Here is a 115,343-nt window from a genome sequence, read left to right as displayed (position 1 = left end):
TTATCATGTTCCGTGAGGGGCTGGAGGCGGCGTTGATCGTCAGCCTGATTGCCAGCTACCTGAAACGCACGCAGCGGGGTCAATGGTTAGGCGTGGTATGGATAGGGGTGATTGTTGCCGCCGCTCTGTGCCTGGCGCTCGGCATCTTCATCAATGAAACCACCGGCGAATTCCCGCAAAAGCAGCAAGAACTGTTCGAGGGCATTGTCGCGGTGGTAGCGGTATTGATCCTGACCTATATGGTGTTCTGGATGCGTAAGGTCTCCAAATCGGTCAAGGTGCATCTGGAAGGCGCCATCGACAATGCGCTCAACTCCGGCAAAGGTCAGGGCTGGGCGCTGGTAGCGATGGTGTTTTTTGCCGTGGCGCGCGAAGGGCTGGAGTCGGTGTTCTTCCTGCTGGCGGCTTTCCAGCAAGACGTGGGGATTGAAGCCCCGATAGGTGCGGTGCTTGGTCTGGTGGCCGCCATTGTACTGGGCATGATGATTTACTGGGGCGGCGTGAAGCTGCAACTGGCCAAATTCTTCAAATGGACCAGCCTGTTTATCCTGTTCGTTGCCGCCGGCCTGGCCGCCGGGGCGATCCGCGCCTTCCACGAAGCCGGGTTGTGGAACCACTTCCAGGACATCGCGTTTGATCTGAGTAACCATCTGTCGACCCACTCCCTGTTTGGCACCCTGCTCGAAGGCATCTTCGGCTACCAGGAAACGCCAACGGTAAGCGAAGTGGCGGTCTACTTCTTGTATTTGATCCCAGCACTGATTTTCTTTTTCCTGCCGCAGCGTGTGGAACCGGTCGCGGTTTCGACGCAACGTAAAATCAATCATTAATTTAATAGGGAATCTTGTATGTCTACTCCGTTATTCCGCCGCAAGGCTTTGCACGCAGCATTACTGGCTCTCCCGGCGTTCGCGCTGAGCATTGATGCCCTGGCGGCGGACGTGCCGCAGGTAAAAATTACCGTTAACGACAAACAGTGTGAGCCGATGCAACTGACGGTGCCGGCCGGTAAAACCCAGTTTGTGGTGCACAACACCAGCCAGAAAAACGTGGAGTGGGAAATTCTGAAAGGGGTGATGGTGGTGGAAGAGCGTGAAAACATCGCACCGGGCTTCACCCAGAAGATGACCGCCAATCTGGAAGCGGGCGAATACGACATGACCTGTGGGCTGCTCAGCAATCCGAAAGGCAAGCTGACCGTGACCGCGGCGGCCGGTGCTGCCACCGACGGTAAACCGAACGCCATGGATTTGGTTGGGCCGATTGCTGAATACAAAGTCTACGTCACCAAAGAAGTGGAAGGGCTGGTCAAACAGACCAAGCTGTTCACCGATGCCGTGAAGGCCGGCAACGTGGCAGAAGCGCGTAAACTCTATGCGCCGACCCGTCAGCATTACGAGCGAATTGAGCCGATCGCCGAGCTGTTCTCCGATTTGGACGGCAGTATCGACGCCCGCGAAGATGACTACGAGAAAAAAGCGGAAGATCCGAAGTTCACCGGTTTCCACCGGCTGGAGAAAGCGCTGTTTGCCGACAACACCACCAAAGACATGAACCAATACGCCGATCGGCTGTACAAGGACACCCTTGAGCTGCAAAAACGCGTGACCGACCTGACCTTCCCGCCAAGCAAGGTGGTGGGCGGCGCTGCGGGCCTGATCGAAGAAGTGGCGGCGAGCAAAATCAGCGGTGAAGAAGACCGTTACAGCCGCACCGACCTGTGGGACTTCCAGGCCAACGTAGACGGCGCGCAAAAAATCGTTAACCTGCTGCGCCCGCTGTTGGTCAAGGCCAACAAGCCGTTGCTGGACAAGATCGACGCCAACTTTAAAACCGTCGATACCATTCTGGCGAAATACAAAACCAAAGATGGCTATGAGTCTTACGAGAAGCTGACCGATGCCGATCGCAACGCCATGAAAGGGCCAATCACCACTCTGGCGGAAGATTTGTCACAGCTGCGTGGCGTTCTGGGTCTGGACTGAGGCAAAGCATCATGAGTAACAAGATCGGCCCGGAAAACGGGCCGCATCCACAAACGCAGGGCGCGGCGTCACCGTCGCGCCGTCGTTTATTGCAGGGATTGGGGCTGGGCGTACTGGCGCTGGGCGGCAGTCGTCTGACCCAGGCGGCAGATAAAACGGCGGAACCGCTGGCGGTCGCCAAGGATGAACGCTGGCAGAAGCAACCGTTCTACGGCGCGCACCAGGCCGGGATCCTCACGCCGCAGCAAGCGGCGATGATGCTGGTGGCCTTTGACGTGCTGGCCAGCAACAAGCAGGATTTGGAGCGGCTGTTTCGGCTGTTGACCAACCGCATTGCGTTTTTGACCACCGGCGGCAAAGCGCCGGAAGTGGATCCCAAGCTGCCACCGCTTGATTCGGGCATCATGGGGTCGGAGATCTACCCGGACAACCTGACCATCACCGTGTCGGTCGGAACCTCGCTGTTTGACGAGCGTTTCGGTCTGCAGGCCCACAAGCCGCTGCGGCTGCAAAAAATGACGCGTTTTCCCAACGACTCGCTGGACGCCAGCCTGTGCCACGGCGATTTGGTGTTGCAGATTTGCGCCAATACCAATGAAACCGTGATCCACGCGCTGCGTGACATCATCAAGCATTCGCCGGATCTGCTCAGCGTGCGCTGGAAGCGAGAAGGGTTTATTTCCGCCCACGCCGCACGTAGCAAGGGCAAAGAAACGCCAATCAACCTGCTGGGCTTTAAAGACGGCACCGCCAACCCGAAAACCGACGATAAACCGCTGATGGATCAGGTGGTGTGGGTGGCTGATAACGCCGGGGAACCGGCATGGGCGGTGGGCGGCAGCTATCAGGCCGCGCGTATTATCCGTTTCCACGTGGAGTTCTGGGATCGTACTCCGCTGCAGGAGCAGCAAACCATCTTCGGCCGCGAAAAGCACAGCGGTGCGCCGCTGGGCATGAAGCATGAACACGACGAGCCGGACTATGAGAAGGATCCCGAAGGGAAGATGATCCCGATGGATGCGCATATCCGCCTGGCAAACCCGCGCACCCCGCAAACTCAGAGTAATTTGCTGCTGCGCCGGGGTTATAGCTATTCGATCGGCGTGTCCAACTCCGGCCAGTTGGAAATGGGGCTGCTGTTCGTGTGCTACCAGGCCGATTTGGAGAAAGGTTTCCTGACGGTGCAAAAACGTCTGAACGGCGAGGCGCTGGAAGAGTACGTCAAACCTATCGGCGGCGGTTATTTCTTTGCGCTGCCAGGGGTCAAAGACAGCAACGACTATCTGGGCAGCGGCTTGCTGAAAGCCTGAGCCTCACTTCACCAGGCGGGGGTTCCCCGCCTTATTTTTTAATCAACAGCCGTTAATTAAAATCAACCCTGGGCTTGCGAAATCGAGAGCTCCGTCTTTAATTAGGCTAACTATTTTCATTTTTTGTTAAAAGCATTAACATATCGGCCATAACGTTCCAAATGGTTCATATTTTCCGATCCCTTTAACGGCATTCTCCTGATGAAAAGCACTCATAAAAACCGGTTGGCGGTTTCAGCTCTGGTTATCCCTGCCTTACTGCCTGTCTGCGCCCTGGCGCAGGACAAGGATAGCGAACAGACCATGGTGGTCACGGCCAAACGCAGCGGCCTATCCGAACTGTCCACCCCGGCTGCCGTCAGCGTGGTGAATGGCGATCAAATCCGTGAGGCCAGACCGCAGATCAACCTGTCGGAAAGTCTGGGCAGCGTGCCCGGCCTGCAAATTCAGAACCGCCAGAACTACGCGCAGGATCTGCAGCTTTCGGTGCGGGGCTTTGGTGCACGTTCAATGTATGGCGTGCGCGGCGTACGTATTTATGTCGATGGTATTCCTGCCACCATGCCGGATGGTCAGGGCCAGACGTCGAACATTGACCTTAACTCGGTTGAAAAGGTGGAGGTGCTGCGCGGGCCGTTTTCCGCCCTCTACGGCAATGCCTCTGGCGGCATGGTGAATGTGGAAACCGAAACCGGCCAGCAACCTGCGCGCCTTGAAGCCAGTTCGTACTTTGGCAGTTACGGCACCTGGCGTTATAGCGTCAAGGCGACCGGGGCAACCGGCGACGGCACCCACGCCGGTGACGTTAACTACACTATTTCCGGTACCCGGTTCACGACACAGGGCTTTCGCGATCACAGCGGCGCGCAGAAAAACCTCGGCAATGCCAAGCTGGGCGTACGCATCGACGATGTCAGCACCCTGACGCTGTTGTTCAACAGCGTCGATATTCACGCCAATGACCCGGGTGGCCTGACGAACGCGGAATGGCACGATAATCCGCGCCAGGCGCCGCGTGCCGACCAGTACAACACCCGTAAAAGCACTTCGCAGACCCAGGCCGGGTTGCACTATGAGCGCCAGATGGGGGCCGATGACGACCTGAGCATCATGATGTACGCCGGTGAGCGCGAAACCACCCAGTACCAGTCGATCCCGGTTGCGGTGCAGCAGCGTAGCGCCCAGCATCCTGGCGGGGTGATTGACCTGACGCGCCATTATCAGGGGATTGATACCCGCTGGACGCACCGCGGTGAGCTGGGCGTACCCTATACCCTGACCGGCGGGTTGGACTATGAAACCATGACCGAGCAGCGTAAAGGCTATGAAAACTTTACCCAGGTTAACGGCGTAACCGAGTTGGGCACCCAGGGGGCGCTGCGCCGCAATGAGCGCAACCTGATGTGGAACCTGGATCCCTATCTGCAAAGTTCGTGGCAGTTGACGCAAAAACTGACGCTGGATGCCGGCATGCGTTACAGCACGGTCAATTTCGACTCCAACGACCACTACGTGACCAGCAGCAACGGTGATGACAGCGGTAACGCCAGCTACCATAAATGGTTGCCGGCAGGCTCGCTGAACTATGCGGTGATGAGTGGCTGGAACCTGTATCTGTCCGCCGGTCGCGGGTTTGAAACCCCGACCATTAACGAACTGTCGTACCGTTCCGGCGATCAGGCTGGGCTTAACTTCGGTTTACAGCCTTCGACCAGTGACACTGTTGAGTTGGGTAGTAAAACTCGCATTGGCAACGGCCTGCTGACCGCCGCAGTATTCCAGACCGACACGCGTAACGAAATTGTGGTGGATGAAAGCAGCAACGGCCGCACCAGCTACAAAAACGCCGGGCAGACCCGCCGACGCGGGCTGGAATTGGCGCTGGATCAGCAATTCGCCTACGATTGGCGAGTGCAGTTGGCCTGGACACTGTTAGACGCGCGTTACCGCGATGATGTGTGCGGCGACAGCCAGTGTTCAGAAGCCAATAAGGTGCCAAGCGGCAACCGTATGCCGGGTATTGCGCGCAATATGGGCTATGCCTCATTGGTCTGGTCCCCACCTGAAGGGTGGTATGCCGGTGCGGAGGTACGTTACATGAGCGATATCGAAGTTAATGATGCCAACACTGAACAGGCTCCGGCCTATACCACCGTGGGTTTAAATACAGGCTATCGTTATCCAATGGGGAACTGGATGCTGAATGTTTTCGGTCGGGTGGATAACCTGTTTGACCGCCAATACGTGGGGTCGGTGATCGTCAATGAAGGCAATGGTCGTTACTACGAACCGGCTCCGGGAAGAAACTGGGGCGGCGGGGTAAGCGTTTCTTATACCTTCGAATAACGCTAAACAGCGTTACCGACGCAATCAAAGAACGGCAGGGCGGGAGCTTTCCCGCCTTTTTTATTTATAAATTTGGGGCGATGTGCAGGTTTTTGTTTGTGCAAAATTTAATCAGGAAACCGAAATGTCATCCGCGTATTTTAATCATAACAGCATGATATCTAACGTGATAAAAATTTTATTGAATGACGTAATCGGCGTGATATAGTGTTCTTGCGGCGCCTAAAAACAAAAAAGATTAAATTTTTTTACATTTTAGCAGCGTGCGCGGTTTGAATGTCATTATACTGTAATCATCTGGCGGTAGTTTTCACAAGGTGCACAGCTCGAAGCTGTAAATAACACTGCGGGGATCGCTAATGGTAAAGTCCTTGGTTGGGCTAGAAAGAAAAAATAACAGTTCTTCCCTGATGACTCGTTGTAACGAGGGCTCTCTCTCCGACTCTCTTTTTCTGACCAGACCGCACTCCCGTTATCACAAATTCCTGTCACTTTTCTCTCTCGTTTTAATTATGCAATCGCGTTGTCCCGTGAAAAATCGGCGTGCCGAAATGCCCGTCGGATATTCACTTTTTCTATTGGCTATCGTCGGCTCAAAAGGGAGCCAAACCCGCATCTGTATGTGAAACATAATCGCACGGCCAGGCCGTTGCGGTAGGTGAAACAAACTGTAAGGTGCCACTATGAGACAAAAAGCAGTGATCAAAGCACGTCGTGAAGCGAAACGCGTTATTCGCCGTGACGCTCGTAGTCATCGCCAGCTGGAAGAAGAATCCGTAACCTCGCTGGTACAAATGGGTGGTGTTGAGTCTATCGGCATGGCACGTGACAAGCGCGATAGCTCCCCCATTCTGGCTCGAACCGAAGCTCAGGGTCATTACTTAATAGCCATAGACAAGAAGCAGTTGATATTTGCCACCGGTGAAGCCGGCTGCGGCAAAACATTTATCAGCGCTGCGAAAGCGGCAGAAGCCCTTATACATAAAGAAGTGGATCGGATTATCGTTACTCGTCCGGTTCTGCAGGCGGATGAAGACCTCGGTTTCTTGCCGGGGGATATCTCTGAGAAATTCGCCCCTTATTTCCGTCCGGTGTATGACATTCTGGTGCGCCGTTTAGGATCGTCCTTTATGCAATACTGCCTGCGCCCGGAAATCGGCAAGGTGGAGATCGCGCCTTTCGCTTATATGCGCGGGCGTACTTTCGAAAATGCGGTGGTTATTCTGGATGAAGCCCAGAACGTTACCGCCAGCCAAATGAAGATGTTCCTGACCCGTCTGGGTGAGAACGTCACGGTCATCGTCAATGGTGACATCACCCAGTGCGACTTGCCGCGCGGCGTGAAGTCCGGCCTCAGCGATGCGATGGAGCGCTTCGAAGAGGATGAAATGATCGGCATCATCCGCTTTGATAAACAAGACTGCGTCCGCTCCGCCTTGTGCCAGCGTACGCTCAACGCCTACAGTTAACCCCTGCCCGTTCACAAAAGGCCGCCTCGGCGGCCTTAGTCTGATGACAAACACCCGAAAAGCGTGGTTTTCGGGTGTTTGGGGTAAATCAGAAGAGATAATCCTTTGTTTTTATTAGTCCCCAGATCGGGACTTTTAACTGCAAAGGACTTTGTCAGCAACCTGAGGCCGCCTCGGCGGCCTTTTTCTTGCCTTGAATATCAGCGCAGCCGCAACATTAAAACCAAGGGTATTGGCTCATGACGCCGGCGTAAAACAGCATTCGGCCACCAATACAGGCTGAGAGCAGCGTCAGCATCAGTGCGACCGCCACGCCAACGTTCAGAACCGGCCGTTGGTACAGATAGGCCGCCAATCCGCTGCCGGTAATCAGCGCGCCAAAAATAAGCCACCCCATTAGACCCGAGCCAAAAACGGTGACGGCGCTGGCGAGCATTTTCCCTTGCTGGTTGAACCCGGCGCTGTAGCCCAGGATCACGACTAACAGCAATACCACGCCGCATAAAATACCTGTCGGCAACGCGACGGGGAGCCACCTTTCGCGATCATTTTGAGCCGCATTGAACACGCTGAGCCGCAGCCCAAGGGTGGTAAACCCCAGCAACAGGGCCGTGGCGATAAAACCGAGGTGGGTGAGCGGCGAATGCCAAAGAGGGTGACTCGCCATCTGGTAATAAACCTGTGCGGAAACCAGGATTGCAGCCACGCCAGCTCCCGATGCCAGCAGGCTAACCTGGCGAATCAGCCTGGGGTTTGAGTTAAAGCGAAACATCATGGCGGCCCAGATGACGACCACCGCGTTCAGCAAGGCGAAAGCGATGACTTCCCGGCTGAGCCAGGAATGGCCGATCCCCAGAATCGCTCGATAGGCGCCGGTGGGTGAACCCAGATGCAACAGCGACAGCACGGAGCCGAGGATATTGATCGCCACAATCCCTAACGCCAGCTGTCGCAGGACATTTAAGCGCTTTTCGTCGCTTAGCCAGCTCGGCTGCGCCAGAATCAATACCGTGATGGCTACGATAGTGCCGACCGTCCACTGACAAAACACGGTAAAAAAGACCAAGGGAAGTTCATATTCAGACATGGGCTATTCCTTATCACCGGCGGGAATAATGACGATATTGGGCTGACTGATTCGATGATCCGGCAGTGAGTAGCGGGTCTCGATACGCGCCAAATCAGCGGAATGGCGAGCGCGCAGTTCGTCAATATCGCCAAACTGCAGCACACCGGCCGGGCAGGACGCGACGCAGCGGGGCAGCAGCCCTTCATCCAGGCGTTCAGCGCACAGATTGCACTTACTGGTTTTTCCTTCGACGGGATCAAATACCGGCGCATTATAAGGGCAAGCCATAATGCACATCCGGCAACCAATACATTTGTCATGATCCTGCACGACAATGCCGTCAGGTCGCTTGCTGTAGGTATCCGCCGGGCAGACTCTCATGCACTGCGGATCGTCGCAGTGGTTGCACGACATCGAGATAAACGCCATCGCGTTCGGGGCGTCAAAGTGAAATTCTCTGACTCGCCGCCACAGCACGCCAGCCGGGGTGGCATTTTCAGATTTGCAGGCCATCGAGCAGGTTTTGCAGCCATAACAGCCGCGCATATCGACTAAAAATCCATATTGTCTGACCATGATTATGCCTCCGCCCGGACGTCGACCAGGGTGCTGTTACAGCAATGACCGTTGCCCAGCACTTCCGCATGGTCGTTGGTGACGTGGCTGCTGCTGCCGCCTTGCTGTTCCCACCAGCCGTTATCCAGGCATACCACGCCGCGTTTGATTTGACGCGTTACCACCGCCAATGCCCGGTGTTCTCCACGGTGATTAAAAGCAATCGCCCATTCACCGTTCCTGATATGGCGGCTGGCGGCATCATCCGGATGGATCATGATATTGGGCTGATTGCGCTGCACCTCGAGGATCCATTCATTCATGCCGTGGCTGGAGTGGATGCTGCGCGCCAGCTTGCGCTGAACGGCCATTAATGGATATGTTTTCGCCAACTCCGGCGAACCTTTCGGCGACTCTTTCACCTGCATATAGGTCACAATCGGCGGGAAATCCTTCTTCTGCCACTCTTCGATAAAGAAGTGGGCCTTTTTGGTCGGAGTGCGAAAAATACCGTCTTTGAACGGGATCCACGGCGTGGGGGCGGGTTTAATCGGTCCTTTACGTAGCTGTTCGATAGTGAGGCCGGTTCCGGCCAAACAGTTTTCTATATAGTGTTCGATCGGCTGGTTAAACACCTCGCCGAAGCCGAAGCGTTCCGCCAACCGGGCAAAAATCCAGTAATCCGGTTTGGCCTCCGCCACCGGTTCTACCGCCTTTTCCATCAGTTGGACATAGTGGCTGCGAACGCCGGCCATCAGGCTGAGATCTTCAAAGATGGTGGTGACCGGCAACACCAGATCGGCATACAGCGTGGTGGAACTCATCAGGTTATCGGCCACGACGACAAACGGCACCTTCTTCAGGGCTTTCTTCACCATATTGGTGTTGGGCAACTGGGTCAGCGCGCCCATGGTCATGATCCACCAAAAGTTAATCGGGTGAGGGCGATCGTTGACAATCCACTCGCCGGTTTTGGCGACCGGTATCGGCGGAATTTTTTGTACGTTGGGTGCCGGAGGCAGCGGCGGACTGAACTTCATCATTTGTTTGGCGCCGCCCGCGTCGCAGACTCCGCCACCGGCTTTGCCCATATTGCCGGTCAGCAGCGCCAGATAAAACTGGCTGGCCGCCACGTAGGTGCCGAATTCGGTGCGCTGAGCGCCGGACATGTTCTGTACGATCATCGAAGGTATATTGCTGGCATATTCACGCGCCAAACGGAGCAGGATGGCCGCCGGGATGTCGGTTTCCGCCGCCACTTTCTCGACGGTCCAGGGAGCCGACTCCTGACGGATCAGTTCAAATACCGTGGTATAAGCCGCATCGGCAGGCAATTCGGCCTGGGTGAGCGCCGGGACGATGGTGGGTGTGTCATGGCGCACCAGACGGCGGCTTAGGGTGTCGTACACCAGATAGCTTTCTTTGTCCTGCGGATCTTCTCTGAGCTGTTTTTGCTGGGGGTTCACCAGATAAACGGCCCCGGTGTGTCGCCGCAGGAAGTCAGCGTCGTAGCGCTGTTCATCAATGATGATTTTGATCATACCCAGTGCCAACGCGGTGTCGGTGCCGGGAACGATAGGGATCCACTCATCGGCTTTGGCGGCGGTTTCGTTAAAGCGGGGATCGATCACCACCAGCCGCGCGCCTCTTTCCTGCGCCTTAATATATTCTTTGAAATAGGCCTGCATGGTCACGGCCGGATTATTGCCCCAGCACAGAATGTAGCGGCTGTCGGCAATGGTGTCGCGCATATCCGCGTAGCGCAGGCCAAGCATCGGGATCATGGCGGCGGTCACCGCAGAACAGCATAAGGAACCGGAGCGTTTTGTCGCCCCGCCGAGGTAATCAAAGAAGGCTTTCCCCATGTCGTTTTTAATGGAATCCATATTCCCGGCATGGCTTGAAATTAACAGGCCTTTATTACCGTGACTGGCAAGAGTATTACGGATATTAAGTTCAACCAGATCGAGCGCCTCATCCCAGGATATGGGTTTGAATTTCCCTTCACCTTTTTCCCCCACCCGAAGCAAAGGTGTTTTAACCCGCTGTTGGTGATAGACCCATTTGGTCCGGCTGATGCCGCGCAGGCAGCATTTGACGTTAAAATCTTTGCTGGCTTCTATTTTTTTGAGCTCCCCCTGATAGACATAAGCCGTTAAATTACAATGTAAACACTCCATCGCGCAGGTTGAACGAAACGTCTGGTAGTCACTGAGTTTGAGACGCACCCGGGGCAGGGGTTTGCCCTTGTCCATTGCCATGGAAAATACGCAGGGCGATATGCTGGCCAGCCCAATCACGCCAAGCCCTTTTAACAAGGTTCGGCGATTCATTCTGATGTCAGATATATTTTTCATGATGTATTCCGTACGTATTATTTGTTTTTATTATTGTTTAATGGCTTGCCTTGGGATTAATCAGGCCCCCTGAGTTAATCATGGTTGAATTGCTGCACACTGATCAAAATCAAATTAGTCATTTATTATTCTGGAGTGAATAACGGATATCGTTAATAACCCAAGCCTGAAATACCCGCTTATTTTTATATCAAAGGCTATTTTATCTAACCCGGAGGGCGGGCAGTCATCGGTTTGGGCGCCAACCAGCAAATCGACAGAGGGCAAGCGGTTCCCGCCCATAACGCCGGCTCGTTTAGCCTTTGTGTAAACTATTGTGGTTTTTTGTATAGATTTTTGTTGGTTTAGCGTTAATGCTTAGGGGTGTTCCAGACGGGCGCAACAACTTATTGGCCTAAAGGAAATATCTGGGGTGCACGCCGGATGGGCGTGCAAGGTATTGGGATCTTCAATGCGGTTCAATCATGAAATATATTATTTTACTTCTATTTATTTTATGCGTTGTGTATGTCCATTACCGTGGGCGGGTGCGTTACACCTTCTGGCGGCAGCTCTCCGATCATTCCACATTTACTGCTCCGCTGAACGTTTTCATGTACCTGTTTTCACGCGTACCGACCACGCCCTATCTGCAGCCGGAGCAATTCCCGGAATTGCAGGCGCTGCGGGATAACTGGCAAAGCATCCGCGATGAAGGTCGGCAGCTGATGGCTATCCAGCAGATTAAAGCCTCGGACCAATATAATGATGCCGGTTTCAATTCGTTCTTCAAAACCGGCTGGAAGCGCTTCTATTTGAAGTGGTATGAAGACAACCACCCGTCGGCGATGAGCCTGTGCCCGCAGACTACCGCACTGTTGCGTAGCCTGCCTTCGGTCAAGGCGGCGATGTTTGCCGAACTGCCGGATGGCAGCCGCCTGCCACGCCACCGCGATCCCTACGCCGGTTCACTGCGTTACCATCTGGGGTTGATCACACCGAATGACGACCGTTGCTTCATCGAAGTGGATGGCGAACGCTACAGCTGGCGCGACGGGGAGGCGGTGATGTTCGACGAAACCTACCTGCATTACGCCGAAAATCAGAGTGGGCAGAACCGGTTGATTCTGTTTTGCGATATTGAGCGACCGATGCGTTTCCGCTGGGCACAGGGCATTAACCACTGGCTGGGGCGCAACCTGATGAGCGCGGCTACCGCACCCAATGAAGAGGGCGATCGTACCGGTGGCGTCAACAAGTTGTTCAAGTATATCTATGCGGTACGCAAGGTGGGGAAACGGCTGAAGGCGTGGAACCGAACCGGGTACTACATCATTAAATGGATTTTGTTTGGCGGTATCGCGGCGGGTATTTTTTTCGCGATTTAAAAAGGGAGGGCGCTACGAAAGCGCCCTCCGGCAATCAGGCAAAAATGGTCATCATATAGGCGGCAAACAGCGCCAGATGCGCGGTGCCGTTCAGCACGTTGGTTCTGCCGGTCGAGAATGACAGCTGGCACAGCAGCAACACGGTCAGCATCACGACGATATGCGGCGTCTGCAGGCCGAAAATCAGCGTTTGCCCGGTCAGGGTGGCGATGATGGTTACCGCCGGTACCGTCAGTGAAATGGTCGCCAGTACCGAGCCGAAGAACAGGTTCATCGCACGTTGAACCTGATTGTTCAACACCGCACGCAGTGCCCCCAGGCCTTCTGGCGATAGGATCAACAGCGCGACCAGGAAGCCGGTAAACTGCGCAGGAGCATTCACCTTGGTCAGCAAACCTTCCAACGGGTTGGCGTTGAACTTGGTCACGGCGATCACCGCAATCAAATGCACCACCAGCCAGCCGGCATGCCAGGCACTGCTGTGCGAAGAAGGTTTGCCGTGGTGCGGGTCACCGTCGTCATCTTCGTGCTCGTAGACAAACAGGCTCTGGTGGGTTTTGGTCTGGATCACCAGGAACACGCCGTACATGGCGGCGGAAATCACCGCGACCAGTAGCGCCTGCCCAGTGCTGAAGTTGCCGCCCGGCAGCGCACTGGGGAACACCAGTACGATCACCGCCAGCGGGAAAATCGCCATCAGATACTGTTTGATACCGCCCAGATTGACGTATTGGGTGGCGAATTTGCGACCGCCTAGCAATAAAGCGAAGCCCACCAGACCGGCGCTGACAATCATAATGATGGAGTAAAGCGTATCGCGCATCAGTGCCGGTGCGGCGTCGCCGGTGGCCATCAGCGCAGAAATCAGGCTCACTTCCAGAATAACCACCGACAGGCTGAGGATCAGCGAGCCATAGGGTTCACCCAGACGGTGAGCCAGCACGTCGGCGTGGCGTACAACGCTGAACGCGCTGCTGAGAATACCGACCAGGGCAATGATGTTAATGCCGACGATCAGCGGGAAATTGCTGGTACTGCCCCACAGGTTCAACACCACCAAGGCGGCGATGGGGAAAAGCAGCGAGTATTCAGTGTGGCGGGATTTGGATCGGCCAGGATCGTTTTGCGACTTCATTTCGATGGTACTCCTTCTCAAACAGCGTGGTCCCGTCATCGCTGACTGCCGTTAAGGGCAATTATGCGCATCCAGAATGTATTTATATTTAATAATAATAGGATACACCCGCAGGCTTGTGCCGGGGAATGATGTGATGTTGTTTTACTTGTAAAAGCAAAAGCTTGCTTTCTGTGACTAGGTTAACAAAAAAACCGCATTGGATGCGGTTTTATTTACTTACTTTTACGTAGTGAGATGAGTTTTCTTCATTAACGGCACATAAATTGCAGTTTGTAGCTGCGCTGCTTGATTAATAAAGGGGAAAATCACAGTCAATCGTCAATATTGTCCATGATTTCATGCCGTTTATTATGATAACCCTCTTCGTTTAACCCCTCACGCCAGTAAGGTACGGCATAAAGCTGATTACGGTCACATTGGCGCTCGCGGCGCAGGTAACGGCGCAGGTCTACCACCAAACGATCTTCCCCGGCCAGCCAATACTGGATTTTTGTCTCAGGTAGCGGCAATGAGCAAAATTGCGTCACCAACTCGGCGGTTTTTTCGGTGCCGCCGATAATCCAGCTCAGTTCGAAGCCTGCCGGTTTTTTCAGATCGATAACGTCAGCCGCAGTGTCGACGCGGATAAAGGCGTGGCCTTCGCTACGTGCCGGTAACCCTTCCAGCAAGGCCGCCAGCGCGGGCAAGGAGGAAGGATCGCCGGCCAGACAGTAGAAATCGGCCTCTGGCAGCATAGGTTTAGGACCGCCCGGGTTACTGATGCCGATTTTATCGCCTGCTTTGGCCGATCGCGCAAAGTTAACCGCCGGGCCGCTGTGATCGTGAATGGCGAATTCAATGTCGACTTCCGCCAGCTCCGGGCGTACTGCGCGAATCGAATAGGTGCGGACAATCGGACGAACCGCATCGGCCGCCCAGCGAGGGCCGTTTTCGGTCAGCGTCGGCAGGTCCGGCTGCGTCTGGCCTTCGAGCGGCAGGAAAACCTTGATGTGCGCGGCGGCGGCGTTTGCCGGGTAATAACGCAGGTCCGGGGCGGTGAAAGTGATGCGGCGCAGGTGCGGGGTAACATCGCGAATCGCGCTGACAGCAATCAGGTAGGGTGCGCGTGAGCGTGGGGCTTCGGTAGTCACGGGGTTCTCCTTATGTTCGTTTGGCGAGGAGTATAACATGCCATGTGATAATGAGAATTGTTTGCTAATTGAGGCGGGCGGAGGTGTCATCTAAGCTTAAGGTTCACTGAATATCTGCGGGAGGAAATGATGCCCTACAACAGCACAAATGCCTTGCCGGACAACGTCAAACACGTGTTGCCGGCCCATGCGCAAGAGATCTATAAGGAAGCTTTTAACAGCGCCTGGGATCAATATAGCGATCCAGATGACCGGCGCGGCGACGATAGCCGAGAGGAAACCGCCCACAAGGTAGCCTGGGCGGCGGTGAAGCAAAGCTACCGCAAAGGTGATGACGACCGCTGGCACAAAAAGTAAGGCGCTCCCCGGCGCCTTTGTGCGCCGGTAAATCATGAAATCCGAACCTATTACGCGGGCAATTAATATTATTGCTGCTGAGTACAAATACTTTTTCACTTTAAAGCTCTTTTGAAACTTGATTGCTCACTGAGAAAAGAATAAGGTCATTATTATCGCGGGAAGATTATTGTATTAATATAATTCCGCACTTAATAAATAAGATTGAACAGTGGCGAGGGAGTATGGGCAATCCTATTCCCGGGAGGTTGTTAAGGTGTTAACGCGAGATTTTCTGCAAAATGCGGATTGCAAAACTGCATTCGGCACCATTGAGGAGTCGCTGTTACTGACATCAGAGCAGCGGGCGGCCTCGTTGGATTGTACTTTATCCCGTCGGCCGGATAACAGCCCGGTGTGGGTCTTCGGCTACGGTTCACTGATGTGGAACCCGGTGTTTGAATCCGAAGAGGTGCGGCCGGCCACGCTGCAAGGCTGGCACCGCGCCTTCTGTTTGCGGCTTACCGCCGGGCGCGGCACCCTGCACCAGCCGGGGCGGATGCTGGCTTTAAAAGAGGGTGGCCATACCACCGGCCTGGCGTTTCGCCTGCCGGAAGCCAAGCTGCGCGAAGAGCTGGAACTGCTGTGGAAACGCGAAATGGTCACCGGCTGTTATTTGCCGACCTGGTGCGATCTCACCTTGGCAGACGGCGAAGTGGTGACCGCGCTGGTGTTTGTCATGAACCCGCAGCACCCGCTGTTTGAAGAAGATACCAGCCATCAGGTGATAGCCCCCCTGATCGCCAGCGCCAGCGGGCCGCTGGGAACTAACGCCCAGTACCTGTTCTCGCTGGATAACGAGCTGAAAAACCACGGTATGCAGGATGACTGCATTGGCGATTTGGTCAGCTACGTGCAGCAATGGCTGCAGCAAAATACCTGCGGCCCTATCGGCGGAGAGGCAACTGCCTGATCCCGCTCATATGAAGCTTTCGATAGGCTCAGCTTGCTGAGCCTTTTTTGTTTATATATCTAATGCCTATATTTAATAACTTTATTTTGCATAAGCATTTAATCCACATTTTAAAAGTGGATATCTATGTTGTTAATTTTAAAGCTATTCGATAATTTAAGATTAAAAAACAGCAAATTTGCAATGGTGAAAAATTCACTTAGCATGAAAATGCATAACTAAAGGTTATTTCTTATTTGTCCCCTCCCGCCAGACTCCGTATCACTGGTGTTAACAATATTGCTCGTCAGGGGGAGTGGATGAACTTTCAACAATTAAAAATTATTCGGGAATCGGCGCGTTGCAACTACAACCTGACCGAGGTGGCCAATACTTTATTTACCTCGCAGTCTGGGGTCAGTCGTCATATTCGGGAACTGGAAGAAGAACTGGGCATTGAGATATTTATCCGCCGCGGCAAGCGTTTATTGGGCATGACCGAACCGGGTAAAGAGCTGCTGGTGGTGGCGGAACGCATCCTGAATGATGCCAATAATATCCGCCGACTGGCGGATGTGTTCAGCAGCAACGACACCGGCCAACTGCATATTGCGACCACCCATACGCAGGCGCGTTACAGCCTGCCGGGAGTGATTAAGGAGTTTCGTGCGCTGTACCCGCGGGTAAGGGTGGTGCTGAACCAGGGCAGTCCGGAAGAAATCGTCGCGATGCTGGCCTCGGGCGAAGCCGATATCGGCATTGCCAGTGAACGGCTGATGAGCGATGAATCTCTTGCGGCGTTCCCTTACTACCGCTGGCATCACACCATCCTGGTACCGGAAGGGCACGAACTGACCCGGCAACCGCAGGTGACGCTGGAAATGCTCAGTACCTTACCGTTGATAACCTATCGCCAGGGCATTACCGGTCGCTCGCGGCTGGATAGCGCGTTCAAAGCCGCCGGGCTGACGCCGGACATTGCCCTAAGCGCTCAGGATTCCGACGTAATAAAAACCTATGTCGAGCTGGGGTTGGGGGTCGGCGTACTGGCGGACATGTCATATGAGAAAGAGCGCGATCATGGGCTGGTCAGCCTTAACGCCGAGCACCTGTTCGAGCCCAATACCGTGTGGTTAGGTTTGAAACGCAGTCAGTTACAACGTAACTATGCCTGGCAGTTTATCCAGCTGTGCAACCCGACGCTGTCACTGACGGAAATCAAAGACAAGGTGTTCTCTTCACAGCTGGAAACGGTGATCGATTATCAGATTTGATCGGCATGTGACAATAACGGGCCGGGCTTGCTGCCCGGCATTTGACGATGCCAGAGCTGTTATCTCAACAGTTTTCTGACCATACGGCGTTTACTTTTTTGCACTGGGCCAATGAGTTCTAAAATGGGGATTTCTTCTGGGGACGGAGGGTTCGCCATTTGCCAGTGGAGATGTTGTTTCAAAATTTCGATCGCAATTTCTTTTTCTTCTTCAACAGTTAGCGTTGGGTCGTTCAGGCCTTGTCCTTCATGTTGCTCTCCTTTTTGAACGTTATTTGTACACACCTTATCACGTAGGGATTTAACGCTGAATATTTCTAGGGCGAAGTATGTATTCTCTCAGGGCGATGAAATCCGTTATGCAATTCATGGTGCCGGGCACCACGGTGAATGACGCATGGCGGGTATAAAGCTCGAGTAGCCGATTGTTTAGGACGTTACCGATCAGTATGTCGGGAAGGGTTGTAGATATCAGCCCTTGCGCGTGCAGATTCACGCCATAAAAATAGAGGGTGTGTTCAGGATTGAACACGGTGATTGCGCCGCACATCGCAGAACCTCGCCTGCTTAATAATCAAAATCTCAGCTATAGACAGAAAAAGAATATCTATAGTTATTTAAGTACCTTCGCCTGCCGAGAGCTCTCACATACACTCGCGAAATTACTATAAATTCCATCCGCTTGGAGAGTTTTGATGAAAGCGTTCGTTCCCTCTTTGGTGTTTTTGGCCGTGGCGGCCAGTTTCAACGCACAGGCAGCAACCCCGGCAAACACGTTGGTGATTGCCCAGTCCATCGATGACGTGGTCAGTTTTGATCCGGCCCAGGGTTTTGAGTTAACCACGGTGCAGTCGTTCAACAGCCTCTACCAGCGGCTGATCCAGTCCGATCCCAAAAATCCTATCGAACTCAAACCGACGCTGGCCAGCGAATGGCAGGCGGGCAGCGATAACCGCAGCCTGACCTTTACTCTGCGGCCGGATGCCAAATTTTCCAGCGGCAATGCGCTGCGCCCGGAAGACGTGATTTTCTCACTGTCGCGGGTAGTGAAACTGAATCTGGAACCCTCGTTTATCCTCACCCAGTTGGGCTGGGACGCCAAGAACGTCGACCAGCACCTGACCAAGGTGGATGATCAACGGGTCAAAATAAGCTGGAGCGAAAACGTCAGCCCGGCCTTTGTGCTTAGCCTGCTTTCGGCGCCGGTGTCTTCTATTGTCGATGCCAAAGAAGCCTTGTCGCACCAGCAGGGGGATGACCTGGGTCACCAATGGCTGAACAGCCATTCCGCCGGCAGCGGCCCGTATAAAATTCGCACCTACGTACCGCACGAAGTTGTAGTGCTCGACGCTAACCCGAGTTCACCGGAAGGCGCCCCGACGCTGAAGACTATCCTGATCAAGAACGTGCCGGATCCGGCTGCGCGTCGGTTGCTGATCGAACAGGGCGACGCCGATATCGCGCGTAATCTGGGGGCAGATCAGATGGCGGCGCTGAAAGGCAAGCCGGGCGTCAAGCCGTTGGCCATCCCTTACGCCTCACTTTATTTCCTGCAGTTCAACGCCAAGGCGTCACCGGCGCTGGGCAATCCGGCGTTCTGGGAAGCCGCGCGTTGGTTGTTCGACTATAAAGGCATTGCTGACGATCTGCTGAAGGGCCAGTTCCAGACCCATCAGGCGTTTCTGCCGGAAGGTTATCTGGGCGCGCTGAAAGATCGCCCATACAGTTTTAACCCGCAAAAGGCCAAAGAGATCCTGGCGAAGGCCGGCCTGACCAACGTCAGCTTCAAGCTGGACGTCAACAATCAGCCGCCGTACCTGGATATCGCGCAGGCCTTGCAAGCCAGCTTTGCCCAGGGTGGGGTGAAGGTGGAACTGGTGCCGGGCCTCAGCGCGCAGGTTTCCACCAAGGTGAAATCCCTGAACTATGACGCGACCCTGACCTCCTGGGGGCCGGATTATTTTGACCCGAACACCAACGCCGCCGCCTTTGCCTATAACCCGGAAGACGGCAGCAAAACGCTGGCCTGGCGCGCCAACTGGCAGATCCCTGCGCTAAGCAAGCTGACGCTGGCAGCCACGGCGGAAAACGACACCGCCAAACGGGTTGCGGATTATCAACAGCTACAGCAAGCCGTGCAGCAGAGTTCGCCGTTTGTCATCGGTCTGCAGGCCCGCAGCCTGATTGCGGTGCGTGACAACCTGAAAGGTTACGAGCAGGGCATCAACCCTGACATGGTGTTCTACAGCAAGGTCAGCAAGTAATGATAAGCCGTACCGCTTCCGCCGGGTTCGCCCGGCACAGTTGGCGTTGGGGACGCCGGCTGCTTACCGGCTTGCTGTCATTGGCGCTGACGCTGCTTGGGCTGCTGCTGTTCACCTTTATGCTCTCGCATCTGGCGCCGATCGATCCTACGTTGCAGATCGCCGGCGATCATGCCAGCGAGGCCACCTACGCACAGGTCCGTCACGACCTGGGGCTGGATCAGCCGTTGCCGGTGCAGTTCTGGCGCTATCTGGTGCACCTGGCGCACGGGGATATGGGGATATCGCGCATTACCGCGCAGCCGGTGCTGAGCGATCTGTTGCGTACCTTCCCGGCCACGGTGGAACTGGCGACCTGCGCCATTATCCTCGGTGCGTTCGGCGGCATTACGCTGGCGTTTTTGGCGGTGATAAAACCGGGCAGTTGGCTGGATAACGCCGCGCGCCTGCTGTCGCTGATCGGCTATTCGGTGCCGATTTTCTGGCTCAGTCTGCTGGGGCTGCTGCTGTTTTACGCCACGCTGCACTGGTCGGCGGGGCCGGGGCGGCTGGACGATATCTACCTTTACAGCATGGAACCGCGCAGTGGATTTGTGCTGATCGACACCTGGCTGTCCGGCGATCGCGACATGTTCTACAACGCCATCAGTCACCTGTGGTTACCGGTGGTGGCGTTGGCGCTGTTGTCGATGGCGGGTATCACCCGCTTGCTGCGGGCGGCGATGCTGGAAGAGTGCAATAAAGAGTACGTTACCCTGGCACGATCCAAGGGGGCCAGCCGTACGCGTATTTTGGTGCGACACGTATTTCCCAACGTGCTCGGCACGCTGATCACCGTTCTCTCCCTGTCCTATGCCAGCCTGCTGGAAGGGGCGGTGCTGACCGAAACGGTGTTTGCCTGGCCGGGCGTGGGGCGTTACCTGACCACCGCGCTGTTTGCCGCCGATACCCCGGCCATTCTTGGCGCTACCTTGCTGATTGGCACCTGCTTTGTGGTGTTGAACGCGCTGGCCGATGCGCTGACCTATTTAGTGGACCCGCGAACCCGATGAGCCAATATCTTTCTGAACATGAACCCCAGAGCGAACCTGCGGTCGGCTACCGCCAGCGCGGCAAGCTCACCACGCTGACGCTGGGGGCGACGCTGGTGGCTGTGCTGATCCTGACCGCGCTGCTGGCTCCCTGGCTGGCCCCTTTCGACCCTAACTTGCAACACATCGAACTGCGCCTGTTGCCGCCGTCCTCCGGGCATTGGCTGGGGACCGACGGCTTTGGTCGCGACCTGTTATCGCGCGTGATTTATGGTGCACGGCCAACGTTGATCCTGGTGTCGTTAATCCTGCTGCTGACCATCCCGATTGGGCTGTTGGTGGGCATCAGCGCCGGTTATCTCGGCGGCTGGGTCGAGCGTATTCTGATGCGCGTCACCGATATTTTTCTGTCATTGCCCAGCCTGGTGATTGCGCTGGCGTTTGTCGCGGTATTGGGGCCGGGGCTGATGAACGGCGCACTGGCGCTGGCCTTGACCAGTTGGCCGGCTTTTGCCCGACAAGCCCGGGCGGAAACGCTGGCGCTGCGTCGCAGTGACTATCTGGCGGCGGCGCGTATGCAGGGCATCGGTGGGCTGCGGCTGATGGCGGGGCATATTTTACCCCTGTGCCTGCCAAGCGCAGTGGTGCGTGCGGCGCTGAGTTTGGGCGGAATAATTCTTTCCGCCGCGGGATTGGGCTTTCTCGGCATGGGCGTGGCCCCGCCGACCGCCGAGTGGGGCTCGATGGTGGCCGAGGGCAGCAAAGTGATTTTTGATCAGTGGTGGGTCGCTGCTGCACCGGGCGGGGCTATTCTGTTCGCTAGCCTGGCCTTTAACCTGCTGGGCGATGGCCTGCGCGATAAAATGGATCCTCGTCATGGACATTGATAACCCATTATTGACCGTCGAACGCCTGTCGGTGCTGTTACCGGCCTCGCCACCGTTGGTGAAAGGCATCTCTTTCAGCATGGGGCAGGAGCGGCTGGCGCTGGTGGGGGAGTCCGGTTCCGGCAAATCCCTGACCGCCCGCGCCCTGATGGGGCTGTTGCCACCGCCGTTACAGCTGCAGGCGCAGCGTCTGACGCTGGGCGACGACGATCTGACGCGCTTGAACGAGCGCCAGTGGAACCGGCTGCGCGGGAACAAGGTGGCCATGGTGATGCAGGATCCCAAGCACGCGCTGAATCCAACCCAGCCGATTGGGCGTCAGGTGGAGGAGCCGCTGCTGTTGCATACCCGCCTGGGCCGCGCCGAGCGGCGGGAGAAGGTGCTGGACATGCTGGCGGCGGTTGGCTTGCCCGATCCGCAGGCGCTGAGCCAGCGCTATCCGCATCAGCTGTCCGGCGGCATGGGGCAGCGAGTAATGTTGGCCATCGCATTAATCAACGATCCGCAGCTGTTGATTGCCGACGAACCGACTTCGGCACTGGATCACCAGATGCGCGATCAGGTGTTGCAACTGATCGAAAATCTGGTGGAGCAACGTAATATGGGCCTGATTTTGATCAGTCACGATTTACAGCAGGTGGCGCACTACTGCGAACGGGTGCTGGTGATGTACAAGGGCGAACTGTTGGATCAACTGCCTGCCGATCGTTTGGCCTCCGCCACCCATCCTTACACGCGCACGCTGTGGTCATGTCGGCCAAGCCGCGAGACTCACGGCAAAACGTTGCCGGTCCTGGATCGCGCACTGCTGGAGTCACTGAAATGAGCCTGATTACCCTGGAAAACCTCAGCGTCAGCCACCGCCAGGGCTATGAGATACGCACCGTGGTGCATGATGTCAATCTGCACATCGAACCGGGCGAGTGCTTCGGCCTGGTTGGCCCGTCCGGCTGCGGCAAGTCATCGCTGCTGTGGGTGTTGGCCGGGCTGAATGAAAGCTGGAGCGGCGGTTTTCAACTGCTCGGCCGTGATTTGCAACCGGGCCGTCCTTTTACCGGTGATCTGCGGCGTGAGGTCCAGATGGTATTCCAGGACCCCTATGCCTCGTTACATCCCAAGCACCGATTGCTGCGCACGCTGGCGGAACCCCTAAAGTTGCTGAAAGAGAGCAATATCGAGCAGAAAATCAGCGCCGGTTTTCGCCAGGTGGGGCTGGATCCCAGGCTGTTGGACCGTTATCCGCACCAGCTTTCCGGTGGGCAACGTCAGCGGGTGGCGATCGTGCGCGCGCTGTTGCTGAAACCAAAGCTGTTGTTGCTGGATGAGCCGACTTCGGCGCTGGACATGTCGGTGCAGGCGGAAATCCTCAACCTGCTGAACGAGCTGAAGCAGGCGGGCGATCTGACGATGATCCTGGTCAGCCATGATGCCGACGTGATTGATCATATGTGCGATCGTTCGGTGGCGATGGCGCATGGCCGGTTGGTGAACTGAAATCAGCCTGCCGTTCACTCGGCGGGCTTATTCATCTGCGTAATAAATAAAGCAATTTATAGTCGTTCTTCTGCTAAGTCGCTGCCCCTACACTCGCCAAATAACGCATCCGCGTGACTCTGGAGAGTGCATCAATGAAACGGCTAATCCCAACGTTATTGTTCAGTGCCCTGGCGGCGAGCTTCGGCGCACAGGCCGCCACCCCGAAAGACACGCTGGTGGTGGTCAGTTCGCTGGAAGGCATCATCAGTCTTGATCCTGCCGAAAGCTTTGAAACCGTCAGTTCGGCCAACCTGGTCAATCTGTATCAGCGCCTGCTGACACCGGATCGCACCACGCCGGAAAAGCTGGCGCCGGAACTGGCCAGCAGTTGGCAAACGGCAGCAGACGGCCACAGTTTGATATTTACCCTGAACGCCAACCAACGATTTGCCTCCGGCAACCCGGTACGCCCGGAGGATGTGATCTTCTCACTGGTGCGGGCGGTGAAACTGAACAAGGCACCGTCGTTTATCCTTGGTGAGTTCGGCTGGACGCCGGAAAACGTCGAGAGTCAGTTGAAGAAACTGGGCGATAACCAGGTGCAGCTAAGCTGGTCGGCGAATATCGGCAGTGGGCTGGCGCTGCGGCTGTTAACCGCGCCGGTGGCGTCGATAGTCGATGAAAAGCTGCTCAGCCAGCACGGTCAGCAGGGGGACTTCGGCAATGCCTGGCTGCGTTCGAACTCAGCCGGTGCCGGCCCTTATCGCGTCAGCAACTATGTACCTCACGAGGCGCTGTTGTTCAGCCGCAACGATTACGCTCAACCGCAGGCCAAGCTGAAAACGGTGTTGCTGAAAAACGTCAGCGATGCCGGCACCCGCCGTTTATTGCTGCTGAAAGGGGATGCTGACGTGGCCTACGATCTGGGGGCCGATCAGTTCAACTCGCTGCGTAACGAAAAGGGCATCAGGATCGAGCAGCGTGATTCAGCCAAAGTCTATTACCTGGGGTTCAATACCGGCAGCAAGCAGGTACCGGCTTTGAGTAATCCGGCCTTGTGGCAGGCGGCACGCTGGCTGGTGGATTACCAGACGATTGCCGACAATCTGTTGAAGGGGCAGTATCGCGTTCACCAGGCATTCCTGCCGCAGGGGTTGGATGGCGCCTTGGATAATCAACCTTTTAAGCTCGACGTGGCCAAAGCCAAACAGATTCTGCATGACGCGGGTATCGCCGAAGGAACGCGTATTGATCTGATCGTCATCAATCAGCCGCCGTATACCGATATCGCCCAGGCGCTGCAGGCCAGCTTTGCCAAGGCCGGTTTGCAGTTGGACATTCATCCGGTAGTGGAGAGCGATCTGTGGGGCAAAATGCGCGGCCGTGATTTCCAGGCCATCTTCACCTACTGGGGGGCCGACTATCTGGATCCTAACACCAACGCCAGCGCCTTCGCCTACAACGTGCCGAATGGGCCGAAAACCCTGGCCTGGCGTACGCAATGGAACATCCCGACATTGAGTGCGGAAACCCGTGCAGCCGCGGCAGAGGGGGATGCTGCAACCCGCGCCGCGCGTTATGTTACGCTGCAGCGCGAACTGCAGGCCAGTTCCCCTTACGTTGTGGCCTTACAGGGGCAAACCCTGGTGGCGCTGCGCGATAATGTTAAAGATGCGCATGTGGATATCGCCAACAGCATGCTGTATCTGGATCGCGTGAGTAAGTAGGCCACCCCGGCACCGGTTATTGACCGAAACGACCGATAATGCCCGCACCGCCCTTGGCGTGGCCCTGCAATTTTTCCAACAGCTGTTCGCGGGTTAACCCTGGCCCCAGCGCATGCGGCGGGAGATCGGTGGCGATCAGCACGAAGGTATAGTGGTGCAACCCAGAGCCTGCCGGTGGGCATGGGCCGTGATACACCGCGGTACCCGGTGAGTTCTTGCCGCCGACAAAGCCTTTGCCCTGGGTAAGATCGCCTTCAGCGAACCCCTGAGCCGTGGCTGGAATACCGTAGGCCACCAAGTGGCTGGCGCCCAATCCGGCACGGCCTTCGGGATCGGACACCAGCAAGGCGAAGCTGGTAGTGCCCGCCGGCGGGTTGGCCCAGTTCAGCGCAGGTGAAACATTGTCGCCGGTGCAACTGGCGTTGCCCGGGGTGGCCCCGGCATATTTCTGGGCCAGCATGCCGCCATCCTGAAACGCCGATGAGCTGAGGGTAAAGGTACCGGCAGCCTGCGCCGCGAACGACAGCGAACCGGAAAGTAATGCCGCGCTGAGCGCGAGAGCAGATAAACCACGACCGATCATACAGCCTCCTGTGTTTGGTTAAATAAAGCATAGTGGTGCAGAGACAGGCTCGCTATAACAGCCTGGCCAACAGTCGGCTATAACAGCGCCAACCACGGCATTAATCCGCCATGGGGGTGAAATAAGCTGAAATGAGAGAATTTCCCTTGATGAAGGGCGTGATATCCATGTCGGCCATCGAAAGCAGGGTAAACCAGCCGGAAAGCGCCAGATAAAGGCCGAACGGCAGCGGGGCATCTCTGCCGGTGCTGCGGCGTAACTGGGCCACAATCGCAACGCATAAGCCTGCCGTGGCTGCGCCGGTCACCAACATCGGCAGGGCAGACCAGCCACTCCAGGCCCCCAGGGCCCCCAGCAATTTAAAGTCGCCCTGGCCGATACCCTCCGTTTTCCGCCGAAGGCGATAAAGGGCGTTAAGCCACCATAGCGACAGATAGCCGGCGACGGCCCCGATCACTGCTTCGTCGAGCGAGGTAAAGCAGCCTTGCTGATTGGCCAGCAGTCCGGCCCATAACAGCGGTTGCGTCAGGCGATCCGGTAACAGCCTGTGCCGCCAGTCGATAAGCGCCAGCGCGAGCAGCAGGGTCGCCACCGGCAGCAAGCTGATTCGCTGTAGCGGCGATAGGCTAAAAGGCAATGCCGCCAGTCCGGCGCAGGCGGCTATCAACATCAGAGTGCGGGTTTTTAGCGGCGGCAGGCGTTGCCCCACGTCCTGAGGCACGGAATGCATAAGCCATCTGGCGAGGACCGCCGACAGTAACATGGCCATAATAAACAGGCCGCGAAACCAGAGGTCCCCCTGCGGTTCGTTAAACATAAGCATCCTTGCTGAACTGAAATTAACGTTCAAAATAGCGGCAAAATGGGTTTTACAGCAGAGCAGGTGCCAGGTAATGACGCGCTTTGCGCAGGCGTTCGCAAAGCATTGTTTATAGCCAGGTAAAATACATTGAAAATGAGAGTTTCCGCGCATAATCAACGTATTACTGCGTTTTATGAAAAGATGAATGCCGATTAATCAGGCAAAATCTGCGATGAAATTTAGTGAATTTATCCTGACCGACGGAGAGTGTTCGGCGCGTTCGGGAATGACCACGCTTTGCAAGGCAATATCAACCGCAATTGTGACGTTGTCACATAATAAACTGAGGTTTATCTGATGGTTTATCATCAGAAACCGATTAGAATTTGGGGTTCATGATGCACTTTGGCGCCCCGGTACCCGACAGGGGCAATACCCCGGTTGTTCGCTGTGCAAAGGTCGTTGTTCTGCTGCCTGGAGTGGCCGCAGCAAAAAAGGTTTTTCCGCCCACTCTCGGGATGAGGGAACGGCGGTGGTGTAATGACTGACGTTATTCTTAAAGCGCGTAACAGATTGAAAAAAGCCGTTGATTTCCTCTCACTCCCTGCCCGTTTACCGGCGGTGGGTTTGGCGTGGCTGTTGGGCAGCTTGCCCGCCGGTGCCGAATCTCCCCCTGCGCCGCCCTCGGTTAGCCATCAAGCGAACGCAAACGACAACTTGCCCGAGCTGGGGGGCAACGCCTCGAATGACGCAGAGCGAGAGAAAGAGTGGGCCACCATGGCCAAACAGCTGGGTGAGCGTAACCTGAATAATGTCTCCGGCCAGCAGGTGCGAACCCGCGCCGAGAGTTACGCGGTAGGGCAAGCCAGTGAGGTGCTGCAACAACAGGCACAAGAGCTGCTGTCACCGCTGGGCACCGCCAAACTGTCGCTGGTAATGTCCGACCAGGGGGATTTTTCCGGCAGCAGCGGCCAGCTGTTCAGCCCTCTGTATGACGTTAACGGCTTGCTGACCTACAGCCAGCTCGGTCTGCTGCAGCAAAGCCAAGGTTCATTGGGTAACTTTGGCCTTGGGCAGCGTTGGGTCGCCGGTGATTGGCTGCTGGGGTATAACACGGTGCTCGACAGCGACTTCAAGCGCAATCAAAACCGCGCCAGCCTGGGGGCCGAAGCCTGGGGTGACTTCCTGCGTTTTTCCGCCAATTATTACTATCCGTTATCGGCACTGGCGCAACAGAAGGATAACGCCGAATTTCTCAGTCGTCCGGCAAGCGGTTACGACATCACCACCCAGGGCTACCTGCCGTTTTACCGCCAGATCGGCGGCTCTCTCAGCTACGAGCAGTACTGGGGGGAGAACGTCAACCTGTTTGGCAGTGGTAAAAAACAAAACGACCCGCGCGCCATGCAACTGGGGGTGAATTACACGCCGGTGCCGCTGGTGACGGTGAAAGCACTGCACAAGATGGGGGAAGGCGGGGTGAGCCAGGATCAGGTCGAACTGGCGCTGAGCTATCGCCTTGGTGTGCCGCTGGTAAAGCAGATATCCCCGGAGTATGTGGCCCAGGCCAAATCGCTGCGCGGCAGCCGCTATGACAATATCGAACGGAAAAATGTCCCGGTAATGGAATTCCGCCAGCGTAAAACGCTGCAGGTCTTCCTGGCCACGCCGCCCTGGAGCCTGCAACCGGGGGAAACGCTGCCGTTGAAGCTGGAGATTAAAACCACCAATAAAATCACCCGCGTCAGTTGGCAGGGGGATACCCAGGCACTTAGCCTGACGTCGTCGCAAAACAGCAACGATCCACACGGCTGGAGCCTGATTGTGCCGCAGTGGGATGACACGCCGGGGGCGGAAAACCGCTACCGTTTATCGGTCACGTTGGAAGACGACAAGCAGCAATTGGTGACGTCCAACTGGATCCAACTGCAGGTGACGCCGCCGCTGACCGCCTCTTCCGGGGAGGGCGAGGGTTTGCCGCCGCCAAAAACGCTGCAAACGCCCACCATTCCGGCAGAGACCGGGCCGTTGAACGGCGCTGACTAGCCGTTTTTGCCCTGCAGTACCCACACGGCGGCCTCAACGCGCGATTTCAGCTTCATTTTTTTCAACAGGTGTTTGACGTGCACCTTGACAGTACTTTCGGTGATGGTCAGCCTGCGTGCGATCATCTTGTTCGGCAGACCCTGGGCAATCAGTTTGAGAATATCGCGCTCGCGCGGTGTCAGTTGCTGAATATCCCGTTCGGCGCTCGGGCGGTTTTCACGCAGGCTGGCGGCCAGAATGGGGGTTAAGGCCTCGCTCAATACCATCTGGCCTGCTGCAGCCTGGTGCAGCGCCTTCAAAAGTTCCTCTGGCTCCATGTCTTTTAGCAGGTAGCCGTCTGCGCCGCGTTTTAGCGCGCTGACCACGTCATCTTCGTGATTCGACACGCTAAACACCACAATGCGGCCAGAAAGCGCGGTCATGCGCAGGCGATCCAACGTTTCCAGCCCGTTGATGCCAGGCATATTCAGATCGAGCAGGATCAGGTCAGGATCGTGCTCCTCGGCCAGCGAAACACCTTGTTCACCGTTGCCGGCTTCGGCAATCACCTGCAGGCGCGGGTCCATGCCGATAAGCTGTTTTACGCCGTTGCGCAGCATCGGGTGATCGTCAATCAATAAAATGGTGGCGGCAGTTTCGGTCGTCATGGTTTCTCCCATTAGTCGATGGCGTGGTTGTCCGGCTTGAATACCACCCGGACTTCGGTGCCGCCGCCGTTGCGGGGCAAAATTTCGCAGCGGCCGTGCAGGCTTTTGGCGCGATCGCGCATGATGATCAGGCCATAGTGATCGGGGCGAAGAGTATCTTGAGGCAGGCCGCAGCCGTTATCGCAGACGCTCAGGGTGACTTCGCCCCGTTGATTGATCACCTGAATGCTCACCTGGCTGGCCTGGGCGTGTTTATGGATATTGCTGAGCGCTTCACGGGCAATCTGTAGCAGGTGGATAGCCTGATAAGTGGGCACGGTGCGCGGCGTCAACTGATAGTCGAGGCTGATGGGAATGCCCAGCCGTTGGCTGAACTCCTGCACCGTTGATTGCAGCGCCGCCAGCAGCCCCGGTTCTGTCAACCTCAGGCGGAAGGTGGTCAGCAGCTCGCGCAGTTGGCGATAGGCAATGTTAAGTTCCTCTCGCATCTGTTGCACCAGCCCCAGGTTGGCGGGGGAAAGTTCCGCGCCCTGCATTTGCAGGCAACTGAGTTGCATCTTCAGGCACGACAGCGACTGGGCGATAGAGTCATGCAGTTCACGCGCTATCGCCGCACGCTCTTCCATCAGCATCAGTTGCTGCTGGTGATCAACCTGGCGTTCAATCGCCAGCACGCTGGTCAACTGCTCCACCAGGGTGTTCATCAACTGTTTATGGTCGTCATTCAGCGGGCGCTGTGGCGGATGTTGCGCGACAATCACCCCATAATCTCCCAGCTTGTCGCTCAGGCTCCAGCTCAGCGATGGGTGGCTGGCATGCTGTTGCTCGTCGTCGTTCAGGCAGGCGCTGCACACCGGATTATTGCAGTACTCCGGTCGCAGAGGCTGGTTGCCGCTCAACTGCACAAACTGCTCCTGGCTGTTGTTTTCATACAGCCGCACCTGAATGGCGCGCAATGGCGTCAGGGTTTGCAATTGATTGAGTATTGGCGTCAGGCGGCTGCACAGCGGTTCATTGGCGTGCAGTTGCCGGCTGGCGCGGTACAAAAAGCTCAATACCTGATTTTTTTGCTGCAGATCGGCAGTTTTCTCCGCCACCCGTTGCTCCAGCCCGCTGTACATGGTGGCCAGTTCGTCGGACATGGTGTTTAACGCGCCACCCAGTGAGGCCATTTCATCCTGGTGGCCACGTTGGGTGAAGCGGCGGCTGAAATCGCCGCGGCCCACCGACAGCGCCATCGCCACCAATTGCCGCCAGGGATGCAGCAGGCGCCGGCGCAGGTAACAAATGGTACCTACCAACAGCAGCAGCGTCAGGGCAATAAACACCGCCTGCACCAGCGTCACCGTCAACAACCGACGTTCGGTATGACGGTCGATGTCCGAGACCAGCGCGTCCAGCAGGGTGACGAAATGTGCTACCTGCGGCGCAGCGTCGGCGGGTTGGCGGGCCTGGTGCAATTGCGGCAGCAGCGTCAGTCGCCAGTAGTCGTGCAGCGCCTGAAACTGTTCGGTTAAGCCTTCTTGTTCCAGCGGGCGTTGCAGGTCGGGGCTGTTGGCATCCTGGTCCAGCTCGCGTATCAGGGATTCGCTGCGCGCATCCAGCGGCACCTGGGCCAGCAGGCGATAGCTCTGCATCCGCAGTGAACCGGCTTTGTTGATGGCGTGGGCGTTGCCCTGAATGCTTTGTGACATCCAGGCGGAAATGCTCATGCCAGCCACGCCCAGTATGCCGAGCAGCAACATCAAAATGGCCACCTGGTTAACGATGGAAAGTGGAGCTAACAGGCGTTTCATAGGCTTTGGATCCCCGGCGCATAGCAAAACAACGGCTGGAAACCAGAGGGCGAAAGCGGGTGGTGCCAGCGAAGGTGGTAACGATTCCGCGTTATTTTTCATCATACCCAGGCATAACCCCATACCTCTAACGAAGTACCCATTAGTTTCCGCTCGGCAATATGGCGTCGTGGCAGCGGTATGGGGTGATTTTCAATCGCTTGATTTGTTTTGCTTTTAGCGGCGTTAGCGGCTTACTCATAAAGGGATGGCGAGCATTTTCCGGCAACTGGCTACCTGCATCCGGGTTGATTTACATCAACTTTGCCGTAGGGGGCGCCGCCTAGGGTGAGCGAAGTTATCACCCTGTGTCTGAGGTTTTTATGTCGCAATCAGCAACGTCATTATCAAAATCAAAAAAAACAGGCGCGGTTATTCAGGACTGGCAGCCTGAGGATGCCGCATTTTGGCAGCAACGTGGCCAACGTATCGCTAACCGCAACCTGTGGATTTCCATTCCTTGCCTGCTATTGGCCTTCTGCGTCTGGATGCTGTTTAGCGCGGTGGCGGTCAATTTGAACAAGGTAGGTTTCAATTTCACTACCGATCAGCTGTTCCTGCTTACCGCGTTACCTTCCGTTTCGGGTGCCATCCTGCGTGTGCCTTATTCATTTGTGATCCCGATGTTCGGCGGGCGTCGCTGGACGGCCATCAGTACCTGCTTCCTGCTGGTACCCTGCCTGTGGCTGGGCTTCGCGGTACAGGATGCCACTACCCCATATGGCGTGTTTGTCATTATCTCATTGCTGTGTGGTTTTGCCGGTGCCAACTTTGCTTCCAGCATGGCCAATATCAGTTTCTTCTTTCCCAAGGCTAAACAAGGCGGTGCTCTAGGCCTGAACGGAGGGTTAGGCAACCTGGGCGTGAGTGTGATGCAGTTGGTGGCCCCACTGGTCATATCCGTCGCTGTCTTTGGCGCGTTTGGCGGGACGGCACAGCAGCAGCCGGACGGCAGTTCACTGTGGTTGGAGAATGCGGCCTGGATTTGGGTACCGTTCTTGTTGGTCGGCACGCTGGCAGCCTGGTTCGGCATGAACGATCTGGCGGCCTCTAAAGCGTCGTTGCGTCAGCAACTGCCGGTACTCAAACGGGGTCACCTGTGGGTACTGAGCCTGCTGTACCTCGCCACCTTTGGTTCCTTCATCGGCTTTTCCGCCGGTTTCGCCATGCTGTCTAAAACCCAGTTCCCGGACGTGGTCATTCTGCACTATGCCTTCTTTGGGCCATTCCTGGGGGCGCTGGCCCGGCCGGTAGGCGGCGCGTTATCTGACCGCTTTGGCGGTATCCGCGTCACGCTGATTAACTTTGTGCTGATGGCGGTGTTCGCCGCCATGTTGTTCCTCACTTTGCCGGGGGCAGGGCACGCAGGATCGTTTATCGCGTTTTACAGCGTCTTTATGCTGTTGTTCCTCACCGCCGGGTTGGGCAGCGGTTCTACCTTCCAGATGATTGCGGTTATCTTTCGCAAAATCACCGTCGATCGGGTTAAGGCGGCCGGGGGCAGTGACGAAAGTGCTCAGCGCGAGGCCGTCACCGACTCTGCCGCGGCATTGGGCTTCATCTCAGCGATTGGCGCCGCCGGTGGCTTCTTTATTCCACAGGCCTTCGGTACCTCATTGGCGCTGACCGGTTCGCCGGCGGGCGCGATGAAAATCTTCCTGGTGTTTTATGTGGTGTGCGTGTTGGTGACCTGGTTCGTTTATGGCCGTAAAAGATAGCCAGCTACTGACAACTTCTGCGCCTGCTCGTCAGGGGAGGCGCTTTTTATCCCTCGCTTTAAGTGAAGCTTTTTACTTCCCCAGTGAAATCCTCGTAGTTTTAGGTAATATTCTTATTATCACGCACTGCTTTTTCCTTTGTTTATAGATGTATCTCTCCCACTTTGATTTTTTTCCTGTCTTTGCGAAAAATGTTATTCCGACATTATTTTTTCATTTTTACGTCGAATTCCTTACGAAAATAACGCACCGTGAATGCTGCCTTGTACGGCAATGAAATTCTGTTTCTTCAGGCTGGCAGAGATTCATTTCATCAAGTTAACAATACGCCTTTGTATTTGATGCTATATTTTAACCAAGCATTCGGAGAGAGGCTAAATCAGATAACTCTCATTCTGTTTTAGCAGGCTTTTTGTAGGCTATCTGACAATCAGATTAGGTGGAAAAACAGATGATATTGTTTGATGTCAGGATGAAATTTCATAATTTCATTTAACTAACATTTGTTTAACATTTTTATATTTTTTGTTTTAAAACAATAAGATGGTTGAGTTTTATTGCCGGAAATCATGATGAGAAACCATGTTTCCAACAGGGAAATAAAGTCATTCAAAGAAACATAGCCTCCTTTTGAGCGGTGTTGTAAAAAATGAAATCAGTAATTTTTTATAAAAATAAATATCCCATGAATGCAACCTGTTGAGTTTACATTTAATTTCTTGAACATTTTTTCATATTTCTATACAAAGTGTGCAGGACAGGCACGCTAAGGAAATTAAAAGTGAATCTTGATAAAAGAATAAAGATTAGGAATCTAGATGTTCTGACACCGTCCAGGGAAAAATTCCGCCTACGTTGGAAGGAGTATCAGATACTTTCACTTCTTGTCGCCAGATCCCCAGAACTGGTTAGCCGTACGGAAATTATAGAAAACATTTGGAAAGGAACTTATTGTTCGGATTCAACGATAAATCAAACAATTAAATCAATTCGTCAAAAGATCGGTGATGCCGAGCATACGCTTATCAGAACCATTCCTCGCTTAGGTTATAAGGTGGAAAACAAGGCCGTTTTTCACTTTATTTCTGAAGAGGAAGAATATGCCGACGATGAAATATGGGGCGGCGACACTGATGATAATAAAGATATTCAAGCGGAACTTTCTGAAAGTAACGATAAGCCGGATGAAACTCTTGCTGAAGAAATAGAGCTTAATGATGAAAACATGGCTCCCGTTGATCCTCCTGTCGTACCAGTAACGCTTAAAAATACGTCAATCAGAAAAAAGATACCGGCTTCGGCGGGTTTTTTCTCTGTGCCTGCCGTCAGAGTTGTGAAATACCTGTCAGTATTCGTGTCGTTGCTCATTATTTCACATTTCTCCTACGTGCTGGGGAATCAAACCCGCCCGCCGATTATCAATGATATTCAAAACAATACCCGCGTAGTGCTGACGTTGACGCTGAATAACTCCCGTACCAACAGCCCGCAAACCCTGCTTTGTCTGTATCAGGGCGAAAGTCTGGAGCAGGCAACCATCGAGTGCGTCGACCCTAAGCAAGGAAGGTTGAAACAGCCGGTGAAATACGAAACTTCAGATGCGCAAGGGACGGGTAAGATTAATCTCATACTGCCGAATAAAACCATGGAATATCAGGTCGCTTATGATGTTAAAAATTAGCACGCGATGATATTTCACCTTTGTCGATAATTTTACATTTGGCACATATTTTTATTTCATTATTTGTTATTTGAAAGCCGGGTCCGTTTTGTCCAGTCTGGTTTCCATGTTCTAACGCGAATTAGCGTCCTGCCTCAATGGTGTGGTGGGGAATAATGGATAAACCGGGCTGAGTGACAAATTATGGATAAGCGTAAAGTAGCGATCATCGGGGGTTCCGGCTTTATCGGAACGCGTTTGGTTAAGCGTCTGAGTGCGCGTGACGACCTGGTGTTGACCATCGTGGATAAAAAGCGGAGTGAGCATTTTCCCGAACTTTATCAGTTTGGCGATGTAACCCAGCCCCAGACATTGCAGGAGCCGTTGGCCGGGTGTGACGCCGTGATCAACCTTGCCGCTGAGCATCAGGATAATGTCGATCCTATCTCACTGTATTACCAGGTTAACGTTGATGGGGCGCGCAATGTCTGCATGACGGCATCGGCGCTGAATATCCAACAGATTATCTTTACCTCCTCCGTGGCGGTCTATGGCTTCGTGACACGGGAAACCGGCGAAGAAGGGGTTTTCGAGCCCTTTAACCATTACGGCAAATCCAAATTGGAAGCGGAGTATGTCTACGAAGCCTGGCGTAAAGCCGATGGCAGTAACAAATTAACCATCATTCGCCCGACGGTAGTGTTTGGTGAAAACAATCGCGGCAACGTTTATAACCTGTTCCGCCAAATTGCCAGCGGTCGCTTTGTGATGATCGGCAGCGGCAATAATATGAAGTCCATGGCCTACGTTGAGAATATTGCCGCCAGACTTGAGTATGCACTGGATCAACAGGCCACTTATCAGGTCAGCAATTATGTTGATAAACCCGACTTCACCATGAATCAGCTGGTAGACGTTATTTCTTCTTCATTAGGCAGAAATAATAAGACTATTCGCATTCCTTATCTATTTGGGATCTGCGGGGCAACGGCATTAGATGTGGTGAGTAAAATAAGTCACCGAAAATTTCCTATTAGCCGCGTGCGGGTGCAGAAATTCTGTGCCAGAACACAATTTAAAAGCAATGTTCAATGTGATTTCGTGGCGCCAGTCGAACTTGATTCGGCAATCGAAAAAACAATTAAGCATGAGTTTTCCTAGAGATAACTTTATTACAGGTTAGGGTTATTTATTTTTCATCTCTGACAAGCAGATAAATCTGTATTAAACGGGATTGGCTCATGCTGACTTATATCCTGGGACTGTCAATTTTATTTTTGTTAATAGCGCATTGGGAGCTGTAACTCAAGGGCGGTAGCGTGCTTATTCGCTGGAGGAACAATGTTATATCAACTGAGCGTGATATTTATTTTGGCGCTGGTGCTGGTGGTTATTGCCCGCCGCGCTGCGTTGGCGGTGGGGTTAGTGGATAAACCCAATGCGCGCAAGCGTCATCAGGGGCATGTTCCGCTGGTCGGCGGGATCGTCATTTACCTCATTATGACGCTGGTGACCTTTTGGCAGCCCGAATGGTTGCCGCACAGTACCACCTTCTTGCTGAGCATTACGGCGCTGGTGTTGCTGGGCGTTCTGGATGACCGCTTTGATCTGCCGGTGACGCCACGCGTCATCGTGCAGGGAGGGATTGCGCTGGCGATGATGCTGGCGGCAGGGATGCAACTCACCTCCTTTGGTTACCTGTGGGGTCATCAAGAACTGCAGCTGGGTTACGCGGCCTTGTTGATCACGCCGCTGGCGGTGTGGGGGGCGATCAACGCCTATAACATGGTTGACGGCATCGACGGCCAACTGGGCGCGCTGTCCTGCGTCACGTTTATGGCGCTGGCCATCCTGTTCGGCCTGGCCGGGCATGAAGAGCAGGCGTTGTGGTGTCTGAGCCTGATTGCGGCCCTGGCGGCCTACCTGTTGTTCAACCTCAGTCTGTTCGGTGCGCGCAACAAGATTTTCATGGGGGATGCCGGCAGCATGGTCATTGGGTTTAGCGTGCTGTGGCTGCTGATAGCCGCCACCCAGGGCGAAGACGCCGTGATGCGACCGGTGACCGCACTGTGGCTGATTGCCATTCCGCTGATGGACATGGTAACGGTGATGACGCGTCGTTTGCTGCGTCGACAGAGTCCTTTCAAGGCTGGGCGCGATCATTTGCATCATATTCTGATGCGTCGTGGCCTCAATGCGCGTCAGGCGCTGAGTATGAGCTGCATGCTGGCGGTGACGCTGGCCTGCGTCGGCATCTGCAGCGAGGTGCTGCAACTGCCCGATCACCTGATGCTGCTGGCCTTTGTATTTTGCTTCTTCGGTTATTTTGCCCTGCTGCACGAACCTCGTCAGGGCAGAGTTTTTACCGATAACCCTACCGCCGATCGTTAATCCTCCCACGGGCCGCAACGGCGGCCCGTTTTTCACGGTACCGTTATGAACCTTCATTTGCCTCATTTGATGCCACTGGTGCTGTCCAGCGTGCTGCTCAGTGGTTGCACCGCCTTTCCGGGTTCACACCTGCCGACCCAGGGCAAAGAAAAAGTGACTCAACAGGACGAAGATTTCGATCTGAATAAACAGGTTCAGGTATATCGCGTCACGCCGATGCTGCTGGAAAAAATGCGTCGCATAGAACCGGTAGCGCGACCCAACCTGGCGTTGGATCAGCGGTTGCAAAGCTATCAGTACCGCATTGGCGTTGGCGACGTGCTCAACGTTACCGTCTGGGATCACCCGGAGCTGACCACCCCGGCAGGGCAATACCGCAGCGCCAGTGATACCGGTAACTGGGTGCATGCCGATGGCGCCATCTTCTATCCGTACATTGGTAAGGTGCAGGTGGTGGGCAAAACCGTTACCGAAGTGCGCAACCAGATTGCCAGCCGCCTGGCGACCTATGTGGAAAGCCCGCAGGTGGACGTCAGCATCGCCGCCTTCCGCTCGCAAAAGGTGTATGTCACCGGTGAGGTGAAAACTTCTGGGCAGCAGGCCGTGACCAACGTGCCGCTGACCATTCTGGATGCCATCAACGCCGCCGGCGGGCTGACCGATAACGCCGACTGGCGCAACGTGGTGCTGACGCACCAGGGCAAAGAACAGCCGATTTCGCTGCAGGCATTGATGCAGCGCGGTGACATCAGCCAGAACCATTTATTGACGCCCGGCGACATCCTCTATGTGCCGCGTAACGATGAACTGAAAGTGTTTGTGATGGGCGAGGTTGGCAAGCAGTCGACGCTGAAAATGGACCGCAGCGGCATGACCCTGACCGAGGCCCTGGGCAGTTCCGAAGGGATCAGCCAGACGGTGGCCGATGCCACCGGGGTGTTCGTGATCCGTCCAAACGGCGGCAAGCAGCCAAAACGGCTGGCGTCGCTGTACCAGTTCGACCTGTCTGATGCCGCCGCACTGGCGATGGGCACCGAATTCCAGTTGGAGCCTTATGACGTGGTGTACGTCACCGCGGCACCGATCGCACGCTGGAACCGCTTGATTAGCCAGCTGGTACCGACCATTTCCAGCTTCAACGACCTCAGTGAGGCCACGTTGCGGGTACGTAACTGGTAACCCCGTAACGGTGACTAAAGGAAGACCGATGATGAAGAACAATGCATTGCCGATTGTGATGGCCGAGCAGGACGACAAATTGGAGTGGGAGCGCCTGATTGGCCCGCTGTGGGACAACCGCTGGCGCATTCTGCTGGTGACCGGCGTAGCCGGGATCCTGGGCTGTGCCTATGCTCTGATGGCAACGCCAATCTATCAGGCCACGGCTTTGGTGCAGGTGGAAAAACAACTTTCGGGCGACTCGCTGCTGCGCGAAACGCTGGACAGTTCGATCGGCGGAGTCGGTCAGAACTCGGCGACCCAGGACGAGGTCTCGCTGGCGAAATCACGTTACGTAATTGGCAAAACCGTCGACGACCTCGGCCTGACGGTGCGCATCAGCCCGGACTATTTCCCGCTGTTCGGCAAGGGCATCGCTCGCCTGAGTGGCGAAGTGACGCCGGTACTGCGTATTTCTTCCATGAAGGTGCCGGCGGTGATGCAGGGCCAGGAACTGACCCTGACCGTCGATGATCCGCAGCATTACAGCCTGAGTCATGACGGCAAAACCTTGTTCAGTGGCGTTGTGGGGCAAACGCTGCAGCAGGGCGGTTGGTCGGTCAACGTGAGCGAGCTTGAAGCGCAGCCGGGCACCACCTTCACCGTGGTTAACGTACCGCGCCAAAAAGCGGTGGACGATCTGCGCAATATTCTCGATGTCGCGCCTGGCGGCAAGGAAAGTGGCATCATGACCTTCAGCCTGGCGGGGGAGGATCCGCAGCGTGCGGAAGCGGTGCTCAAGAGCATCACCGATAACTACCTGCAGCAGAATGTGGATCGCAAAACGGAAGAAGCTCAGCGCATGCTGGCCTTCCTGCATGAGCAGTTGCCACGGACCCAGACTTCGCTCAATAACGCCGAGAATCAGCTTAATCAATTCCGCCAGCAGAACGACTCGGTAGACCTGTCGCTGGAGGCCAAGTCGGTGCTGGACACCCAGGTGCAACTTGAAGGGCAGCTCAATGAGTTGACCTTCAAAGAGGCGGAAATTTCCAAGCTCTATACCCGGGTACACCCGGCCTACCGTGCTCTGTTGGAAAAGCGCGCCACGCTGGAGGCTGAAAAGGCGCGGCTTGGCAAACAGGTGCAAACCTTGCCGAAAACCCAGCAGGAAATTTTGCGCCTCACCCGCGACGTGCAGGTGGATCAGCAGGTCTACATGCAGTTGATGAACAAGCAGCAGGAGCTGAGCATCAGCAAGGCCGGTACCGTGGGCAACATCCGCATCATCGATGAGGCCGAAACCGGTCTGCGGCCGGTACAGCCACAAAAAGCGATGATCGTGTTCTTCGCTCTGCTGATGGGCGGTGTGCTGTCGGCGTCGGTGGTGGTGTTGCGTGCCGCGCTTCATCGTGGCATCAGCGATACCGATACGCTGGAAAAGCGTGGTATCAGCGTGTATGCCACGGTGCCGCTTTCGCCCTGGCAGCAAAAGCGCAATCGAGTTCAGCAGCAGCTGTTGACCAAACACAGCAGCGGCAAACTGCCGATCCTGGCGCAGGAAGAACCGGAAGATTTATCCGTTGAGGCTATCCGCAGCCTGCGCACCAGCCTGCATTTCGCCATGATGGAGGCCAAGAACAATATTCTGATGGTATCCGGCGCCAGCCCGGCCAGCGGGAAGAGTTTTACCAGCACCAACCTGGCAGTGGTGATCGCTCAGGCAGGGCAGCGGGTGTTGCTGATCGACGCCGACATGCGCAAAGGCTTTTTGCACCGTTGGTTGAACAACAGCGCCAAGGCTGGTTTGTCAGATATGCTGTCCGGGCTGATTGCGCCAGAAATGGCGGTGAAGAAGACCGACATTGCCAATCTGGATTTCGTGCCGCGTGGCCAGGTACCGCCCAATCCGTCCGAACTGCTGATGCACCAGCGCTTTGCCGATTTCTTGCGCTGGGCGGGCCAGAACTACGATCTGGTGCTGATCGACACGCCACCGGTGTTGGCGGTGACCGACGCGGCGATTGTTGGGCATCACGCCGGTACGGCACTGATGGTGGTGCGTTTCGAGGTCAACACCGTCAGGCAGATTGAGACCAGCATCCGCCGGTTCGAACAAAATGGCGTCACCATTAAAGGGGTGATCCTCAACGGCATGGTGAAGAAAACCGCTACCGACGCCGGTTACTATGCCTTTGCTTACCCGAGCCATCAGGAAAAGGTCCAGTAACCCTATGAAAGCGATGCTGATGAACTCCCTGTGGTTAATGTTGGAGCGAGTATCGCTGAGCCTGTCGGGGATTTTCGTTTCGGTTTACGTCGCGCGCTATCTGGGGCCGGCGCAGTACGGGCTGATTAACTACTTGTTGTCGGTGATTGCCATTGCGGTTCCGCTGGTGCAATTGGGGGCCGACGCGGTGTTGTTCAACCGCGTCGCCCGCCAACGGCAAAGTGGCATTCGGTTGATGCTGGCCTCGATGCGTCTGCGGCGGCAACTCTTTGCGCTGATCGCGGTGCCGCTGATGGCCTGGGCAATGTTAACGCAGGATCGCACCAGCCAGATCATGATGGCACTGATGCTGGCCAGCGCGTATTTCTCGGTGCAGGACGTTTATAAAATCTATTACGACGCCCTGTTGAAATCGAAGCTGAACACGCTGATCAACAATGTGGCGCTGCTGTTGTCGATTGTTGTGCGGCTGGCGCTGGTGCATGCCAAACTGCCGCTGGAATGGTTTGCGGTGCCCTATGTGCTGAGCAGCCTGATCCCCTACGGAGTACGTTGGCTGCTGTTTCGCCGCGAGAAAGGGGGCATGCGGCCCATCAGCCTGCGTCATCAACGGCGCTATGGCCGCTATCTGCTGAAGGTGGGGCTGCCGCTGGCCGTGTCCGGACTATCGATTGTCATCTATACGCGTATCGATCAGATCATGATCGGTAACTACCTCGGGGAACACAGCGTTGGGCTGTATAGCGCCGCCATCACCCTGAGCCAGGGGTGGGTCTTTGTGCCCATTGCGCTGATTACCTCGATGATGCCGGGGGTGGCCAACGCCGGTTCCGTAAGCGAGCAGGAAGGGCGGATCCGACTGCTGTATCTGGTGGTTCTGCTGCTTTCTATGCCGGTGATATTACTGCTGTCGCTGTTCCCTGGCCCGATAGTGAAGCTGATGTTTGGCGACAGTTACCGTGAAACCGCCACCATTCTGGCGCTGTGCTCGGTGACTTCACTGTTCTCAGTGATGGGCACTGTTTCTTACCGGGCGATCGTGTTGTTTGGCGGTTATCGGTTTATCGCGATAAAAATGCCTTTGGCCGCTTTGGTCAACGTGCTGATGAATCTGGTATTGATCCCGCGTTATGGCATTTTGGGCGCGGCGATATCAACGTTGATTACCGAATTTATTTCATTTTTTGTACTTAATGGCTTTTTTAGAAAAGGACAAATTACCCGGCTGCAGGTCACCTGCTACCGCTGTTTGCCGCAACTAATAGGGAAGGTGCGAGAACTTTATGCTAAATAATCTGGTGAAGGGTTTTTACCGTAATATACCCGACGCATTATATCATCAGCTAAAATACGCTTTGTTTTTTCGCAAGCTACCGCATCTGGCTAAACCGATGGGGTATAGCGAGAAACTGATGCGCAGGAAAGTCTATCCTCTGGCGATGTATACTCAGCTGTCCGATAAGTATCTGGTCAGGGAATATATTGAAAAGCTGTGGGGGAAAGAATACCTGATTGAACTTTATGCTCAGGGTGAGAAATTAACTGAGGAAATGTACCAGTCATTGCCTGACGCCTTTGTGATTAAGGCGAATCACGGCAGCGGTTATAACAAGCTGGTGTTTGATAAAAGCCAGACCAGCTTTAATGAATTGAGGGTGCTGACCAACAGCTGGCTGCGACAGAATTTTTATCAGGTCTATCGCGAGCGTCATTATAAGGATATTTCGCCGTGCATCATGGTGGAAAAAATGTTGCTGGAAGACGGCAAAACCCCGAATGACATCAAGATCCACTGTTTTAATCGCAACGGGGAAGTGCGTTTTTTCATCCAGATTGATTACCAGCGCTTTATCGACCACCGCCGTGATTTTTTCGATGCCCAATGGAATCGCACCGAAATCCGCATGGGGGTGCCCAACAGCGAAGTGCCGATGGAGAAACCCTGTCGCCTGGATCAGATGCTGCAGCTGGCACGCCAGGTGGCAGAACAGTTCTCTTACGTAAGGGTGGATTTTTATCAGGTGCAGGAACGGATCTATTTTGGCGAGTTAACATTTACTCCCGGAGCCGGCCTGCAACGATTCACACCGGAAATTATTGAACAAGAGTGGGGAGGTTATTTCCAGGAGTAGTTGAGTAACCGGTAGGCTGCGCGTATTTACCGCGTCAGGACGGGGGGAAGTAACCGGACAAGGATATTCTGGGATAACAAGCTATTCCGTTGGCATTAGCATTGTTTTGCCAAATGATAATATATTGTTGAGGTAATAAATGGACTTATCGATTGTCATTCCCGTTTTTAATAACTCAGCCAGTTTGGCCACCACATTAGTCAGGATGACTAATGCCTGCTCCGGTTTCGACTACGAAATTATCGTGGTTGATAATGCGTCGGACAAACAAGAGTTGGATAATATGCGCAGCCTGTTGGTCGCCAATCGTCGGGCGCGGCTGCACGAAAGTAAAGTGCGGCGTAATACGGCGGCCTCGTGCAATACCGGGTTTCGTTTAGCGCGCTCGGACGTGGTTTTTTTTCTGGAGCCGGAGGATTCGTTTAATACCAACTATATTATCCGCCGCCTGAAACGTCATCAGGACCCCCGAATAGACATTATCTTCGGCAACTACGTCACGGTTAGTGATAAGAATATTCGCAGTTATCGTTTCGATTATAAAGAGGGTGTGGCGGGAGCGGATTTTTTATTTCTTGATATGGGTGATATTCGCACCTCAACCATCAGCCTGCGCAAAAAGGAAGACCGGCGTTTTTTATTTCCGGAGTTTCTCTACAAGTATCAAGACTGGGGATTTTTGGTCAACGCCACCAATCTGGGGGCCAGGGTGGCCTTCGACGAGGGGCGCGGCGTGTTTATCCGCTGCGGCGATGCCGATACCGATCGTTGCCGGATGAATATCGATGCCAGCGAGCAGTTTATCGATGCTTACCTTCATGCCAGCGGCCGCTATATCAGCGGTTTTGCCTGCAAACACCTGCTGGCCTCGCTGTACAGCGAAAACCTGCAGGCCTTCACCTATTACTCAGCGCGCACCGAGCGCGATGCCCTGAGCAGCAAATTCAGGGCGATCAAACTGTACGGCGACTGTCTGGCCAGACTGGGGCTGTTTCCACTGGGCGGGCGACTGTTGCGTACCGCCCGCGAGGGATTTCGGAGATGACATGCAGCAACGAAAAGTAGCGATTGTGATTGAGAACATCGCCGAAAAAGGCGGTACCGAGCGGGTGGCCAGCAGCCTGGCCAATGCGCTGACGACGCGTTTGGGGCATCAGGTGGATCTGGTGTCGATCAGCGGCGACCGGGCATTTTACCCGCTGGAGGAGTCAGTGAGTTTACGCTTTATGCCTGGCAGAACGCTGTTGTGGCCCTGGCGATTGGCATGGTTTTTACGGCGTGGCCACTATGACGTAATTATCACCGTTTCGATGGGCAAACTGTCGTCGATCATGGTGCCGTACCTGCGGTTGCTGTGCCCGCACAGCCGGCTGTTGCTGAGTGAACACGTCAGTTTTCACCAGTATGCCTGGCCGATGAAGTGGCTAAAGGTGCTGGTCTACCGACTCGGTGACCGCACGGTACTGCTGACGAAGAAAGATTTGGCCACCATCAGCCGTTGGGTGCCCGGCCGCAAATGTCGGGTGATTGAGAACGTTTCACCCTTCCCGGTGCAACCGCCGCAACCGGCTCAGCAACAGCCGGTGGCGCTGGCGGTGGGGCGGTTATGCCGACAGAAAGGGTTTGACCGCCTGATCGCCGCCTGGCAGCAGATAGCGCCGCAAGCGCTGGGTTGGCAACTGCATATCGTCGGCGACGGCCCGGACCGGGGGGCACTGCAACAGCAGATTGACGCCGCCGGTCTGGGTGATCAGGTGAAGCTGTTGCCGGCGACGGCGGACATCGCCGGCCACTACCGTCAGGCCGCGATGCTATTGATGACCTCGCGTTACGAAGGCTTGCCGATGGTGCTGATTGAAGCGATGAGTTTTGGTCTGCCCCTGGTGGCCTTTGACTGCCAGACCGGCCCGGCGGAACTGATTGATGACGGTAAAAACGGTTATCTGGTTCCAGAGGGTGACATCGAGGCCTTCAGCCAACGAACGCTGGCGCTGATAGGCGACGGCGAGTTGCGTCAGCGCTTCTCTCTGCACTCGTTGGCGCGGGCGCAGCAGTACATTCCCGAGCGTATTTATCCCCAATGGCAACAGCTTATCGCTGGAGGTTAAGATGGAAAAAGTTTCAGTTATCATGCCGGCTTACAACGCCGCGGGCTTTATCAAAGAGTCGATCCTCGGGGTGCTGAACCAGACTTACCAGGATTATCACCTGTATGTGATCGACGATGCTTCTACGGACCATACCGCCGAGGTGGTGAAACCGTTCATCCACGATCGTCTGACTTACATCCGCAACGACACCAATCAGGGCGTGGCCGAGACCCGCAACATCGCGATTGAAGCCGCACGCGGCGATTATATTGCGTTTTGCGACAGCGATGACGTCTGGCACCCGAACAAGCTGGCGCGTCAGGTCGGTATTCTCAAGACCAACCGCTACGACGTGGTGTGCTCCCATTATTACACCTTCGAAGATGACCCGACGCGGGTGAAAAACTACCGCGGCGCCGGCGAAATCATCGCCTATAAAGACATGTTGAAAAGCAACTGGATCGGCAATCTGACCGGTATGTACAACCAGCGACAGGTCGGCAAGGTGTACCAGAGCAAAGTGGGCCATGAGGACTACGTGATGTGGCTGTCGGTACTGGAGAAGGCGCGGAACCACATGGCTTACTGCATCCCCGAACCCCTGGCCTTTTATCGCCTGTCGGCGCAGTCGCTGTCCGGCAATAAATTCCGCGCGGCCGACTGGCAGTGGCAGATATATCGCCGCCATCTGGGGCTTTCCTATCAGAAGTCCTGTTATCTGTTCTTCTCCTATCTGTACAGCGCGGTGATGAAAAGACAATGAATTTCAGCAAACTAACCTCGGCCTGCCTGCTGGCGAGCGCCGGCTGGGCGGGGCTGGCCAATGCGGCCGGCTGCGACAGCAACCTGCTCAAGGATCCCGGCTTCGAGCAGGGGGGGGCCGGGTGGTCGCTGGCCTCGGCGCAGGTGGTCGCGGGTGGCCACGGCGGTCAGAGCAGCCTGTTTTATCAAAATCACAACCCGGCCAACTACCACAACATGCTGCAAACCCTGTCGGTCAAACCGGGTCAACAGCTGGCTTTTGGTGCCTGGGTACGCGGTGAAAACCTCAGGGGCAAGGGCGAAAATCAGGGTGCCGGCGTGTTTGTCGAAAGCTATGACGACCAGGGACGTTTTTTAGCGGGCAGCTATCCGCAGGGGCTGCTGGGCACCAGCGGCTGGCAGCCGGTGACCGGCGATTTTCGGGTGCCACCACGGGCGGTGAAAGTGGTGCTGGGCGTTTATCTGCGTCAGGGCACCACCGGCAATGCCTGGTTTGACGATGTTTACGCCTGCCTGCAACCCGTTGCGCCGGAGCTGTACCAGATGCGCAGCGGTAACGGCGCGGCCTCCAGCCTGATTGAAGTGGTGGATCCGCAGCAGGTGCAGGTGGACAGTACCCTGGTCGATGACAAAAACACCGCGGTGAAACGTGACAGCCGCCGTTATGCCATCAGCGGGCAGCAAAAGGTGGAATTTCCGCTGCCGGCCGATTTGGCTGCCGGCGAGTATCGTTTGCAGCAGCAGGTGACGGACGTGGCCACGCAACGCAGTCAGCGCAGCGAAATGCCGATCAGCGTCGGTCGCCCGCAGCCCAAGGTAGCGCTGGATGCTCAGGGTTATGTGTTGAAGCAAGGCAAGCGCTTCTTCCCGCTCGGCATCTACATGTACGGCGAGATGGCGACGGACGTACATCTGGCGCGCATCCGCGATGCCGGTTTCAATACCTTGCTCAATTACAACTACGGCACCGGCCGCGACCCCTATAACTATTTCCGCAAAACCCAGCAGTATGGTTTGCAGGTGATTTTTTCGCTCAAGGATATGTACGCCGGCACCCGCTTTGCGCCGGAAACCAAAATGAGCTATCCGCAGCTGACGGCCAGCTATGTGGAGAAGTTCAAGCATCAACCAAACCTGCTCGCCTGGTACATCAACGACGAACTGGGCCCGGAATATGTGCCGCAGATTGAGCAAAAGCACCTGCAGGTCAAGCAGTTGGATCCGGATCACCTGACGTTCCAGGTGTTGGACAAGACCGGGACGCTCAATGCCTATTTCAACAGTTCGGACGTGTTGGCCAGCGACCCTTATCCGGTCGGCAGAGACGCCGATCTGACGCGGACGCTGGAGTACAGCCGTATTACCAGCCAGGTGGCGCGCCAGGCAAAAGGAGCCTGGTTGGTGATGCAAATTATGGATCATGCCGCTTACGCCCCCGGCCGCAAACCGCGTCAGCCTACCGAGGCGGAGATCCGCAATCAGGCCTGGTTAGGGCTGATCGGCGGGGCCAGAGGCATCCTGTTTTATTCCTATACCGACTTGTTCTACAAGCGCCAGCGTGGCGGCTTCAGCCAGCAGGAGTTTGACGCTATCTGGCGCGGCGTCGCCGGCGTAGCACAGCAGATTGTCAGCTTTGAGCCTTACCTGCTTTCCGGTGAAAGCCGGTTGTTGCAAGGCAACAATACCGCCATCCCGGCCCGGCTGTTTATTCGCGGCGATCGCGGCCTGGTACTGATAGCCAACCCTTATTACCGTCAAATGTCGGCACGTTTTGATCTGCCTGCCGGTTGGCAGGCTCAGGGGCAACGGCAGATTGAGGCGGAATTGCCTTCGATGGGCAGCCGTGCGGTATGGGTGCAACGTCAAACAGAAGATAAAGGATAACCGGTCATGAATATTACCCTGAGCCTGATTATTCCTGTGTACAAGGTTGAGGCTTATATCGAGGCGTGCCTTGATTCGGTGCTGCAACAGCTGCCTGACTGGGCGGAAGTGATCATCGTGGATGACGGTAGCCCGGACGGGGCCATCGGCATTGCCGAAGAGATGCTGTGTCGCTACCCGCAGCACAAACGGCGGGTCAACATTTTGCGCCAGGAAAATCAGGGGTTAAGCCAGGCGCGCAACAACGGCATTGACCATGCCGAGGGGAACTACATTGGCTTCCTGGACTCCGACGACGTACTGCTGGAGGGCTACTTCAGCATTTTGGGGCGTTTGTTGGCGGATAATCCGTTGGCCGACATTGTGGCCTTCAACGCCCAGCGCTTTTCGACCTTCAATAACGGCAAAATCCAACCGGACGGAACCATGGCTATCGTGCCCGGTAATGCGGCTCCGCAGCAGCGTGATGAGCATATGGCGCTGCTGGCAGACAGCTTTAACCGCAGCATGTGGTACGCCTGGGCGAGGATTTATCGCAAAACGCTGTTCGATGAGGCTCGCTTCCCGGCGGGGCGCAATTTTGAAGATATTCAGCTGATCCCGCAGCTTTACCTGAAGGCCGATCGCATCGTGGTCTGCGATACGCCGTTGGTGGGATACCGCGCCAACCCGAATGGCATTACGCGCGCGCCCAAGCGACGCGATCTGGACGATCTGGATTACGCACTCGACGGCGCTGACAGCGGGCGACGGCAGGGGCTGGGTCATGGGCTTTACTCGATTCTCTACGTCACCACCCTGAAAGCGCGCTTGCTGGTGGGGTTGGACTTTTTCGGGCCGCGTGATGCGTTGCGCGAAACCCGCGAGCTGAAGCGCCGTTATTCCGGCCTGCGCGGCGAGGAGCGTAAAATGCTGAGCCGTAAAAACCGGCTGTTTTACCGTAGCCCACTGGCCTACTACCTGATGGCCCGGCTGTACAACCTGCGCGGCTAGCGGCACAGCATTCGCCTCTTTCCCGTTTTCGTCAAAGCAGCAGCATGCTGCACCCATGTCAATTGGGGCGAGCCCTCTCGCCCCCAACAGGCAGAATAAAACTATGAGTATCACCGTCAGCGTCATCATACCCACCTATGGCCGCAGCGAACTGCTGGCACGCGCCATCGATAGCGTATTGGCACAAACCCATCGCCCGTTGGAAATCATCGTGGTGGATGACAACCCGCAGGGCGACGCCCATCGCCTGGCGACCCGCGAGCGCCTGGCCGACTACATTGAGCGGGGTGAGATTATCTATTACCCGCGCAGGCGCAATGGCGGCGGCGCGCTGGCACGTAACAGCGGGATCCTGCGTTCGAGCGGCCAGTACATCAGCTTTCTGGACGATGACGATTACTACCACCCACAGAAAATCGCCCGTCAACTGGCGTTTATGCAGCAGGGCGATTACGACGTCAGCCTGTGCGATATGGATATTCTGAAAAACGGGCAGATCAGCGCCGAGCATTACTACCGCGCGCGTTGCGAAGGGCTGGAGGACTTTATGCTGGCCGGCGTAGCCTACACGCCGATGATCATGATGCGCCGTAGCACGGCGATTGCGGTACGAGGTTTTTTCAACACTCCTCGCTACCAGGATCATATCTTCCTCTACCGGCTGCTGGCGGCCGGAGCAAAGATCGGTACGCTGCACGAACGACTGGCGGTGCACAACGACCATGACGGCGAACGCATCACCTCCAGTCCGAAGGGCATTATTGGCTACCGCAACAAAATGCAGTTTGAGCAGCGGCTGATGCCGCAGGTATCACCCCGGGCACGCAAGATCATGCGTCTGCGCCATACCTGCATTACTTCGCGCATCATTACCGACGGCAAGAGTCGCCTGGCAGGCGTTTTCTATGGGTTGAAGGGCATTGTTTACGTTAATAGCGGCTTGATGGCGGGGGTGTATATGAAAAATATCATCCGCAATGTGTTTTTCCGCGGCGTGCCGTTCTGAGATGCGTTTCGCGTACTCCGTTACCCTTAAGAGATTCCCCCTTTCAGAGGATGATTATGCGCTTTGAACGTTCGACGCTGATCGGCAGCGTACTGTTGCTGACGGTACCGCTTTTCGCCTTGTTGCACAGCATAGGTACGCTGAGGGCAGGAAAGAAAAACTCGGCGGCTTATGTGCTGATTGCGCTGTGTTTTTTCTTTTTCTTCATCAAAATTCCGCCGCTGGCAGACCTTTACCGCCACTTTGCCAACTACGATGCCATCAATTCGGCGACCCGCCTGAGTGATGTCATTCAGGGCAAGGTGGACGTGGTGCTGTACGCCAATTTCTATATTTTCAAAACGCTGGGGATCCCCTTTTTCATTATTCCGGGGCTGTACGTCGCGCTGTCGGTTTACTGCTATCTCAGCGCGCTGAATATCGTCATGCTGCATTCCGGCAAGGCGTTCACGGCGCGGCAGTTTGTGCTGCTGCATCTGGCGGTGCTGTTTTTGATTAACCCGTTTATCATTGCCATGGGGCTGCGCTTTGGCTTCTCGATGGCGGTGATGACCCTGGCGATGGTGCTGTTTTGCCATAAGCTTAACCGTCCGCTTGCCGCGGGCCTGATGCTGTTCGCCATGTTGACCCATTTTTCCAGCATGCTGCTGGTGGGGGTGTTTCTGTGCAGCCGGGTGATGCGCCTGAACCGCCTGCTGACGGTGGTGTTCAGCGCCATCGCCTTTCTGACCGCCAAGTTTGCGCTGCCGTTTATCGTTTCCCATATTACGATCTCCGGCATCAACAGTTACTCCGACGTCTATACCTCCGGCATGTACGCCAGCGACTACCTGACATCCGGCAACGCCAACGGCATGATTAACTTCCTGATTGTGTTATTCCCGGCGCTGTTTCTCGGCGTGTTTATGCTCGCTCACCCGATGCGCAATCAGGCGGGGGACATCAAAAACTACGCGGCATGGCTGGTGGTGTTTGTGTTCCTGTGTTCCAGCTCGCTGCAGGCGGCCAGCCGCTATGCCAGCGTGGCCTCGGTGTTCTTGCTGTTTTATTACGTGGCTCATCGGGGATCGTTCATCCGCGGCAGATTCAACTACTTCTTCCTGTGCTTTATGCTGATGGCCACCGGTTATAACCTGATAGAGAACATTTACGTTCCGCGTCGCCCGATCATGCTGGGGCAGATGTGGCAGTCGTTCTATAAAACGCCGCTGCTGAACCTGTTCTATGGCGAACAGGAATATGAGCAGTATCTGCAATTTATCAACCGCGACAGCGGCGAGTGGATAGGGCATGAGATGGATTTAGGCTAATGCGCTTTTTTAATCACTTCACCGAATCGGAAGCGGGAATCAGCCCGTTTGAGACCGTTGACAAAGTTTAATGGTAGGGGCGCTGCATGCTGCGCCCAATAGCATCATCAATGGGTTAAATCGGGTCGAACATGTTCGGCCCCTACCGGTTTAGCCCTTTCGCTGGTTTGTCAGCAGTCTGAAGCGGGCATCAGCCCGTTTCTACCCCCAAATACCTCGCCCCGCTCAGCACATCCCGTCATAGAAGTTCCATCTCATAATTTCTATCTTATTTTCAATTAATTAAATCAATTTCACGCACTGATACTTTAGGGGTAGGCTTGCCGTTGCCGCCGTTATTCTCCCCCCGTTCTCTTGATCGCAATCAATTTGCCCAACTTCTGGCCTCAGTAGGCTGGCGGCAGATTGAGCAACGTCATTACCCGCCGTATTTCAAGCCGCAGCGTTGTTACCTGCGTTAGCTCACTCCAGTTACTTACTTGAGTAAGCGCCTGGAGATGAGCGAACTGGCCACCTGGCTGCGACTTGAAATCCATAGGGTAAAAAATATTAAAAAGCCCTCAGGAGAATTCCGGATGAGCAAGTTTCTAGACCGATTCCGCTATTTTAAGCAGTTGGCGGAACCCTTTTCTGGCGATCATGGCCAGACGTTGAACACCAACCGCGACTGGGAAGACGGCTACCGTAGCCGTTGGCAGCATGACAAGATTGTGCGCTCCACCCATGGGGTCAACTGCACCGGCTCCTGCAGCTGGAAAATTTATGTGAAAAACGGCCTGGTCACCTGGGAAACCCAGCAGACCGATTACCCACGTACCCGTCCCGATCTGCCAAACCATGAACCGCGCGGTTGCCCACGTGGCGCCAGCTATTCCTGGTATCTGTACAGCGCCAACCGCCTGAAATACCCGTTGATGCGCAAACGCCTGATCAAACTGTGGCGCGAAGCCAAGGCGTTGCACAGCGATCCCGTCGATGCCTGGGGTTCGATCGTCAGCGATCCTGAAAAAGCCAAAAGCTACAAAGTGGCGCGTGGGCGCGGCGGTTTTGTGCGTTCCAGCTGGCAGGAGGTTAACGAGCTGATCGCCGCTTCCAACGTCTACACCGCCAAAACCTTCGGTCCGGATCGCATCATCGGCTTCTCGCCAATCCCGGCAATGTCGATGGTGTCTTACGCCGCCGGCGCCCGTTATCTGTCGCTGATTGGCGGCACCTGCCTGAGCTTCTACGACTGGTATTGTGACTTGCCGCCGGCCTCGCCAATGACCTGGGGCGAACAGACCGACGTGCCGGAATCCGCCGACTGGTATAACTCTTCCTACATTATCGCCTGGGGTTCCAACGTGCCTCAGACGCGCACCCCGGACGCGCACTTCTTCACTGAGGTCCGTTACAAAGGCACCAAGACCGTGGCGGTCACGCCGGACTACGCCGAAGTTGCCAAGCTGTGCGACCAGTGGCTGAATCCGAAGCAGGGCACCGACAGTGCGATGGCGCTGTCGATGGGCCACGTGATGCTGAAAGAGTTCCACCTGGACCGCGAGGTGGGCTATTTCCGCGATTACGTGCGTCGTTATACCGACATGCCGATGCTGGTGATGTTGGAGCCGCGCGAAGAAGGGCATTACGCCGCCGGTCGTCTGCTGCGCGCCGCCGATTTGGTTGACGGCCTGGGGGAAGAAAATAACCCTGAATGGAAAACCGTTGCCATTGATCAACGCAGCGGCGAGCTGGTTGCTCCGCAGGGGTCGATCGGTTTCCGCTGGGGCGAACAGGGCAAATGGAACCTGGAACAACGCGCCGGCCAAGACGCGCAGGAAGTGGAGTTGCAACTCAGCCTGCTGGGCGCACATGACGACGTGGCCGAGGTGGGTTTCCCTTACTTTGGCGGCATCAAAAGCGGCGCTGCCGAGGGCGGGAACTTCAACAGCGTGGCGCTGGACGAGATCCTGCTGCACAAACTGCCGGTCAAACGCCTGCGCCTGGCGGACGGCAGCGAAGCGCTGGTGACCAGCGTGTATGATTTGACCCTGGCCAACTACGGCCTCGAGCGCGGCCTGAACGACGCCAACTGCGCCACCGGCTACGACGATATCAAAGCCTATACCCCGGCCTGGGCCGAGCAAATCACCGGCGTTTCCCGCCACAACATCATCCGCATTGCGCGCGAATTTGCCGACAACGCCGAAAAAACCCATGGTCGTTCGATGATTATCGTCGGTGCCGGTGTCAACCACTGGTACCACATGGACATGACCTACCGTGGGCTGATCAACATGTTGATCTTCTGCGGCTGCGTCGGCCAGAGCGGTGGCGGCTGGGCGCACTACGTCGGCCAGGAAAAGCTGCGGCCGCAGACCGGCTGGCTGCCGCTGGCGTTTGGCCTCGACTGGCAACGTCCGCCGCGTCATATGAACAGCACCTCGTTCTTCTACAACCATTCCAGCCAGTGGCGCTACGAAACCGTAGGCACCGAAGAGCTGTTGTCGCCGATGGCGGACAAATCACGCTTTGGCGGTAGCCTGATCGATCTCAACGTGCGTGCCGAGCGCATGGGCTGGTTGCCGTCCGCACCACAGCTGGGCACTAACCCGCTGCATATTGCGGCGCAGGCACAAGCCGCAGGACAATCGCCGGTGGATTACACCGTCGATGCCTTGAAAAAAGGGACGTTGGGCTTTGCCGCCGAGCAGCCGGACAACCCGCAGAACTTCCCGCGTAACCTGTTCGTTTGGCGCTCCAACCTGCTGGGTTCCTCCGGCAAGGGCCATGAGTACATGCTCAAATACCTGTTGGGCACCGAAAACGGCATTCAGGGCAAGGATCTGGGCCAACAGGGCGGTGCCAAACCGCAGGAAGTGGAATGGCTGGAAAACGGCGGTGAAGGCAAGCTGGATCTGGTGGTGACCCTCGATTTCCGTATGTCCAGCACCTGCCTGTACTCCGACATCGTGCTGCCGACCGCCACCTGGTACGAAAAAGACGACATGAATACTTCGGATATGCATCCGTTTATTCACCCGCTGTCGGCGGCAGTCGATCCGGCCTGGGACTCGAAGAGCGACTGGGAAATCTACAAGGGCATTGCCAAAGCCTTCTCCGAAGTCTGCATCGGGCATTTGGGGCAGGAAACCGACGTGGTGACGCTGCCGATCCAGCATGACTCTGTCGCAGAGCTGGCGCAGCCTTACGGCGTCAAAGACTGGAAAAAAGGCGAATGTGACCTGATCCCGGGCAAAACCGCGCCGCATATTATGGCGGTAGAACGCGATTATCCGGCCACCTATGAGCGTTTCACTTCGCTGGGGCCGCTGCTGGATAAGCTGGGCAACGGCGGTAAAGGCATCGGCTGGAACACCCAGGACGAAGTCGACTTCCTGAAAAAACTCAACTACGTGAAAACCGCCGGCCCGGCAGTGGGCAGGCCGAAGATTGAAAGCGCTATCGATGCGGCCGAAGTGATCCTGGCGTTAGCGCCGGAAACCAACGGGCAGGTGGCGGTCAAGGCGTGGGACGCGCTGGGTAAAATGACCGGTCGCGATCACCGCCACCTGGCGCTGAACAAGGAAGACGAAAAAATTCGCTTCCGTGATATTCAGGCCCAGCCGCGCAAAATCATTTCCAGCCCTACCTGGTCAGGGTTGGAAGACGAACATGTGTCGTATAACGCCTGTTATACCAACGTGCATGAGCTGATCCCATGGCGCACCATCAGCGGCCGCCAGCAGCTGTATCAGGACCACGAGTGGATGCGCGCCTTTGGCGAGAGTTTGTTGGTGTACCGTCCGCCGATCGATACTCGCGCCGCGCAGCCGTTGCTGAACCAGAAGCCGAACGGCAACAGGGAGAAGGCGTTGAACTTCCTGACGCCGCACCAAAAGTGGGGTATCCACTCCACCTACAGCGACAACCTGTTGATGCTGACCCTGTCGCGCGGCGGGCCGATTGTCTGGATGAGTGAAGACGATGCCAAAGAGCTGGGCATTGAGGACAACGACTGGATCGAGGCCTTTAACGCCAACGGCGCACTGACCGCACGGGCGGTGGTCAGCCAGCGTATTCCGGCAGGCATGACCATGATGTACCACGCGCAGGAACGTATCGTGAATATCCCCGGTTCGGAAATCACCAGCCAGCGCGGTGGTATTCACAACTCGGTGACCCGCGTCTGCCCGAAACCGACCCATATGATCGGCGGCTACGCGCAGCTGGCCTACGGTTTCAACTATTACGGCACCGTCGGCTCCAACCGCGACGAGTTTGTGGTGGTACGCAAAATGAACCGCATCGATTGGTTAGACGGTGAAGGCAACGACAACTCGCAGGGCAGCCAGCAGGAGAAAGCAAAATGAAAATTCGTTCACAAGTCGGCATGGTGCTGAACCTGGACAAATGCATCGGTTGCCATACCTGTTCGGTGACCTGCAAGAACGTCTGGACCAGCCGCGAGGGCATGGAGTACGCCTGGTTCAACAACGTTGAAAGCAAACCCGGCGTCGGTTACCCGCACGCCTGGGAAGATCAGGAAAAATGGAAGGGCGGTTGGATCCGTAAAATCAACGGCAAGCTGGAACCGCGCATGGGCAGCCGCGTCGGCCTGTTGTCGAAGATTTTCGCCAACCCGGACGTGCCGGCGCTGGACGATTATTACGAGCCTTTCGACTACGACTATCAGAACCTGCATACCGCGCCGCAGGGGAAACATCAGCCGATCGCCCGTCCGCGCTCGCTGATCACCGGCCAGCGCATGAAGAAGATTGAAAGCGGCCCGAACTGGGAAGAGATCCTCGGCGGTGAATTCGAAAAACGCTCGCAGGACAAAAACTTCGACAACATGCAGAAGGCGATGTACGGCCAGTTTGAAAACACCTTCATGATGTATTTGCCGCGCCTGTGCGAACACTGCCTTAACCCGGCCTGTGTCGCCACTTGCCCAAGCGGTGCCATCTACAAGCGTGGCGAAGACGGCATTGTGCTGATCGATCAGGATAAATGCCGCGGCTGGCGCATGTGCCTGACCGGCTGTCCGTACAAGAAAATCTATTTCAACTGGAAGAGCGGCAAGTCCGAAAAGTGCATCTTCTGCTACCCGCGTATCGAATCCGGCCAGCCGACGGTGTGTTCGGAAACCTGCGTTGGCCGTATTCGCTATCTTGGCGTGTTGCTGTATGACGCCGACCGCATTGAGCAGGCCGCCGCCGCCGAAAACGAACAAGACCTCTATCAGCGCCAGTTGGATATCTTCCTGGATCCGCACGACCCGGCGGTGATTGCCCAGGCGTTGCAGGATGGCATTCCACAAGGGGTTATCGAGGCCGCACAGCAGTCGCCGGTGTATAAAATGGCGATGGACTGGAAGTTGGCACTGCCGCTGCACCCGGAATACCGCACGCTGCCGATGGTGTGGTACGTGCCACCACTGTCACCGATCCAATCCGCCGCCGATGCCGGTGAGCTGGCACACAGCGGCGTATTGCCGGACGTGGAGAGCCTGCGTATTCCGGTGCAATATCTGGCCAACTTGCTGACTGCCGGGGATACCGCGCCGGTGCTGTTGGCGCTTAAACGCATGCTGGCGATGCGCCACTACAAAAGGGCGGAAACCGTTGACGGCGTGCTGGACACCAGTGCCTTGGAGCAGGTGGGATTGAGCGAAGCGCAGGCGCAGGAGATGTACCGTTATCTGGCGATCGCCAACTATGAAGATCGCTTTGTGATCCCGTCCAGCCACCGCGAACTGGCGCGTGAGGCTTTCCCGGAAAGCAAAGGCTGCGGCTTCAGCTTTGGTGACGGCTGCCACGGCAGCGACGGTAAATTCAACCTGTTCAACAGCCGCCGTATTGACGCCATCGATGTGACGCAAAAAACCGCCCGTCAGGAGGATGCCTCATGATCAGCCTGAAAGTGATTGCCCGCCTGCTGGATTATCCGGAGCAGGCGTTATTTGACCATCAGCAGGCGCTGGTAGAGGCACTGGAGCCGGCCAGCGAACTGGATTTGCACCACAGCGCGCAGTTGATCCTGTTTATTCGTCGATTTTGCGCTCGCCCGTTGTTGGACGTGCAGGCCGAATACTGCGAACTGTTTGACCGTGGTCGCGCCACCTCGCTGCTGCTGTTTGAGCACGTGCATGGTGAATCGCGCGATCGCGGCCAGGCGATGGTCGATTTGATGGCGCAATACCGTGAAGCGGGCCTGGAGATCGACAGTCGTGAACTGCCGGACTTTTTGCCGCTGTATCTGGAATACCTGGCCAGCCGCAGCCCAGCGGAGGCGCGCGGTGGCTTGCAGGACATCGCGCCGATCCTGGCGCTGTTGGGCGCACGTTTACAGCAGAGGGAAAGCCCGTACGCGGTGTTGTTTGACCTGTTGCTGGTGCTGTCCGGTACCGAGGTGAAAAGCGCCAGCCTGGAAAGCCAGGTGGCGGGAGAAGCCAGGGACGACACGCCGCAGGCGCTGGACGCGGTCTGGGAAGAGGAGCAGATACGATTCACTTCCCAGGGCGGTCCCGGTGAGCAAGGCTGCGCTTCGGCACAGCAAACGGCGCATCAGCGGCGTTTTGCCGGCGCGGTGGCGCCACAGTACCTGGACCTGACGGATGCGCTAACCGGAACCAAAGGACGCTAATCATGCAATTTTTAAATCAATTCTTCTTCGATATTTACCCCTATCTGACGGGAGCGATTTTCCTGATAGGCAGCTGGTTGCGTTACGATTACGGGCAGTACAGCTGGCGTGCCGGCTCCAGCCAAATGCTGGATAAAAGGGGCATGCGGTTGGCTTCCAACCTGTTCCATATCGGTATTTTGGGTATTTTCGCCGGGCACTTCCTCGGCATGCTGACGCCGCACTGGATGTATGAAGCCTTCCTGCCGATCGACGTGAAACAGAAACTGGCGATGATCGCCGGCGGTGCCTGCGGCGTGATGACGCTGGTTGGCGGGGCGCTGTTGCTGAAACGCCGCCTGACCAACCCACGAGTGCGGGCCACCAGCAGCTTTGCCGACATCATGATCCTGACGCTGTTGGTGGTGCAGGTGTGTTTAGGGCTGCTGACCATTCCGTTCTCCGCCCAGCATATGGACGGCAGCGAAATGATGAAGCTGGTGGCCTGGGCGCAGGCAGTGGTGACTTTCCACGCTGGGGCGTCACAGCATTTGACCGGCGTTGCGTTGATCTTCAAATTGCATATGGTGCTGGGCATGACGCTGTTCGTGCTGTTCCCGTTCTGCCGCCTGGTGCATATCTGGAGCGTGCCGGTGGAATACCTGACCCGTCGCTACCAATTGGTGCGTAACCGCCGCTAAAGGCAATTGGCCCTGAAAAAAAGCCCATCTGGCGAAATGAACTTCACCGATGGGCTTTTTTATGGCTGATGGGATTATTGATAGCTCAGGTTGACCTGCACAACGCTGCTGAATGTGCCGCTGCCGCTCAGGCCCTTGGGGCTGTAGATCCGCGCGGCCAGTGGAAACGCCGCTTTGCGGGCGCTGTCGATAGTCACGGACAGGCTGGCGTTATTGGCCAGTATCAGGCTGCCGTCGGCCTTACTGAGCTGCAAGGCCACGCCGGTTGCGGTTCCGCTGCTGATAAAGGCGTTACTGTCAGCGCTGTCTGGCGTGCCGGTGAAAGTCACGGTGGCCGTGCTGGTGCTGGGGGGGCAACTGCTCAGCGTCAGGCTGAAGGGCTTCCAGGGGCTACCGGTGCCGGCCTGCTGCAGATCTCGCCGTTGAACCTTACCCAAATCCAGCGTCTGGTTGACGCTGGCATCCACCGTGCACGGCATGGCCGTGATTCTGCCGCTGATGGTGACTTCTGCGGCCGGCAACGATGGCCCCCAGACAGCGCTGAGCAACGCCAGCGTAATAATGCGGGTTTTCATCGGATAGCTCCTTGCAACTGAATTATTGGTAGGTGAAGGACACGATGATATTGCCGCTGACGGTGCCGGGCGTCGACGCGCCTATAGCGTAAATCTGAACCTTCTGGGAAAATTTTGCGGTGCGCGCCACGCTATCGACGGCCACTTGCCGGGTGGCGTTAGGCCTAATCTCGACACCGGCGCTATCTAGCAGGTAGAGAACCACCTGGGTCGCGCTGCCGGTATTTTTGAAACTGTTTGCTGACAAGGGCGAAACCTCGCCGCCATAGGTGGCGGTGACTTTGGTGACACCCGCCGAGCAACCTTCCAGTTCCAGGTCAAAATCCACAAACGGGCTGGTGTCGCCATTTTTTGCTAATTTAAGCACATCAATATCCGGTAACAGCACGCTGAATGAGCTGCCGCTTTTCACGGTACAGGAGCTGGCAACGACGTTGCCGCTGATATTGACCGCCACGGAATCGGCCTGCGTCAGCGGGGATATCAGCAGGCCGGTCAGCCCCAGCCAGAGCAGGGTGTTACTCATCATGTTAGGCATATCCATTTCCTTGGGTTCCATACGCTAGACGCACCATTATTGATAGGTGATATTCAGGGTGGCGCTGCTGTTGGCTTTGCCGGGCGTCACCACTTTATTGGTCTGGTAATAGCGCGCGGTGAACTGCAGGGTTTCCTGGCCGCCAGGGGTGGTTTTCAGCACAATATTGTTGTTGATTTTCAGCGGGGTGCCGCCGTACAGCAGCTGTACGCCCATGCCGCCTGCGGTGCCGGCTTGCCCGGTGTTGGTCAGGGCCAGCACGCTGGTGTCGGTGGTGTCGCTGTTCTGGGTGCCGGCCAGGGCAACGTTGATTCTGGCGTCTTTATCGCAGGTCAGGCCGACATCGAAGCTTTTGTCGCCGACGGTGGTGCCGATAGCGGTGAATTTGATGTCAAGAACGTCGCCCAGCGGAACATTGATGCTGGTGCTGTTGAGGGAGCAGGCGACGGAGGTGATGTTATTGACCCCCGTTGCTGTCAGGCTAGTAGCCGTCCAGGGGGCCTCGGCGGCGGGGGTAACGCTGACCTTAGCCCAGGTGCCTGTTGTCAAATGACCGGATGATGTTGGCCCAGTTTTAATTAACTCAATCAGCCAGATAACCTGCGTTACGTACCAAACATTGCCAGTATTAGGACCTGCTGTTTGGTTGGCTATGTACACCAAGTCAGTGAGGGGCGGAGTTTGCCGAAAACTGAGCCGGACTCCGATGCCCGCAACATTGGTGGCGGCAATGCCGTTGAGCGGGATCCAGCCATTGGTATAATTGACTGAGAATATTGACCCCTGACAATAGCCATCCGTTACATTTTCCCTTGAAGTATTGATAGCCACCATTTTACTGGCGAGCACAGTGCCTAAAGGCGTGTCTCGTTGGATGATGACATCGCCAAAACTGACGGTTTGCTGCTTGTCTTTCCAGCCATTAACCGGGCTGCAGGCTGTCACTCGGGTACTGCTCATTCCCCCTAACCCCAGTATGCAGAGAATTAACAAGGACGGGACTGGCCCCCTTTTTTGTTTTGCCCCGTTTTTCCCAGGTAACGTTTTCATTTTTCCTCTCATTGGCATACTCCATTGGTTTGCACTACCCCGCCCGGTTGCGGTGCGCTGGGCAACCGGTAATCCACCCGGCACTGTTCAGCACTGCCATTGCCCCATTTCACCTGCAGGCGGCCCTGCGGACTCAGGCCGCTCAGGTACACCTGGCCGCCGTCGCCGACGATGCTGCCCTGCGTTGCGTTGGGTTCGGCATCGCTCACCGTGGCACCGAACGGCACCGGCTGCCCGTTGGTCCGCAGCAGGGTTATCAACGCCCGCGCGCCGACCCGTGGCCGGAAGTCCGCCCGCACCAGCGCACCGCGCGTTGGCGTCACCCGCTGGCTGCTCTGCGGCAGGTCCACCTCGTCCGGCAGCGTCTCCGGGCTGAGTGCCACTTCGCTGCGCCGGTAGGCGGACAGGTACGGCACCAGCGCATAGCCGCGCCAGTCGGTGCGCACCCCGGTTTGGTTGGTGACTCTCGCCCCCGCCGCCCCCGGTGCCGCCACCAGGACGGCGGTTTCCCCCAGCGGTTGGCCCAGCGTGATGCCGTTGGCGTGTGCCACGAGGCTGCCGCTCAGGCCGTAATTCAGCCGGCGAGTGTTTTTGTCATAGCCGTAACCGCTGGTCATTTCACCGTAGGTGCCGCGATAATTGACAGTGGCGTTGCCGCCATAACCCTGCTCGCGCGTGCCATAGGTTTGCTGCAGGCCCCAGCTCAGGTTGTTGTCCGCCAGCGCCATGCCGCTGACCCCCAGGTTGTGGCTGCTGGCCCCGCCCCGGGAGTTGTTCAGGCTGTAGTTGACCCAGGCGCTGTTGTTGTCAAACAGGCTGAGCGGCACGTTGAGGTTTAGGCTGATTTGCTGGTCGTTGCTGCGGGTCGTCCCCTGGGTATTGCGGTTATAGCTCCAGTTGATGCCGTAGCTGATGCCGCGCCAGCCGTTGCTGTACCCCAACCCCAGCGACGCCAGGCTGCGTTCGCTGTTCCAGTAGTCTTCGCGCACCGCGCTGAACGACAGGGTGCCGCCGTTTTGCCCCAGCTGCTGGTTCATGCTCAGCTCGGCCCGGTTGCGCCGCCGTTCGTTCATCCACAGCGGCGCGGCCCCGCTGCGCCAGCCGTCCAGGACTTCGCTCAGGGAATAAAACCCGGCGGTGGAGTAGCGGTACCCGGCGATGGCAAAGTTGGTGCCGGTCTGCACCAGGTTCTTGCTGTAGCGCACCCGCCAGGACTGGCCGCTGGCACTGGCCTTGCCCTTGGGCTGGCCGCGTGACTGGGTGATATCCAGCGAGAGCGCGCCCCAGTCGCCGAGGTTGTTGCCCACCCCCAGCGCCGCCGACTGATAATGTTGTGCCGCCTGCACCCCGCCATACAGGGTGGTGTTCCACGGCAGGCCGTAGATGGCGGTGCCCTGCACCAGGGCGCTTTTCGCCACGCTGCGGTCATAGCTGCGGTATTGCCCGCCGGTCAGGCTGTATTTCAGCCGGCCTTCACGCTGGAGTACCGGCAGGGAGGCGAAGGGCACCACCAGGTGCTGTTCGCTGCCGTCGGCCTCTTTGATGGTCACCTGCAGGTCACCGCTGCCGCCGGTGGGGTACATGTCGTTGATGACAAAGGCCCCGGGGGCGACAAAGGTGCGGTAGATTTCATAGCCGTTCTGGCGCACCACCACCTGGGCGTTGGTGCGGGCGATACCGCGCACCACCGGCGCGTAGCCGCGCAGGCTGTCGGGCAGCATCTCGTCATCGGAGGCCAGCTGCACGCCGCGAAATGGCACCCCGTCAAACACCTCGGCCGGGGCGGTGCTGTCCCCCAGGGTCAGCTGGCTGCGCAGGCCAATCAGGTTGCGCTGGGCATAGGTGTATACCGTATCCCAGCGGTCCTGGCCGTCGCTGCTGCGGCGCCAGGTGGTGTAGTTGCGCAGCCGCCAGGGGCCGGCATTCAGGCCGGGGCGCAGGTTGGCGTATTGGCTGTTACGGCTGCCGTGGTGGGTATTGTTGTTGTCACCGCTGAGGCTGTAGTTGAGTATCAGCGCGGGAATGCCCTCGTCCCACTGTGACGGTGGCACGTAGCCGCGCGGCGGCTGGGCCAGGGCCGCCTGGGGAATGCTCAGCATCAGCTGCTGGCTGTCGAACCGCAGTTGGGCCCCGGCTTGGGGGATGGCCGCCAGGTTGGTGCAGGCCGCCCCGGGGGCTCCGAGGGCCGGAAACTGGGCCACCCGCACGCCGTAGTGGGCCAGGTCGGCCAGGCTCAGGCAGGGTTGCAGCCCCTGGCCGTCGGCCCCGGCGGTAAAGGTCAGCATCCGGCTGTCGACCTGCCGGTCGTTCACCAGGATATCGACCTGATAGTCGCCCGGCAGCTGTTTGCCGTGCTCTTCGAAGGCCGCCAGGCTGCTGACGTCCCGCTGCGGGCCGTCCAGCTCCAGCAGCGCCGGGTTGAAGTAGTCCCGGGCCTGTGCCGGCAGCACCCCGGCCAGCGCCAGCGCTATCAGCAGCGCCAGCCGGCGGGGGACAGCCGCCTTCCGTTTATTCCGTTGATGTTGTCTGCTCACGTCACTTCCTTGTTAATTGGGCCCTGCTGCGCCCCGTGGGTGAGGTCTCCCGGTCGCTTACCCTTGCAGCCGGCCCTGTTTCAGCGTGCCGGGGCCGCCAAAGTCATTGATGACCCGCCAGCTCACGGCGCTGCCCGCCGCCGCCGGCAGGGTGAAGGTGGCGGTGCTGTACGGCGCGACATAGGTGGCGTCCTTCACCTCCTGGCCGTTGACCTTGAGGCTCTGGAAGTTCATGTAAAACGGCGTGGGGTTGTTGACCGCCAGCCCGGTGCCCTGGCGACGCCAGGTCAGCTGGTCGGCCTGGCTTTCCGGCACGCCCTTCAGGCCGGCCGGGCGGTAAATCAGCTTGATGCGGGTCTTGACGGCAATTTGCAGGGTATTGTCGCGCCGCTCGGTGGAGGGGATGGTTTTGACATTCAGCCAGTACAGGCTTTCGCGGTCCTCGGGCAGGGCCCCGCCGACGCGCACCACGCGCAGCACGTTCTGGCGGCCCGCATCCAGGCGGAACAGCGGCGGGGTGAGGATAAAGGGGGCCTTTTCCGTGCGGCCCGCCGGCGGCTCGACCCAGGACTGGATGAGGTACGGCATCGCATCCGGGTTATTGACGCTGAGGGAGGACTCTTTCTTGTCCCCCTCGTACACCAGCCGGGTGGCACCGACCACCACGCCGGCCTGCGCCAGGCTGCTGACCATCATCACGCCGCTGCACAGCGCGGCAAACCGGTATTTCATGCTGGAGTCTCCAGAAGGGGGAAGGTCAAGCCAGGACGGCCGGGGCCGCCCTGGCAGAACAATCAGTTGTAAACGATGGTGAAGTTGGTGGTGGCGTCGGCCGTACCCGGACCGACGGTGGCGGCGGTGGAGATATAGCGGGCGGTGAAGTCCAGATTGTTGGTGATGTCTTTAGTGACATCCGCTGAGTCGCCCTTGGCCAGGGCATAGCTGCCGGACAGGCCGCGAATAGGCACCGCTTTGCCGTCCTTGTCAGAGATTTGGATCCCGACCCCGGTGGCCGTGGCGCCGGCGGTCAGGGCCAGCACCTTGTCATCGCCGCTGCTGGGGATACCGTCGAAGTTGACGCTGGCGCTCAGGGCTGACGGGCAGGATTTGACCTTCAGGGTGAATTTGGTGGCCGGGGCGGTGGTGCCGGCGGCGCTGAAGGATGTGGCGCTGATTTTACCCAGCGGCACCGTCAGGGCGGCACCGCCCATGTCGACCACGCAGGCGGTAGCGGTGATGGAGCCGGTGAAGTTGATGACGCCGTCGGCGGCGAAGGCCGCAGAGGCGGACAGGAAGGTGGTAGCAGCCAGGGTGGTGACCAACAATGTTTTTTTCATGAGCATAATTCCTTAATGCCTGTGACTCAGCACAGCGTTTCCATTAACCCATTGACCGGGTTCCCTTTTTTGTCGTTTGGCCGACCTGTTTTTCCCTGATAAAAAGGAGACATTTTGAACCAAAGTGTTGCATTAAGTGTTTCATGTGGTAAGTGGCGTCATTACACTCAACGGACAGCATGAAACACCACTAACGTCGAATATTTGGCATAGATGGCCGGGTCTTGACTATGGGGGCGGGGTGGTGTCGACATAAGAGGCAGCAGGGGCTGGTGCTTAAATATTCATTAGGGGAATTGAATGAGTGGTAAATATCATGGTAACTGATTGATACTGGGTAATTTGAGGGTATGACTCACAGGAAGGGAAAACAGATATTGACTTTTTTTCAGGGGATGAATAGCTTATGTGTCAGTTTGGTTCAAAAAGTTACATTTTTTCCTCGTTTTTCCCCGGTTTTTCCTCTGGTTTTTCCTCCGGCCACAAATGTTTAAATCGTCCGGCATTGGCGGCGGTATACAGCACCGTATGCTGAATATTGCGGTGGCCCAGATAGTCTTGAATCACCCGCGTGTCGGCGCCGTTATCGGCCAGGGCATAGCCACAGGCATGGCGCAGCATATGGGGATGGGCGGCGACGCTCAGCCCGGCCTGCTTGCCGTAGGCCTGCAGCATGCGGTAAATGCGCTGGCGTGACAGGCGGTAGCCCTTTTGCGACAGGAACAGCCACTCCTGGTCCTCCAGGTTGCGGTACGACTGACGTTTTTCCAGCCAGCGGACCAGAAGGGTTTTCTCGATGGCTTCCAGCGGGTGGATGGTGGAAAGGCCGTTTTTAAGGCGGTTCATGTAGAGGCTGCCGCTGTCCATGTCCAGGTCGTTGATGCGCAGGCTATTAAGTTCGCTGACGCGGCAGCCGTGGATGAAACCCATCCAAATCAGGCAGCTGTCACGTTCGGGCGCGCGGCCAAGGGCGGCCTGTTGCAACAGGCGGTCGACCTCGGTGCGGGTCAGGTGTTTACGGTGAGCGTGGTTTTTTTGCACGGTGTGTTCTCCAAAAGACAGGGACGAGCAAGAGGCCGGCCCCTGGCGAGGCCAGTTAATAACAGATGATGCGCAGGGAGTATAGTGCAAGTTGAGTCAACGGAGGCTATCGGGGATGCGCTGAAACCCCCTGTTTTTAACGATTTTTACGATGTCTTATCCGCTTTTGGGCTCGCCGGTTGTTTTCCACCTATTCTTAATTCATCTCCCCCTGAGTGAGTTCCTGTAGATCTCCGTTCGACCTTGCTCTAGGCTGTGGCCGGATAAACAGACGTGATTTATCGGCTCAGTTAAATGAACGGAATCAATCAGTAAGAATGCCACTTAGGTTTTTCTTTATACTGATGTCAAACAAGGGTGTGGCTGAGGATAGCGGGGTTTGAATCATTAACCGCGCTTGAGAGTCGGCCAACGGAATAATGGACACACAGGCTGAACAACGATAATGACCCTAAATAGCCTTTCCCAAAGCTTATTGCCTCTTAAAATTATTGCGACCGGCGCGGCGTTGCCGCCGCAGTGCGTCGAATCCTCGGCGCTGGATCGTCGCTTGAACAAGTCGGCCGGTTACGTAGAAAAACGTTCGGGCATTATTCATCGTTTCCATGCCGACAATGATGCCAGCCAGGCCGAATTGGCCGTTGCCGCGCTGGACGATGCTCTTGCCCGCCATGCGATCCCGCGAGACTCCATCGATCTGCTGATCTCTGCCTCGGCCATCGCGGTGCAGGCATTGCCTTTCAGCGCCGCCCATATTCTTAAACTGGCACGACTGCGGCCGGGTATTGCGAGCTTTGATATCAACACCAGCTGCGTGAGCTTTATTTCCGCATTGCAGGTGGCGGCGGGGTTACTCAATACAGGCGTTTATCGGCGTATTGCCATTGTCTCTGCCGATATTGCTTCGCGCGGTATCGACTGGGAAGACGAAGAGTCTTCATTGATCTTCGGTGATGGCGCGGCCTGTGCCATTGTCGAACGCGGTGACGGGCGTAGCGGTATTTTGTCCTACCTGATGGAAACCCACCCGGAAGGCAGCGATCTGTGTGAAATCAGGGCCGGGGGGACGCGCTGTAATCCGCGCGCCGGCATGAACGACAGTGACTTTCTGTTCCATATGAAGGGCAAGCAGCTGTTCCGCCAGGCGTCGGCGCTGATCGAAAGTTTCCTTGGCCGCTTGTTGTCGGCTGCGGGGCTAAACCTGGCGCAAATCGCCACCGTGGTACCGCATCAGGCCAGCCATCTCTCTTTGGAACATATGCGCAAGCGGCTGCACGTTTCCCCGCAGGCCCTGGTGGATATCTATCGGTACCGGGGCAATCAGGTGGCGGCTTCGATCCCTTCGACCCTGCACCAAGCGGCGATCACCGGCAGGCTGCACCCCGGACGTCCGGTGATGCTGATCGGCACCGCCGCCGGTTTAACGCTGGGCGGCTTGGTACTGCTGCCATGAGAGTGTTGATCACCGGAGCGACCAGCGGGCTGGGGCGCAACGCCGCCGAGTGGCTGTTGGCCGCCGGGCATCAGGTGCATGCCACCGGGCGTGATATCGCCGTGGGGCGGCAGTTGGCGGCACGGGGCGCCAAGTTTACCGCGCTGGAGCTGACCCTCGCCGACGACGGGCAGTGTGAGCAGTTAATGGCGGGCTACGATATTGTCTGGCACTGCGCCGCAAAATCTTCTCCCTGGGGGAGCCGCCAGGCATTTTATCAAGCCAATACCTGCGTGACGGAAAAACTGGCCCATGCCGCCGGACGTTGCGCAGTGCAGCGGTTCATTCATATTTCGACGCCGGCGGTTTATTTCGATTTCAGTCATCGTCACAACGTGACCGAAGCGGATGTTTCCCCCTGCTTTGCCAATCACTATGCCGCCAGCAAGTTTGCTGCCGAGCAACGTATTGCGGCGCTGCTGCCTGATTATCCGCAAACCACCTACCTGATCTTGCGCCCTCGCGGCCTGTTCGGCCCTCATGACCGGGTGATTGTGCCCAGGATACTGGCGCAGCTGCAGGGCGATAAAGGCCTGCTGCGTTTGCCGGGGGGCGGTTCGGCTTATCTGGACCTTACCTTTGTGCTCAACGTGGTGCATGCGATGGATCTCGCCAGCCGTCAACCGGGTTTGCCGTCCGGCAGCATTTTCAATATCACCAACCAACAGCCGCAGCGGCTGGCCGATATGTTGCACCAGTTGCTCAACCGGCAGCTCGGCTGGCAATACGCCGTCAAAGCGGTGCCTTATCCCTTATTGTCGGGCGTTGCGGCGGGGATGGAGCTGTTGGCGCACGTCACCCGTAAAGAACCGATGCTGACCCGCTATAGCGTTGCGGCAGCCTATTTCGACATGACGCTGGATAACACCCAGGCGATAGAGGTGCTGGGTTACCGGCCGCGCTACAGCCTGGAGCAGGGGATCGAACTGACGGCGCAGTGGTTAAAGCAACAGGGGATGAGCGCAGATGGCTAATATCACGACCTTTGAAATCGGTTATTGCACTCATCTGGGCTGCATGGCGCTGCGCGGTTCGGCGATGCGCACCTGTAAATTTCCTTCCCGGGCCTATCTGCTGGAAGTCGGCGAGCGCCGCTGGCTGTGGGATACCGGTTATGCCAGCCATTTTGAACATTACACCGCCAGCGGCATTTTTCGGCTTTATCGCCAGGTGACGCCGGTTTATTTCAGTCCGCAGCAGGCACTGTTGGAACAGTTGCGCAGTCTGGGGCTGAACCCAGGCGATATCGAGGCGGTGATCATTTCGCACTTTCATGCGGACCACATTGCCGGTCTGCGAGACTTCAGCAGCCTGAAGATGATTTGCTCCGGCGAAGGGTGGCAGCAAACCCGAGAGCTGCGCGGTTTTGCCGCATTGAAAAGGGCGTTTGTGCCAGGATTGATCCCGGAAGGTTTTGAATCTGCGCTGCAGTTCGTCGAGGCATTTCCGCAGCAAAGCCTGCCTGCCGCATTGGCCCCCTTCCAACAGGGCTATGTGCTGCCGGGCAGCGGTGGAGAAATTGTTATCGTGCCGCTGCCGGGGCACGCCGCCGGGCACCTTGGGGCCTTTGTCCTGACCGATGCCGGTTGGACGCTGCTGGCCAGCGATGCCGCCTGGTCGCCGCTGAACTATCAGCAACTGCGTGGCCCTTCGCGGTTGGCTAACCTGATCATGGATAATCCGCGCAGCTATTACGACACCCTGGGCGCGCTCAACCAGCTCTATCTTGGCGGCGCTGCGGAGATCCGCCTATGTCATGAGGGGGATTTATGATCCCGCTGATGACGCTATGGCACTACCTGCGCGCGCGGCGACTGCGCTTTACCCAACGGGCGGCGCTGGAGGCCTATCAGGCGCGCCAGCTGAAGCGGTTTGCCCAGCGCGTATTGGCGAACAGTCCCTATTTTCAGCCCTATAGTTCATTGCCTCTGACCGCGTGGCCAACGATGGACAAGGCGGTGATGATGGCCAATTTCGATCGGATGAACACCGCCGGTCTGCGATTGGAGGCGCTTTTGGCCTGTGCCCGGCGCAGCGAAAGCGATCGCGATTTCAGCCCTAAAGTGGGCAACTACAGCGTCGGTTTATCTACCGGTACCTCTGGGCGGCGCGGCGTGTTCGTCGTCAGCCCGCAAGAGCAGCAGATTTGGGCCGGGGGCATGCTGGCAAAAATGTTGCCGCAGGGGGTGTTTGCCGGGGAGAAGGTCGCGCTGTTCCTACGGGCCGACAACAACCTGTACCACAGCGTCAATAACCGTTGGCTGAGCCTGTCGTTTTACGATCTGTTCGCTCCCTTTGCCGAACATTTGCCGCAGATTGAACGTGAACAGCCGACGATTATCGTGGCCCCGGCCCAGGTATTGTGCGCCCTGGCTGATGCCGTTGAACGCGGCGAACTCAAGCTCAGCGTCAAAAAAGTGATTTCAGTGGCCGAAGTGCTGGAACCGCAGGATCGCCAGCGCCTGCAGCGGGCGTTTGCGCAGGTGGGGGAAGTGTATCAAGCCACCGAAGGTTTTTTGGCCGCGACCTGCAGCCACGGCACTTTGCATCTGAACGAAGAGTTTATTCATGTCGAACCGCAGTGGATCGACGAGCGGCGTTTTATCCCGTTGATTACCGATTTTACCCGCCGTACCCAACCGATAGTGCGTTATCGGCTGGACGATATTCTGGTGATGCGCGAACAGCCCTGTTCCTGCGGGCTGGCGACCATGGCATTGGATCGTATCGAAGGGCGCTGCGATGACCAACTGCTGTTACCGGCCAGGCAGGGCGCAATGCAGCAGGTCTTCGCCGACCTGTGTCGCCGCGTGATAGCCAATGCGTTGCCGGCGGTGGCGGATTATCGGCTGACGCAACGGGGCGACAGCGAGCTGCATCTGATGGCCGATTGCAGCCCGGAGGCGTTGGCGAATTGCCAACGGCAATTGATCGCGCTGTTCGAACAGCAAGGTATTGCCACGGAGCAACTGACGTGGCGCCTGCAAGCGCAGGCGATCATGCCGCAGTTTGATGCCAAGCGTCGCCGCATTGTTCGCATGCCGGAGGCCGGATGAAACTCGTTGTTTATCGCCTATGGCAGATGCTGTTGGGGTGGGGATTTGTCGGGGTCATCTACCACGGTAGCGATCGCTGGCAAGGTGCCGGCCACCTGCTGACGCCAGGTTGGGTCGACCGGGCGATCCCGTTCAGCCCGCACGCCATCTGGCTGTATCTGTCGTTTTTCCTGATTATCCCGCTGTGCTATCTGCTTTGCCCGTTAAACCGGCTAAAATGGCTCAGAAGTACCATGCAGCTCAGCGCCTTGCTGGCGGGAGCCATTTATCTGCTGTGGCCGACGACGATGAACTATCCGATCGTTCCGTCCGATTCGGTGAGCGGCGATTTACTGGCGAGGTTGATCAGCGTCGATTCGTCGCAAAACTGCCTGCCTTCGCTGCATATCGCCCTGACGGTATTGGCGGTGTGGGCAGCGGCGGAAAGCCGCAAAAAACTGCGCAGCGCGTTGCTGATCGTCTGGGGGCTGGCGATTGCCTTTTCTATCTTGCAACTGCGTCGGCACCTGTTTGTGGATTTGCTCAGTGGGGCGGCGTTGGCATGGGGCGTGGGCTACGTCTGCCAGCGAGTTCAAGGGATTGGCTGGGGCGTACGGCAGGGGGAAGAGTCATGATCGATCTGGTGATACCTATCGTGTTTATGCTGTTGGTGGTGCTGGGGGAAGCCCTGTGGCTACAGTGGCGGCGCAAGGGCAGCGTGGATTGGCATGACGTGATTTTCAACCTCAACTCAGGACATATCATGCTGTGGCTGTTTCGCGGTTTGGAGATAGCCTGCTACGGCTACGTGGCCACACATTTTAATCAAGGCTGGCTGGACGGTTGGCCGCCGGTGCTGATGTGGCTGTTTGCGATACTGGCCTGGGATTTCGGCTTTTACTGGCTGCACCGGTTACACCACCGTTTCCGCCTGCTGTGGGCGGTGCATGTGGTGCATCACCAGGGCGAGCATTTCAATCTGTCGCTGGGCGTGCGCAACTCGTGGTATTCGTCACTGACTTCGATCCCGTTCTTTATGCTGTTGGCATTGGCGGGCGTGCCGCTGTCGGTGTTCATCACCGTTTCTATCCTGCATTACAGCATCCAGTTGTTTAACCATAATTCGGTAACCCCAAAACTCGGCTTTCTGGAGCACATCCTGGTGACACCGGCGCATCATCGGGTGCACCACGTTAAAGATTTGGCCTATTCCAACCGGAATTTCGGCGGCAGCTTTATCTTCTGGGACAAGCTGTTTGGCACCTTTTGCCCGGCGCTGCCGACGGAGCCCTTTACCTATGGCGTGCGTGGCGACAAATCTTCCGCCAACCCGTTTTGGGCCAGTAACCTGCCGTTTATGCGCTACTTCAAGCTGCCTTTCCAGCCTTCGAGCAAGGGCGGGCATTTCCGCTGTTCCGCCGGCTGCCTGGTAAGCGGGGCGATGCTGCTGTTCGCTCTGGTGTTGGGTTATGTTTATCGTTTTGGTTACGGGTATGGCGGAGTGACCGGCGAGCAGGCGGCGTTGTTTGTGTTGTTGGCGGCCGGGGCGATAGCCTTGGGTGGGATGGCTGAAGGTCGCCGCTGGGGCGTAGGCGTTTGGCTGTTGGTGACGTTGGCATTCCCCCTGTGGTTATTGAGCATGCCCGATGGGCAGTCTGCTCTCTGGTGGGGCGTAGCCGGTGCCATGGTGTTGCACGGTTGCGCTGTCGCGGTCGGTTGGGGACGCCAAAAGGAGGCCGCGTATGGCTGATTTGCCGCCGCTGAGTTTCCCCGTTGCGGGGGAACAGGCGTTTCATCGGGAATTGAAACGACGGGCGCATGCTTATCTGAGCGCTCGCGACGATCACCGGTTTGCCGATGCGGCCCGTTGGGCCAAGGCCATGATTTTGCTGCTGCTTTGCGTGGGTTTCTACCTGCTCAGTTTGGTGCAGCACCAGGCTCTGGCCTTTATGCTGAGTTACTTCGCTTTTGTCATGATGGGCATGTTGCTCAACGTCAACGTCAATCACGATGCTTCGCACAACGCCTTCGCCCGCACGCCGTGGGTCAATCGTCTGGCCGGGCGGCTGGTGACTTTGCCGCTGGGCGTCGATCCGGATTACTGGCGAACCCGGCACGTCAGCTATCACCATGTGTATGCCAACGTCGAACATTACGATCTGGATACGGAAGAGAACGGCTTTTTCCGCCAAACCCCGTTCCAACGTTGGCGGGCTTATATGCGCTATCAACATCTTTACTGGCCGCTGATTGCCGCGCTGTCGCTGCCGTACATTGCGCTGGTGTTCGATTGGTCGGATCGCTTGGGCAAAACACCGTTGGCGACCAAGGGCGTATTGCCGGGCCGTAAGGGCTGGGCAATGTTCATTGCCGGGAAATTGTGTCACCTGTTGCTGGTGCTGGTGATCCCGTTGGTGGTGGCACAACAAAATGGCATCGGCTGGCAAACGGTACTGATTGCCTATTTGATTAGCCAAATGCTGGCCTCGTTACTGGTGGTTTTTTTGCTGTTGGGCACGCACTGGGCGCAAGCCGAATTTTATGCGGTGCCGGCAGGCAGCCAGATGCCGCAGGGCTGGTATCGGCATAACTTCGCCACCGCCTGCGACTGGGAAACTTCGCCGAAGAGCTTGCACCATCTGACCGGCGGGTTGAATTATCATCTTACTCACCATTTGTTCCCAGGCTGGAATCATCGCCATTATCCGGCGCTGGCTGCCATATTGGCTGAGACGGCGGCGCGACACGGCATGGATTATCGCTGTATCGGTTATCGTGAATTGTTGCGACAGCAGCAACGTTTTTTACGTGCTATGGGGCAGCCACCACAATGAAAATGCCGGATACCACACCGCTGCCGCCTTTGGCGTTCCAGCGAGAGGCGAGTGAGATCCATCAGGAGCTGATGCGGGCCAGCCAGGCCTACCTGGCGACGCGCGGCGATCACCGTTTTGCCGACGGCAGAATGTTCGCCAAGCTGTTGGCGCTAATACTGCTGTGCGCCGGTTTTTACGCGCTGAGCCTGCAGCAGCAACATTTCTGGGCCTATTTCGGCTGTTACGTCGGCTTTATTTTTTCCGCCATGATGCTAACGGTGAATGTAGTACACGACGCCTCGCATAATGCCGTTTTCAAACGCGCACGGTTAAATCACTGGCTTAACATCTTTGTCAGTATGCCCCTGGGGCTGGATGCCGACTGCTGGCGAGTGCGGCATGTCATTTTCCACCACGCCTATAACAACATCGAAGGTTACGATCCGGACATTGAACCCAACGGGGTGTTGCGCCAAACGCCGTTCCAGCGCCGCAAGGCGTTTATGCGCCTTCAGCCTTACTATTGGCCGATCGTCGCGGCGCTGACTTTCCCTTATTACATCTGGTTGTTCGACTGGTTGGATCGCGCCGGTAAAACCCGCATGACGCCAAAGATGATGTTCCAGGGCCGGAAGGGGTGGGGGATTTTCCTGTTGGGCAAGCTGGCGCATTTTACCCTGGCGCTGGCCATTCCGCTGTGGCTCACGCCGCCGACGATCGGCGTCGGCACGGTGTTACTGACCTATCTGCTCAGCCAGATGCTGTCTTCGCTGGTGTTTGTGATGCTGATTGTCGGCACCCACTGGGCCAAAGCCAACTTTTATCAGGCCCCCGAACAGGGAAGGTTGGCGCACGGTTGGTATCAGCATGTTTTTGCCACCACCTTTGACTGGCAAGCTTCACCGGCGTGGCTGGGGTATTGGCTTGGCGGGGCTAACCTGCACCTGACGCACCACCTGTTTCCCCATTGGAATCACCGGCACTACCCGGCATTGAGTCGCATCATTGAAGAGGTTGCCCCGCGTTTTGGCATTGATTATCGGGTTCTTGAACTGAGGGAGCTGCTGCGGTTACAGCAACGTTTTCTCAGCGCTATGGGGCGTAAGCCCAGCTGATCGTGGCTAAACGCAAGTCTTGCAACATATTGAATTTGCGAGACGTTACGCAGTTCACTAATTGAACAGGCCGTGCGGCTCACGTAAACTCTATCTCACTGACAGTAAGCCACAGGAGGTGGAGTATGCGCAGTTTGCCGATCCGTTTATCCAATAAGATTGATGACGATCTGAATGATATAGCCCGGCGCCATGGGATGGAGAAAACCGAGGTGATCAAGATGGCCTTTGCGTTGATAGCCATAGCCGATAAGCACTGGATGAAACAGAACGGAACGTCCCTTGGCATCGTGCGGGAGAATGGCAAAGAGCTGGAGGCCGTGGGGCGAGTCGTGGGGATCTTCCCATGAGCACCGAAAACGCAAACCTGCACGATGAGGCCGCCAGGGGGTACCTGAAGGAGATATTGGTCTTCGATGAAATGGAACGTTTGCGCTTGGCGCGTCAGGTGCTGTGCGGGATCTTCGTGATAAGCGTGGGCGTTTTACCGCCCACGCTTATTGGGATCAAAGCGAGCCTATCAGGCAAGTGTTCGAGCTGTTGAAAATTGGTGCGCTACCCTTGGTAACGCTGGTTATTTCCTTCTACTTCCCCAATACTTCGGCCAGATAGCGCTCAACTTATTCCGATTTCATGCCCGCGGCGGTCATCAGCAGGCGGAACATCGAGGCGACCAGGAACAGCCCCAGTACGCTGGCGCTCCAGATAATCACCAGCCAGCCAACGCGCTTCCACCAGGGGGCCGGAGCGGATGCGGTTTTATTTTGCATAATGTCTTCCCTCATCAGTGGTAACCCTGTTCATGGCTGACCTTGCCGCGGAACACGTAGTAGCTCCAGAAGGTGTAGACCAAGATAATCGGGATGATAAACAGCGCGCCGACCAGCATAAAGCCCAGGCTTTGCGGTGGGGCTGCGGCGTCCCACAGGGTGATGGACGGTGGGATCAACAGCGGCCAGATGCTGATGCCCAAGCCGCTCAGGCCGAGGAACACCAGCAGCAGGGTCAGCAAGAACGGCGAATAGTGCGCCGCGTTTTTCACGCCGCGCTGGATACCCCAGGCGCTGAGCAACACCAATACCGGCACCGGCAGCAGCCAGAACAGGTTTGGCAGCGTAAACCAGCGGCTGGCGATCTCGGGATGGGCAATCGGCGTCCAGATACTGACCACCGCCAACACCAGCAGCAAAGTGATCAGCAGCGGCGTCGCCAACCGATACATGCGTGCCTGCAGATCCCCTGCGGTCTTCATCACCAGCCAGGTACAGCCCAGCAGTGCATAGGTCACCACCAGCCCCAACCCGCAAAACAGCGCGAACGGCGTCAGCCAGTCTAGAGCACCACCGGCATAGCTACGGCCGTTGACCGGGAAGCCGTTGATGATGGCGCCCACCACCACCCCTTGACTGAAGGTGGCGAAGAGAGAGCCCCAGATAAACGCCTTATCCCAGATATGCCGCTTTTCTTCCTTGGCCTTGAAGCGGAATTCAAAGGCCACGCCGCGGAAAATCAACCCGAACAGCATCAGGGTGAGCGGGATGGCCAGCGCATCGAGGATCACCGCGTAGGCCAACGGGAAGGCGCCAAACAGCGCCGCACCGCCCAGTACCAGCCAGGTTTCGTTGCCGTCCCACACCGGTGCGACGGTGTTCATCATCACATCGCGGTCACCGCTGTCCTTGACCCAGGGGAACAGGATGCCGATACCCAAATCAAAGCCGTCCATTACCACGTACATCATGGTGCTGAACACGATGATCACAAACCAAATCAACGGAAGATCAATGCCCATGCTCAGCTCCTGTCATCCAGAGTTTCTTTTACCGCAGACAGCGGGCGAGCCGGTCTGCCGTCCGTGTCGTCTTCATGGCTTTCATGCTGCTGCGGTCCCTTACGGATCAGGCGCATCATGTAGGAGTAGCCCACGCCGAACACCGAACAGTAAACGATGATAAACGCCAGCAGGCTGATGCTCATGTGCAAATCACCGTGCGCGGAGACCGCATCTTTGGTACGCAGCAGGCCATAGACCACCCACGGCTGTCGGCCGATTTCGGTGGTGAACCAACCCGCCAGCAGCGCCAGCAGCCCCGATGGCCCCATCCACAGGATGAAGTACAGGAAGGGGCGCGACTGGTACAGCCCGCCGCGCCAGCGCAGCCACAGGCTCCACACCCCTGCGAGGATCATCAGCATGCCGAGCGCTACCATGATGCGGAACGACCAGAACACCACGGTGGAGTTGGGGCGATCTTCCGGCGGGAAGGATTTCAGCGCCGGGACCTGTTCGGTCAGGCTGTGAGTCAGGATCAGGCTGCCAAGATAGGGCACTTCCAGCTTGAAGCGAGTCTCTTCACGCTCCATATCCGGCCAACCGAACAGGATCAGCGGCGTGGCCTCTCCCGGCGGGTTTTCCCAGTGGCCTTCAATGGCGGCAATCTTCGCCGGTTGGTACTTCAGCGTATTCAGGCCGTGCGCATCACCAATCAGGGCTTGTACCGGTGCGACGATCAGCGCCATCCACATCGCCATCGACAGCATTTTGCGCATTGCCGGCGTATCACGCCCGCGCAGCAGGTGCCAGGCGGCGGAAGCGCCCACGAAGAAGGCCGAAGACAGGAAGGCGGCGGTCGACATGTGCAACAGACGGTAGGGGAATGACGGGTTGAATATCACTTTCAGCCAGTCGACCGGTACCACCTGGCCGTTGATGATTTCGTGACCCTGCGGCGTTTGCATCCAGCTGTTGGAAGCCAGGATCCAGAAGGTGGAAATCAGGGTGCCCAGCGCCACCATGCAGGTCGCGAAGAAGTGCAACCCTGGCCCGACGCGGTTCCAACCGAACAGCATCACCCCAAGGAAACCGGCTTCGAGGAAGAAGGCGGTCAGCACTTCATAGGTCAGCAACGGGCCGGTAATACTGCCGGCAAACTCAGAGAAGAAGCTCCAGTTGGTACCGAACTGATAGGCCATTACCAGCCCGGAAACCACGCCCATGCCGAAGTTGACGGCGAAAATTTTTGACCAGAAATGGTACAAATCGCGATAGGCTTCATTGCGCGTTTTCAGCCATAACCCTTCCAGCACCGCCAGATAACTGGCCAAACCTATGGTGATTGCGGGAAAAATAATATGGAAAGAAACGGTGAAGGCGAACTGTATTCTGGCAAGTTCCAGTGCATCAAGACCCAGCATGGCGCCTCCTTGGGTTGGACATAAAATAACCTCTTCAGTATAGCTGTAATTTTTTTGTGGAAAGCTTGGCGTCAAGTTAAGCACGGAGTACAGTGACTATAATAGTGACAGTTATTTCACTTTTTCATATAACAGTTAAGGCCTATGACCAGATACGAGCAGCTTGCACAACAAATTCGTGAACAGATCCAGAACCGGGTATGGCGGGCGGGGGACAAGCTGCCTTCGCTGCGGGAAAGCGGTAAACGCGCCGGCTTGAGTCTGATGACGGTGGTGCAGTCGTATCAACTGCTGGAGAGCCAGGGCTGGATCGTTGCGCGCCCGCAGTCCGGTTATTACGTGGCGGCGCGTCCGCAGCCGCTGCCGCAGCCGGCGCGCGGGGAGAAACTGCTGCTGAGCGAGCAGGTAGACATCAACACCTTTGTTTTCGACGTGCTGCAGGCGTGCAAAGACCCAGGCATTGTCCCGTTCGGTTCGGCCTTTCCGGATGCCACGCTGTTTGCTCAGCCGAAGCTGGCGCGGGCGCTGAGCAGCGTAGCGCGCAAATTTACCCCGCACAGTTCGCTGGCTAACCTGCCGCCCGGCAACGACGCGCTGCGCCGCAACATTGCCCAGCGTTATGCTTTAAGCGGCATGCAGGTCGCCCCGGATGAAATCGTGATTACCGCCGGAGCCATGGAGTCGCTGAGCCTTAGCCTGCAAGCGGTGACGCAGCCGGGGGATTACGTGGCGATCGAGTCCCCGGCCTTTTACGGGGCGTTGCAGGCGCTGGAGCGGCTGCGGTTAAAGGCGGTGGCGATCGCGACCCATCCGCAGGACGGCATCGATCTGGATGCGTTGGAACATGCCTTGGAACAGTACCCGATCAAGGCCTGCTGGCTGATGACCTACTTCCAGAATCCATTGGGCGCCTCGATGCCGGCAGAGAATAAACAGCGGCTGGTGGGCATGTTGCGCGAGCGGCAGATATCGCTGATTGAGGACGATGTTTACGGCGAACTGTACTTCAGCGCTGAGCGCCCGCAGCCGGCCAAGGCATTAGACCAGGGCGGACAGATTTTGCACTGTTCGTCGTTTTCCAAATGTCTGGCGCCGGGCTTTCGCGTGGGCTGGGTGGCTGCCGGGCGCTACGCACAGCAGATCCAGCGTTTGCAACTGATGAGCACGGTATCCACCAGCGTGCCCACCCAGTTGGCGATCGCCGATTATCTGTTGCATGGTGGCTACGATACCCATCTGCGGCGCTTGCGTCGGCTGCTGGCTCAGCGTCAGAGCATGATGCGTCAGGCGATTGCTCACCACTTCCCTCCGACCGTGAAGGTCAGCCAGCCAGATGGCGGTTACTTTTTGTGGGTAGAGCTGGATCCGGCGTTGTCGTCGATGGAGCTGTATCAGCGCGCGCTGGCGCTGGGGGTGAGTATCGCGCCGGGCAGGATGTTCACCACCGGCAACCATTTCAACCACTGCTTCCGACTGAACGCCTCTTTCGACTGGAGCGACAAGCATGAAGCGGCTATCCAGACCTTAGCCAAACTTATCCGGCAGCTCGAGCCGGCAGGCTAAACTCCACCCAACGGCCGGCTATCGCAATAGAAAAATTCATATTGCGATTTCCGGCAATAGAATGCCGGTTTCGTTGTTAGACAGCCTCCCGGCCGCCGATTACTCTGCGATAAATTTTGTCACATTTATCAACGGGTAAACGAGGGGCAGTGGGTGAGAAAAATAAAAAACAAGGCAATCAAACCTTTACAAAAGCGACTGGTTACGCTGGCGATCGCCTGTGCCGTGGGGCTGGCATTCAGCGTGCAGGCGGAAACCTTGGCGGAAGGTATTACCCCGGCCAGCGATGCCAGCCTGGTGCCGGCGGCGGCCAAGTTGCGTAAAGACACCGTGGTGGCCGGTATTCTTGAACCTCAGGGTAATTTTAATCCCTATCTGTTCAGCAATGGCTGGGATGAGAACGTCACCGACGTGATCTTTACCCGGCTGATTGGTCTGGACAGCCAGGGCAAGCCGGTGGCGCGGCTGGCAGAGTCCTGGCAGGTCAGCCCGGACAACCGGGTCTACACCATTAAACTGCGGCCTAATCTGGTCAACAGCGACGGCTCGCCAATCAAGGCCGAAGATATTGCCTTTACCCTGACGCTGCTGCATGACCCGGCCTATGACGGAGAGACCGACATTACTCCGGCGCACATTCAGGGCGGGGCGGAGTACAAGAACGGAACTGCCCCCAGCATCAGCGGGCTAAAGGTGATCGACGATCGTACGCTTCAAATCACCACCACCCAGCCGGGGGCGACTACGCTACAGCTGATCGGCGGGCCGGTGCTGTCGAAAGCCTATTACGGCAAGGAGTATCAGCGCGGTAAGCTGGACAGCGTGCGTGCGCTGAACGGCAAGCCGTTAGGCAATGGCCCTTATATTTACGACAAATACGTGCCGGGACAGGAGATCCGTTTTCACGCCAACCCGAACTTTTATCTCGGTAAGCCAGCGGTGGCGCGTTTTATTTACCGCGTGACCAACCCCTCTACCAACTTCCAGCTGTTCCAGACCGGTGAAACCGACTACGACGCCTTTACTTCCAAACCGGATGATATTGAACAGCTGAAGCTCCTCAGCTTCGCCAATATCAATTTGTACAGCTCGAGCGACTACAGCCGGGTGGATTTCAACTTTAAACGCCCGGCACTGCAGGATGCGCGTGTGCGTCAGGCGCTGATTTACGGGCTGGATCGGCAAAAGCTGATCACCGTGGTCTACCAGGGTTACGGTTCGGTCGCCAATCAGCCGATCTCACCCGTATCCTGGGCTTATGATCCCAAGGGGATCAACCCCTATGCTTACGATGTCAACAAAGCCAAGCAACTGCTGGATCAGGCCGGTTGGAAACCGGGAGCGGACGGCATTCGCCAGAAGGACGGCAAAAAGCTGGAGCTGACGCTGTTGGTGACCAAAAAGCTGATTAACGACGCGCTGGTGCCGATTGCCAAAGATAACTATCGGCAGATTGGCGTGCTGTTGAAGCCGCAGGTGCTGGATTTCAATGCGCTGCTGGCGCAACGCAAGGCCGGTAATTACGATCTGGCGTCGCTCAGTACCAGCGGGCTGAATGATCCGCACGACGGGGTACGCGATTTCATCAGTCAGGTCAGTGAAACCGGCTATAGCAATCCGCAGGTGGACAAACTGATTGGCGAGGCTAACGCCACATTGGACATCGAGCAGCGTAAGCCGCTGTATCACCATCTGTATCAGGTGCTGGCTGAAGATCCGCCGGTGATCCTGTTGGGGAACCGTAAAGTGCTCAGCGCCAGCAGTGCACGCGTCACCGGCTTTAAACCGGACGTATACAACGGCCTGACCGGCAGCCTGCCGGACGTCAAGATCGCTCAGTAACGGTAAGGCACCGCTGCGCCGGTTTGGGCAGCGGTGACGGAAAACACCATGAGAAATTTTATCCTGCGCCGCTTGCTGCAAACCCTTCCGATGATGCTGCTGGCATCGCTGCTGATTTTCTTTATTTTCGCGCTGACCCCCGGCGACTTCATCGACGGCAACATCAACCTGACGCCGCAGCGCGCGGCCGAGCTGCGGGCGCTGTACGGGCTGGATCAGCCACTGTTCAGCCGTTATCTGCACTGGCTCGGTCAACTGCTGCAGGGCGATCTCGGTTTCTCGCTGCAATACCAGATCCCGGTCAGTACCTTGTTGAACCAGTATATCTGGAACTCCTTCCTGCTGGCGTCGGTGGCGCTGGTACTGTACTGGGGCATTGCGCTGGCGGTAGGTGTCGCCTCGGCGATGAAACCCTATTCGCTGTTCGATCATCTGGTGACCGTGGCGGTGTTCGGTGCCATGTCGTTTCCCACCTTTTTCCTGTGTCTGTTGCTGATCAAATGGTTCGCCGTCGATCTGCACTGGCTGCCTGCGGGTGGCATGCTGCGCACCGGTAGCGAAGCCAGCGGATTGGCTTGGGCACTGGACGTGGCGGCGCACCTGTTGCTGCCAGTGCTGGCGTTGGTGATGCTGCAGGCCGGCACCCTGACGCGCTATTTCCGCGCCAGTATGCTGGACGTGATCCGCATGGATTATATTCGTACCGCTCGCGCCAAGGGGCTGAAGGAAAAGACGGTGATCCTGCGGCATGCGCTGCGTAATGCGCTGTTGCCGATCATCACCTTGTTGGGTTTTGAGCTACCCGCGCTGTTTTCCGGTGCGCTGATCACCGAAAAAATCTTCAACTGGCCGGGTGCCGGGCACATCCATCTCGATTCGCTGGCGGCGCGCGACTACCCGGTATTGATGGGCTTTACGCTGTTTCTGGCGGTATTGACCATTTTAGGCAATCTGCTGGCGGACATTTTGTACGCCTATGCCGACCCGCGCATTCGTTTGAGGTAACTATGTTGGCATCCTTGTTTTTCGGGCGTCGTCGCCGTTGGCGGCAAGCGCAACTCCCGGCGTTGGCGCAGCTATCACCACCGCCGACCGCCCAGGCCTGGCAGCGGCTGCGGCGTCACCGCCTGGCGATGATTTCACTGCTGCTGTTGGTGTTGATGGCGGTGCTGTGCCTGTTCGGCCCGATGCTGTCGCCCTGGCAGGACGATGCCGGCGATGCGTTGAATATCAATCAGGCACCCGGCGCACAACACTGGCTGGGCACCGATTTTCTCGGTCGCGATATTTATACCCGCCTGCTGCTGGCGGGGCGTATTTCGCTGACCATTGGCCTGGTGTCGATGCTGTTGTCGGTCACGCTCGGCTACCTGCTGGGGGCGCTGTCCGGCTATCTTGGCGGCGTGGTGGATAAGCTGATTATGCGCTTTGCCGATCTGTTGATGACCATTCCCAGCCTGCCGCTGCTGATCATCATGGGAGCGATGCTGTCGGAGCTGGACGTTTCGCCGGACTACCGTATTTACATGGTGATGATCATGCTCAGCCTGCTGGGCTGGCCGTCGCTGGCGCGGCTGGTGCGTGGGCAAATTTTGTCGTTGCGCGAGCGTGACTTCATGCTGGCCACTGAGGTGCTGGGGTTATCCACCCGGCGGCGTATCTTCGGCCACCTGCTGCCCAATACCATTCCGATCCTGGTGGTGGTGGCCACCATGGGCGTCGCTAATGCCATTCTCAGTGAATCGGCCCTGAGCTATCTGGGGTTGGGCGTGGTGCCGCCAATGCCGTCGTGGGGCAACATGATGGACGCCGCCAACAGCCTGATCGATTTTCAACGTCGCCCCTGGCTGTGGATGCCGCCGGGGTTGGCGATTTTCATCACCGTGGTGGCGATTAATATTCTCGGCGACGGCCTGCGAGACGCGCTTGATCCAAAAATGAACGGGGTAAGACGATGAGCCAACCGCTGGTGGCCTTTAATCAACTGTCGGTAGCCTTCCAGGGCGAACAAGGGCGGGTGCGGGCGGTGCAACAGGTGAGTTTTGACCTTTACGCCGGACAAACGCTGGGGGTCGTCGGTGAGTCCGGCTGCGGTAAAAGCGTGACCGCGATGGCGCTGATGGGGCTGCTGCCGCAACCGCTGGCGCAAATCGACGGTGGTGAAATCCATTTCGACGGCCAGGACTTGCTGAAACTACGCCCGCAACAGATGGCCGATTTACGCGGTAACCGTTTGGCGATGATCTTTCAGGAGCCGATGAGCGCGCTGAACCCGGTGCTGACCATCGGTGAGCAGTTGGTTGAGCCGTTAATCCGCCATAGGGGGACTGCGCCAAAAGCGGCCTGGCGGGAGGCCACGGCGCTGATTACCGAGGTCGGACTGGCACGCGCCGAACAGCTGATGACCAGCTATCCGCACCAGCTTTCCGGTGGCATGCTGCAGCGCATCATGATCGCCATGGCCATCAGTTGCCGGCCGGCGTTGCTGATTGCCGACGAACCCACTACCGCGTTGGATGTCACCGTGCAGGCGCAAATTCTGGCGCTGCTGCGCGAGCAGGCGCGTAAGCACAATATGGCGATGATGCTGATTACTCACGATCTCGGGGTGATTGCCCAGATGGCGGATCGGCTGGTGGTGATGTACGCCGGGCGTATTGTCGAGCAGGGTGCCACGCATGAAGTGCTGGCCAACCCGCAGCACCCTTACACTCAGGGATTGATGGCCTCGCGGCCGGTGGCGGGGCAGCGACGGCGGCGGTTGTATTCGATCCCCGGTCAGGTGCCCGATCTGGCCAGTTTGCCGGACTACTGCGCCTTTGCCGAACGCTGTGACAAAGCGAGCGCCCGCTGCCGTGACGGTATCCCGCCATTGTATGGCGATCGGCGGCGGCAATCCGCCTGTTTCCTGAATGCCGGGGGGCGTATTCATGTTGGCTGAACCCTTGGTGGAGGTAAAAGGGCTGAAGAAATATTTCCCGCTGCGTGAAGGACTATTCGGTCAGACCACCGGGCAACTGCGGGCGGTGGATGATGTCAGCTTCAGCATTCGCCGGGGAACGGTTTTTGGCCTGGTGGGGGAGTCCGGCAGTGGTAAAACCACCGTAGGCCGAACCCTGCTGGGGCTGCATGAAAAGACCGCCGGTGAGGTACTGTTCAAAGGACAGGCGTTAGATGCGCTCAGCGCCCGCGAGCGGCGCGCGATGCGCCCGAAGATGCAACTGGTGTTTCAAGACCCGTATAGCTCTCTGAATCCGAGAATGCGGGTAGGCGATGCGATTGGCGAAGCGCTGCTGCAGCACGGTTTGGCGCAAAAGAGCGAGCTGCGAGACCGGGTGATAGACACCCTGGAAATCTGCGGGTTGTCGGCACAGCATTACGGGCGCTTCCCGCACGAATTTTCCGGCGGCCAGCGCCAGCGCATCGGTGTAGCCCGCGCGCTGATCCTGCAGCCGGAGTTTATCGTCGCCGACGAACCGATTTCGGCGCTGGACGTGTCTATTCAGGCGCAGATCATCAACCTGTTTTCCGATCTTCAGGAACAGCAGGGGGTGACTTTCCTGTTTATTTCGCACGATCTTGGGGTGGTGGAGCATCTGTGTCAGGACGTAGCGGTAATGTACCTCGGGCAGATTGTAGAAAGCGCCGATCGCGATGCGCTGTTTCGTCGGCCGCTGCACCCTTACACTCAGGCACTGTTGGCCGCGGTACCCAGTTTGGATCCGCACCGTCAGCCGCAGGCGATGGCCCGGGGAGAATTACCTGATCCTGCCCAACCGCCGCAGGGCTGTCGCTTTCACACTCGCTGTCCGCAGGCCACTGCGCAATGCCGGGAACAGGCCCCGGCATTGCGGCAGGTAGCGGCAGGACATCGGGTGGCCTGCCATTATGTCGGCTGAGCTTAGGCCAGATAATGTTTTAGCGCGCGCCCGGCCTGATGGATGGCCGAGTGCACCGCCGGGACTTCTGCGATCGCGTTGAGCAAGCCATAGTCGTGGATCAGCCCGTTATAACGGGTGGAGGTGACTTCGACTCCGGCGGCATTGAGCAGGCGGGCGTAGGCTTCGCCTTCGTCGCGCAGCACGTCCAGCTCGGCGGTTTGCACCAGCGCCGGTGGCAGGCCTTTCAACTGTTCCAGCGTGGCGTTAAGCGGCGAGGCGTAGATCTCTTTGCGCTGGGCTTTATCGGTGGTGTAGTGGTCCCAGAACCATTTCATCATATTGCGGGTGAGGAAATAACCTTCGCCGAACTGGTGGTAAGACTCGGTATCGAAATTGGCGTGGGTCACTGGCCATAGCAGGATCTGGCTGCGCAGGGCAGGCGTGCCTTTATCTTTCGCCATCAGGCTGACCACCGCCGCAATATTGCCGCCGGCGCTGTTGCCGACGACCGCCAGACGTGAACCGTCAACGTTGATTTTCTCGCCGTACTCGGCCACCCATTCGGTCGCCGCGTAGGCCTGATTGATGGCGACAGGGTAAGGCGCTTCCGGCGATCGGGTGTAGTTAACGAACACCGCCGCCGCGCCGGAGCTGTGGACCAGATCGCGCACCAGCCGTTCGTGGGTCGGGAAGTCCCCCAACACCCAGCCGCCGCCGTGGAAGAACATGAATACCGGCAGCTTCTCCTTTGCTTTGGCCGGCCGCACGATGTGCAACAGGATATCCTGGCCATCGACGTGAATGGTTTTTTCGCTGATTTCGACTTCACGCAGAGGGACTTCGGTACCGCTTTGCAGGCCCTCCATCACCTTACGCGCTTCTTTCGGCTTCAACTGCTCCAGGGGTTTGGCGTCACTGGAGTTCAGCGCATCAAGAAAGGTACGGATATCGTGCTGTGCTGCAGGCTGGGTGAGATCAACAGTTTTCTTGGACATCTTGATTCCTCTGGCACAGGGGGATGAAATCTTCTGGTGAGATCACAGTGTAGTAGAACAATGTGCCTGTGGGCTTAGTGGTGTGTGCCCTGTTGGAAAAGGCGCGTCACGCCACGCTTTTCACCGCTTCGGTTTGACTTTTCAGGTGGGCAGCGATATTTTTTAATCACCATGGAACACGTGTTCCATGGGGGCGAATGACCGGTCATTACCGGTGCCTTTCTTTTAGCGCTGAACGCCGTGCGGGAAACATAACCCTATGATTGTGATTGCAAACTCTGAAGGACATCCGGGTATCGGTCTGTCTGCCGAACGGTTACGACAGGGGCAGAATGGCCTGCGTGCCATCGTTGAGGGTATCAAGCTGGTGGAGCTGGATCCGAGCGTACGTACGGTGGGTTTCGGCGGCTGGCCCAACGTGCTGGGTGAGATGGAGCTGGATGCTTCGGTGATGGACGGCGACAGCTTGCGCACCGGTGCGGTGGGAGCGTTGCAAGGCTATCTGCATCCGGTGGAAGTCGCTTATCGGGTAATGGAAGATCTTAACCATGAAATCCTGGTGGGCGCCGGAGCGGCACGTTTCGCCGCTGAGATCGGCGCGTTGGCGGGTGACAACCTGATTGCCGACTCCAAGCGTGTCTGGTGGGAAAAACTGGAGCAGGCGATGGACGCCGAACAGCTTCGCAACTGGCCGAATATCCCACTGGCAGGGTTGTCGAATAATGCCACCGATCCAGAACGGGTGCGCGACACCACGGTATTTTTAGCCATGGATGGTGGGCGCACGCTCAGCGCGGCGACGTCAACGTCAGGCTGGGCGTGGAAATATCCGGGGCGACTGGGGGACAGCCCGATCATCGGCAGCGGCTCCTATGCCGACAGCCGCTATGGCGCCTGTGCCTGTACCCACACCGGGGAAATGACCATTCGCTGCGGTACCAGCCGCGCAGTGGTGCTGTATATGAAGATGGGCATGACGCTGGAACAGGCGGTGTACGAGGCCATCGAGGATCTGAATTACCTGAAAGATGGCTACACCGAAGGGGTGACTATTCACGCCATCGATAAGGACGGAAAGCATAAGGTCGTCAGCCTTAACTGCCCGGGCCCAATTCAGTATTGGCTGTGGCAGAGCGGTATGGCAGCGCCGGAATTGCGCGATGCGGAGATTATAACCACCCGTTGACCCGCTGCTCTGTGGTTTATGGAAGGGGCGCGGCATGCTGCGCCCAATAGCATCATCAATGCGTTAAATTGGGCCGAACAGGCTCACCCCTACCGGTTTAGCAGGACGCGCGAACCACCAACTCGGTGGGAATGGTTACCTGCTGCGGCGCAGCCTGGGGGCTGCCGCTGCGCAGTTCGACCAGCCGAACGATGGCGGCGATCATTGCGTCCATATCTCGGCGTACCGACGTGAGTTGGTAACTCGGCCAGGCTGCCATCGGGATATCGTCGAAGCCGTAAACCGCGACGTCCTGAGGGATCTGCAGCGAAGTGTGCAAACGAATATAGTCCATCACCCCCATCGCCATGGAGTCTGCGGTGCAGAAAATGGCCTGCGGAGCCGGAAGCGCGTCGAGCAGCTGCGGCGCGAGGTTAAAGCCGCTCAGGTAGCTGTAGTCGCCGCTCAGCTGCGCGACAATCTCTAACTGCTGCTGTGCGGCATGAGCCAGAAAGGTTTGTTGACGCAGCTGTTCACCGTGGGCGCTGCTGCGGCCACCGAGCAGCGCCACGCGGCGTTGACCCTTTTGCGCCATCAGTGCCGCCAGCTGTTGCAGGCTGGGTGACTCATCGGCGTTGAGAGCGTCGCACAGGGCGTCGCCCGCCAAACCGTTGAGCATAATGGGCGTAGCGATGCGAAACAGATCTTTTGCTGCACGCGCGCTGATGTTGTCGGCGAACACCACGGCAGAATCGACATGGTAAGAGATGGTTTGCTTCAGGTAGTTGGCCGGATCGTCAATGCCTTCCAGGCGGATCATCACCGCCTGCCGGTTGCTCTTCTGCAGTTGTTCAACCAGACGATCGAAAAACTCCAGGTCAGACAAATCGTGAAAGTGGTTCACTACCACCGCGACAAAGCCGGTTTTGCCGCTGTGCAGGCTCTGGGCGATGGCGTCTGGCGCATAGCCTAACTGACTGGCGACGCGCATCACCAGATCGCGGTTCTTTTGCGAGACCCGGCCCTGATTGGAAAAGGCGCGTGACACCACGGTGCGTGAAACGCCGGCCACGCGGGCGACATCGTGAGAGGTGACTTTTTTCATCGGCATACGGCAGCTACTCAACGGAAAACGGGGCGCTGCGGCAGAGGCACGCAGCGGCGATATGGTCTCACAGAATGCCGGCCGGCAACACTGTTTCCCCGCTTTGAGCTACCCGTTGACCGCTATGCGGATCAAAAAAGTGCAGGGCGGTGATATCCAGCGTAATGGCCAGCGGCTGGCCCTGGGCATACTGCAGCTGGGCGTGCTGTTTGACGATGTACTGCGCACCGTTGTCACCCTGTACGAACAGGTTGCTCTCAGCGCCCAGGTTTTCACTGTACACCAGCGTTCCACTCAAGTGGGGTTCTGCCCGTGGCGCGCTGATGCTGCACGCTTCCGGACGACAGCCCAGCGTCAGCCAGTCGCCCCCTCTTGCTGCCAGCGCCGGGAATTCGGCGGCGCTCAAGGGCAGCAGCAAACCAGAGTCGCCCTGCAATACGATCTGCTCGCCCTGTACCAGAACCTGCACGTCAAACAGGTTCATCTGCGGCGAACCGATAAACTCGGCGACAAAGCGATTAACCGGGCGATGATAAAGATCCAGCGGCGTACCTATTTGCTGCACTTTCCCCTGATTCATGATGACCACTTTGTCCGCCATGGTCATGGCTTCCACCTGATCGTGGGTGACGTAAATGATGGTCGCGCCGATCGCCTTATGCAGTGCAGACAACTCCTGACGCATGCGGTTGCGCAGTTTGGCATCGAGGTTGGAGAGCGGTTCGTCAAACAGAAATACCTTGGGCCGCCGAACAATCGCCCGGCCCAACGCCACGCGCTGACGCTGACCACCGGAAAGCTGGCCGGGTTTGACCTTAAGGAATTCCGTCAGGTGCAGCATTTCGGCCACGGCGGCAATCTGCGTGGCAATCTCCGCTTTGGCCATTCCTTTGATTTTCAAAGACAGCGCCATGTTTTCATAGACGGTCATATGCGGGTACAGCGCATAGCTCTGGAAAACCATGGCGATATCACGGTATTTGGGCAGCACCTCGTTCATGCGTTCGCCGTCGATCAACAGTTCGCCGGAGGAGAGGGTTTCCAGCCCGGCTATCATCCGCAGCGTGGTGGACTTGCCGCAGCCGGACGGGCCGAGCAGCACCACAAACTCACCTTTCTCTACCTGCAGATTCACGTCGCTGGCGGCCTGGTAACCGTTGTCATAGCGTTTGTTGATATCAACCAGTTCTACGTAAGCCATCATTCGCACTCCGTCTGGGCAAGCAGGGCGCTCAATCGCGCCAGCAGCAGCACGCCGAATGAGGACGCGCCGTTGGCGTACAGCTTGCGGTGCGGCATATCGGTAGACATGGCGGCAATATCCAGGTGCGCCCAGCGCTGGCCCGGCTGCACGAACTCGCCGATAAAGGTCGCCGCTACGCACGGGCTGCCGTGCGGATCTTCACCGCCGTGACGGTAATCGGCAAATTCAGACTTCAATACCCCGCGATACCAGCCGCCGTGCGGCATTGGCCACACCGGCTCGGCGCTGGCCTTGCCCGCCTGGGTGACCTGCGCCAGAAAGTCATCGTCGTTACCCATCATGGCCGCATACTCCTTGCCCAGCGCCACGCCTGCGCCGCCGGTCAGGGTGGCGATATCGAGTAAAAAGTCGGGCTGGAAGCGCTGCTGGGCATAGCTGATGACGTCCGCCAGCACCATGCGGCCTTCGGCGTCGGTTGAAATGATTTCCACCGACTTGCCGTTGTGCATGGTTACCACGTCGCCGGGGCGCTGTGCGCGGGAGGAGGGCATGTTTTCTACCAGGCCGCACAGGCCAATCACGCGGATCGGCAGTTGCAGTGCGTCGATGATACGCATGGCGCCCACCACCGCAGCCGCACCGCCCATGTCGAACTTCATGGTGCTCATGCGTGCCGCACCTTTGATGCTGATGCCACCGCTGTCGAAGGTGACACCTTTACCCACCAGCGCCAGGGTATGGCGTGCGTTGGCCGGATGGTGATCGAGGATCAGTAATTGCGATGCGCGGGCGCTGCCTTGACCAACGCCCAGCAGGCCACCGAAGCCAAGCTGTGCCATCTGCTCTTCATCCAGCACCTCCTGGCGCACATGAGTAAAGGGCAATTGCGCGACGGCCGCCACGAAGCTTTGCGGATAGAGAATATTGGCCGGCTTATTCATCAGCTCACGTCCGATGATCACGCCCTCGGCATGCAGATTGGCCCAGTCGCACAGCGCCTGCGTTGTTGCATCATGGCTGGCTAACGGCTGGGTCGGATCGGTCAGCGTAGCGCTGGCATGATGCTGATAGCGATAAGCGCCCAGACGCAGGCCGAACAGCAGCCAGCGCCAGGTTTCTGTACTGGCCGATGAGCCTTCATCCAGTGTCAGACGCAGGTGTTGTAACCCGAAGTGTTTTTGCCCGGCGGCGATACCGGCACCGGCATCCTGTAGGGCTGCGGGAGTCAGGGAAGGGCCGATATTGAGCGCAAAACGGCCGTCACCCAGCGGATAAAGCACGCCGACGGCGGCCTGTTGCAGGCCGGTATTTTGCAGCGTTACCGGCAGTGAACCTTCCGCAGCGGTAAACAGGGTGATTTGCTGGCGCGCCGCAGTGTCGTTTTCAATGTAAATATCAATGAATTGCATAAGGTTACCCTTTGACCGCCCCACGGGTGAGGCTTTCCATCATTTGTTTGGACGAGAAGATAAAGGCGATCAGCAGTGGGACGATCGCCAGGAAACTGCCGGTCATCACCAGGTTCCACGGCGTGGCGGTAGCGCCGCTCAGGCTGCGCAGCACCAGTTGGAGAATTTGCTTGTCCGGCGACTGCAATGCCACCAGCGGCAACATAAAGTTGTTCCAGGTATCGACCACCACCACGATCGCTACCGTCAGCAGCGCCGGGCGCATCAGCGGCAGGCCGATACGCAAAAATATCTGCAGTTCATTCAGACCGTCCATGCGTGCACTGTCGAGTATTTCGCTGGGCAGTGAGGAACTGACGTATTGCCGCACCAGGAAAATCCCGAAGATATTCACCCCGGCGGGCAGCCAGACGGCGGCAAACTGGTCGAGCAGGCCAACGCTTTTAATCACGAAGAAGTAGGGCACCAGATTGACCACGCTGGGCACCATCATGGTCAACATGAGGGTGGTGAATAACACCTTTTTGCCCTTGAACTGATAGACGCTGAAGGCGTAGCCCGCCGCGGCGGAAACCAGCACGCTGGTCAGGGTGGCCATGGCAGTGACATACAGGGTGTTGAGCAGCGAGCGGGTGAAAGGCACCTGTTGCTCCAGCCCCCGGTAGTTTTCCAGCAGGTGGCTGCCGAAGCGCAGCGACATGCCCATAATGCTGCGGGTGTCCTGCGTCGCCAGCAACGCCGACCAATAGAACGGGAACAGCGACAGCGAGGCGAACAGCGATACCAACAGGTAAATCACCAGCTTGCCGGTGTCGAAACGGCGGCCCTCAGCGATCATTTTTGAGTCCTCCACGGTTGCCGAAACCCCAAAACACCAGTGCACTCACCAGCGCAATCAGCAGGAACAGGATCCAGGAGATGGCCGAAGCGGTGCCCATATCCAGATAGGACCAGCCGGTCTTGTACACGTACATCGATACCGTCAGGCCGCTGTTGTCGACGCCGCCGGTGCCCTGCGTCAGGATCATGGGCTCATTGAACAGCTGCATGTTGCCGATCAGCGTCATCAGCGTGGCGAAGAAGATAAAGGGCGCCAGCAGCGGCAGCGCGATGTAGCGGAATTTTTGCCAGCGGCCAGCACCGTCCAGCTCGATCGCCTCGTACAGGTCGGGCGAAATAGAGGCCAGACCGGTCATGTAAATCACCGTATTGATACCGGTGAACTTCCAGGTCACCTGATTGGCGATGGTGAAGCGGATCCAGTCGCTGTCAAAGAAGTTGATCGGCAACGCGGCGGCCAGTGCGCTCAGGTGCAGCTTAGCGGCCAATCCGCTTAACAGCTCGTTGACCATGCCGACCGGCGAGAACAGGTTGAACACGATCAGGCTGACGGCGACGGAAGAGGTGATGTAGGGCAGGAAGATCGCCGCTTTCAAAAAACGCCTGCCGCGCACGATGATGTGCAGCAGCGAATAAGCCAGGGTGATGGCGAACAGATGTTGGCACAGGCCGGACACCAATGTGATTTTAATGGTGTTGACCAGCGACACCCAGAAGGCGTCATCGGTGAAGGCATAGTAAAAGTTATCCAGCCCGACAAACTTCATCGAACTCAGGCCTTTTACCGGGTTCCAGGATTGGAATGAGAGAAACGCCGAGAAGAAGATCGGGAAGGCGTTGAACACCGCAAACAGCAGCATGAACGGCAGCAGCAGCAGATAGGCGGTGCGGTGATCGTGCAGCAGCCCTTTGAAAAATCGCTTACGCATAGACTCCCCGAACCGACGGAAAACGAAAAAAGGCGGCCGGTAAGCCGCCGTAGGCTGATGATTACAGGGCGCGCATCCGCCGCTCCAGCAGCTTATTGGCATCGCGCAGAGTGCTGTCGATGTCCTGATGCTGCACCAGGATCTTCTTCGCCGCTTCGTTGAGAATTTCGTTGGCGATATTGTCTTCCGGTGAGGAAGCTACGGGCTTCAGGTCCGGCACCAGGCTGGCGTAATAGCGCATCGAGTGTTGACCGCCGAGAATGCTGCTGGGCGTATCGAAGTAAGGCGCGTTATACACATCGAGGCGTGCAGGCAAGGTGCCGGCGGTTTTCGCGGCGTCGATCACTACGTCACGCTGCATAAAGTATTGAATGAACTGCCAGGCCGCCTGGGCATTCTTGCTTTGCTTGGGGATCACCAGCGTGGTGCCGCCTGCGTTGACCTTGATATTGCCCGGCACGCCCGTCACCCGCCACAGACCGGCTTTCGCACCGTCCGGATCCAGTTCCTGCTCGATGCGGCCTTCGTCCCACGGGCCATCGATATCGGCGAACAGTTTCCCCTGCCGGTACAGTTTGATGTATTCCTGCGAGTTGGTGGAGCCGTCCAGGGAGGCTGCCAGCCCTTTGTCATACAGCGTTTTGATCACCGTCATCAGCTGTTTGATTTGCGGTGAATCCAGGTTGGGCTTGCCGTCTTTGGTGTATACCGGCTTACCCGGCTCACTGTTCATGCCTACCACCAGCGGATTGATCAGGCTGGTGGCTGCCGGCAGCAGATAGGCGCCTTGCTCTTTTTTCAGCTTCTCACCGAAGGCGATAAAGCTGTCCCAGCTTTGGGTTATGTCTTCTATTTTGACGCCGGCCTTCTGAACCATGTCGTTACGGTAGATCATGATCACCGGCCCGGTGTCGTAAGGCACGCCATAGATATTGCCGTCATTACCCTTCGCCAGGCTGATCATCGAAGGATCGAACTGCCAGCCCTGGCTATCAATGCTGAACGGCGGGGCGCTCAGGTTATTCAGGCCGCCGGAGTTGGCGAAGCTGCCGAGTTTGATGGTGCTGACGCTGAAGATATCGGCGGCGCCCTGGCCAACGGCCAACGCGGTGGTCAGCTTTTGATGACAGTCGGCGAAGCCGCATTTGATCGACTGCACCTGAATGTCCGGATGCGCCGCCTCAAAGTCTTTAATCACTTTGTTGATGTAATCATTGGGCAAATAGTTGGCGAAGGTAATGCTGGTGTTGGCACTGGCGGAAAGGGGCAGGCCCAGCAGCACGGCCAGTGCGACCCCGGTGATTCTTTTATTATTACGCAAGCAGACTTGAGCCATGATAACCCCGATCCTGTGCAGTCGATGTGGTGTGTGTTTTTTCATCATGGAACACGTGTTCCATTGAAATTAACCTATTATCGCGTCAGCAGACTGTCAACATTTTGTTCGGCAAGTTAACAAATATGAGATCTGACGCGGCAGTTGCCCAGCTTCACGCCCGATTTTGACCCACACAGGGTCACGCAGAGCCTGTGATGACGCGGGTTTGCCCGCATCCGGTGCATTTCCTGCACCGGAATGGGGCAAAAGTGTGATGGGGAGCAAATCAGGCCAAATTATTTTTGCGAGCGCGATCAGAAATATCGAAGTTTTTTGTCATTGAATAGGATTTCGCAGCCAATGATGATTTTTCGCCTTATTTTTCCAATTATTCATTAGCAATGCATATTTATTGAATAAGTATGCATTATAAGCCGTTGTTTTACCGTAAAAAACCGCGTTTTTCGCCAAAAATCCCGTTTTGGCACGATAGCTGCTCTACACTCTTTATCAAACGGCATGTATTTTAACTGCTCGTTAACATTTATTCCCCGTTACAGGACCTGATACCCGGCATAAATAGCGAAAAACGCGAATGATGTAACAGATTTGTTTCTGAATAGGCGGTGAAAGGCAGAGTTATCACCGGCTAAAAAACGGATCGAACGGCGCGGTTTTTTATGTTTTGTTGTGGACCATCCAGGCTGGAGCGGCCCTTACAGTCAAAATTCAGTCTTTGCTGAAGTTATGAGGTCATTATGGAACAGCCAATCGCAGTTACCCGCCAGTCTTTCGACGACTGGATGGTCCCGGTTTATGCCCCCGCTGATTTTATTCTGGTACGGGGAGAAGGCTCGCAGGTATGGGATCAGCAGGGTAAGTCTTACATCGATTTTGCTGGCGGCATTGCGGTTAACGCGCTGGGCCATGCGCACCCGGTCGTGACCGCAGCGCTGGTGGAGCAGGCGGGCAAACTTTGGCACCTGGGCAACGGCTATACCAACGAGCCGGTGCTGCGGTTGGCCAAGCTGCTGATTGACGCCACCTTTGCCGAGAAGGTGTTTTTCTGTAACTCCGGGGCGGAAGCCAACGAAGCGGCGCTGAAACTGGCGCGTAAACGCGCACTGGATAACGGCAACCACAGCAAGAACCAGATTGTGGCATTCAACAACGCCTTCCACGGCCGCACGCTGTTTACCGTGTCTGCCGGTGGCCAGCCTAAGTATTCCAAGGACTTCGCGCCATTGCCGGGCGGCATCACCCACACGCCATTTAACGATCTGGCGGCCGCTGCCGAGGTGATTAACGACAACACCTGCGCGGTGATCGTCGAGCCTATTCAGGGCGAAGGTGGCGTGTTGCCGGCCGATGCTGCTTTCCTGCAAGGCCTGCGTGAGCTGTGCGGTCGCCACGATGCGCTGCTGATTTTCGACGAAGTGCAAACCGGCATGGGTCGTACCGGCGACCTGTACGCCTACATGCAGTACGGCGTGGTTCCTGACGTGCTGACCACTGCGAAAGCGCTGGGCTGCGGCTTCCCGATCGGCGCCATGCTGACCACTGACGAACTGGCCAAAACCCTGAGCGTCGGCACCCACGGCACCACCTACGGCGGTAACCCGCTGGCGACGGCGGTGGCGGGCGCGGTGTTCTCAGTCATCAACACGCCGGAAGTGCTGGAAGGGGTTAAGCAACGCCACCAGTGGTTCCTTGACGGCCTGAACAAGATTAACCAGCAGTATCCGATTTTCTCTGAAATCCGCGGCGGCGGCCTGTTGATTGGCTGCCAGTTGACCAAGGACTACGCCGGCAAGGCGAAGCAGATCACGCAGTTGGCCAACGAAGAGGGCGTGATTGCCCTGATCGCCGGTCCGGACGTGGTGCGTTTCACCCCTTCACTGGTTATTCCTGAGCAGGATGTGAAAGAGGGGCTGGCGCGATTCGCGCGAGCCGTGGCGCGGATTTGCAGCTAACACACAGGCTGCGCCCTTACCGGCGCAGCCTGATTCAGACGAGGTTCGCATTATGATGATTATTCGCCCTATAGAGCGTCGCGATTTGGCTGACTTACTGACGCTAGCCGGTAAGTCCGGCATCGGTCTCACTTCCCTGCCACAAGATGAAGATACCTTGTCGGCACGCATTGAGCGGGCGTTAAAAACCTGGCAAGGCGAACTTCCGCGTGGTGACCAGTGTTATCTGTTTGTGCTGGAAGACAGCGAGCGCCAGCAGGCGGTAGGGGTTTGCGCGATTGAAGTGGCCGTCGGGCTGACTGAACCCTGGTACAGCTTCCGCGTCGGCACGCAGGTGCATGCGTCCAAACAGTTGAACGTGTATAAATCGGTGCCGACGCTGTTCCTCAGTAACGATCACACCGGCCATTCCGAACTGTGTACGCTGTTCCTCGATCCGGACTATCGTCACGGCGAAAACGGCAAGCTGTTGTCGAAGGTGCGTTTCCTGTTTATCGCCGCTTTCCGTGAGCGTTTCTCCGCCCGGCTGATTGCCGAAATGCGCGGTTTCTCTGATGAAGAGGGCCGTTCGCCGTTCTGGGAGAGCGTCGGGAACCATTTCTTTTCCATCGAGTTCGCCAAGGCGGACTACCTGAGCGGCACCGGCCAGAAAGCGTTTATCGCCGAACTGATGCCGAAACACCCGCTGTATGTCGATTTCCTGGCCGAAGACGCGCAAAAAGTGATTGGCGAAGTGCACCCGCAGACCGTGCCAGCACGCCGGGTACTGGAGTCCGAAGGGCTGCGTTATCAGGGTTACGTCGATATTTTTGACGGCGGCCCAACGCTGGAGGCGGAAATCGATCAGATCCGCGCGGTTAAACAAAGCCGTCTGGTAAAAGTGGTGCTGGATGAGACCCCGATGCGCGCCGATGCGCCGGCTCTTTTGGTGGCCAACGATCATTATGAGAATTACCGCGCACTGCTGGTCAATGCCGATCTGTATGACGACCGTCTGCATCTCAATGCCGCTACCGCCGAGGCGCTGGGCGTTGAACAAGGCAGCCCGGTGCGGGTCATCCCCCTTATTGCACAGGAGAAAGCGTAATGTCACATCCTGCACTCTTTATTAATGGTGCCTGGCAGCAAGGCCATGGCGCTGCGTTCAGCAAAACCGATCCGGTTGATAACCAACCGCTGTGGCAGGCCAACGCCGCCGACGGCAGCGATGTTGCTGCCGCCTGTGAAGCTGCCCGCGCCGCTTTTCCGGCCTGGGCACGTACTCCGTTCGAACAACGCGAACAGTTGGTGAAGCGTTTTGCCGCTTTGCTGGAAGAGCACAAGTCTTCTTTGGCGGCGGTGATCAGCCGTGAAACCAGTAAACCGCGTTGGGAGACGCTGACCGAAGTGCAGGCGATGATCGGCAAAGTGGCGATTTCATTGCAGGCCTACCAGGCGCGTACCGGCGTAAGCCAGACTGCGATGGCGGACGGTGCTTCGGTGCTGCGCCACCGCCCGCACGGCGTACTGGCGGTGTTCGGCCCTTATAACTTCCCCGGACATTTGCCGAATGGCCACATCGTGCCGGCGCTGCTGGCGGGCAACACCGTGGTGTTCAAGCCGAGTGAACTGACGCCGCAAACTGCCGAAGAAACCCTGAAACTGTGGCAACAGGCCGGGCTGCCCGATGGGGTTCTCAATCTGGTGCAGGGCGGGCGTGAAACCGGTGAGGCACTGGCCGCCAGTGCGGATATCGACGGCCTGCTGTTCACTGGCAGCGCGGGTACCGGTTACCACCTGCATCGCCAGTTGGCCGGGCAGCCAGAAAAGATCCTGGCGCTGGAAATGGGCGGCAACAACGCGCTGATTATCGATCAGATCGAGGATCGCGATGCGACGGTTAACCTGGCGATTCAGTCGGCGTTTATTTCCGCCGGCCAGCGCTGCACCTGCTCGCGCCGCATTCTGGTGAAACGCGGCAGTGAGGGCGACGCTTTTATCGAGCGTTTGGTGCAGGTGGCGAGTGCGCTGCGTGTCGGGCGTTGGGACGCTGAACCGCAGCCGTTTATGGGCGGCGTGATCTCTTCGGCGGCGGCGGAAAAAATGCTGGCGGCGCAACATCACCTGTTGGCACTGGGCGGCAACGCTCTGCTGACCATGCAGCGTCTGGAAAGCGGCAGCGCGCTGCTCAGCCCAGGCATTATTGACGTGACCGGGGTGCGTGACGTACCGGACGAAGAGTACTTCGGCCCGCTGACCACCATCATTCGCTATAACGACTTTGATGAGGCGCTGCGTATCGCCAACCAAACGCGTTATGGCCTGTCGGTTGGGCTGGTCTCGCCGCTGCGTGAGCAGTTTGATCATCTGCTGCTGGAAGCGCGTGCCGGTATCGTCAACTGGAACAAACCTTTAACCGGGGCTTCCAGTGCGGCACCTTTCGGCGGTGTCGGGGCGTCCGGCAACCACCGTCCGAGCGCCTATTACGCGGCAGATTATTGCGCCTGGCCAATGGCGTCATTGGAAAGCGAAAGCCTGACGCTGCCGGCCAGTTTGTCGCCGGGGCTGTCGTTTAATTAAATTTTACCCGTCGCCTTTCAAGCCGCAGCGGGGCGAATAAGTTCGCCCCGTTTAACGCGGGCACAGCATGTAGCGCCCCTACAATAACTGGGGATGAGCAAACTGCTCGCCTGGCTGCAACTTGAAATTCATAGGGTATGTTTTGAGTAGGGCCGAGCTTGCTGGGCCCAGGAGAAAAGCATGTCAGGATATGAAGTCAATTTCGATGGTCTGGTGGGCCTGACGCATCACTATGCCGGGTTGTCATTTGGCAATGAGGCCTCGACCCAGCATCAAAACAGCGTGTCGAATCCGAAACTGGCGGCCAAACAGGGGCTGCTGAAGATGAAGGCGCTGGCGGATCTCGGCTTTCAGCAGGGGGTATTGCCGCCGCAGGAACGGCCGCACCTGCCGATGCTGCGTAAGTTGGGTTTCAGCGGCAGCGACGAAACGGTCTTGGCGCAGGCGATGAAGCAGTCTCCGCGCCTGCTGTCTGCGCTCAGCTCGGCTTCTTGCATGTGGACCGCCAATGCGGCCACGGTTTCACCTTCGGCGGACAGCGCGGATGGCAAAGTGCATTTCACCGCGGCCAATCTGAACAACAAATTCCATCGCGCGATTGAGGCCGAGACCACCACCGGCGTGCTGCGGGCGATTTTCAACGATCCACGCCATTTCGCCCACCATGAGGCTTTGCCGCAGGTGGCGCTGTTTGGTGACGAAGGCGCGGCCAACCACAACCGACTGGGCGGCGATTATGGCAAGCGTAGCGTGCAGATGTTCGTCTACGGCCGACAGGAGTTTGGCGGAGAAATCGCCCCAACTCGCTATCCGGCACGCCAGACGCGCGAGGCCGGGGAGGCGATTGCCCGTCTGCACCAGTTGGATGAGCAACATACGGTGTTTGTGCAACAGAATCCGGCGGTGATCGATCAGGGCGTATTCCACAACGACGTTATCGCCGTCAGTAACCAGAATGTATTGTTCCACCATCAGCAGGCGTTTTATCAGCAGCAGCAGGCGCTGGATGAAGTGCGTCGCAAAATGGCGTCGCTGGACAGCGAACTGGTGGCGATTGAGGTGCCGACGGCGCGGGTTTCCGTGGCGGATGCGGTAGCGACCTATCTGTTCAACAGCCAAATTCTGACCAAGCCTAACGGCAAGATGATGATTGTGGTGCCGGAAGAGTCGCGCCAGCATCGCGGCGTGTGGGGCTATCTGAGCGAGATGGTGGCCAGTGGCGGACCAATTGATGAAATCAAGGTGTTCGATCTGCGTGAAAGTATGCGCAATGGCGGTGGGCCTGCCTGCCTGCGATTACGTGTGGCGCTGAACGAGCAGGAATTGCGGGCAGTCAATCCGCGCGTGATGATGAACGATACGCTGTTCGTTACGCTCAATGACTGGGTTGACCGCTATTACCGAGATCGTCTGACGCAGAACGATTTGGCTGACCCGCAATTGCTGCGTGAAGGGCGCGATGCGCTGGATACCCTGACGACCATCCTCGGGCTGGGATCGGTTTATCCTTTCCAACAATAGGCGATGTCATCATGTTTGATTTGTTGGCTCTGACGCTGGAAGGGCAAACGCCCGAAGAGCAACGGGGCGAAAATGCGGATTTACACTGGCGTTGGCTGGGAGCAGGCCTGCTGGAAATCACACCGCGCCGGGGATACCGGCAGGCGGTGGTGCTGTCGGCGGGGATCCACGGCAATGAAACGGCGCCGATTGAGCTGCTCAATCAACTGGTCAAGGATCTGCTTGGCGGCGAGCGAACTTTGGTGGTTCGGCTGCTGGTGATATTGGGCAATCCACCGTCAATGCGCGCCAATAAACGGTACCTGCACAGCGACATGAACCGGATGTTTGGCGGCCGCTATCGCGATTTCAGCCACAGCGACGAAACCGTGCGGGCGCAGCAACTGGAGCAGGCCGTCGCCGCGTTTTTCGACGGTGAGCAAGCGACACGTTTCCATTATGATCTGCATACGGCTATCCGAGACTCGCGCCTGCCGCGCTTCGGGATTCTTCCTTTCCAGACCCGGCCTTACAGTGCCGAGATGCTGGCATTGCTGGACGCGGCCGATTTGGATGCGTTGGTGATCCACAGTGCGCCGGGCGGCACCTTCAGTAATTTCACCAGTGAGCATGCCGGCGCCGCCAGCTGTACGCTGGAACTGGGCAAGGCGCGGCCGTTTGGTAGCAATGATTTACAGCAATTTGCGGCCATTAACCGTGCACTGCAGGCGGCAGTCAGTGGCGAAGCCTTGCCGCAGCGAATGGGAGAGGCTCTGCGGGTGTTCCGCGTTGAGCGATCGCTGATCAAACGTAGCGAAGCGTTCAAACTGCATCTCAGTGATGATACCGCCAATTTTACCGAGCTGGAGCAGGGGACGTTACTGTGTGAACAACCGGGGGAGGAGTACCGGGTTCAGCATGCCAGAGAATGGATTTTGTTCCCTAATCCCCAGGTCGCACTTGGATTGCGCGCCGGTATGGTGCTGATTGAAGCGCCGCGCAGCACGCTGTATTAACCTGTCAGTTTCGAATACGGTTTTATACTTACAGTATTTAAGGTTGTAGCGATGTCGGCTGCAACCTTAAATAACGGTGGTATATCCTGCTGCTAATTCCTGTTACTTCCCCTTCTTTATAGTCTCTCTATCGAAACTTATATTTTATGTTGAATTTATTTTTGCCGTCATTTTTTGATGGTTTGAATCGATTTAATTATTCGAAGCGGTAAAAGACTTGCTTAAAACGTGGCGAAACACACTAAATCACCGCAATGACTTTACTCAGATAAAAATGTGAAATAAGTAACGTTATTAGTAACCATGCTAAGATTCATGGTATTTATGAATCGAATGGAAAGCATACAAAAGGAAATCAAATTGCACCTTTATGGTGCGTTGCACCAAATTGGTTATAAGATATGTAATAAATATCAATATTAATCAATGAGTTGATTGACTTCTTTGTTGTAATATTTTGTTACACATAAACATGCTTTATCCACGGTGTTTTATGAACTTTTTTATTTTAAGTTTGGATTCATGATGCTAATGTCACATGGCTTCTTAATTAGAGGCGCTCATAAAACACTAAATGATAAAGATCACAGCCCAAACCATAAATTGGGCGTGATGGGCAGAAATTAAAATTATAATATCTAGGAAAATAAATGATGAAACGCAGTGTATTAGCCTTAGCTATTGCCTTAGGGGCAATGACCTCCTTTGCCAACGCGGCAGAAATTTATAATAAAGATGGCAATAAACTCGACCTGTACGGTCGCGTAGCAGCCAAACATGTTTTCAGCGATGACAAATCCGAAGATGGCGACAAGACTTATGTCCGCTTCGGTTTTAAAGGCGAAACGCAAATCAATGACCAACTGACCGGTTACGGCCAGTGGGAATACAACGTCCAGGCCAACCACGATGAAGCGCAGGGCACTGCCGGCACCAAAACCCGTCTGGGCTTTGCCGGCCTGAAGTTCGCCAACTACGGTTCATTCGACTACGGCCGTAACTACGGCGTGGTGTACGACGCAGAAGCCTATACCGACATGCTGCCGGAATACGGCGGCGACTCCTACAGCTACACCGACAACTTTATGACCGCGCGCTCCAATGGCCTGGCTACCTACCGTAACCGCGACTTCTTCGGCTTGGTGGAAGGCCTGAACCTGGCGTTGCAGTACCAGGGCAAAAACGACAGCGACAGCCGCGGTGTGACTAAACAAAACGGCGACGGCTACGGCATGTCCCTGGATTACCAGGACATCGGCGGCTCCGGTATCGGCGTAGCGGCGGCATTCTCGGATTCCAACCGCACCAGCGATCAGAAAAAATCTGTTTACGGTAAAGGCGACAGCGCAACGGCCTGGACCACAGCGATTAAATACGACGCCAACCAGGTTTACCTGGCTGCCATGTACGCCGATACGCGCAACATGACGCCAATCAGCGGCAACGGCGTATCTGGCTTCGCCAACAAAACGCAGAACTTCGAAGTTGTGGCCCAGTACCAGTTCGAAAACGGTCTGCGTCCTTCTCTGGCCTACGTGCAGTCTAAAGGCAAGGATATCGAAGGGATTGGCGATGTTGATCTGGTGAAATACGTGGAAGTGGGTGCGACTTACTACTTCAACAAAAACATGTACACCTACGTTGACTACAAAATCAACCAGTTGAACGACGATAACAAACTGAAGCTGAGCACTGACGACGTCGTGGCAGTGAACCTGACCTATCGTTTCTAAGTTTCAACACCATTACCTTCTTCCTGTGTCGGGATAAAACGGTAATCAGGCAGAGCGAAAGCTCTGCCTTTTTTATTGGGTTGTTAACCTTTGGGGGCTTGCCCCATCACTTCGATGGCGGAACGCAATGTAGCAAAGCGTTGCTGATTGGTTTCATGTTCAATCTCGTTAACCAAATGGGCCAGAATATTATTGCCGGAAACTTTTTTGTTGAGATTGATCAGTTGAATGACCGCGCCGCCGACCACCAGGCTGACGTCGCGTAACAGGGCTTCGTAGTGTTCGTTTGAGAAGGTAGAAACGGGCATCGCGCCATCTCCATATCGTTCGGGTGAGGCAATTTAGCAAAATAGTGGCATAAAGCATCGTCGGCATGCCGGCTTTCCGGTGAATTCAGAAATTCCTCAGAGGAAAGTAGTATAAAAGTCTTTTGGCGATTTACATCGGCGCATATTCGTTGGCGGGTAGCCAAAAGCCATCGATAAAATCTTCAAATGGGAAGCAGCCGGCGTGGCGCAGGTTTTGTTCTTTCATACTGATCAGGCACTGGCGTTCGTCACGCAGCACGTCAACCACGATATCGGCGCAGCCGCCGTCCAGATAACAGACAAACATCACCAAGGCGTACATCGCTTCTTATATCCTTCCTCCTAATCCTTCCATGCTCTTATTGTAGGTAACTTCAGCGATTGTTTCATGTCAGGTGCTGCATAAAAGGACAGATTGGCAATGAAAGTTGGCACTTTCGGATTACTCTAACCGCTTAATACTGTTGGACCAATTGAATATCCCCCTTGCGGTGCTAAGCTTAATAAGTCTTAAGTCAATGCAACATGCTAACCATCGAAAGGAGTGAATATGGGTTTGTTTAACTTCGTCAAAGAAGCGGGCGAGAAACTGTGGGACACAGTGACCGGCAATGCGACAGCCGAAGATCAAAGCGCCAAACTGAAGGACCATCTCAATAAAACCGGCTTGCCGGGTATCGATAAGGTTGATGTGCAGGTGGTTGACGGTAAAGCCGTAGTAACCGGGGATGCGGTCAGTCAGGAGTTGAAAGAGAAGATCCTGGTGGCCATCGGTAACGTGGCAGGTATCAGCGGCGTGGAAGACAAAGTAGCGGTTGAACAAGCCGCCGCGGAAAGCCGTTTCTATACCGTGAAGAAGGGCGACACCCTGAGTGCGGTCTCGAAAGAAGTGTATGGCAACGCAAATCTGTATAACAAGATTTTCGAAGCGAACAAGCCAATGCTGTCCAGCCCGGACAAAATTTATCCGGGGCAGGTGCTGCGTATTCCGCAGTAATACCCACAGCAGCACGACACTGCCTGGCCCGATCTGTTATCGGGCTTTTTTTATGTTTACTTGCATAAGTTAGCCTAATTATTTTATTGTCTTAATAAGACTTTTGAATGCATCGTAATCTTGGTCATCTCAGTTCTGGGGGAGTGTTGACCCTGGTGAGGAAAGTTGATAGCGTCTTGCCACTCTTGAGGTCTGAGTGGCATTGGGCGCGGAATCTGACAAACCCGCAATGGCGGGCTTTTATCAATCACCCTTCACAAAAACGTTAACGCGTGATGAGTTAAGATAGATTCTGTGAAACAACAACGTAATACCTCACAAGATAAAAACTACCGTGAAACTTTGGGAGACGCGCAATTCGCTGTCATTGTGCTGGCGATAGCGTCCTGTTCCCTGATCATTTTTACGCTTTCAGTCACGCTATGGCTGACGTGATGTCGTTCAATACAGGAGATAAAATGGAGCACAATCTCCACGATGAAACCAAGCTGTTGGCCGTTATCGGTTTACTGGTTTCCGTGTTGTTAGTGGTATCGATTCTTTTTGGTGTGACTTACTTTTCCGATCTCAAGCATGCGCGCGATGAGGTCGACATCAAAGGCTGCTATATAAAGGCGTCGTAGCCTTCTGCCTCCCGGGTTGCGTTCTGGTCGCTTGCTCATGATAAGCTGGCGTCCAGCTACTCACTCAACCCGTGTGTCGTTCTGGAGGCGTTAATCATGAGCAATTCCCGCCCAACCTATTCATCCTCTTCCCGTGATTGTCCTGTGGTTGACGGCATCCGTCAGATCCAACGTATTGCCGTACGTAACGCCGAAGTTGGTGGTATCCCGATAAGCCGTGCCTTGCCCACCCGTGAACGGCGTACGCTGGGCGCATGGTGCTTTCTCGACCATGCAGGCCCGTCGGTATTCAGCGGGTCCTCGCAGGGGATGGACGTTGGCCCACATCCGCATATCGGTCTGCAAACCTTTACCTGGATGATTGAAGGGGAAGTTCTGCACCGGGATAGCCTGGGCAGCGAACAGGTGATACGGCCAGGACAGGTCAATCTGATGACCGCAGGACGCGGTATAGCGCATACCGAACAGTCCACCGGTGAGCAACGGCGTCTGCATGCTGCACAATTGTGGATTGCCTTGCCCGCAGAACATGCCGATACTGCGCCGCGCTTCGATCATTATCCCGACTTGCCGTGCTGGCTGCACGACGAAGTGAAGCATACTTTGCTGGTAGGGGAGTTCGAACAATATCGCTCTCCGGTGTCGACTTTTTCACCGTTAATCGCCATGGATTTGGAATGGCAGGCTGATGGTTATTTGCAATTACCTCTGCGAAAAGATTTTGAAATAGGTTTATTGCCCCTTATTGGTGCATTTGAGGTTAATGATGAAAAATTTTCACCTGATGAATTCGCCTATTTAGGTATAAATCTTAACCGTATCGAGTTACGTGCCAAGAAAGGAAGTCGTGCATTATTAATCGGTGGCTTGCCATTAACCGAAGAGATTCTCATTTGGTGGAATTTTGTCGGCCACAGCAAACAAGAGATTAGCCGTGCGCAGCGTGATTGGGAGCAGGGGAATTCACGTTTTCCCGATGTCGTCGGCTATTGCGGTCCCCGCATGACCGCGCCACGCCTGCCCTGGAGCGATGATTGATACCTTCGTGCTATAACAACGGGATATTTTTATTCATTTCGCTCTATTAACGTTAAATTAATGTGATCGGAATTCCATGTTTTCGCATCGATATAGTTTATCTGGTAAATAGTGATCTTGCGCAAATAAATGGTCGGAGCAGTGGATTAAGATAACTTTCAAGAAGTGATGTTATCTACCGCTAGTCAGAAGCCTGTGAGGTTAATATGAGCCAAGTACTCTATCGTGCAAGATTATCCCATGTTGTTATTGCAACGGCGGCGTTCTGGATCTCTATCGCAGCCATGCTGGTTGTTGTTCTGAGCTAACTCTGAATGATTATGCAATAAACCCGCTACGGCGGGTTTTTTTATGTCGATATATTCGCAATATTCTCAGTGAGGTTATACTTATAAAACCCAATATCTGATTAACCCTGCTAATAACAATGATAATTCTTTCTAATATAGTGGTGTTGCTTATTGCAGCGATCCATTTGTATATCCTGATCCTGGAAATGTTCCTATGGCAGAAGCCTACCGGCAGGCGAGTGTTCGCCACCACCGCGGAGTTTGCTGCCGCCACGCGGGTGCTGGCGGCCAATCAAGGGTTATACAACGGTTTTCTGGCGGCGGGATTAGCCTGGGGCGTCTGGCGTGAGGAGCCGGCGGTGCAACTGTTCTTTCTTGGGTGTGTGCTGGTGGCGGGCGTGTTTGGTGGACTGACCGCGAGCCGCAAGATTCTCCGTGTACAGGCGCTGCCCGCGCTGGTCGCTATTTTAGTGGTGCTGTGGGCACATTAGCCCGCCGTTAGCGGCGGCGGGAAAGAGAGTCAGGCGGTTTTTTGATGAATGACGTGCAGCGGCGGGGCGATATGCAGGTCGACGCTTAAATCCTGACGGAAATCATAAGGCGTGATGTTGAAGCGCTTTCTGAACATATAAGTGAAATGCGACTGCGAGCCAAAACCGAAATCCAGAGCGATGTCGAAGATGGAGGCGTCACTGGTGCGCAACTGGTAAACCGCCCCGGCCAATCTGCGTTCGCGAATATACTTACCCAGCGAAATCCCGGTCGCTTCTTTGAACAGCTTCTGCATGTGCCACAGGGAGTAGCCGGAATACTCGGCCAGCTCTTCAAGATGGATCACTCTTCCAAGGTGAGTTTCGACCCATTTACTGAGGGCGCAGACTAATGAGAGGTGGTGTTCTTGTATCATCAGTGCGTCTGTGTGAGATCTACATAGCGCTGAAGTATACACAACTTGCCGCCATGGACAAAAAGACCGCCGTCACCCAGGCGAAATTATTCGGAAAAACCATCGTCAAGCAGCTTGTCAGGCGGAAGGAAAAACGGCTAATCTGAGGTTGCCCGCTACCGCTGATATCGCAGTGGTTCTGGTCGCAAAAAATAACCGCCAAAGCAGAGTCAGCCGTGACAATTCAGCGTTGAAGGGGTGATCGCATGTTAATGACAGTGATTATTACTCTGGTTGTGATTGTGGGCGTTGCCGCTTTTATGGTGACGCCGGTGATGAGAATGAATAATGCGGAAGGTGTGGGAGGTGAAGAGCCGTGATTTCAGGGAACAACACGACCCCAAGTCGGGGTTGACCGAAAACCGAAAAAGCCTGGGCGCAGCAGTGACCCGGGCTTTTTATTGCTGAGTTGCGTGGATTAGACGTTTTTTCGCTCTACGGTTTCTTCGCCCCAGTACAGCTGGTCGGCACTGGTTTTGGCGAAAGCCATTTGCAACGCTTCGTCACTGCCTTCCTCCCAGATTTTTTGTGCCAGAACCTCATCGTTTTTTGCCAGCTCAAAAATTGCCTCCGCGATTTCAACCGAGGTTTCACGTACGGTTGCCCAGGATTTCACATTGTGGTTTGCCATAACTTTCTCCTGTTGGGGTGTGGCTGAAGGATGCGCCGGTAAGCGCGTCGCTTAAACTTTAAGTATAGGCCAATACGGCCGGGCATTTTGGCACCCGATGCGCAATAACGTTGAAATTCAGCGGCAAACAACCTGGGGGCGGCAAAGCACCAGGTGACATGTTATTCTGAGCGGCGACTGAATCAAGAAGGAAAGTAATTATGTCAGACATGCTGAGCAACGATCAGGAATTGGCCTCCGACCTGGTTGCCTGCCAACTGGTGATCAAACAGATTTTGGATGTTATCGACGTTATCGCGCCGACCGAGGTGCGTGACAAGATGGCAAGCCAGCTGAAAAGCATCGATTTCTCCACTCATCCTGCCGGTGCCGATCCCGTGACCCGCAGGGCGATCGAAAAAGCGATTGCGCTGATTGAGATGAAGTTTACCCGCAACTAATGGGGGAAACCGCCGCCTGGCGACGGTTTCGGGCGGTGGTGATCAATCCACCACCGTTTCGACTTTTTTGAACAGCGGACAGTCGGCCACGCCAATGACGCCGTTGTCCCCGTGCAGATACTGAGCAATCACCACATTGCGTGCGGTCATATATTTACACTGCAACCCCAGGCCAGCCACGTTCTTGTTGCTGCCGACCAATACGCCGTATCCCGAAAACAAAAATACGCCATACACCACTGCCAGTAGCAGTAACCCCTTAATCAGCTTACTCATTATAACTCCCGTTTATTTATCGTCGTTGCGATATAGCCACGCGCCGACGCAGGCTGCAACGGTAACAATCTGAAAAGTCATCGTCAAAACGGTTTCTAAACGACAGGTTAAACTTCGTTTAAGTTAGCTGTGGTAGCATGACGAACAGATTATCAAGATAACAATGAGGCTGCTAAATTTGTTGCGAAAAAAAGTCCTCGTGATAGTGGCGTTCCTTGCGGCCTGTCTGTTTTTTTACCTGCTGGCGCTGGATAGCTACTGCGATGAGGGAGGCTCCTTTGCGTTGGGGGTGTGTTCCGTTACTCGTTTCATTCCCTGGTGAGATGCGCAGCGGTGCATAACAATTTACTATCAAGATGTTCGTGCCCGCACCCGGAGTGTTAAGATGTGCGCCTGTTTTTAGCAGTAGATAGGGTTGTCCATGTACGATTTAGGTTTTGGTTCGAATAGCCTGCTTTCGCTGGCCCTCGCGGCGCTGGCGCTGTTGGTGGGATTATGGGTCTGGTTCCTGGTGAATCGTGCCAGTGTGCGTGCCAATGAACAGGTCCGTCTGCTGCAGGAAATTGCCGAGCAGCAGCGTCAGCAGACTGCATTATTGAAAAGCCTGGCGCAAAGCGCGCGTGGCGATAGCGTAATCGACGATGACGATCTCAGCCCGGCGCTGGATTTCAAAGGTTTTATCCCCGAGCGTTAATCAAACTTTCTGCCGGGTGGCGTGCCCCAGTTTACGCCACCCGCATCGCTTAGAAAAACTCCATTCCCTGATAGGGCGCTGCGCGGCACGCCGCCAACCGACTGGCCAGGTCGCCGCCGTGAATTTCCAATTGGTGTCCGTCCGGATCAAGAAAGTACAGCGACGCCCCCTCGCTACGGTTAGTTTTCCACTCATCAACCCCAGCCTGGCGCAGCCGCGAAGCAACCTTGGCGAAATCTGCCGGCGCCACGCTGAACGCGTAATGGGTGTAATCCTTCGCTGAATTTACGGCTCGCGTGTCGTCCCATGACAAACACAGCCACAGCTCCCCCAGAGACAGGTAGGCGCCAGTTTGCCAGCGAGCATGTGGGACAAAACCCAACCGGTTGCTATAAAAATTGAAGCTGCGGTTGACGTCGCTGACTGCAAGCGTCAGATGGTTGAGGCCAGTTAACATGCCGGTATTCCTGCGCAACAAAACAGGGAAAAAGTGTAATCAGCGCCCAGGAAAAGATAAAGCTGAAAAAACATTAGTGGAGATAATGTGGAAAGCCCTCGCGTTGTCATAAATCTGTCGTATTGGCATCGTAATGTAGCGCCAACTCTACGAAAGATGGATAAAGCCGATGATTAAATGGTATGAAGAAAGCGACGCCGAGGTGAACCGCAGCATTGCGCTGATCACCGGAGAAAATCCGGACAAATGGTATCCCTACGGCGGTGTGAAAGGTAAAGACTATTGCAAGAATCCCTCCGATGCCTGGCCGATTATCTGCGCCAATAAAATCAGCCTGAATGCCGACAGCCAGGGCGACAACCCGCAGTGGCAGGCGCGTATGATCACCCAACGCGGCGAATGGCAGGCGGACAGCAGCAGCCCGCTGCGTGCGGCAATGATCTGCTTCCTGCTGAGCCAGCAAACCAACGAAATGGTCCGTTGAAACACCAGAATTACTGATGATTTTTCCCTTTTTATGACAACAGAACTGTCTCTGGCGGAGCCTGTTTATGAAGCGCATTATTAAAGGTGATAAAAACTTGTCTCATCTGGTGATTGCCCATGCGGCAATCGATCGTCATGCCGAAAGCTTTGGTCAGCGCCGACAGGGCTGGCCGTCAACCTACCTGATAAAATATCAAAACGATCGCGTGGCGGTAGAGGTGGTAACACGCCGCCAGTCCTACGTCGCCACGCTGATGATTGGTGCCCGCAACCTGACCAAACTTTGCGGTCTGTCCAGCTAAAAACCTGCCCTTACTGCCGTTAATCCCAGCATAAAATAGCGCCTTGGCCGACGTCGCCGGGGTGCTACTCCTTGATGCTCACGGGGTTAAGTGTTAAAAAGCCGCCCGCAGATACATTTATTGAATGGCGAAATCTTGTGCAACAGCGCCAGGTTCCCACGCCATATGAGGATAAGATGGGCGGTCAGCAGCAGGATACCCCGCTAAAACGCGGTTTAAAAAACAGACATATACAACTTATCGCCCTGGGCGGCGCTATTGGCACCGGCCTGTTTCTCGGCATTGCGCAGACCATTAAAATGGCCGGCCCATCGGTATTGCTGGGCTATGCCATCGGCGGGTTCATTGCCTTCCTGATCATGCGCCAACTGGGGGAAATGGTGGTCGAGGAGCCGGTTGCCGGGTCGTTCAGCCACTTCGCTTATAAATATTGGGGCGATTTCGCCGGTTTTCTTTCCGGCTGGAACTACTGGGCGATGTTCATTTTGGTCGGCATGGCCGAACTGACCGCCGTCGGTATTTATATTCAGTACTGGTGGCCGGACATCCCAACCTGGGTTTCCGCCGCGGTATTTTTTGTCCTGATTAATTTGATCAACCTGGTCAATGTCCGACTGTATGGCGAGACCGAGTTTTGGTTTGCCATCATCAAGGTGGTGGCGATCGTCGGTATGATCCTGTTTGGTGCCTGGCTGCTGGCCAGCGGCAACGGCGGTCCGCAAGCCAGCCTCAACAACCTGTGGGAGCAGGGGGGCTTTATGCCGCACGGCATCAGCGGGCTGGTGATGGCGATGGCGGTGATCATGTTCTCGTTCGGCGGCCTGGAGATGGTCGGCATCACTGCGGCCGAAGCCGCCGATCCGCGCCGCAGCATCCCAAAGGCCACCAATCAGGTGGTGTACCGCATCCTGATTTTTTATATCGGTTCGCTAACGGTCCTGCTGTCGCTTTATCCGTGGGACAAAGTGGTTGAAGGCGGTAGCCCGTTCGTGATGATTTTCCATGCGTTGGACAGCAGCCTGGTGGCGACCCTGCTTAACGTGGTGGTCCTGACGGCAGCGCTGTCGGTGTACAACAGCGGCGTCTATGCCAACAGTCGCATGCTGTTCGGCCTGGCTACGCAGGGCAATGCGCCCAAGGCGTTGACGCGGGTGAACAAGCGCGGCGTGCCGGTGCTGTCGATTGCGCTGTCGGCGCTGGTGACCTCTGTCGGTGTACTGATCAACTATGTGATGCCCGGCAAGGCGTTTGAATTGCTGATGGCGCTGGTGGTGTCCACGCTGGTGATCAACTGGGTGATGATTTGCCTGGCGCATTTACGCTTCCGCGCGGCGAAAAACCGTCAGGGCGTGATCCCGAGCTTTAAGGCGCTGTGGTACCCGTTTGGCAACTATTTGTGCCTGGTGTTCCTCAGTCTAATCCTGGTCATCATGTATTTCAGCGAGGGGATCCGTATCTCGGTGTTGCTGATGCCGGTGTGGATCTTGCTGTTGTGGGTGGGGTTCAGGCTGACGCGCCGCAAGGGCGCTAACGTTCGGCGTTAAGGTTTAACGGAGGCGCGTTTTGCGCCTCCCATTTTCATTTAGCCGCGTGGCATAAAGGCATTGCCCGGTGCGGAGCGGCCCAACCCCAACAGCTTCCTGCACAGCAGGAATACCGTGGTGATGACATCGATAGCGACCACGCTAAGCATCAATACGGCCAGCATGAAAAAACTCACCATCGCGCCAAACAACAGCACCAGGGGTGCCGGCACGCGTACGCGGCGCAGTTTCATCGCGACATACATTTTCCAATACTGCATCTGTGCCAGCATCGCGCTACGGATACGGCCCATGCGAACACGTGATTTGCGTGATGTAGAACGGCTCATAACTTCTCCTTTTCTGAATGTCCTATAAGTAAAACACAAGGATCTTAAGAGATGCTTAACAGGCTCTAGGCGGCCCTGGCATTCTCACAGGGATTGTGACACCACATTAGGCAAAAAGGTCCCCCCTGAGGTGAGCACAGTTCACAAAGCGCACCAATCGTCTATTTTGTTATGTTATCGAAACTGCCCGTGCAGGGTGTCCGCAGTGGTCGGGAGAGCAACTTGAAGATAACCAATCGTTACTATGATGCCGGCAAAGCGCACCATACGCCGCAAGGGTTTCGTAACCCGGAGCCTACTCTGCGCCGGGAAGGGGATTTGAAGCGCTGGCAGGATGAGCGCAAGCAGCAGGGCCTGCCCAAGCCGCCGCAAATGGGATACCAACAGTTTACCCAACGCTGGTGGCAGCAGGCCGACCTCAGCGGCAGTGACAACGGTATCTGGTGGTTGGGGCATGCCTCAATGCTGCTGCGTCTTGAAGGGCGTTACATTCTGATTGACCCGGTGTTGTCGCAGCGCGCATCGCCGTTGAGTTTTTATGGCCCAAAGCGCAAGACCCCAACGCCGCTGACGGTGCAGCAGTTACCGACGGTGGACGTGGTATTGATCTCGCATAACCATTATGACCATCTCGATCGGCGCACCATCAGGCAGTTGGCGCGTCGTTTTCCGCACGCGACCTTTATCGTCCCGTTGGGGCTGAAAAGTTGGTTCCGTCGCTATCGCCTGCAACGGGTCGAGGAGCTGGACTGGTGGGATAGCCTGCAGTTGGGTGACCTGACGTTTCACAGTACGCCGGCGCGCCACTGGAGTATGCGCACCCTGTGGGACCGCAATCGCTCTTTATGGTGCGGTTGGGTAATTCATCATCCGGCACTTCGATTCTATTTTTCGGGCGACAGCGGCTATTCGGAGCGGCTGGCGGACATTGGCGCGCGTTTAGGGCCTTTCGACGTGGCGGCGTTGCCGATAGGCGCTTATGCACCACGTTGGTTCATGCAGGAACAACATATGGATCCGCAACAGTCGGTGACACTGTATCAGCAATTAAATGCGCCGCAGGTCATTCCAATCCATTGGGGTGTTTTTGAATTAGCCGATGAGTCATTGGATGAGCCGCCGCAGCAATTAAAACTGGCGTTGAGTTCGGCCGGGATAGAGCAACACCGGTTCCGGCCAATTAAAATTGGTGAGCGCATTCTGCTTGAACCTAACTCTTAAGCGTTAATTCGTGGCAAGCGGGGCTGGCGTCGCCCCCGTAGCCGTCCGCAAGCCAGTCCCACCGCAGGTTGTAGCGATGTGGGCAGCTTGCCGGACGGCAATATCCACAACCTGGCCTAACCGGTTGACTTGAATAGGGTAGCGGCGCGACAAAAGATAAAATAAATACGTCAACTCGCAATTGCTCTTGATCGCATAAATACCCGCTCGGTTTTTAAGATTTAATTTCGCTATAGGTTCGCACTGACCTCAAGGTTATTGGCGTTATTTAACGGCGTAACGGAGGATGTATTTCTCTGTGGATGCACGACCACGGTGCGTAAATTCTGATTTTGCATGCTTATGCACCCAAAAGTGGCACGCTATTTGATTTTCATGGTAGGGCTTGGGTTGCATAAATTATGGTCAGTTGGCGAGCGTGGCAATAATTTACCCTGGTATTATTGTGCTGTTGCAGGCGGAGGGATTGCCGAAGAGTGGGCTATGCCAGCGTTGAGCCGTCCGGATGGCAACCCAATGGTCGGATCAGCCGGTCTCCAATACGCCCGTTCATCGATATTCAAATGTCGTATAAGAAATTCCATAAAGATTCAAATTTTTTAACGTTCTAAGCGTCGGGCTGGGGTTATATGTTGCAACATTCATGGGTCAATCGGATGAAAGAATTGTTAAAATTCAGTCAGGATGCGGAGTGTAGCGCAGTGTAAGTGTTAAGCAGAAAATAGCTAAGGCTTCAACATCTTTTAGCCTATTTAAGCTTATATTGCTCTCGACCGTTTCAAATATGTGCGACAGCTCCATCAGTGATTAAAAATGGCTTGCCATCGAATACAGAGTATGTGATAACGCATCTGGGTAAAACGAGGTACAGTTCTGTATATGTGTGGCATTTTCAGTAAAGAAGTTCTGAGTAAAAACGTTAGCGTTGAATACCGCTTCTCTGCCGATCCTTATCTTAGTGCCTCAAGCAGTAACGACTCTAGTTTGTCTATGTAACGCCTACGGGCGGTTTAAACAATCCAAAGGAAATACTCAAGATGGCAAAGATCAAAGGTCAAGTTAAGTGGTTCAACGAATCTAAAGGTTTCGGTTTCATCACTCCAGCTGACGGCAGCAAAGACGTGTTCGTACACTTCTCTGCAATCCAGGGTAACGGCTTCAAAACCCTGGCTGAAGGCCAGAACGTTGAGTTCGAAATCCAAGATGGCCAGAAAGGCCCATCTGCAGTAAACGTTACTGCAATCTAATCAGCGTCAGCTGTACAAAAAACCCGCCTTGGTGCGGGTTTTTTCGTTTCTGTTATTCGCCGGTGATAATAATGGCCGCGTACTGGTTGCGTCCGGTGATGCCCGGGTGGGTGGGATCCTGTTCGCGACGGTGACTGTTGCGCCGATAGCTGGTGTATTTAAAGCGCTGTGGCTGGAGCGGGTCGGTATTTGGCGTGCAGATAGTGCAACTGCCGGCACGGTCCACGGCGGCGAACCCCAGCTCGCGAAGTTTGGATTCGGCGATTGCGGCCAGATCCAGGTGACGATAGTGGGGGCTGATTAAGCTGGCGGGCAGCGGCAACTGCTGTTTGAACCGTTCGACCAGCTCTTCGTTCACCTCATAACAGCATGGGCCGGCCGCAGGGCCGATGGACGCGACCCAGTTGGTGGTTGAGTCATCTTGTGCGATACGCGCCGCCAGTTGCTCCAGAACGCCATCCAGCAGCCCACGCCAGCCGGCATGCACGGCTGCAATGGCCGAGCCGTCATGGCGGCTGAAAATCACCGGCAGGCAGTCTGCCGTTAACACGCTGAGCAGAATGCCCGGCTGGCGGGTATAGAACCCATCGGCTTCACCGCACGCCTGTGCTGCCTGCGTTACGTCGACAATGCGCGTGCCGTGTACCTGTTTTTTTTCCGGCAAGGTGGCGCGATAGGGCTGCAGATGCCCAGGCAGCAACGCGCTCTTATTGCCGAAACCGTGTCGAATAGCGGGAACGCGGTTGAGAAGCGGGGAATAGTCGGTCATAAACGTCTTTACCTGCGTCAGAAAACTTAGCGTCAGTGTAGTCAGTTTTTTTCCTGCTTGGCTAGCCCCCATGGGATGCGCCTTGCATCACACAGAAGCCTTCTTTAGACTAGCCGCGCCGTATCTCTCTGGAACCCAAGCCATGTCTTATCAGTGCCCTCTGTGCCATCAGCCGCTTCATTTTTCCTCACCGCAATGGCGTTGCGACGCTAACCATCAGTTTGACTGCGCCAAAGAGGGCTACGTCAACCTGCTGCCGGTACAGCACAAGCGTTCGAAGCAACCCGGCGACAGTACGGAAATGATGCAGGCGCGGCGCGCGTTCCTGGATGGCGGTTTTTATCGGCCTTTGCAGCAGCGGGTAGCCGAGCTGTTGGATGAGGCGCTGGCACCCGACGCACAGGCGCTGCTGGATATCGGCTGCGGCGAGGGGTACTACACGGCGGAAGTGGCTGCCCGATTGACGCAACAACGCAATATGACCCTGTATGGGCTGGATGTCGCCAAGGTGGCGATCCGCTATGCGGCCAAGCGTTATCCTGCGGTGTCATTCTGCGTAGCGTCGAGCCATCGTCTGCCGTTCGCCGATGCATCTTTAGACGCCATTCTGCGTATTTATGCGCCCTGCAAGGCGGAAGAACTGGCCCGGGTGGTGAAACCCGGTGGCGTCGTGGTGACTGTATCGCCTGGTCCACGCCATCTGTATCAGTTAAAAGAGCAGGTTTATCAGCAGGTGCAACTGCATGCTGAACAGAATGAGCAGTTCGCAGGCTTTGACTGTGAGCGGGTCGAATCGCTGGCCTACCCGATGACGCTGCCGGGCGAGCAGGCGGCCAATCTGCTGCAGATGACGCCTTTTGCCTGGCGGGCCTCTCCGGAGGTCCAGCAGCGCCTGAGTGCCAGTGAGACCTTCCTCTGCGAAACAGATTTCGTTATTGCGCTCTATCGCCGCCGGCATGCTTAATGCCGCCCGACAGTGTGCGGGCCAGCGATGACCTGACCAACTAAGGTGGGCAGAAACAAAAAACCTGCCGTTGGCAGGTTTTTCTTTGGGTGCTGTCGGTTCAGGCGAGGTAGCCCAAATGCTCCAGCAGAATATTGACGCCGATGGCGATCAGCACCACGCCGCCAAGGATCTCGGCACGTTTACCGAGTAATGGCCCAATAAAGCGGCCAATCATCATGCCCAGCGTCGCCATAATCATGGTGGCCATGCCGATCGCCATGGCGGTGTGCACAATGTTCACCTGTAGGAAGGCCAGGCCGACGCCGATAGCCATCGCGTCCAGACTGGTGGCGATAGCCGTGGCCACCAGCAGCCAGAATCCGTGACGCTTCACTTTCTCTTCTTCTTCAGGGCGGTTTCTGACGCCTTCGACAATCATGCGCATACCGAGAATAAACAGCAGCGAGAAGGCGACCCAGTGATCCCACTCCATGATGTATTGACTGGCGAACAGGCCGATGCCCCAACCGATAATTGGCGTAATGGCTTCAACCACGCCGAAGATGAGTCCGGTGCGTAGCGCTTCACGAAAGCGGGGCTGATGCAGGCTGGCACCTTTGCCGATCGATGCGGCAAACGCATCCATAGACATGCCAAAAGCGAGAATGAGTGTAGCTGACAAGTTCATGTAAAATAGCCTCGGCCGGGCGGCTCCATATACACGTAACCCACCCCCAACCATACGACGGAGTTACGTGTCTATGGTCTCGCCAACCTTACCTGGCTGCCCGCACCACGTTTTAATGATTAAAA

Annotated in this window: 107 protein-coding genes, 1 pseudogene and 1 riboswitch (2 of these 109 running past the window's edge); of the genes and pseudogenes, 72 read left to right on the top strand and 36 right to left on the bottom strand. The window is 56.4% G+C overall.

What is annotated here, in order from left to right; genetic code table 11:
- The 5 genes from efeU to phoH form a co-directional block, all read left to right on the top strand.
- Window positions 1-830 carry the 3' portion of an iron uptake transporter permease EfeU gene (gene efeU, locus H0S68_RS14550; RefSeq protein WP_410528796.1) on the top strand. It extends 16 nt beyond the left edge of the window, so 830 of the gene's 846 nt are visible here — the last part of the coding sequence; its start codon lies beyond the left edge, outside the window; its stop codon occupies window positions 828-830.
- Window positions 831-848: 18 nt separating this feature from the next.
- Window positions 849-1,985 (top strand): iron uptake system protein EfeO, encoded by a 1,137-nt coding sequence (gene efeO / locus H0S68_RS14545; RefSeq protein ID WP_142815047.1) that lies wholly within the window; start codon window positions 849-851, stop codon window positions 1,983-1,985.
- Between the two features lie 11 nt (window positions 1,986-1,996).
- Window positions 1,997-3,295: an iron uptake transporter deferrochelatase/peroxidase subunit gene (gene efeB, locus H0S68_RS14540; RefSeq protein ID WP_410528795.1), complete on the top strand. Its 1,299-nt coding sequence runs from the start codon at window positions 1,997-1,999 to the stop codon at window positions 3,293-3,295.
- Window positions 3,296-3,496: 201 nt separating this feature from the next.
- Entirely contained in the window at window positions 3,497-5,641 is a 2,145-nt protein-coding gene (gene pqqU / locus H0S68_RS14535; RefSeq protein WP_410528794.1) for a TonB-dependent receptor PqqU, read from the top strand.
- Window positions 5,642-6,324: 683 nt separating this feature from the next.
- Window positions 6,325-7,110, top strand: coding sequence for a phosphate starvation-inducible protein PhoH (gene phoH, locus H0S68_RS14530; protein WP_020827477.1), 786 nt, complete (start codon window positions 6,325-6,327; stop codon window positions 7,108-7,110).
- 217 nt (window positions 7,111-7,327) lie between these two features.
- On the opposite strand, the gene H0S68_RS14525 is transcribed toward phoH, so the two are convergent.
- The 3 genes from H0S68_RS14525 to H0S68_RS14515 are packed head-to-tail and all read right to left on the bottom strand — an operon-like array spanning window position 7,328 to window position 11,091.
- Complete coding sequence (locus tag H0S68_RS14525; RefSeq protein WP_410528793.1) at window positions 7,328-8,197, bottom strand: dimethyl sulfoxide reductase anchor subunit family protein; 870 nt, start codon at window positions 8,195-8,197, stop codon at window positions 7,328-7,330.
- Window positions 8,198-8,200: 3 nt separating this feature from the next.
- Entirely contained in the window at window positions 8,201-8,755 is a 555-nt protein-coding gene (locus tag H0S68_RS14520; RefSeq protein ID WP_410528792.1) for a 4Fe-4S dicluster domain-containing protein, read from the bottom strand.
- Between the two features lie 2 nt (window positions 8,756-8,757).
- Complete coding sequence (locus tag H0S68_RS14515) at window positions 8,758-11,091, bottom strand: molybdopterin-dependent oxidoreductase (protein ID WP_410528791.1); 2,334 nt, start codon at window positions 11,089-11,091, stop codon at window positions 8,758-8,760.
- 464 nt (window positions 11,092-11,555) lie between these two features.
- Between H0S68_RS14515 and lpxO the strand changes: the two genes are divergently transcribed.
- Entirely contained in the window at window positions 11,556-12,458 is a 903-nt protein-coding gene (lpxO, locus tag H0S68_RS14510) for a lipid A hydroxylase LpxO (RefSeq protein WP_020827473.1), read from the top strand.
- 34 nt (window positions 12,459-12,492) lie between these two features.
- Here lpxO and chaA read toward each other — a convergent pair whose 3' ends face one another.
- Together chaA and H0S68_RS14500 are read right to left on the bottom strand one after the other, a co-directional pair.
- Window positions 12,493-13,593: a sodium-potassium/proton antiporter ChaA gene (chaA, locus tag H0S68_RS14505; protein WP_020827472.1), complete on the bottom strand. Its 1,101-nt coding sequence runs from the start codon at window positions 13,591-13,593 to the stop codon at window positions 12,493-12,495.
- Window positions 13,594-13,907: 314 nt separating this feature from the next.
- Window positions 13,908-14,726 carry a siderophore-interacting protein gene (locus H0S68_RS14500; protein ID WP_020827471.1) on the bottom strand — a complete coding sequence of 273 codons (819 nt, stop codon included), beginning with the start codon at window positions 14,724-14,726 and terminating at the stop codon, window positions 13,908-13,910.
- Between the two features lie 129 nt (window positions 14,727-14,855).
- Here H0S68_RS14500 and chaB point away from each other — a divergent pair, with 129 nt between their 5' ends.
- The 3 genes from chaB (at window position 14,856) to cbl (ending at window position 17,288) form a co-directional block, all read left to right on the top strand.
- Window positions 14,856-15,083: a putative cation transport regulator ChaB gene (chaB, locus tag H0S68_RS14495; protein ID WP_115060997.1), complete on the top strand. Its 228-nt coding sequence runs from the start codon at window positions 14,856-14,858 to the stop codon at window positions 15,081-15,083.
- A 256-nt stretch (window positions 15,084-15,339) separates the two neighbouring features.
- The gene (locus H0S68_RS14490) at window positions 15,340-16,035 is read left to right on the top strand and encodes a gamma-glutamylcyclotransferase (RefSeq protein WP_128864758.1); all 696 of its coding nucleotides are present in this window, start codon (window positions 15,340-15,342) and stop codon (window positions 16,033-16,035) included.
- Between the two features lie 299 nt (window positions 16,036-16,334).
- Window positions 16,335-17,288 carry an HTH-type transcriptional regulator Cbl gene (gene cbl, locus H0S68_RS14485; RefSeq protein WP_020827468.1) on the top strand — a complete coding sequence of 318 codons (954 nt, stop codon included), beginning with the start codon at window positions 16,335-16,337 and terminating at the stop codon, window positions 17,286-17,288.
- Window positions 17,289-17,347: 59 nt separating this feature from the next.
- Here the strand turns inward: cbl and H0S68_RS14480 are convergent, their stop codons facing one another.
- The gene (locus H0S68_RS14480; RefSeq protein ID WP_071844550.1) at window positions 17,348-17,572 is read right to left on the bottom strand and encodes a hypothetical protein; all 225 of its coding nucleotides are present in this window, start codon (window positions 17,570-17,572) and stop codon (window positions 17,348-17,350) included.
- Between the two features lie 410 nt (window positions 17,573-17,982).
- Here H0S68_RS14480 and H0S68_RS14475 point away from each other — a divergent pair, with 410 nt between their 5' ends.
- The 6 genes from H0S68_RS14475 (at window position 17,983) to H0S68_RS14450 (ending at window position 24,672) form a co-directional block, all read left to right on the top strand.
- The gene (locus H0S68_RS14475; RefSeq protein ID WP_116690271.1) at window positions 17,983-19,551 is read left to right on the top strand and encodes an ABC transporter substrate-binding protein; all 1,569 of its coding nucleotides are present in this window, start codon (window positions 17,983-17,985) and stop codon (window positions 19,549-19,551) included.
- A complete protein-coding gene (locus tag H0S68_RS14470) occupies window positions 19,551-20,603 on the top strand; it encodes an ABC transporter permease (RefSeq protein ID WP_020827464.1) in 1,053 nt (350 codons plus the stop codon). Before H0S68_RS14475 ends, H0S68_RS14470 begins: the two co-directional genes overlap by 1 nt.
- Window positions 20,600-21,469: an ABC transporter permease gene (locus H0S68_RS14465; protein ID WP_020827463.1), complete on the top strand. Its 870-nt coding sequence runs from the start codon at window positions 20,600-20,602 to the stop codon at window positions 21,467-21,469. Before H0S68_RS14470 ends, H0S68_RS14465 begins: the two co-directional genes overlap by 4 nt.
- Window positions 21,459-22,295, top strand: coding sequence for an ABC transporter ATP-binding protein (locus tag H0S68_RS14460; protein WP_020827462.1), 837 nt, complete (start codon window positions 21,459-21,461; stop codon window positions 22,293-22,295). Before H0S68_RS14465 ends, H0S68_RS14460 begins: the two co-directional genes overlap by 11 nt.
- Entirely contained in the window at window positions 22,292-22,963 is a 672-nt protein-coding gene (locus tag H0S68_RS14455) for an ABC transporter ATP-binding protein (protein ID WP_046373278.1), read from the top strand. Before H0S68_RS14460 ends, H0S68_RS14455 begins: the two co-directional genes overlap by 4 nt.
- Before the next feature lie 134 nt (window positions 22,964-23,097).
- Window positions 23,098-24,672 carry an ABC transporter substrate-binding protein gene (locus H0S68_RS14450; RefSeq protein ID WP_410528790.1) on the top strand — a complete coding sequence of 525 codons (1,575 nt, stop codon included), beginning with the start codon at window positions 23,098-23,100 and terminating at the stop codon, window positions 24,670-24,672.
- A 16-nt stretch (window positions 24,673-24,688) separates the two neighbouring features.
- Here H0S68_RS14450 and H0S68_RS14445 read toward each other — a convergent pair whose 3' ends face one another.
- Together H0S68_RS14445 and H0S68_RS14440 are read right to left on the bottom strand one after the other, a co-directional pair.
- Entirely contained in the window at window positions 24,689-25,255 is a 567-nt protein-coding gene (locus tag H0S68_RS14445) for a YbhB/YbcL family Raf kinase inhibitor-like protein (protein WP_020827459.1), read from the bottom strand.
- Between the two features lie 100 nt (window positions 25,256-25,355).
- Window positions 25,356-25,985: a prepilin peptidase gene (locus tag H0S68_RS14440; protein ID WP_262214895.1), complete on the bottom strand. Its 630-nt coding sequence runs from the start codon at window positions 25,983-25,985 to the stop codon at window positions 25,356-25,358.
- 612 nt (window positions 25,986-26,597) lie between these two features.
- On the opposite strand from H0S68_RS14440, the gene H0S68_RS14435 reads away from it, so the two are divergent.
- Complete coding sequence (locus H0S68_RS14435; RefSeq protein ID WP_128864754.1) at window positions 26,598-28,103, top strand: YchO/YchP family invasin; 1,506 nt, start codon at window positions 26,598-26,600, stop codon at window positions 28,101-28,103.
- Here H0S68_RS14435 and narL read toward each other — a convergent pair.
- Entirely contained in the window at window positions 28,100-28,750 is a 651-nt protein-coding gene (narL, locus tag H0S68_RS14430) for a two-component system response regulator NarL (RefSeq protein ID WP_020827456.1), read from the bottom strand. The two genes, H0S68_RS14435 and narL, sit on opposite strands and share 4 nt — an antisense overlap.
- An 11-nt stretch (window positions 28,751-28,761) precedes the next feature.
- On the bottom strand, window positions 28,762-30,546 hold the full coding sequence (gene narX / locus H0S68_RS14425) for a nitrate/nitrite two-component system sensor histidine kinase NarX (RefSeq protein WP_410528789.1): 1,785 nt from the start codon (window positions 30,544-30,546) through the stop codon (window positions 28,762-28,764).
- Window positions 30,547-30,908: 362 nt separating this feature from the next.
- Here narX and H0S68_RS14420 point away from each other — a divergent pair, with 362 nt between their 5' ends.
- From H0S68_RS14420 to narI, 19 genes are all read left to right on the top strand, one after another.
- The gene (locus tag H0S68_RS14420) at window positions 30,909-32,303 is read left to right on the top strand and encodes a NarK family nitrate/nitrite MFS transporter (RefSeq protein WP_122079679.1); all 1,395 of its coding nucleotides are present in this window, start codon (window positions 30,909-30,911) and stop codon (window positions 32,301-32,303) included.
- Window positions 32,304-33,084: 781 nt separating this feature from the next.
- On the top strand, window positions 33,085-33,984 hold the full coding sequence (locus tag H0S68_RS14415; protein ID WP_142815058.1) for a transcriptional regulator: 900 nt from the start codon (window positions 33,085-33,087) through the stop codon (window positions 33,982-33,984).
- Window positions 33,985-34,167: 183 nt separating this feature from the next.
- Complete coding sequence (locus tag H0S68_RS14410; protein ID WP_122079677.1) at window positions 34,168-35,124, top strand: NAD-dependent epimerase/dehydratase family protein; 957 nt, start codon at window positions 34,168-34,170, stop codon at window positions 35,122-35,124.
- 180 nt (window positions 35,125-35,304) lie between these two features.
- A complete protein-coding gene (wecA, locus tag H0S68_RS14405) occupies window positions 35,305-36,354 on the top strand; it encodes a UDP-N-acetylglucosamine--undecaprenyl-phosphate N-acetylglucosaminephosphotransferase (protein ID WP_122079676.1) in 1,050 nt (349 codons plus the stop codon).
- A gap of 45 nt (window positions 36,355-36,399) precedes the next feature.
- On the top strand, window positions 36,400-37,533 hold the full coding sequence (locus H0S68_RS14400; protein WP_128864751.1) for a polysaccharide export protein: 1,134 nt from the start codon (window positions 36,400-36,402) through the stop codon (window positions 37,531-37,533).
- A 28-nt stretch (window positions 37,534-37,561) separates the two neighbouring features.
- Window positions 37,562-39,742: a polysaccharide biosynthesis tyrosine autokinase gene (locus tag H0S68_RS14395; RefSeq protein ID WP_142815060.1), complete on the top strand. Its 2,181-nt coding sequence runs from the start codon at window positions 37,562-37,564 to the stop codon at window positions 39,740-39,742.
- 4 nt (window positions 39,743-39,746) lie between these two features.
- Window positions 39,747-41,036 carry a flippase gene (locus H0S68_RS14390; RefSeq protein ID WP_122079673.1) on the top strand — a complete coding sequence of 430 codons (1,290 nt, stop codon included), beginning with the start codon at window positions 39,747-39,749 and terminating at the stop codon, window positions 41,034-41,036.
- Window positions 41,026-41,874: an ATP-grasp fold amidoligase family protein gene (locus tag H0S68_RS14385; RefSeq protein WP_122079672.1), complete on the top strand. Its 849-nt coding sequence runs from the start codon at window positions 41,026-41,028 to the stop codon at window positions 41,872-41,874. The genes H0S68_RS14390 and H0S68_RS14385 overlap by 11 nt, the downstream gene beginning before the upstream one ends.
- A gap of 139 nt (window positions 41,875-42,013) precedes the next feature.
- Window positions 42,014-42,919, top strand: a complete 906-nt coding sequence (locus tag H0S68_RS14380) for a glycosyltransferase family 2 protein (RefSeq protein ID WP_122079671.1) — start codon at window positions 42,014-42,016, stop codon at window positions 42,917-42,919.
- A 1-nt stretch (window position 42,920) separates the two neighbouring features.
- Window positions 42,921-43,982 carry a glycosyltransferase family 4 protein gene (locus tag H0S68_RS14375; RefSeq protein WP_410528788.1) on the top strand — a complete coding sequence of 354 codons (1,062 nt, stop codon included), beginning with the start codon at window positions 42,921-42,923 and terminating at the stop codon, window positions 43,980-43,982.
- 1 nt (window position 43,983) lies between these two features.
- Window positions 43,984-44,727, top strand: coding sequence for a glycosyltransferase family 2 protein (locus tag H0S68_RS14370; protein WP_044551994.1), 744 nt, complete (start codon window positions 43,984-43,986; stop codon window positions 44,725-44,727).
- Entirely contained in the window at window positions 44,724-46,610 is a 1,887-nt protein-coding gene (locus H0S68_RS14365; RefSeq protein WP_187961569.1) for a carbohydrate-binding protein CenC, read from the top strand. The genes H0S68_RS14370 and H0S68_RS14365 overlap by 4 nt, the downstream gene beginning before the upstream one ends.
- Window positions 46,611-46,616: 6 nt before the next feature.
- Complete coding sequence (locus H0S68_RS14360; protein ID WP_410528787.1) at window positions 46,617-47,603, top strand: glycosyltransferase family 2 protein; 987 nt, start codon at window positions 46,617-46,619, stop codon at window positions 47,601-47,603.
- 103 nt (window positions 47,604-47,706) lie between these two features.
- Window positions 47,707-48,609 carry a glycosyltransferase family 2 protein gene (locus H0S68_RS14355; RefSeq protein WP_048760201.1) on the top strand — a complete coding sequence of 301 codons (903 nt, stop codon included), beginning with the start codon at window positions 47,707-47,709 and terminating at the stop codon, window positions 48,607-48,609.
- Between the two features lie 56 nt (window positions 48,610-48,665).
- Window positions 48,666-49,919 carry a hypothetical protein gene (locus tag H0S68_RS14350; RefSeq protein ID WP_048760199.1) on the top strand — a complete coding sequence of 418 codons (1,254 nt, stop codon included), beginning with the start codon at window positions 48,666-48,668 and terminating at the stop codon, window positions 49,917-49,919.
- 575 nt (window positions 49,920-50,494) lie between these two features.
- Entirely contained in the window at window positions 50,495-54,271 is a 3,777-nt protein-coding gene (locus H0S68_RS14345; protein ID WP_410528786.1) for a nitrate reductase subunit alpha, read from the top strand.
- The gene (gene narH, locus H0S68_RS14340) at window positions 54,268-55,812 is read left to right on the top strand and encodes a nitrate reductase subunit beta (protein WP_020827437.1); all 1,545 of its coding nucleotides are present in this window, start codon (window positions 54,268-54,270) and stop codon (window positions 55,810-55,812) included. The genes H0S68_RS14345 and narH overlap by 4 nt, the downstream gene beginning before the upstream one ends.
- Window positions 55,809-56,546 (top strand): nitrate reductase molybdenum cofactor assembly chaperone, encoded by a 738-nt coding sequence (narJ, locus tag H0S68_RS14335; RefSeq protein ID WP_046373296.1) that lies wholly within the window; start codon window positions 55,809-55,811, stop codon window positions 56,544-56,546. Before narH ends, narJ begins: the two co-directional genes overlap by 4 nt.
- A 2-nt stretch (window positions 56,547-56,548) precedes the next feature.
- The gene (narI, locus tag H0S68_RS14330) at window positions 56,549-57,226 is read left to right on the top strand and encodes a respiratory nitrate reductase subunit gamma (protein WP_410528785.1); all 678 of its coding nucleotides are present in this window, start codon (window positions 56,549-56,551) and stop codon (window positions 57,224-57,226) included.
- Between the two features lie 74 nt (window positions 57,227-57,300).
- Here narI and H0S68_RS14325 read toward each other — a convergent pair whose 3' ends face one another.
- The 7 genes from H0S68_RS14325 to H0S68_RS14295 all read right to left on the bottom strand — a co-directional run bounded on the left by H0S68_RS14325 (window position 57,301) and on the right by H0S68_RS14295 (window position 64,301).
- Window positions 57,301-57,801 carry a fimbrial protein gene (locus tag H0S68_RS14325; RefSeq protein ID WP_262244059.1) on the bottom strand — a complete coding sequence of 167 codons (501 nt, stop codon included), beginning with the start codon at window positions 57,799-57,801 and terminating at the stop codon, window positions 57,301-57,303.
- A 22-nt stretch (window positions 57,802-57,823) separates the two neighbouring features.
- The gene (locus H0S68_RS14320; protein ID WP_259217593.1) at window positions 57,824-58,339 is read right to left on the bottom strand and encodes a fimbrial protein; all 516 of its coding nucleotides are present in this window, start codon (window positions 58,337-58,339) and stop codon (window positions 57,824-57,826) included.
- Window positions 58,340-58,375: 36 nt separating this feature from the next.
- On the bottom strand, window positions 58,376-59,299 hold the full coding sequence (locus H0S68_RS14315; RefSeq protein WP_259217592.1) for a fimbrial protein: 924 nt from the start codon (window positions 59,297-59,299) through the stop codon (window positions 58,376-58,378).
- 98 nt (window positions 59,300-59,397) lie between these two features.
- Window positions 59,398-61,923, bottom strand: a complete 2,526-nt coding sequence (locus tag H0S68_RS14310; RefSeq protein WP_410528784.1) for a fimbria/pilus outer membrane usher protein — start codon at window positions 61,921-61,923, stop codon at window positions 59,398-59,400.
- Between the two features lie 57 nt (window positions 61,924-61,980).
- Window positions 61,981-62,655: a molecular chaperone gene (locus H0S68_RS14305; protein WP_259217590.1), complete on the bottom strand. Its 675-nt coding sequence runs from the start codon at window positions 62,653-62,655 to the stop codon at window positions 61,981-61,983.
- Window positions 62,656-62,717: 62 nt separating this feature from the next.
- Window positions 62,718-63,260 (bottom strand): fimbrial protein, encoded by a 543-nt coding sequence (locus H0S68_RS14300; protein WP_259217589.1) that lies wholly within the window; start codon window positions 63,258-63,260, stop codon window positions 62,718-62,720.
- A gap of 429 nt (window positions 63,261-63,689) precedes the next feature.
- On the bottom strand, window positions 63,690-64,301 hold the full coding sequence (locus tag H0S68_RS14295; protein WP_262244060.1) for a tyrosine-type DNA invertase: 612 nt from the start codon (window positions 64,299-64,301) through the stop codon (window positions 63,690-63,692).
- A 445-nt stretch (window positions 64,302-64,746) separates the two neighbouring features.
- Between H0S68_RS14295 and H0S68_RS14290 the strand changes: the two genes are divergently transcribed.
- From H0S68_RS14290 to H0S68_RS14245, 10 genes and pseudogenes are all read left to right on the top strand, one after another.
- On the top strand, window positions 64,747-65,754 hold the full coding sequence (locus H0S68_RS14290) for a 3-oxoacyl-[acyl-carrier-protein] synthase III C-terminal domain-containing protein (protein WP_410528783.1): 1,008 nt from the start codon (window positions 64,747-64,749) through the stop codon (window positions 65,752-65,754).
- Window positions 65,751-66,767, top strand: coding sequence for an NAD-dependent epimerase/dehydratase family protein (locus H0S68_RS14285; RefSeq protein WP_410528782.1), 1,017 nt, complete (start codon window positions 65,751-65,753; stop codon window positions 66,765-66,767). Before H0S68_RS14290 ends, H0S68_RS14285 begins: the two co-directional genes overlap by 4 nt.
- Window positions 66,760-67,566: an MBL fold metallo-hydrolase gene (locus H0S68_RS14280; RefSeq protein WP_129940753.1), complete on the top strand. Its 807-nt coding sequence runs from the start codon at window positions 66,760-66,762 to the stop codon at window positions 67,564-67,566. Before H0S68_RS14285 ends, H0S68_RS14280 begins: the two co-directional genes overlap by 8 nt.
- Window positions 67,563-68,849 carry a F390 synthetase-related protein gene (locus H0S68_RS14275; protein WP_410528781.1) on the top strand — a complete coding sequence of 429 codons (1,287 nt, stop codon included), beginning with the start codon at window positions 67,563-67,565 and terminating at the stop codon, window positions 68,847-68,849. Before H0S68_RS14280 ends, H0S68_RS14275 begins: the two co-directional genes overlap by 4 nt.
- Entirely contained in the window at window positions 68,846-69,463 is a 618-nt protein-coding gene (locus tag H0S68_RS14270; RefSeq protein WP_020827430.1) for a phosphatase PAP2 family protein, read from the top strand. Before H0S68_RS14275 ends, H0S68_RS14270 begins: the two co-directional genes overlap by 4 nt.
- A complete protein-coding gene (locus H0S68_RS14265) occupies window positions 69,460-70,578 on the top strand; it encodes a sterol desaturase family protein (protein WP_217331353.1) in 1,119 nt (372 codons plus the stop codon). The genes H0S68_RS14270 and H0S68_RS14265 overlap by 4 nt, the downstream gene beginning before the upstream one ends.
- A complete protein-coding gene (locus H0S68_RS14260) occupies window positions 70,571-71,662 on the top strand; it encodes a fatty acid desaturase family protein (RefSeq protein ID WP_116690287.1) in 1,092 nt (363 codons plus the stop codon). Before H0S68_RS14265 ends, H0S68_RS14260 begins: the two co-directional genes overlap by 8 nt.
- A 2-nt stretch (window positions 71,663-71,664) precedes the next feature.
- Window positions 71,665-72,759 carry a fatty acid desaturase family protein gene (locus H0S68_RS14255; RefSeq protein ID WP_201896453.1) on the top strand — a complete coding sequence of 365 codons (1,095 nt, stop codon included), beginning with the start codon at window positions 71,665-71,667 and terminating at the stop codon, window positions 72,757-72,759.
- A gap of 125 nt (window positions 72,760-72,884) precedes the next feature.
- Window positions 72,885-73,109, top strand: coding sequence for a hypothetical protein (locus H0S68_RS14250; RefSeq protein ID WP_020827426.1), 225 nt, complete (start codon window positions 72,885-72,887; stop codon window positions 73,107-73,109).
- Window positions 73,106-73,371 (top strand): annotated as a pseudogene (locus H0S68_RS14245) (hypothetical protein). The gene H0S68_RS14250 and the pseudogene H0S68_RS14245 overlap by 4 nt, the downstream one beginning before the upstream one ends.
- 8 nt (window positions 73,372-73,379) lie before the next feature.
- Here H0S68_RS14245 and H0S68_RS14240 read toward each other — a convergent pair.
- From H0S68_RS14240 to H0S68_RS14230, 3 genes are read right to left on the bottom strand one after another with little or no spacing between them, the layout of a single operon-like run.
- Window positions 73,380-73,529: a DUF2474 domain-containing protein gene (locus tag H0S68_RS14240; RefSeq protein WP_071844604.1), complete on the bottom strand. Its 150-nt coding sequence runs from the start codon at window positions 73,527-73,529 to the stop codon at window positions 73,380-73,382.
- A 14-nt stretch (window positions 73,530-73,543) separates the two neighbouring features.
- Window positions 73,544-74,551, bottom strand: a complete 1,008-nt coding sequence (gene cydB, locus H0S68_RS14235; protein ID WP_020827423.1) for a cytochrome d ubiquinol oxidase subunit II — start codon at window positions 74,549-74,551, stop codon at window positions 73,544-73,546.
- Between the two features lie 2 nt (window positions 74,552-74,553).
- Window positions 74,554-75,954, bottom strand: a complete 1,401-nt coding sequence (locus tag H0S68_RS14230) for a cytochrome ubiquinol oxidase subunit I (protein ID WP_020827422.1) — start codon at window positions 75,952-75,954, stop codon at window positions 74,554-74,556.
- A 144-nt stretch (window positions 75,955-76,098) separates the two neighbouring features.
- Between H0S68_RS14230 and H0S68_RS14225 the strand changes: the two genes are divergently transcribed.
- From H0S68_RS14225 to H0S68_RS14200, 6 genes are all read left to right on the top strand, one after another.
- Window positions 76,099-77,517 carry a PLP-dependent aminotransferase family protein gene (locus H0S68_RS14225; RefSeq protein ID WP_046373304.1) on the top strand — a complete coding sequence of 473 codons (1,419 nt, stop codon included), beginning with the start codon at window positions 76,099-76,101 and terminating at the stop codon, window positions 77,515-77,517.
- Window positions 77,518-77,670: 153 nt separating this feature from the next.
- A complete protein-coding gene (locus tag H0S68_RS14220) occupies window positions 77,671-79,359 on the top strand; it encodes an ABC transporter substrate-binding protein (RefSeq protein ID WP_115058626.1) in 1,689 nt (562 codons plus the stop codon).
- A gap of 48 nt (window positions 79,360-79,407) precedes the next feature.
- Complete coding sequence (locus tag H0S68_RS14215; protein WP_020827419.1) at window positions 79,408-80,364, top strand: ABC transporter permease; 957 nt, start codon at window positions 79,408-79,410, stop codon at window positions 80,362-80,364.
- Between the two features lie 2 nt (window positions 80,365-80,366).
- A complete protein-coding gene (opp4C, locus tag H0S68_RS14210; protein WP_122079649.1) occupies window positions 80,367-81,317 on the top strand; it encodes an oligopeptide ABC transporter permease in 951 nt (316 codons plus the stop codon).
- Window positions 81,314-82,300, top strand: a complete 987-nt coding sequence (locus H0S68_RS14205; RefSeq protein WP_020827417.1) for an ABC transporter ATP-binding protein — start codon at window positions 81,314-81,316, stop codon at window positions 82,298-82,300. Before opp4C ends, H0S68_RS14205 begins: the two co-directional genes overlap by 4 nt.
- On the top strand, window positions 82,290-83,258 hold the full coding sequence (locus H0S68_RS14200; RefSeq protein WP_048760175.1) for an ABC transporter ATP-binding protein: 969 nt from the start codon (window positions 82,290-82,292) through the stop codon (window positions 83,256-83,258). The genes H0S68_RS14205 and H0S68_RS14200 overlap by 11 nt, the downstream gene beginning before the upstream one ends.
- A 2-nt stretch (window positions 83,259-83,260) precedes the next feature.
- On the opposite strand, the gene H0S68_RS14195 is transcribed toward H0S68_RS14200, so the two are convergent.
- Complete coding sequence (locus tag H0S68_RS14195) at window positions 83,261-84,235, bottom strand: alpha/beta hydrolase (protein ID WP_128864735.1); 975 nt, start codon at window positions 84,233-84,235, stop codon at window positions 83,261-83,263.
- 259 nt (window positions 84,236-84,494) lie between these two features.
- On the opposite strand from H0S68_RS14195, the gene H0S68_RS14190 reads away from it, so the two are divergent.
- Window positions 84,495-85,421 carry a N(4)-(beta-N-acetylglucosaminyl)-L-asparaginase gene (locus H0S68_RS14190; protein WP_129982710.1) on the top strand — a complete coding sequence of 309 codons (927 nt, stop codon included), beginning with the start codon at window positions 84,495-84,497 and terminating at the stop codon, window positions 85,419-85,421.
- Between the two features lie 97 nt (window positions 85,422-85,518).
- On the opposite strand, the gene H0S68_RS14185 is transcribed toward H0S68_RS14190, so the two are convergent.
- The 6 genes from H0S68_RS14185 to H0S68_RS14160 form a co-directional block, all read right to left on the bottom strand.
- A complete protein-coding gene (locus tag H0S68_RS14185) occupies window positions 85,519-86,511 on the bottom strand; it encodes a LacI family DNA-binding transcriptional regulator (protein ID WP_122079646.1) in 993 nt (330 codons plus the stop codon).
- Between the two features lie 61 nt (window positions 86,512-86,572).
- Window positions 86,573-87,706: an ABC transporter ATP-binding protein gene (locus H0S68_RS14180; protein ID WP_041415470.1), complete on the bottom strand. Its 1,134-nt coding sequence runs from the start codon at window positions 87,704-87,706 to the stop codon at window positions 86,573-86,575.
- The gene (locus H0S68_RS14175) at window positions 87,706-89,118 is read right to left on the bottom strand and encodes a leucyl aminopeptidase family protein (protein WP_410528780.1); all 1,413 of its coding nucleotides are present in this window, start codon (window positions 89,116-89,118) and stop codon (window positions 87,706-87,708) included. The genes H0S68_RS14180 and H0S68_RS14175 overlap by 1 nt, the downstream gene beginning before the upstream one ends.
- Window positions 89,119-89,122: 4 nt before the next feature.
- Window positions 89,123-89,956: a carbohydrate ABC transporter permease gene (locus H0S68_RS14170; protein ID WP_020827410.1), complete on the bottom strand. Its 834-nt coding sequence runs from the start codon at window positions 89,954-89,956 to the stop codon at window positions 89,123-89,125.
- The gene (locus H0S68_RS14165; RefSeq protein ID WP_046373311.1) at window positions 89,946-90,887 is read right to left on the bottom strand and encodes a carbohydrate ABC transporter permease; all 942 of its coding nucleotides are present in this window, start codon (window positions 90,885-90,887) and stop codon (window positions 89,946-89,948) included. The genes H0S68_RS14170 and H0S68_RS14165 overlap by 11 nt, the downstream gene beginning before the upstream one ends.
- A gap of 61 nt (window positions 90,888-90,948) precedes the next feature.
- On the bottom strand, window positions 90,949-92,223 hold the full coding sequence (locus tag H0S68_RS14160) for an ABC transporter substrate-binding protein (protein WP_020827408.1): 1,275 nt from the start codon (window positions 92,221-92,223) through the stop codon (window positions 90,949-90,951).
- A gap of 740 nt (window positions 92,224-92,963) precedes the next feature.
- Between H0S68_RS14160 and H0S68_RS14155 the strand changes: the two genes are divergently transcribed.
- From H0S68_RS14155 to ompC, 6 genes are all read left to right on the top strand, one after another.
- Window positions 92,964-94,178 (top strand): aspartate aminotransferase family protein, encoded by a 1,215-nt coding sequence (locus tag H0S68_RS14155; RefSeq protein ID WP_410528779.1) that lies wholly within the window; start codon window positions 92,964-92,966, stop codon window positions 94,176-94,178.
- 52 nt (window positions 94,179-94,230) lie between these two features.
- Complete coding sequence (gene astA, locus H0S68_RS14150; protein WP_020827406.1) at window positions 94,231-95,265, top strand: arginine N-succinyltransferase; 1,035 nt, start codon at window positions 94,231-94,233, stop codon at window positions 95,263-95,265.
- Window positions 95,265-96,737 (top strand): succinylglutamate-semialdehyde dehydrogenase, encoded by a 1,473-nt coding sequence (astD, locus tag H0S68_RS14145; RefSeq protein WP_130016299.1) that lies wholly within the window; start codon window positions 95,265-95,267, stop codon window positions 96,735-96,737. Before astA ends, astD begins: the two co-directional genes overlap by 1 nt.
- Window positions 96,738-96,917: 180 nt before the next feature.
- On the top strand, window positions 96,918-98,258 hold the full coding sequence (gene astB / locus H0S68_RS14140) for an N-succinylarginine dihydrolase (RefSeq protein ID WP_128864729.1): 1,341 nt from the start codon (window positions 96,918-96,920) through the stop codon (window positions 98,256-98,258).
- Window positions 98,259-98,269: 11 nt separating this feature from the next.
- On the top strand, window positions 98,270-99,253 hold the full coding sequence (astE, locus tag H0S68_RS14135; protein WP_217331349.1) for a succinylglutamate desuccinylase: 984 nt from the start codon (window positions 98,270-98,272) through the stop codon (window positions 99,251-99,253).
- A gap of 650 nt (window positions 99,254-99,903) precedes the next feature.
- Window positions 99,904-100,986, top strand: a complete 1,083-nt coding sequence (gene ompC, locus H0S68_RS14130; protein ID WP_046373317.1) for a porin OmpC — start codon at window positions 99,904-99,906, stop codon at window positions 100,984-100,986.
- Between the two features lie 83 nt (window positions 100,987-101,069).
- Here ompC and H0S68_RS14125 read toward each other — a convergent pair whose 3' ends face one another.
- Both H0S68_RS14125 and H0S68_RS14120 read right to left on the bottom strand, forming a co-directional pair.
- Window positions 101,070-101,294, bottom strand: coding sequence for a biofilm development regulator YmgB/AriR family protein (locus tag H0S68_RS14125; RefSeq protein WP_020827319.1), 225 nt, complete (start codon window positions 101,292-101,294; stop codon window positions 101,070-101,072).
- 130 nt (window positions 101,295-101,424) lie between these two features.
- Window positions 101,425-101,616, bottom strand: coding sequence for a YebW family protein (locus H0S68_RS14120; RefSeq protein WP_012145560.1), 192 nt, complete (start codon window positions 101,614-101,616; stop codon window positions 101,425-101,427).
- A gap of 228 nt (window positions 101,617-101,844) precedes the next feature.
- On the opposite strand from H0S68_RS14120, the gene lysM reads away from it, so the two are divergent.
- From lysM to H0S68_RS14100, 4 genes are all read left to right on the top strand, one after another.
- Window positions 101,845-102,291 (top strand): peptidoglycan-binding protein LysM, encoded by a 447-nt coding sequence (gene lysM / locus H0S68_RS14115; RefSeq protein ID WP_020827318.1) that lies wholly within the window; start codon window positions 101,845-101,847, stop codon window positions 102,289-102,291.
- 458 nt (window positions 102,292-102,749) lie between these two features.
- Window positions 102,750-102,914, top strand: a complete 165-nt coding sequence (locus tag H0S68_RS14110; protein ID WP_020827317.1) for a hypothetical protein — start codon at window positions 102,750-102,752, stop codon at window positions 102,912-102,914.
- 96 nt (window positions 102,915-103,010) lie between these two features.
- A complete protein-coding gene (locus H0S68_RS14105) occupies window positions 103,011-103,952 on the top strand; it encodes a pirin family protein (RefSeq protein WP_142815072.1) in 942 nt (313 codons plus the stop codon).
- A 427-nt stretch (window positions 103,953-104,379) separates the two neighbouring features.
- On the top strand, window positions 104,380-104,733 hold the full coding sequence (locus tag H0S68_RS14100) for a DUF1304 domain-containing protein (RefSeq protein ID WP_046373320.1): 354 nt from the start codon (window positions 104,380-104,382) through the stop codon (window positions 104,731-104,733).
- A 29-nt stretch (window positions 104,734-104,762) separates the two neighbouring features.
- Here the strand turns inward: H0S68_RS14100 and H0S68_RS14095 are convergent, their stop codons facing one another.
- Together H0S68_RS14095 and H0S68_RS14090 are read right to left on the bottom strand one after the other, a co-directional pair.
- Window positions 104,763-105,149 carry a helix-turn-helix domain-containing protein gene (locus H0S68_RS14095; RefSeq protein ID WP_041414657.1) on the bottom strand — a complete coding sequence of 129 codons (387 nt, stop codon included), beginning with the start codon at window positions 105,147-105,149 and terminating at the stop codon, window positions 104,763-104,765.
- Window positions 105,150-105,606: 457 nt separating this feature from the next.
- The gene (locus tag H0S68_RS14090; protein WP_012145555.1) at window positions 105,607-105,819 is read right to left on the bottom strand and encodes a YccJ family protein; all 213 of its coding nucleotides are present in this window, start codon (window positions 105,817-105,819) and stop codon (window positions 105,607-105,609) included.
- A gap of 200 nt (window positions 105,820-106,019) precedes the next feature.
- On the opposite strand from H0S68_RS14090, the gene H0S68_RS14085 reads away from it, so the two are divergent.
- On the top strand, window positions 106,020-106,259 hold the full coding sequence (locus H0S68_RS14085; protein WP_004945684.1) for a DUF2766 family protein: 240 nt from the start codon (window positions 106,020-106,022) through the stop codon (window positions 106,257-106,259).
- 42 nt (window positions 106,260-106,301) lie between these two features.
- Here the strand turns inward: H0S68_RS14085 and H0S68_RS14080 are convergent, their stop codons facing one another.
- Window positions 106,302-106,535, bottom strand: coding sequence for a YobH family protein (locus H0S68_RS14080; protein WP_020827312.1), 234 nt, complete (start codon window positions 106,533-106,535; stop codon window positions 106,302-106,304).
- Between the two features lie 163 nt (window positions 106,536-106,698).
- Between H0S68_RS14080 and H0S68_RS14075 the strand changes: the two genes are divergently transcribed.
- Window positions 106,699-106,857, top strand: a complete 159-nt coding sequence (locus H0S68_RS14075; RefSeq protein WP_044551945.1) for a PhoP/PhoQ regulator MgrB — start codon at window positions 106,699-106,701, stop codon at window positions 106,855-106,857.
- Window positions 106,858-106,956: 99 nt separating this feature from the next.
- On the top strand, window positions 106,957-107,229 hold the full coding sequence (locus H0S68_RS14070) for a YebO family protein (protein WP_020827311.1): 273 nt from the start codon (window positions 106,957-106,959) through the stop codon (window positions 107,227-107,229).
- Window positions 107,230-107,278: 49 nt separating this feature from the next.
- On the opposite strand, the gene fos is transcribed toward H0S68_RS14070, so the two are convergent.
- The gene (gene fos / locus H0S68_RS14065; protein ID WP_128864724.1) at window positions 107,279-107,686 is read right to left on the bottom strand and encodes a fosfomycin resistance glutathione transferase; all 408 of its coding nucleotides are present in this window, start codon (window positions 107,684-107,686) and stop codon (window positions 107,279-107,281) included.
- A gap of 169 nt (window positions 107,687-107,855) precedes the next feature.
- Between fos and H0S68_RS14060 the strand changes: the two genes are divergently transcribed.
- The 3 genes from H0S68_RS14060 (at window position 107,856) to H0S68_RS14050 (ending at window position 110,018) form a co-directional block, all read left to right on the top strand.
- Entirely contained in the window at window positions 107,856-108,170 is a 315-nt protein-coding gene (locus tag H0S68_RS14060; RefSeq protein ID WP_020827309.1) for a phage protein NinX family protein, read from the top strand.
- A gap of 67 nt (window positions 108,171-108,237) precedes the next feature.
- Window positions 108,238-108,474, top strand: coding sequence for a DUF4060 family protein (locus tag H0S68_RS14055; protein ID WP_020827308.1), 237 nt, complete (start codon window positions 108,238-108,240; stop codon window positions 108,472-108,474).
- Window positions 108,475-108,650: 176 nt separating this feature from the next.
- A complete protein-coding gene (locus H0S68_RS14050; protein ID WP_020827307.1) occupies window positions 108,651-110,018 on the top strand; it encodes an amino acid permease in 1,368 nt (455 codons plus the stop codon).
- 38 nt (window positions 110,019-110,056) lie between these two features.
- Here the strand turns inward: H0S68_RS14050 and H0S68_RS14045 are convergent, their stop codons facing one another.
- Window positions 110,057-110,347, bottom strand: coding sequence for a hypothetical protein (locus H0S68_RS14045; RefSeq protein ID WP_020827306.1), 291 nt, complete (start codon window positions 110,345-110,347; stop codon window positions 110,057-110,059).
- 222 nt (window positions 110,348-110,569) lie between these two features.
- Between H0S68_RS14045 and H0S68_RS14040 the strand changes: the two genes are divergently transcribed.
- The 3 genes from H0S68_RS14040 to cspE all read left to right on the top strand — a co-directional run bounded on the left by H0S68_RS14040 (window position 110,570) and on the right by cspE (window position 112,815).
- A complete protein-coding gene (locus tag H0S68_RS14040) occupies window positions 110,570-111,568 on the top strand; it encodes an MBL fold metallo-hydrolase (protein ID WP_020827305.1) in 999 nt (332 codons plus the stop codon).
- A gap of 879 nt (window positions 111,569-112,447) precedes the next feature.
- On the top strand, window positions 112,448-112,564 hold the full coding sequence (locus tag H0S68_RS14035; RefSeq protein WP_071593021.1) for a DUF2627 domain-containing protein: 117 nt from the start codon (window positions 112,448-112,450) through the stop codon (window positions 112,562-112,564).
- A 41-nt stretch (window positions 112,565-112,605) separates the two neighbouring features.
- Window positions 112,606-112,815 (top strand): transcription antiterminator/RNA stability regulator CspE, encoded by a 210-nt coding sequence (gene cspE / locus H0S68_RS14030; protein ID WP_002221949.1) that lies wholly within the window; start codon window positions 112,606-112,608, stop codon window positions 112,813-112,815.
- Between the two features lie 52 nt (window positions 112,816-112,867).
- Here the strand turns inward: cspE and pgeF are convergent, their stop codons facing one another.
- Window positions 112,868-113,584, bottom strand: coding sequence for a peptidoglycan editing factor PgeF (gene pgeF / locus H0S68_RS14025; protein ID WP_116928022.1), 717 nt, complete (start codon window positions 113,582-113,584; stop codon window positions 112,868-112,870).
- 142 nt (window positions 113,585-113,726) lie between these two features.
- On the opposite strand from pgeF, the gene rlmA reads away from it, so the two are divergent.
- The gene (gene rlmA / locus H0S68_RS14020; RefSeq protein ID WP_217331347.1) at window positions 113,727-114,548 is read left to right on the top strand and encodes a 23S rRNA (guanine(745)-N(1))-methyltransferase; all 822 of its coding nucleotides are present in this window, start codon (window positions 113,727-113,729) and stop codon (window positions 114,546-114,548) included.
- Between the two features lie 100 nt (window positions 114,549-114,648).
- On the opposite strand, the gene mntP is transcribed toward rlmA, so the two are convergent.
- Window positions 114,649-115,218: a manganese efflux pump MntP gene (gene mntP, locus H0S68_RS14015; RefSeq protein ID WP_041414651.1), complete on the bottom strand. Its 570-nt coding sequence runs from the start codon at window positions 115,216-115,218 to the stop codon at window positions 114,649-114,651.
- Between the two features lie 7 nt (window positions 115,219-115,225).
- Window positions 115,226-115,343, bottom strand: a riboswitch (yybP-ykoY riboswitch); it runs 70 nt beyond the window's last position.

This window comes from Serratia sp. AXJ-M, from assembly GCF_046531865.1.
GTDB classification, from domain to species: Bacteria; Pseudomonadota; Gammaproteobacteria; order Enterobacterales; family Enterobacteriaceae; genus Serratia; species Serratia liquefaciens.
This window is presented reverse-complemented; position numbering and strand designations above follow the sequence as displayed.

Coding starts and splice junctions, on each gene's coding strand:
- efeO (WP_142815047.1), top strand. CDS start 849: ATGTCTACTCCGTTATTCCGCCGCAAGGCTTTGCACGCAGCATTACTG.
- efeB (WP_410528795.1), top strand. CDS start 1,997: ATGAGTAACAAGATCGGCCCGGAAAACGGGCCGCATCCACAAACGCAG.
- pqqU (WP_410528794.1), top strand. CDS start 3,497: ATGAAAAGCACTCATAAAAACCGGTTGGCGGTTTCAGCTCTGGTTATC.
- phoH (WP_020827477.1), top strand. CDS start 6,325: ATGAGACAAAAAGCAGTGATCAAAGCACGTCGTGAAGCGAAACGCGTT.
- H0S68_RS14525 (WP_410528793.1), bottom strand. CDS start 8,197: ATGTCTGAATATGAACTTCCCTTGGTCTTTTTTACCGTGTTTTGTCAG.
- H0S68_RS14520 (WP_410528792.1), bottom strand. CDS start 8,755: ATGGTCAGACAATATGGATTTTTAGTCGATATGCGCGGCTGTTATGGC.
- H0S68_RS14515 (WP_410528791.1), bottom strand. CDS start 11,091: ATGAAAAATATATCTGACATCAGAATGAATCGCCGAACCTTGTTAAAA.
- lpxO (WP_020827473.1), top strand. CDS start 11,556: ATGAAATATATTATTTTACTTCTATTTATTTTATGCGTTGTGTATGTC.
- chaA (WP_020827472.1), bottom strand. CDS start 13,593: ATGAAGTCGCAAAACGATCCTGGCCGATCCAAATCCCGCCACACTGAA.
- chaB (WP_115060997.1), top strand. CDS start 14,856: ATGCCCTACAACAGCACAAATGCCTTGCCGGACAACGTCAAACACGTG.
- cbl (WP_020827468.1), top strand. CDS start 16,335: ATGAACTTTCAACAATTAAAAATTATTCGGGAATCGGCGCGTTGCAAC.
- H0S68_RS14475 (WP_116690271.1), top strand. CDS start 17,983: ATGAAAGCGTTCGTTCCCTCTTTGGTGTTTTTGGCCGTGGCGGCCAGT.
- H0S68_RS14470 (WP_020827464.1), top strand. CDS start 19,551: ATGATAAGCCGTACCGCTTCCGCCGGGTTCGCCCGGCACAGTTGGCGT.
- H0S68_RS14465 (WP_020827463.1), top strand. CDS start 20,600: ATGAGCCAATATCTTTCTGAACATGAACCCCAGAGCGAACCTGCGGTC.
- H0S68_RS14460 (WP_020827462.1), top strand. CDS start 21,459: ATGGACATTGATAACCCATTATTGACCGTCGAACGCCTGTCGGTGCTG.
- H0S68_RS14455 (WP_046373278.1), top strand. CDS start 22,292: ATGAGCCTGATTACCCTGGAAAACCTCAGCGTCAGCCACCGCCAGGGC.
- H0S68_RS14450 (WP_410528790.1), top strand. CDS start 23,098: ATGAAACGGCTAATCCCAACGTTATTGTTCAGTGCCCTGGCGGCGAGC.
- H0S68_RS14445 (WP_020827459.1), bottom strand. CDS start 25,255: ATGATCGGTCGTGGTTTATCTGCTCTCGCGCTCAGCGCGGCATTACTT.
- H0S68_RS14440 (WP_262214895.1), bottom strand. CDS start 25,985: ATGCATTCCGTGCCTCAGGACGTGGGGCAACGCCTGCCGCCGCTAAAA.
- H0S68_RS14435 (WP_128864754.1), top strand. CDS start 26,598: ATGACTGACGTTATTCTTAAAGCGCGTAACAGATTGAAAAAAGCCGTT.
- narL (WP_020827456.1), bottom strand. CDS start 28,750: ATGACGACCGAAACTGCCGCCACCATTTTATTGATTGACGATCACCCG.
- narX (WP_410528789.1), bottom strand. CDS start 30,546: ATGAAACGCCTGTTAGCTCCACTTTCCATCGTTAACCAGGTGGCCATT.
- H0S68_RS14420 (WP_122079679.1), top strand. CDS start 30,909: ATGTCGCAATCAGCAACGTCATTATCAAAATCAAAAAAAACAGGCGCG.
- H0S68_RS14410 (WP_122079677.1), top strand. CDS start 34,168: ATGGATAAGCGTAAAGTAGCGATCATCGGGGGTTCCGGCTTTATCGGA.
- wecA (WP_122079676.1), top strand. CDS start 35,305: ATGTTATATCAACTGAGCGTGATATTTATTTTGGCGCTGGTGCTGGTG.
- H0S68_RS14400 (WP_128864751.1), top strand. CDS start 36,400: ATGAACCTTCATTTGCCTCATTTGATGCCACTGGTGCTGTCCAGCGTG.
- H0S68_RS14395 (WP_142815060.1), top strand. CDS start 37,562: ATGATGAAGAACAATGCATTGCCGATTGTGATGGCCGAGCAGGACGAC.
- H0S68_RS14390 (WP_122079673.1), top strand. CDS start 39,747: ATGAAAGCGATGCTGATGAACTCCCTGTGGTTAATGTTGGAGCGAGTA.
- H0S68_RS14385 (WP_122079672.1), top strand. CDS start 41,026: ATGCTAAATAATCTGGTGAAGGGTTTTTACCGTAATATACCCGACGCA.
- H0S68_RS14380 (WP_122079671.1), top strand. CDS start 42,014: ATGGACTTATCGATTGTCATTCCCGTTTTTAATAACTCAGCCAGTTTG.
- H0S68_RS14375 (WP_410528788.1), top strand. CDS start 42,921: ATGCAGCAACGAAAAGTAGCGATTGTGATTGAGAACATCGCCGAAAAA.
- H0S68_RS14370 (WP_044551994.1), top strand. CDS start 43,984: ATGGAAAAAGTTTCAGTTATCATGCCGGCTTACAACGCCGCGGGCTTT.
- H0S68_RS14365 (WP_187961569.1), top strand. CDS start 44,724: ATGAATTTCAGCAAACTAACCTCGGCCTGCCTGCTGGCGAGCGCCGGC.
- H0S68_RS14360 (WP_410528787.1), top strand. CDS start 46,617: ATGAATATTACCCTGAGCCTGATTATTCCTGTGTACAAGGTTGAGGCT.
- H0S68_RS14355 (WP_048760201.1), top strand. CDS start 47,707: ATGAGTATCACCGTCAGCGTCATCATACCCACCTATGGCCGCAGCGAA.
- H0S68_RS14350 (WP_048760199.1), top strand. CDS start 48,666: ATGCGCTTTGAACGTTCGACGCTGATCGGCAGCGTACTGTTGCTGACG.
- H0S68_RS14345 (WP_410528786.1), top strand. CDS start 50,495: ATGAGCAAGTTTCTAGACCGATTCCGCTATTTTAAGCAGTTGGCGGAA.
- narH (WP_020827437.1), top strand. CDS start 54,268: ATGAAAATTCGTTCACAAGTCGGCATGGTGCTGAACCTGGACAAATGC.
- narJ (WP_046373296.1), top strand. CDS start 55,809: ATGATCAGCCTGAAAGTGATTGCCCGCCTGCTGGATTATCCGGAGCAG.
- narI (WP_410528785.1), top strand. CDS start 56,549: ATGCAATTTTTAAATCAATTCTTCTTCGATATTTACCCCTATCTGACG.
- H0S68_RS14325 (WP_262244059.1), bottom strand. CDS start 57,801: ATGAAAACCCGCATTATTACGCTGGCGTTGCTCAGCGCTGTCTGGGGG.
- H0S68_RS14320 (WP_259217593.1), bottom strand. CDS start 58,339: ATGCCTAACATGATGAGTAACACCCTGCTCTGGCTGGGGCTGACCGGC.
- H0S68_RS14315 (WP_259217592.1), bottom strand. CDS start 59,299: ATGAGCAGTACCCGAGTGACAGCCTGCAGCCCGGTTAATGGCTGGAAA.
- H0S68_RS14305 (WP_259217590.1), bottom strand. CDS start 62,655: ATGAAATACCGGTTTGCCGCGCTGTGCAGCGGCGTGATGATGGTCAGC.
- H0S68_RS14300 (WP_259217589.1), bottom strand. CDS start 63,260: ATGAAAAAAACATTGTTGGTCACCACCCTGGCTGCTACCACCTTCCTG.
- H0S68_RS14290 (WP_410528783.1), top strand. CDS start 64,747: ATGACCCTAAATAGCCTTTCCCAAAGCTTATTGCCTCTTAAAATTATT.
- H0S68_RS14285 (WP_410528782.1), top strand. CDS start 65,751: ATGAGAGTGTTGATCACCGGAGCGACCAGCGGGCTGGGGCGCAACGCC.
- H0S68_RS14280 (WP_129940753.1), top strand. CDS start 66,760: ATGGCTAATATCACGACCTTTGAAATCGGTTATTGCACTCATCTGGGC.
- H0S68_RS14275 (WP_410528781.1), top strand. CDS start 67,563: ATGATCCCGCTGATGACGCTATGGCACTACCTGCGCGCGCGGCGACTG.
- H0S68_RS14270 (WP_020827430.1), top strand. CDS start 68,846: ATGAAACTCGTTGTTTATCGCCTATGGCAGATGCTGTTGGGGTGGGGA.
- H0S68_RS14265 (WP_217331353.1), top strand. CDS start 69,460: ATGATCGATCTGGTGATACCTATCGTGTTTATGCTGTTGGTGGTGCTG.
- H0S68_RS14260 (WP_116690287.1), top strand. CDS start 70,571: ATGGCTGATTTGCCGCCGCTGAGTTTCCCCGTTGCGGGGGAACAGGCG.
- H0S68_RS14255 (WP_201896453.1), top strand. CDS start 71,665: ATGCCGGATACCACACCGCTGCCGCCTTTGGCGTTCCAGCGAGAGGCG.
- H0S68_RS14250 (WP_020827426.1), top strand. CDS start 72,885: ATGCGCAGTTTGCCGATCCGTTTATCCAATAAGATTGATGACGATCTG.
- H0S68_RS14240 (WP_071844604.1), bottom strand. CDS start 73,529: ATGCAAAATAAAACCGCATCCGCTCCGGCCCCCTGGTGGAAGCGCGTT.
- cydB (WP_020827423.1), bottom strand. CDS start 74,551: ATGGGCATTGATCTTCCGTTGATTTGGTTTGTGATCATCGTGTTCAGC.
- H0S68_RS14230 (WP_020827422.1), bottom strand. CDS start 75,954: ATGCTGGGTCTTGATGCACTGGAACTTGCCAGAATACAGTTCGCCTTC.
- H0S68_RS14225 (WP_046373304.1), top strand. CDS start 76,099: ATGACCAGATACGAGCAGCTTGCACAACAAATTCGTGAACAGATCCAG.
- H0S68_RS14215 (WP_020827419.1), top strand. CDS start 79,408: ATGAGAAATTTTATCCTGCGCCGCTTGCTGCAAACCCTTCCGATGATG.
- opp4C (WP_122079649.1), top strand. CDS start 80,367: ATGTTGGCATCCTTGTTTTTCGGGCGTCGTCGCCGTTGGCGGCAAGCG.
- H0S68_RS14205 (WP_020827417.1), top strand. CDS start 81,314: ATGAGCCAACCGCTGGTGGCCTTTAATCAACTGTCGGTAGCCTTCCAG.
- H0S68_RS14200 (WP_048760175.1), top strand. CDS start 82,290: ATGTTGGCTGAACCCTTGGTGGAGGTAAAAGGGCTGAAGAAATATTTC.
- H0S68_RS14195 (WP_128864735.1), bottom strand. CDS start 84,235: ATGTCCAAGAAAACTGTTGATCTCACCCAGCCTGCAGCACAGCACGAT.
- H0S68_RS14190 (WP_129982710.1), top strand. CDS start 84,495: ATGATTGTGATTGCAAACTCTGAAGGACATCCGGGTATCGGTCTGTCT.
- H0S68_RS14185 (WP_122079646.1), bottom strand. CDS start 86,511: ATGCCGATGAAAAAAGTCACCTCTCACGATGTCGCCCGCGTGGCCGGC.
- H0S68_RS14180 (WP_041415470.1), bottom strand. CDS start 87,706: ATGGCTTACGTAGAACTGGTTGATATCAACAAACGCTATGACAACGGT.
- H0S68_RS14175 (WP_410528780.1), bottom strand. CDS start 89,118: ATGCAATTCATTGATATTTACATTGAAAACGACACTGCGGCGCGCCAG.
- H0S68_RS14170 (WP_020827410.1), bottom strand. CDS start 89,956: ATGATCGCTGAGGGCCGCCGTTTCGACACCGGCAAGCTGGTGATTTAC.
- H0S68_RS14165 (WP_046373311.1), bottom strand. CDS start 90,887: ATGCGTAAGCGATTTTTCAAAGGGCTGCTGCACGATCACCGCACCGCC.
- H0S68_RS14160 (WP_020827408.1), bottom strand. CDS start 92,223: ATGGCTCAAGTCTGCTTGCGTAATAATAAAAGAATCACCGGGGTCGCA.
- H0S68_RS14155 (WP_410528779.1), top strand. CDS start 92,964: ATGGAACAGCCAATCGCAGTTACCCGCCAGTCTTTCGACGACTGGATG.
- astA (WP_020827406.1), top strand. CDS start 94,231: ATGATGATTATTCGCCCTATAGAGCGTCGCGATTTGGCTGACTTACTG.
- astD (WP_130016299.1), top strand. CDS start 95,265: ATGTCACATCCTGCACTCTTTATTAATGGTGCCTGGCAGCAAGGCCAT.
- astB (WP_128864729.1), top strand. CDS start 96,918: ATGTCAGGATATGAAGTCAATTTCGATGGTCTGGTGGGCCTGACGCAT.
- astE (WP_217331349.1), top strand. CDS start 98,270: ATGTTTGATTTGTTGGCTCTGACGCTGGAAGGGCAAACGCCCGAAGAG.
- ompC (WP_046373317.1), top strand. CDS start 99,904: ATGATGAAACGCAGTGTATTAGCCTTAGCTATTGCCTTAGGGGCAATG.
- H0S68_RS14125 (WP_020827319.1), bottom strand. CDS start 101,294: ATGCCCGTTTCTACCTTCTCAAACGAACACTACGAAGCCCTGTTACGC.
- H0S68_RS14120 (WP_012145560.1), bottom strand. CDS start 101,616: ATGTACGCCTTGGTGATGTTTGTCTGTTATCTGGACGGCGGCTGCGCC.
- lysM (WP_020827318.1), top strand. CDS start 101,845: ATGGGTTTGTTTAACTTCGTCAAAGAAGCGGGCGAGAAACTGTGGGAC.
- H0S68_RS14110 (WP_020827317.1), top strand. CDS start 102,750: ATGGAGCACAATCTCCACGATGAAACCAAGCTGTTGGCCGTTATCGGT.
- H0S68_RS14105 (WP_142815072.1), top strand. CDS start 103,011: ATGAGCAATTCCCGCCCAACCTATTCATCCTCTTCCCGTGATTGTCCT.
- H0S68_RS14100 (WP_046373320.1), top strand. CDS start 104,380: ATGATAATTCTTTCTAATATAGTGGTGTTGCTTATTGCAGCGATCCAT.
- H0S68_RS14095 (WP_041414657.1), bottom strand. CDS start 105,149: ATGATACAAGAACACCACCTCTCATTAGTCTGCGCCCTCAGTAAATGG.
- H0S68_RS14090 (WP_012145555.1), bottom strand. CDS start 105,819: ATGGCAAACCACAATGTGAAATCCTGGGCAACCGTACGTGAAACCTCG.
- H0S68_RS14085 (WP_004945684.1), top strand. CDS start 106,020: ATGTCAGACATGCTGAGCAACGATCAGGAATTGGCCTCCGACCTGGTT.
- H0S68_RS14080 (WP_020827312.1), bottom strand. CDS start 106,535: ATGAGTAAGCTGATTAAGGGGTTACTGCTACTGGCAGTGGTGTATGGC.
- H0S68_RS14075 (WP_044551945.1), top strand. CDS start 106,699: ATGAGGCTGCTAAATTTGTTGCGAAAAAAAGTCCTCGTGATAGTGGCG.
- H0S68_RS14070 (WP_020827311.1), top strand. CDS start 106,957: ATGTACGATTTAGGTTTTGGTTCGAATAGCCTGCTTTCGCTGGCCCTC.
- fos (WP_128864724.1), bottom strand. CDS start 107,686: ATGTTAACTGGCCTCAACCATCTGACGCTTGCAGTCAGCGACGTCAAC.
- H0S68_RS14060 (WP_020827309.1), top strand. CDS start 107,856: ATGATTAAATGGTATGAAGAAAGCGACGCCGAGGTGAACCGCAGCATT.
- H0S68_RS14055 (WP_020827308.1), top strand. CDS start 108,238: ATGAAGCGCATTATTAAAGGTGATAAAAACTTGTCTCATCTGGTGATT.
- H0S68_RS14050 (WP_020827307.1), top strand. CDS start 108,651: ATGGGCGGTCAGCAGCAGGATACCCCGCTAAAACGCGGTTTAAAAAAC.
- H0S68_RS14045 (WP_020827306.1), bottom strand. CDS start 110,347: ATGAGCCGTTCTACATCACGCAAATCACGTGTTCGCATGGGCCGTATC.
- H0S68_RS14035 (WP_071593021.1), top strand. CDS start 112,448: ATGTGTGGCATTTTCAGTAAAGAAGTTCTGAGTAAAAACGTTAGCGTT.
- cspE (WP_002221949.1), top strand. CDS start 112,606: ATGGCAAAGATCAAAGGTCAAGTTAAGTGGTTCAACGAATCTAAAGGT.
- pgeF (WP_116928022.1), bottom strand. CDS start 113,584: ATGACCGACTATTCCCCGCTTCTCAACCGCGTTCCCGCTATTCGACAC.
- rlmA (WP_217331347.1), top strand. CDS start 113,727: ATGTCTTATCAGTGCCCTCTGTGCCATCAGCCGCTTCATTTTTCCTCA.
- mntP (WP_041414651.1), bottom strand. CDS start 115,218: ATGAACTTGTCAGCTACACTCATTCTCGCTTTTGGCATGTCTATGGAT.